General features: G+C 65.8%; 120 protein-coding genes and 1 tRNA gene (2 of these 121 running past the window's edge). 76 read left to right on the forward strand and 45 right to left on the reverse strand.

Translation table 11 applies throughout. The features are described 5' to 3' along the window. The 3 genes in view from N2K98_RS07740 to N2K98_RS07750 are tightly spaced (at most 35 nt apart) and all read left to right on the forward strand, a layout consistent with a single transcriptional unit that may run on beyond the window. Positions 1-910 carry the 3' portion of a DNA alkylation repair protein gene (locus N2K98_RS07740; RefSeq protein WP_255865410.1) on the forward strand. The gene continues 185 nt to the left of window position 1, outside the view, so the window shows 910 of its 1,095 coding nt (coding positions 186-1,095); its start codon lies off the left edge, out of view; its stop codon occupies positions 908-910. Positions 911-945: 35 nt separating this feature from the next. Continuing rightward, positions 946-1,761 (forward strand): CPBP family intramembrane glutamic endopeptidase, encoded by an 816-nt coding sequence (locus N2K98_RS07745; protein WP_255865411.1) that lies wholly within the window; start codon positions 946-948, stop codon positions 1,759-1,761. Positions 1,762-1,780: 19 nt separating this feature from the next. Continuing rightward, a complete protein-coding gene (locus tag N2K98_RS07750; protein ID WP_255865412.1) occupies positions 1,781-3,046 on the forward strand; it encodes an MFS transporter in 1,266 nt (421 codons plus the stop codon). Here N2K98_RS07750 and N2K98_RS07755 read toward each other — a convergent pair. Then, on the reverse strand, positions 3,043-3,588 hold the full coding sequence (locus tag N2K98_RS07755) for a GNAT family N-acetyltransferase (RefSeq protein ID WP_255865413.1): 546 nt from the start codon (positions 3,586-3,588) through the stop codon (positions 3,043-3,045). The genes N2K98_RS07750 and N2K98_RS07755 overlap by 4 nt on opposite strands. After that, a complete protein-coding gene (locus N2K98_RS07760; RefSeq protein ID WP_255792453.1) occupies positions 3,585-3,935 on the reverse strand; it encodes an ArsR/SmtB family transcription factor in 351 nt (116 codons plus the stop codon). Before N2K98_RS07760 ends, N2K98_RS07755 begins: the two co-directional genes overlap by 4 nt. A gap of 94 nt (positions 3,936-4,029) precedes the next feature. Here N2K98_RS07760 and arsB point away from each other — a divergent pair, with 94 nt between their 5' ends. From arsB to N2K98_RS07775, 3 genes are read left to right on the forward strand one after another with little or no spacing between them, the layout of a single operon-like run. Then, positions 4,030-5,175, forward strand: coding sequence for an ACR3 family arsenite efflux transporter (arsB, locus tag N2K98_RS07765; protein WP_257794430.1), 1,146 nt, complete (start codon positions 4,030-4,032; stop codon positions 5,173-5,175). Next, entirely contained in the window at positions 5,172-5,591 is a 420-nt protein-coding gene (locus tag N2K98_RS07770) for an arsenate reductase ArsC (RefSeq protein ID WP_255865415.1), read from the forward strand. The genes arsB and N2K98_RS07770 overlap by 4 nt, the downstream gene beginning before the upstream one ends. Positions 5,592-5,624: 33 nt before the next feature. Continuing rightward, a complete protein-coding gene (locus N2K98_RS07775) occupies positions 5,625-7,094 on the forward strand; it encodes an FAD-dependent oxidoreductase (protein WP_255865416.1) in 1,470 nt (489 codons plus the stop codon). A 23-nt stretch (positions 7,095-7,117) separates the two neighbouring features. Here N2K98_RS07775 and N2K98_RS07780 read toward each other — a convergent pair whose 3' ends face one another. Both N2K98_RS07780 and N2K98_RS07785 read right to left on the reverse strand, forming a co-directional pair. Then, complete coding sequence (locus tag N2K98_RS07780) at positions 7,118-7,879, reverse strand: SDR family NAD(P)-dependent oxidoreductase (protein WP_255865417.1); 762 nt, start codon at positions 7,877-7,879, stop codon at positions 7,118-7,120. After that, complete coding sequence (locus N2K98_RS07785) at positions 7,876-8,301, reverse strand: nitroreductase/quinone reductase family protein (protein WP_255865418.1); 426 nt, start codon at positions 8,299-8,301, stop codon at positions 7,876-7,878. The genes N2K98_RS07780 and N2K98_RS07785 overlap by 4 nt, the downstream gene beginning before the upstream one ends. A 92-nt stretch (positions 8,302-8,393) precedes the next feature. On the opposite strand from N2K98_RS07785, the gene N2K98_RS07790 reads away from it, so the two are divergent. The 3 genes from N2K98_RS07790 to N2K98_RS07800 are packed head-to-tail and all read left to right on the forward strand — an operon-like array spanning position 8,394 to position 9,609. Then, a complete protein-coding gene (locus N2K98_RS07790) occupies positions 8,394-8,936 on the forward strand; it encodes a TetR family transcriptional regulator (RefSeq protein WP_255865419.1) in 543 nt (180 codons plus the stop codon). Beyond that, entirely contained in the window at positions 8,936-9,292 is a 357-nt protein-coding gene (locus N2K98_RS07795; RefSeq protein ID WP_255865420.1) for a DMT family transporter, read from the forward strand. Before N2K98_RS07790 ends, N2K98_RS07795 begins: the two co-directional genes overlap by 1 nt. Continuing rightward, positions 9,292-9,609 (forward strand): DMT family transporter, encoded by a 318-nt coding sequence (locus tag N2K98_RS07800; RefSeq protein ID WP_255865421.1) that lies wholly within the window; start codon positions 9,292-9,294, stop codon positions 9,607-9,609. The genes N2K98_RS07795 and N2K98_RS07800 overlap by 1 nt, the downstream gene beginning before the upstream one ends. A 78-nt stretch (positions 9,610-9,687) precedes the next feature. On the opposite strand, the gene N2K98_RS07805 is transcribed toward N2K98_RS07800, so the two are convergent. Then, positions 9,688-10,650, reverse strand: a complete 963-nt coding sequence (locus tag N2K98_RS07805) for an aldo/keto reductase (RefSeq protein ID WP_255797932.1) — start codon at positions 10,648-10,650, stop codon at positions 9,688-9,690. A 115-nt stretch (positions 10,651-10,765) separates the two neighbouring features. Between N2K98_RS07805 and N2K98_RS07810 the strand changes: the two genes are divergently transcribed. Continuing rightward, positions 10,766-11,377 (forward strand): TetR family transcriptional regulator, encoded by a 612-nt coding sequence (locus N2K98_RS07810; RefSeq protein ID WP_255865422.1) that lies wholly within the window; start codon positions 10,766-10,768, stop codon positions 11,375-11,377. An 80-nt stretch (positions 11,378-11,457) separates the two neighbouring features. Continuing rightward, entirely contained in the window at positions 11,458-12,438 is a 981-nt protein-coding gene (locus tag N2K98_RS07815; protein WP_255865423.1) for an alpha/beta fold hydrolase, read from the forward strand. A gap of 38 nt (positions 12,439-12,476) precedes the next feature. Here N2K98_RS07815 and N2K98_RS07820 read toward each other — a convergent pair whose 3' ends face one another. After that, positions 12,477-12,677 carry a helix-turn-helix transcriptional regulator gene (locus N2K98_RS07820; protein ID WP_229952115.1) on the reverse strand — a complete coding sequence of 67 codons (201 nt, stop codon included), beginning with the start codon at positions 12,675-12,677 and terminating at the stop codon, positions 12,477-12,479. A gap of 1 nt (position 12,678) precedes the next feature. Then, positions 12,679-13,146, reverse strand: coding sequence for a hypothetical protein (locus N2K98_RS07825; RefSeq protein WP_255865424.1), 468 nt, complete (start codon positions 13,144-13,146; stop codon positions 12,679-12,681). 79 nt (positions 13,147-13,225) lie between these two features. Here N2K98_RS07825 and N2K98_RS07830 point away from each other — a divergent pair, with 79 nt between their 5' ends. After that, positions 13,226-13,906, forward strand: a complete 681-nt coding sequence (locus N2K98_RS07830) for a DUF1349 domain-containing protein (RefSeq protein ID WP_255865425.1) — start codon at positions 13,226-13,228, stop codon at positions 13,904-13,906. On the opposite strand, the gene N2K98_RS07835 is transcribed toward N2K98_RS07830, so the two are convergent. The 4 genes from N2K98_RS07835 to N2K98_RS07850 form a co-directional block, all read right to left on the reverse strand. Next, entirely contained in the window at positions 13,890-14,423 is a 534-nt protein-coding gene (locus N2K98_RS07835; RefSeq protein WP_255865426.1) for a GNAT family N-acetyltransferase, read from the reverse strand. The two genes, N2K98_RS07830 and N2K98_RS07835, sit on opposite strands and share 17 nt — an antisense overlap. A gap of 67 nt (positions 14,424-14,490) precedes the next feature. Next, entirely contained in the window at positions 14,491-15,165 is a 675-nt protein-coding gene (locus N2K98_RS07840; RefSeq protein ID WP_255865427.1) for a hypothetical protein, read from the reverse strand. Between the two features lie 3 nt (positions 15,166-15,168). Then, positions 15,169-15,435, reverse strand: a complete 267-nt coding sequence (locus N2K98_RS07845) for a hypothetical protein (protein WP_255865428.1) — start codon at positions 15,433-15,435, stop codon at positions 15,169-15,171. 80 nt (positions 15,436-15,515) lie between these two features. Next, positions 15,516-16,025: a CGNR zinc finger domain-containing protein gene (locus N2K98_RS07850; protein WP_255865429.1), complete on the reverse strand. Its 510-nt coding sequence runs from the start codon at positions 16,023-16,025 to the stop codon at positions 15,516-15,518. Positions 16,026-16,139: 114 nt separating this feature from the next. Here N2K98_RS07850 and N2K98_RS07855 point away from each other — a divergent pair, with 114 nt between their 5' ends. Together N2K98_RS07855 and N2K98_RS07860 are read left to right on the forward strand one after the other, a co-directional pair. After that, entirely contained in the window at positions 16,140-17,000 is an 861-nt protein-coding gene (locus N2K98_RS07855; protein WP_255865430.1) for an alpha/beta fold hydrolase, read from the forward strand. A 161-nt stretch (positions 17,001-17,161) separates the two neighbouring features. Next, a complete protein-coding gene (locus N2K98_RS07860) occupies positions 17,162-17,629 on the forward strand; it encodes a hypothetical protein (protein WP_255865431.1) in 468 nt (155 codons plus the stop codon). Between the two features lie 20 nt (positions 17,630-17,649). On the opposite strand, the gene N2K98_RS07865 is transcribed toward N2K98_RS07860, so the two are convergent. Next, positions 17,650-18,417 carry an SDR family NAD(P)-dependent oxidoreductase gene (locus N2K98_RS07865; RefSeq protein WP_255865432.1) on the reverse strand — a complete coding sequence of 256 codons (768 nt, stop codon included), beginning with the start codon at positions 18,415-18,417 and terminating at the stop codon, positions 17,650-17,652. A 342-nt stretch (positions 18,418-18,759) separates the two neighbouring features. On the opposite strand from N2K98_RS07865, the gene N2K98_RS17220 reads away from it, so the two are divergent. Further along, on the forward strand, positions 18,760-18,981 hold the full coding sequence (locus N2K98_RS17220) for a hypothetical protein (RefSeq protein WP_308219823.1): 222 nt from the start codon (positions 18,760-18,762) through the stop codon (positions 18,979-18,981). Between the two features lie 9 nt (positions 18,982-18,990). On the opposite strand, the gene N2K98_RS07875 is transcribed toward N2K98_RS17220, so the two are convergent. Beyond that, positions 18,991-20,058 carry a P-loop NTPase family protein gene (locus N2K98_RS07875; protein WP_255865433.1) on the reverse strand — a complete coding sequence of 356 codons (1,068 nt, stop codon included), beginning with the start codon at positions 20,056-20,058 and terminating at the stop codon, positions 18,991-18,993. Positions 20,059-20,131: 73 nt separating this feature from the next. On the opposite strand from N2K98_RS07875, the gene N2K98_RS07880 reads away from it, so the two are divergent. After that, positions 20,132-20,701 (forward strand): TetR/AcrR family transcriptional regulator, encoded by a 570-nt coding sequence (locus N2K98_RS07880; RefSeq protein ID WP_255865434.1) that lies wholly within the window; start codon positions 20,132-20,134, stop codon positions 20,699-20,701. An 82-nt stretch (positions 20,702-20,783) separates the two neighbouring features. Here N2K98_RS07880 and N2K98_RS07885 read toward each other — a convergent pair whose 3' ends face one another. Both N2K98_RS07885 and N2K98_RS07890 read right to left on the reverse strand, forming a co-directional pair. Then, on the reverse strand, positions 20,784-22,373 hold the full coding sequence (locus N2K98_RS07885) for an ABC transporter permease (protein ID WP_255865435.1): 1,590 nt from the start codon (positions 22,371-22,373) through the stop codon (positions 20,784-20,786). Beyond that, positions 22,370-23,281, reverse strand: coding sequence for an ABC transporter ATP-binding protein (locus N2K98_RS07890; protein WP_255865436.1), 912 nt, complete (start codon positions 23,279-23,281; stop codon positions 22,370-22,372). Before N2K98_RS07890 ends, N2K98_RS07885 begins: the two co-directional genes overlap by 4 nt. Positions 23,282-23,681: 400 nt before the next feature. On the opposite strand from N2K98_RS07890, the gene N2K98_RS07895 reads away from it, so the two are divergent. Further along, entirely contained in the window at positions 23,682-23,849 is a 168-nt protein-coding gene (locus N2K98_RS07895; protein WP_255865437.1) for a hypothetical protein, read from the forward strand. Between the two features lie 54 nt (positions 23,850-23,903). Here N2K98_RS07895 and N2K98_RS07900 read toward each other — a convergent pair whose 3' ends face one another. Both N2K98_RS07900 and N2K98_RS07905 read right to left on the reverse strand, forming a co-directional pair. After that, a complete protein-coding gene (locus N2K98_RS07900; RefSeq protein WP_255865438.1) occupies positions 23,904-25,289 on the reverse strand; it encodes an MFS transporter in 1,386 nt (461 codons plus the stop codon). A gap of 10 nt (positions 25,290-25,299) precedes the next feature. After that, positions 25,300-26,919, reverse strand: a complete 1,620-nt coding sequence (locus N2K98_RS07905) for a carboxylesterase/lipase family protein (RefSeq protein ID WP_255865439.1) — start codon at positions 26,917-26,919, stop codon at positions 25,300-25,302. A gap of 341 nt (positions 26,920-27,260) precedes the next feature. Between N2K98_RS07905 and N2K98_RS07910 the strand changes: the two genes are divergently transcribed. Next, on the forward strand, positions 27,261-28,343 hold the full coding sequence (locus N2K98_RS07910; RefSeq protein ID WP_255865440.1) for an NAD(P)-dependent alcohol dehydrogenase: 1,083 nt from the start codon (positions 27,261-27,263) through the stop codon (positions 28,341-28,343). 66 nt (positions 28,344-28,409) lie between these two features. On the opposite strand, the gene N2K98_RS07915 is transcribed toward N2K98_RS07910, so the two are convergent. Further along, positions 28,410-28,982: a TetR/AcrR family transcriptional regulator gene (locus N2K98_RS07915; protein ID WP_255865441.1), complete on the reverse strand. Its 573-nt coding sequence runs from the start codon at positions 28,980-28,982 to the stop codon at positions 28,410-28,412. A 145-nt stretch (positions 28,983-29,127) separates the two neighbouring features. Between N2K98_RS07915 and N2K98_RS07920 the strand changes: the two genes are divergently transcribed. The 5 genes from N2K98_RS07920 to N2K98_RS07940 all read left to right on the forward strand — a co-directional run bounded on the left by N2K98_RS07920 (position 29,128) and on the right by N2K98_RS07940 (position 32,920). Further along, complete coding sequence (locus N2K98_RS07920) at positions 29,128-29,883, forward strand: alpha/beta fold hydrolase (protein ID WP_255865442.1); 756 nt, start codon at positions 29,128-29,130, stop codon at positions 29,881-29,883. A 56-nt stretch (positions 29,884-29,939) separates the two neighbouring features. Beyond that, entirely contained in the window at positions 29,940-30,503 is a 564-nt protein-coding gene (locus N2K98_RS07925) for a hypothetical protein (protein WP_255865443.1), read from the forward strand. Then, positions 30,500-31,939 carry a dihydrolipoyl dehydrogenase family protein gene (locus N2K98_RS07930; protein WP_255865444.1) on the forward strand — a complete coding sequence of 480 codons (1,440 nt, stop codon included), beginning with the start codon at positions 30,500-30,502 and terminating at the stop codon, positions 31,937-31,939. Before N2K98_RS07925 ends, N2K98_RS07930 begins: the two co-directional genes overlap by 4 nt. A 60-nt stretch (positions 31,940-31,999) precedes the next feature. Then, positions 32,000-32,305 (forward strand): EthD family reductase, encoded by a 306-nt coding sequence (locus N2K98_RS07935; RefSeq protein ID WP_255865445.1) that lies wholly within the window; start codon positions 32,000-32,002, stop codon positions 32,303-32,305. A gap of 144 nt (positions 32,306-32,449) precedes the next feature. Next, entirely contained in the window at positions 32,450-32,920 is a 471-nt protein-coding gene (locus N2K98_RS07940; protein ID WP_255865446.1) for a hypothetical protein, read from the forward strand. Here N2K98_RS07940 and N2K98_RS07945 read toward each other — a convergent pair. Continuing rightward, positions 32,917-33,222, reverse strand: coding sequence for a hypothetical protein (locus N2K98_RS07945; RefSeq protein ID WP_255865447.1), 306 nt, complete (start codon positions 33,220-33,222; stop codon positions 32,917-32,919). The genes N2K98_RS07940 and N2K98_RS07945 overlap by 4 nt on opposite strands. A gap of 186 nt (positions 33,223-33,408) precedes the next feature. Here N2K98_RS07945 and N2K98_RS07950 point away from each other — a divergent pair, with 186 nt between their 5' ends. The 3 genes from N2K98_RS07950 to N2K98_RS07960 all read left to right on the forward strand — a co-directional run bounded on the left by N2K98_RS07950 (position 33,409) and on the right by N2K98_RS07960 (position 34,868). Further along, the gene (locus N2K98_RS07950; RefSeq protein ID WP_255865448.1) at positions 33,409-34,035 is read left to right on the forward strand and encodes a hypothetical protein; all 627 of its coding nucleotides are present in this window, start codon (positions 33,409-33,411) and stop codon (positions 34,033-34,035) included. After that, on the forward strand, positions 34,035-34,262 hold the full coding sequence (locus N2K98_RS07955; RefSeq protein WP_255865449.1) for a helix-turn-helix domain-containing protein: 228 nt from the start codon (positions 34,035-34,037) through the stop codon (positions 34,260-34,262). The genes N2K98_RS07950 and N2K98_RS07955 overlap by 1 nt, the downstream gene beginning before the upstream one ends. A gap of 99 nt (positions 34,263-34,361) precedes the next feature. Beyond that, the gene (locus N2K98_RS07960) at positions 34,362-34,868 is read left to right on the forward strand and encodes a hypothetical protein (RefSeq protein ID WP_255865450.1); all 507 of its coding nucleotides are present in this window, start codon (positions 34,362-34,364) and stop codon (positions 34,866-34,868) included. 29 nt (positions 34,869-34,897) lie between these two features. Here the strand turns inward: N2K98_RS07960 and N2K98_RS07965 are convergent, their stop codons facing one another. Both N2K98_RS07965 and N2K98_RS07970 read right to left on the reverse strand, forming a co-directional pair. Next, positions 34,898-35,470, reverse strand: a complete 573-nt coding sequence (locus N2K98_RS07965) for a hypothetical protein (RefSeq protein WP_255865451.1) — start codon at positions 35,468-35,470, stop codon at positions 34,898-34,900. Between the two features lie 130 nt (positions 35,471-35,600). Next, positions 35,601-36,026, reverse strand: a complete 426-nt coding sequence (locus N2K98_RS07970; protein WP_255865452.1) for a hypothetical protein — start codon at positions 36,024-36,026, stop codon at positions 35,601-35,603. A gap of 345 nt (positions 36,027-36,371) precedes the next feature. Here N2K98_RS07970 and N2K98_RS07975 point away from each other — a divergent pair, with 345 nt between their 5' ends. Then, positions 36,372-37,013 carry a hemerythrin domain-containing protein gene (locus N2K98_RS07975; protein WP_255865627.1) on the forward strand — a complete coding sequence of 214 codons (642 nt, stop codon included), beginning with the start codon at positions 36,372-36,374 and terminating at the stop codon, positions 37,011-37,013. 39 nt (positions 37,014-37,052) lie between these two features. Here the strand turns inward: N2K98_RS07975 and N2K98_RS07980 are convergent, their stop codons facing one another. Next, the gene (locus N2K98_RS07980) at positions 37,053-38,219 is read right to left on the reverse strand and encodes an RNA polymerase sigma factor (RefSeq protein ID WP_255865453.1); all 1,167 of its coding nucleotides are present in this window, start codon (positions 38,217-38,219) and stop codon (positions 37,053-37,055) included. 6 nt (positions 38,220-38,225) lie between these two features. Next, complete coding sequence (locus N2K98_RS07985) at positions 38,226-38,633, reverse strand: YciI family protein (protein ID WP_255865454.1); 408 nt, start codon at positions 38,631-38,633, stop codon at positions 38,226-38,228. Positions 38,634-38,818: 185 nt separating this feature from the next. Here N2K98_RS07985 and N2K98_RS07990 point away from each other — a divergent pair, with 185 nt between their 5' ends. Further along, positions 38,819-39,358 carry a DUF2231 domain-containing protein gene (locus N2K98_RS07990; protein ID WP_255865455.1) on the forward strand — a complete coding sequence of 180 codons (540 nt, stop codon included), beginning with the start codon at positions 38,819-38,821 and terminating at the stop codon, positions 39,356-39,358. Between the two features lie 18 nt (positions 39,359-39,376). On the opposite strand, the gene N2K98_RS07995 is transcribed toward N2K98_RS07990, so the two are convergent. Next, entirely contained in the window at positions 39,377-40,171 is a 795-nt protein-coding gene (locus N2K98_RS07995; RefSeq protein ID WP_255865456.1) for an alpha/beta fold hydrolase, read from the reverse strand. Positions 40,172-40,664: 493 nt separating this feature from the next. On the opposite strand from N2K98_RS07995, the gene N2K98_RS08000 reads away from it, so the two are divergent. The 7 genes from N2K98_RS08000 to N2K98_RS08030 all read left to right on the forward strand — a co-directional run bounded on the left by N2K98_RS08000 (position 40,665) and on the right by N2K98_RS08030 (position 45,306). Next, complete coding sequence (locus tag N2K98_RS08000; RefSeq protein WP_255865457.1) at positions 40,665-41,309, forward strand: hypothetical protein; 645 nt, start codon at positions 40,665-40,667, stop codon at positions 41,307-41,309. A gap of 1 nt (position 41,310) precedes the next feature. Then, entirely contained in the window at positions 41,311-42,078 is a 768-nt protein-coding gene (locus N2K98_RS08005) for a class I SAM-dependent methyltransferase (RefSeq protein WP_255865628.1), read from the forward strand. A 123-nt stretch (positions 42,079-42,201) separates the two neighbouring features. After that, the gene (locus tag N2K98_RS08010) at positions 42,202-42,465 is read left to right on the forward strand and encodes a phosphoribosyl-ATP diphosphatase (protein ID WP_152218540.1); all 264 of its coding nucleotides are present in this window, start codon (positions 42,202-42,204) and stop codon (positions 42,463-42,465) included. 75 nt (positions 42,466-42,540) lie between these two features. Further along, positions 42,541-43,383 (forward strand): ATP phosphoribosyltransferase, encoded by an 843-nt coding sequence (gene hisG, locus N2K98_RS08015; protein WP_227922084.1) that lies wholly within the window; start codon positions 42,541-42,543, stop codon positions 43,381-43,383. Positions 43,384-43,398: 15 nt separating this feature from the next. Next, on the forward strand, positions 43,399-44,169 hold the full coding sequence (gene hisF, locus N2K98_RS08020) for an imidazole glycerol phosphate synthase subunit HisF (RefSeq protein WP_255865458.1): 771 nt from the start codon (positions 43,399-43,401) through the stop codon (positions 44,167-44,169). Between the two features lie 254 nt (positions 44,170-44,423). Continuing rightward, on the forward strand, positions 44,424-44,909 hold the full coding sequence (locus N2K98_RS08025) for a GNAT family N-acetyltransferase (protein ID WP_255865459.1): 486 nt from the start codon (positions 44,424-44,426) through the stop codon (positions 44,907-44,909). Positions 44,910-44,913: 4 nt separating this feature from the next. Next, positions 44,914-45,306, forward strand: a complete 393-nt coding sequence (locus N2K98_RS08030) for a hypothetical protein (RefSeq protein ID WP_260554159.1) — start codon at positions 44,914-44,916, stop codon at positions 45,304-45,306. A gap of 63 nt (positions 45,307-45,369) precedes the next feature. Here the strand turns inward: N2K98_RS08030 and N2K98_RS08035 are convergent, their stop codons facing one another. Both N2K98_RS08035 and N2K98_RS08040 read right to left on the reverse strand, forming a co-directional pair. Next, positions 45,370-46,251 (reverse strand): cupin domain-containing protein, encoded by an 882-nt coding sequence (locus N2K98_RS08035; RefSeq protein ID WP_308219824.1) that lies wholly within the window; start codon positions 46,249-46,251, stop codon positions 45,370-45,372. 438 nt (positions 46,252-46,689) lie between these two features. Beyond that, a complete protein-coding gene (locus N2K98_RS08040; RefSeq protein ID WP_255865462.1) occupies positions 46,690-47,184 on the reverse strand; it encodes a hypothetical protein in 495 nt (164 codons plus the stop codon). A 150-nt stretch (positions 47,185-47,334) separates the two neighbouring features. On the opposite strand from N2K98_RS08040, the gene N2K98_RS08045 reads away from it, so the two are divergent. The 3 genes from N2K98_RS08045 (at position 47,335) to N2K98_RS08055 (ending at position 50,938) form a co-directional block, all read left to right on the forward strand. Next, complete coding sequence (locus tag N2K98_RS08045) at positions 47,335-48,546, forward strand: MFS transporter (RefSeq protein WP_255865463.1); 1,212 nt, start codon at positions 47,335-47,337, stop codon at positions 48,544-48,546. A gap of 66 nt (positions 48,547-48,612) precedes the next feature. Further along, the gene (locus N2K98_RS08050) at positions 48,613-49,653 is read left to right on the forward strand and encodes an NAD(P)-dependent alcohol dehydrogenase (RefSeq protein ID WP_255865464.1); all 1,041 of its coding nucleotides are present in this window, start codon (positions 48,613-48,615) and stop codon (positions 49,651-49,653) included. Positions 49,654-49,918: 265 nt separating this feature from the next. After that, positions 49,919-50,938 (forward strand): DUF808 domain-containing protein, encoded by a 1,020-nt coding sequence (locus tag N2K98_RS08055; protein WP_255865465.1) that lies wholly within the window; start codon positions 49,919-49,921, stop codon positions 50,936-50,938. A 99-nt stretch (positions 50,939-51,037) separates the two neighbouring features. Here N2K98_RS08055 and N2K98_RS08060 read toward each other — a convergent pair whose 3' ends face one another. Continuing rightward, positions 51,038-51,694: a dihydrofolate reductase family protein gene (locus tag N2K98_RS08060; RefSeq protein WP_255865467.1), complete on the reverse strand. Its 657-nt coding sequence runs from the start codon at positions 51,692-51,694 to the stop codon at positions 51,038-51,040. A gap of 487 nt (positions 51,695-52,181) precedes the next feature. After that, complete coding sequence (locus N2K98_RS08065) at positions 52,182-52,826, reverse strand: TIGR03085 family metal-binding protein (protein ID WP_255798167.1); 645 nt, start codon at positions 52,824-52,826, stop codon at positions 52,182-52,184. A gap of 101 nt (positions 52,827-52,927) precedes the next feature. Here N2K98_RS08065 and hisI point away from each other — a divergent pair, with 101 nt between their 5' ends. The 16 genes from hisI to pyk all read left to right on the forward strand — a co-directional run bounded on the left by hisI (position 52,928) and on the right by pyk (position 71,227). After that, positions 52,928-53,314 carry a phosphoribosyl-AMP cyclohydrolase gene (hisI, locus tag N2K98_RS08070; protein ID WP_255797883.1) on the forward strand — a complete coding sequence of 129 codons (387 nt, stop codon included), beginning with the start codon at positions 52,928-52,930 and terminating at the stop codon, positions 53,312-53,314. 55 nt (positions 53,315-53,369) lie between these two features. After that, positions 53,370-54,956, forward strand: coding sequence for an anthranilate synthase component I (locus tag N2K98_RS08075; protein ID WP_255865468.1), 1,587 nt, complete (start codon positions 53,370-53,372; stop codon positions 54,954-54,956). Then, positions 54,953-55,630 (forward strand): Trp biosynthesis-associated membrane protein, encoded by a 678-nt coding sequence (locus tag N2K98_RS08080; protein WP_255865469.1) that lies wholly within the window; start codon positions 54,953-54,955, stop codon positions 55,628-55,630. Before N2K98_RS08075 ends, N2K98_RS08080 begins: the two co-directional genes overlap by 4 nt. Before the next feature lie 109 nt (positions 55,631-55,739). Further along, a complete protein-coding gene (locus N2K98_RS08085) occupies positions 55,740-56,030 on the forward strand; it encodes an HGxxPAAW family protein (RefSeq protein WP_255797880.1) in 291 nt (96 codons plus the stop codon). Next, positions 56,031-56,867, forward strand: coding sequence for an indole-3-glycerol phosphate synthase TrpC (gene trpC / locus N2K98_RS08090; RefSeq protein ID WP_255865470.1), 837 nt, complete (start codon positions 56,031-56,033; stop codon positions 56,865-56,867). A 67-nt stretch (positions 56,868-56,934) separates the two neighbouring features. Next, positions 56,935-58,293 carry a tryptophan synthase subunit beta gene (trpB, locus tag N2K98_RS08095; RefSeq protein ID WP_255797878.1) on the forward strand — a complete coding sequence of 453 codons (1,359 nt, stop codon included), beginning with the start codon at positions 56,935-56,937 and terminating at the stop codon, positions 58,291-58,293. A gap of 11 nt (positions 58,294-58,304) precedes the next feature. After that, a complete protein-coding gene (gene trpA, locus N2K98_RS08100) occupies positions 58,305-59,099 on the forward strand; it encodes a tryptophan synthase subunit alpha (RefSeq protein ID WP_255865629.1) in 795 nt (264 codons plus the stop codon). After that, positions 59,096-60,130 (forward strand): prolipoprotein diacylglyceryl transferase, encoded by a 1,035-nt coding sequence (gene lgt / locus N2K98_RS08105; protein ID WP_255865471.1) that lies wholly within the window; start codon positions 59,096-59,098, stop codon positions 60,128-60,130. The genes trpA and lgt overlap by 4 nt, the downstream gene beginning before the upstream one ends. A gap of 261 nt (positions 60,131-60,391) precedes the next feature. After that, positions 60,392-64,981, forward strand: a complete 4,590-nt coding sequence (gene gltB / locus N2K98_RS08110; protein WP_255865472.1) for a glutamate synthase large subunit — start codon at positions 60,392-60,394, stop codon at positions 64,979-64,981. Next, on the forward strand, positions 64,974-66,431 hold the full coding sequence (locus N2K98_RS08115) for a glutamate synthase subunit beta (RefSeq protein WP_255865473.1): 1,458 nt from the start codon (positions 64,974-64,976) through the stop codon (positions 66,429-66,431). The genes gltB and N2K98_RS08115 overlap by 8 nt, the downstream gene beginning before the upstream one ends. 129 nt (positions 66,432-66,560) lie before the next feature. After that, positions 66,561-67,037: a hypothetical protein gene (locus tag N2K98_RS08120; protein WP_255865474.1), complete on the forward strand. Its 477-nt coding sequence runs from the start codon at positions 66,561-66,563 to the stop codon at positions 67,035-67,037. Between the two features lie 132 nt (positions 67,038-67,169). Then, positions 67,170-67,523: a PadR family transcriptional regulator gene (locus tag N2K98_RS08125; protein ID WP_255865475.1), complete on the forward strand. Its 354-nt coding sequence runs from the start codon at positions 67,170-67,172 to the stop codon at positions 67,521-67,523. Continuing rightward, positions 67,520-67,882, forward strand: a complete 363-nt coding sequence (locus N2K98_RS08130) for a DUF1048 domain-containing protein (protein WP_227933393.1) — start codon at positions 67,520-67,522, stop codon at positions 67,880-67,882. Before N2K98_RS08125 ends, N2K98_RS08130 begins: the two co-directional genes overlap by 4 nt. Positions 67,883-67,905: 23 nt before the next feature. Further along, positions 67,906-68,733 (forward strand): ABC transporter ATP-binding protein, encoded by an 828-nt coding sequence (locus N2K98_RS08135; protein ID WP_255865476.1) that lies wholly within the window; start codon positions 67,906-67,908, stop codon positions 68,731-68,733. After that, positions 68,730-69,494: an ABC transporter permease gene (locus N2K98_RS08140; RefSeq protein ID WP_255797872.1), complete on the forward strand. Its 765-nt coding sequence runs from the start codon at positions 68,730-68,732 to the stop codon at positions 69,492-69,494. Before N2K98_RS08135 ends, N2K98_RS08140 begins: the two co-directional genes overlap by 4 nt. A 221-nt stretch (positions 69,495-69,715) precedes the next feature. Then, positions 69,716-71,227: a pyruvate kinase gene (gene pyk, locus N2K98_RS08145; RefSeq protein ID WP_255797871.1), complete on the forward strand. Its 1,512-nt coding sequence runs from the start codon at positions 69,716-69,718 to the stop codon at positions 71,225-71,227. Between the two features lie 84 nt (positions 71,228-71,311). Here the strand turns inward: pyk and N2K98_RS08150 are convergent, their stop codons facing one another. After that, positions 71,312-71,956 carry an ANTAR domain-containing response regulator gene (locus N2K98_RS08150; RefSeq protein WP_255797870.1) on the reverse strand — a complete coding sequence of 215 codons (645 nt, stop codon included), beginning with the start codon at positions 71,954-71,956 and terminating at the stop codon, positions 71,312-71,314. Positions 71,957-72,080: 124 nt separating this feature from the next. Here N2K98_RS08150 and N2K98_RS08155 point away from each other — a divergent pair. Beyond that, positions 72,081-72,165 (forward strand) — tRNA-Leu (locus N2K98_RS08155). A 69-nt stretch (positions 72,166-72,234) separates the two neighbouring features. Here the strand turns inward: N2K98_RS08155 and N2K98_RS08160 are convergent. Continuing rightward, positions 72,235-72,837 carry a TetR/AcrR family transcriptional regulator gene (locus tag N2K98_RS08160; protein ID WP_255865477.1) on the reverse strand — a complete coding sequence of 201 codons (603 nt, stop codon included), beginning with the start codon at positions 72,835-72,837 and terminating at the stop codon, positions 72,235-72,237. 251 nt (positions 72,838-73,088) lie between these two features. On the opposite strand from N2K98_RS08160, the gene N2K98_RS08165 reads away from it, so the two are divergent. The 3 genes from N2K98_RS08165 to N2K98_RS08175 all read left to right on the forward strand — a co-directional run bounded on the left by N2K98_RS08165 (position 73,089) and on the right by N2K98_RS08175 (position 76,173). Beyond that, entirely contained in the window at positions 73,089-73,967 is an 879-nt protein-coding gene (locus tag N2K98_RS08165; RefSeq protein WP_255865478.1) for a TIGR03620 family F420-dependent LLM class oxidoreductase, read from the forward strand. Positions 73,968-74,080: 113 nt separating this feature from the next. Beyond that, on the forward strand, positions 74,081-74,830 hold the full coding sequence (locus tag N2K98_RS08170; RefSeq protein WP_255865479.1) for an SDR family NAD(P)-dependent oxidoreductase: 750 nt from the start codon (positions 74,081-74,083) through the stop codon (positions 74,828-74,830). Between the two features lie 134 nt (positions 74,831-74,964). Next, positions 74,965-76,173, forward strand: a complete 1,209-nt coding sequence (locus tag N2K98_RS08175) for an MFS transporter (RefSeq protein WP_255865480.1) — start codon at positions 74,965-74,967, stop codon at positions 76,171-76,173. A 93-nt stretch (positions 76,174-76,266) separates the two neighbouring features. Here N2K98_RS08175 and N2K98_RS08180 read toward each other — a convergent pair whose 3' ends face one another. Next, positions 76,267-77,205, reverse strand: coding sequence for a 5'-3' exonuclease (locus N2K98_RS08180; protein ID WP_255865481.1), 939 nt, complete (start codon positions 77,203-77,205; stop codon positions 76,267-76,269). 123 nt (positions 77,206-77,328) lie between these two features. Here N2K98_RS08180 and N2K98_RS08185 point away from each other — a divergent pair, with 123 nt between their 5' ends. Together N2K98_RS08185 and N2K98_RS08190 are read left to right on the forward strand one after the other, a co-directional pair. Continuing rightward, positions 77,329-77,790 carry an NUDIX hydrolase gene (locus N2K98_RS08185; protein WP_255865482.1) on the forward strand — a complete coding sequence of 154 codons (462 nt, stop codon included), beginning with the start codon at positions 77,329-77,331 and terminating at the stop codon, positions 77,788-77,790. A gap of 20 nt (positions 77,791-77,810) precedes the next feature. Beyond that, complete coding sequence (locus N2K98_RS08190; protein WP_255865483.1) at positions 77,811-78,281, forward strand: NUDIX domain-containing protein; 471 nt, start codon at positions 77,811-77,813, stop codon at positions 78,279-78,281. A gap of 82 nt (positions 78,282-78,363) precedes the next feature. On the opposite strand, the gene N2K98_RS08195 is transcribed toward N2K98_RS08190, so the two are convergent. Together N2K98_RS08195 and N2K98_RS08200 are read right to left on the reverse strand one after the other, a co-directional pair. Further along, entirely contained in the window at positions 78,364-79,113 is a 750-nt protein-coding gene (locus N2K98_RS08195; protein WP_255865484.1) for a MerR family transcriptional regulator, read from the reverse strand. 58 nt (positions 79,114-79,171) lie between these two features. Further along, positions 79,172-79,543 carry a nuclear transport factor 2 family protein gene (locus tag N2K98_RS08200; protein WP_255865485.1) on the reverse strand — a complete coding sequence of 124 codons (372 nt, stop codon included), beginning with the start codon at positions 79,541-79,543 and terminating at the stop codon, positions 79,172-79,174. A 201-nt stretch (positions 79,544-79,744) separates the two neighbouring features. Between N2K98_RS08200 and N2K98_RS08205 the strand changes: the two genes are divergently transcribed. Then, positions 79,745-81,154 carry a YhgE/Pip domain-containing protein gene (locus N2K98_RS08205; RefSeq protein ID WP_255865486.1) on the forward strand — a complete coding sequence of 470 codons (1,410 nt, stop codon included), beginning with the start codon at positions 79,745-79,747 and terminating at the stop codon, positions 81,152-81,154. A gap of 11 nt (positions 81,155-81,165) precedes the next feature. Here N2K98_RS08205 and N2K98_RS08210 read toward each other — a convergent pair whose 3' ends face one another. Then, positions 81,166-81,828: a TetR/AcrR family transcriptional regulator gene (locus tag N2K98_RS08210; RefSeq protein WP_255797863.1), complete on the reverse strand. Its 663-nt coding sequence runs from the start codon at positions 81,826-81,828 to the stop codon at positions 81,166-81,168. 157 nt (positions 81,829-81,985) lie between these two features. Here N2K98_RS08210 and N2K98_RS08215 point away from each other — a divergent pair, with 157 nt between their 5' ends. Then, positions 81,986-84,139 (forward strand): ABC transporter permease, encoded by a 2,154-nt coding sequence (locus tag N2K98_RS08215; RefSeq protein ID WP_255865487.1) that lies wholly within the window; start codon positions 81,986-81,988, stop codon positions 84,137-84,139. A gap of 68 nt (positions 84,140-84,207) precedes the next feature. Here N2K98_RS08215 and N2K98_RS08220 read toward each other — a convergent pair whose 3' ends face one another. After that, positions 84,208-85,443: an MFS transporter gene (locus N2K98_RS08220; protein ID WP_260554163.1), complete on the reverse strand. Its 1,236-nt coding sequence runs from the start codon at positions 85,441-85,443 to the stop codon at positions 84,208-84,210. A gap of 228 nt (positions 85,444-85,671) precedes the next feature. Here N2K98_RS08220 and N2K98_RS08225 point away from each other — a divergent pair, with 228 nt between their 5' ends. The 7 genes from N2K98_RS08225 (at position 85,672) to N2K98_RS08255 (ending at position 91,244) form a co-directional block, all read left to right on the forward strand. Beyond that, a complete protein-coding gene (locus N2K98_RS08225; protein WP_255865489.1) occupies positions 85,672-86,397 on the forward strand; it encodes a M15 family metallopeptidase in 726 nt (241 codons plus the stop codon). Between the two features lie 65 nt (positions 86,398-86,462). Then, the gene (locus N2K98_RS08230) at positions 86,463-86,939 is read left to right on the forward strand and encodes a hypothetical protein (RefSeq protein WP_255865490.1); all 477 of its coding nucleotides are present in this window, start codon (positions 86,463-86,465) and stop codon (positions 86,937-86,939) included. Further along, entirely contained in the window at positions 86,932-87,249 is a 318-nt protein-coding gene (locus N2K98_RS08235; protein ID WP_255797858.1) for a transcriptional regulator, read from the forward strand. The genes N2K98_RS08230 and N2K98_RS08235 overlap by 8 nt, the downstream gene beginning before the upstream one ends. A 94-nt stretch (positions 87,250-87,343) precedes the next feature. Further along, positions 87,344-88,540 (forward strand): NAD(P)/FAD-dependent oxidoreductase, encoded by a 1,197-nt coding sequence (locus tag N2K98_RS08240; RefSeq protein WP_255865491.1) that lies wholly within the window; start codon positions 87,344-87,346, stop codon positions 88,538-88,540. After that, positions 88,438-89,421, forward strand: a complete 984-nt coding sequence (gene sigJ / locus N2K98_RS08245; protein WP_255865492.1) for an RNA polymerase sigma factor SigJ — start codon at positions 88,438-88,440, stop codon at positions 89,419-89,421. Before N2K98_RS08240 ends, sigJ begins: the two co-directional genes overlap by 103 nt. Positions 89,422-89,552: 131 nt before the next feature. After that, a complete protein-coding gene (locus tag N2K98_RS08250; protein WP_255865493.1) occupies positions 89,553-90,380 on the forward strand; it encodes an SDR family NAD(P)-dependent oxidoreductase in 828 nt (275 codons plus the stop codon). 474 nt (positions 90,381-90,854) lie between these two features. Then, on the forward strand, positions 90,855-91,244 hold the full coding sequence (locus N2K98_RS08255; RefSeq protein WP_255865494.1) for a hypothetical protein: 390 nt from the start codon (positions 90,855-90,857) through the stop codon (positions 91,242-91,244). A 140-nt stretch (positions 91,245-91,384) separates the two neighbouring features. Here N2K98_RS08255 and N2K98_RS08260 read toward each other — a convergent pair whose 3' ends face one another. Both N2K98_RS08260 and N2K98_RS08265 read right to left on the reverse strand, forming a co-directional pair. Beyond that, a complete protein-coding gene (locus N2K98_RS08260; RefSeq protein ID WP_255865495.1) occupies positions 91,385-91,927 on the reverse strand; it encodes a DUF4334 domain-containing protein in 543 nt (180 codons plus the stop codon). 49 nt (positions 91,928-91,976) lie between these two features. Next, the gene (locus tag N2K98_RS08265; RefSeq protein WP_255865630.1) at positions 91,977-92,885 is read right to left on the reverse strand and encodes a sugar-binding transcriptional regulator; all 909 of its coding nucleotides are present in this window, start codon (positions 92,883-92,885) and stop codon (positions 91,977-91,979) included. Positions 92,886-93,101: 216 nt separating this feature from the next. Here N2K98_RS08265 and N2K98_RS08270 point away from each other — a divergent pair, with 216 nt between their 5' ends. Next, complete coding sequence (locus N2K98_RS08270; protein WP_407080026.1) at positions 93,102-94,877, forward strand: glycerol-3-phosphate dehydrogenase/oxidase; 1,776 nt, start codon at positions 93,102-93,104, stop codon at positions 94,875-94,877. Between the two features lie 86 nt (positions 94,878-94,963). Here the strand turns inward: N2K98_RS08270 and N2K98_RS08275 are convergent, their stop codons facing one another. From N2K98_RS08275 to N2K98_RS08300, 6 genes are read right to left on the reverse strand one after another with little or no spacing between them, the layout of a single operon-like run. Continuing rightward, on the reverse strand, positions 94,964-96,688 hold the full coding sequence (locus N2K98_RS08275) for a CocE/NonD family hydrolase (protein WP_255865496.1): 1,725 nt from the start codon (positions 96,686-96,688) through the stop codon (positions 94,964-94,966). Positions 96,689-96,707: 19 nt separating this feature from the next. Further along, positions 96,708-97,637: an MBL fold metallo-hydrolase gene (locus N2K98_RS08280; RefSeq protein ID WP_255865497.1), complete on the reverse strand. Its 930-nt coding sequence runs from the start codon at positions 97,635-97,637 to the stop codon at positions 96,708-96,710. A gap of 11 nt (positions 97,638-97,648) precedes the next feature. Next, complete coding sequence (locus tag N2K98_RS08285) at positions 97,649-98,590, reverse strand: alpha/beta hydrolase (protein WP_255865498.1); 942 nt, start codon at positions 98,588-98,590, stop codon at positions 97,649-97,651. Positions 98,591-98,637: 47 nt separating this feature from the next. After that, on the reverse strand, positions 98,638-99,759 hold the full coding sequence (locus tag N2K98_RS08290; RefSeq protein WP_255797849.1) for an FAD-dependent oxidoreductase: 1,122 nt from the start codon (positions 99,757-99,759) through the stop codon (positions 98,638-98,640). A 53-nt stretch (positions 99,760-99,812) separates the two neighbouring features. Continuing rightward, on the reverse strand, positions 99,813-100,766 hold the full coding sequence (locus tag N2K98_RS08295) for a phosphotriesterase family protein (RefSeq protein WP_255865499.1): 954 nt from the start codon (positions 100,764-100,766) through the stop codon (positions 99,813-99,815). A 56-nt stretch (positions 100,767-100,822) separates the two neighbouring features. Next, positions 100,823-101,857: a phosphotriesterase family protein gene (locus N2K98_RS08300; RefSeq protein ID WP_255865500.1), complete on the reverse strand. Its 1,035-nt coding sequence runs from the start codon at positions 101,855-101,857 to the stop codon at positions 100,823-100,825. A gap of 252 nt (positions 101,858-102,109) precedes the next feature. Between N2K98_RS08300 and N2K98_RS08305 the strand changes: the two genes are divergently transcribed. From N2K98_RS08305 to N2K98_RS08325, 5 genes are read left to right on the forward strand one after another with little or no spacing between them, the layout of a single operon-like run. Then, a complete protein-coding gene (locus tag N2K98_RS08305) occupies positions 102,110-103,828 on the forward strand; it encodes an MFS transporter (RefSeq protein ID WP_255865501.1) in 1,719 nt (572 codons plus the stop codon). Positions 103,829-103,875: 47 nt separating this feature from the next. Next, positions 103,876-105,048 carry a cytochrome P450 gene (locus N2K98_RS08310; protein WP_255865502.1) on the forward strand — a complete coding sequence of 391 codons (1,173 nt, stop codon included), beginning with the start codon at positions 103,876-103,878 and terminating at the stop codon, positions 105,046-105,048. Next, positions 105,045-105,236 carry a ferredoxin gene (locus N2K98_RS08315; RefSeq protein WP_255797845.1) on the forward strand — a complete coding sequence of 64 codons (192 nt, stop codon included), beginning with the start codon at positions 105,045-105,047 and terminating at the stop codon, positions 105,234-105,236. Before N2K98_RS08310 ends, N2K98_RS08315 begins: the two co-directional genes overlap by 4 nt. A 2-nt stretch (positions 105,237-105,238) precedes the next feature. Beyond that, entirely contained in the window at positions 105,239-106,417 is a 1,179-nt protein-coding gene (locus N2K98_RS08320; protein WP_255865632.1) for an NAD(P)/FAD-dependent oxidoreductase, read from the forward strand. 20 nt (positions 106,418-106,437) lie between these two features. Continuing rightward, entirely contained in the window at positions 106,438-107,052 is a 615-nt protein-coding gene (locus N2K98_RS08325; RefSeq protein WP_255865503.1) for a TetR/AcrR family transcriptional regulator, read from the forward strand. 50 nt (positions 107,053-107,102) lie between these two features. Here N2K98_RS08325 and N2K98_RS08330 read toward each other — a convergent pair whose 3' ends face one another. Together N2K98_RS08330 and N2K98_RS08335 are read right to left on the reverse strand one after the other, a co-directional pair. Further along, positions 107,103-107,717, reverse strand: coding sequence for a malonic semialdehyde reductase (locus N2K98_RS08330; RefSeq protein ID WP_255865504.1), 615 nt, complete (start codon positions 107,715-107,717; stop codon positions 107,103-107,105). A gap of 181 nt (positions 107,718-107,898) precedes the next feature. Further along, positions 107,899-108,390, reverse strand: a complete 492-nt coding sequence (locus N2K98_RS08335; RefSeq protein ID WP_255797842.1) for a CarD family transcriptional regulator — start codon at positions 108,388-108,390, stop codon at positions 107,899-107,901. A gap of 87 nt (positions 108,391-108,477) precedes the next feature. On the opposite strand from N2K98_RS08335, the gene hrpB reads away from it, so the two are divergent. Then, positions 108,478-110,274: the 5' portion of an ATP-dependent helicase HrpB gene (hrpB, locus tag N2K98_RS08340; RefSeq protein ID WP_255865505.1), read on the forward strand. Its footprint extends 858 nt past the window's final position; 1,797 of the gene's 2,655 nt are visible here — the first part of the coding sequence; it begins with the start codon at positions 108,478-108,480; its stop codon lies off the right edge, out of view.

Below are 110,274 nucleotides of genomic sequence, written 5' to 3' on the forward strand. Positions count from 1 at the left end.
TCCGGCCGCCGCGGTTGCGTTCCGCGCCGCGCTGGACGATCCGACCTTCACCGGTTGGGCTCTGTGGCCGGTCACCGAGGCTGCCGTAACCTTGGCACTGGCCGACGGCGGCACCCCGGCCTTCGACGACGCTGTGGCGCTGCTCGCGGAACTGACCCCGGGGCTGACCAGCGAGTTCGCCATCCGGCGGCTGCTGAAAGCCGATCACGAGCGCGCTTTGGCGATCATCCGCACCTGGACCGACCACCCCGACGAACACGTACGCCGGCTGGCCAGCGAGGGAACCCGGCCCTACCTGCCGTGGGCCGTCCGGGTGCCGTTGCTGCTCGCTACGTCAGGGGCCACGCTGCCGCTGCTGGATGCGATGCACAACGACGAGTCCGAATACGTGCGCCGGTCCGTCGCCAACCACGCCAACGACCTCGCGCGGCACGCACCCGAGCTCGTGCTTGAGGCAGCCGCGCGCTGGCAGCAGACCGGCACGCCCGGCAGCGCCTGGGTGGTTCGGCGGAGCCTTCGCACGCTGGTGAAGAAGGGAAATCCCGGTGCGCTCGAGCTGATGGGTTTCACTCCGGCCGAGGTGAGCGTAACCGAGCTCCGGGCGGAAGCGTCCATCCTGCAGCTGCCGGGCGAGCTGGGCTTCGGCTTTGTCCTGACCAATACCGGAGACGCTCCGGCCCGGCTGTCGGTTGATTACGCGGTCCATTACGTCAAGGCGAACGGGTCCACGGCGGAAAAGGTCTTCAAGCTGACCACGGTGTCCCTGGAGCCGGGGGAGTCCCGGCAGTTGAACGGCCGGCATGGCTTCCGGCAGATGACCACCCGGCGGCACTATGCGGGCACGCATGCCCTGGAGGTGCAGGTCAACGGGGTCCGGCACGGCCGGCTGGAGTTTGATCTGCTCCTGTAGGGTCCCCTCGGTCCAGGGCTTGCTAGCCTGTGCCCATGAAAACAGTCACGGTCCGGCAGCCCGGGCCGTCCGCCGCCGACGTCGGCCTGGCGGGACGGCGGGCAACGTGCCTCCTCCTTGCCCGCCTCGGAATGGTGGCGGCAGCAACGGTGGCGGCGTGGCTCATCATGCGCGCCGTTGACGGTACGGCCACGTTCCCGTCCTCACCGATGCTGGCGTCCCTCAGCCTGATTCCGGTGAACATCGCTTCGCTGCTGCTCGTTTCGCGCCTGCTGCGAAGCGAGGGGTCCAACCTGCGGTCCCTCTTTGCGCCGGGTCGCTCGGTGCTTCGGGACGCCGGGTGGGGCCTGCTGTGGATCGCCGTCCTCTATATACCGTTTGTCCTCGCCGTTATGGCCACGATGTGGGTGCTGCACGGATCCGGCATGTTCGATGCGTTCGCCACCGTGTTCTACGACCCCGACGCCGCCACGATCTCCTCACCGGCCTGGTCACTGATCCTCGGCATCCTTGCTGTGGTGACGTTCGCTCCGCTGAATGCGCCTGCCGAGGAAGCCGTCTACCGCGGCTACGCGCAGTCCCGGCTCTCGGCCTCGTGGTCTCCGTGGCCGGCGATGCTCGTCTGTTCCCTGGCCTTCGGCGCGCAGCATGCTTTCTTCGCTCCGACTACTGACGCGATGGTTGTGTACGTGGTTGCCTTCACCGTGTGGGGACTCGGGTCGGCGCTCATCGTCCGGGCTCAGGGGCGCCTGTTGCCGATCACCATCGCGCATCTGCTCGTGAACCTCATGACGAGTTCCCCGGCAGTCGTGTTCCCCGTCCTGGTGCTCACCGGCGTCGTGCAGTACTGACAGGGAGACCGGACCGGCAATGAAGCAGACCCGCCCAACCATCGTGCTGGATGAGGCGCGCCGCGTCTCGGTTCAGCGGCGTACCCTCGCCGTGGTTGTCCTCAGCCAGATCCTCGGCGGGGCGGGGCTGGCAGCAGGTGTCACGGTGGGGGCACTTCTGGCTCAGGACATGCTTGGGTCGGAGGGCCTCGCCGGCCTGCCCGCCGGATTGATCACCCTGGGTTCCGCGCTGGCTGCTTACCTGGTGGGAAGAGTCACCCAGCGGGCCGGACGGCGCATTGGACTCGGAGCCGGGTTCGTCGCCGGCGGTCTCGGTGCCCTGGGCGTGGTCCTAGCCGCGGTGGTGGACAGCCCTCTTCTGCTGTTTGCGGCCCTGTTCCTTTATGGGGCGGGAACGGCCACCAATTTGCAGGCTCGATATGCCGGAACGGACCTGGCGCTGCCGGACCGCAGGGGACAGGCCATCAGCATTGCGATGGTCGCGACGACGTTCGGGGCGGTTGCCGGACCCAACCTGGTTACGCCCATGGGCCGCTTCGCCGACGGTCTCGGTATCCCTGCCCTGGCCGGCCCGTTCCTTCTTGCCGGAACAGCGTTCCTGGCCGCCGGCGTCGTACTGCTGGTGCTTTTGCGCCCGGATCCGTTCTTTCTGGCACGCGGGTTGGAGAACCGGACGGCGGATACCGTGCCGAGCGACGTCGGTGCGCCGGCAGCCCGTCCGGGGGCCGGAGTCTACGTGGGTGCCGCCGTGATGGTGCTGACCCAGATTGCGATGGTGGCGATCATGACCATGACGCCGGTGCATATGAGGTCCCATCACCATGACCTTGCCGCGGTCGGAATGGTTATCGGGGTGCACATCGGCGCGATGTATCTGCCGTCGCTTGTCACGGGGATATTGGTGGACAAACTCGGACGTACTCCAATGGCTATCGCCTCCGGGGTGACCCTGCTCTTGGCCGGAGTCACCGCAGCCTTCGCTCCGGGGGAATCCCTGGGGCTACTGATCCTGGCCCTCGCCCTGCTCGGCATTGGCTGGAACTTCGGGCTTATTGCCGGCACGGCACTGGTGGTTGATAACACGTCCCCGGAGATCCGCCCACGTGTGCAAGGCAAGATCGATGTGCTCGTTGCCTTGGCCGGGGCCGGAGGGGGAACCCTGTCCGGCGTGGTGATGGCCGGCACCAGCTACGCCACACTCGCCCTCTCGGGCGGCATCCTGGCCTTGCTGCTGATCCCGGTGCTGTTCTGGGCCCGGCGTAGCAAGGCCGTGGAAGGGTACTAGTCGTCGGTTCCGACGGCGTCGCTGCGCCGCTCCAGGAAGAGGGTGTCCCGCCATTGACCAGCGAGCGGTCCGTGGCTCATTTTCGCCACACGTTGGCGCCTGCCAACCACGCGGAAGCCCTCTGCCTGGTGCAGGGCGAGGCTGGCCGTGTTCTCCGGAAAGATACTGCACTGAAGCGTCCAGATTCCCGAGGTTTCAGCGGACGCCACCAGTGCGCTCAGCAGAAGCCGTCCGATGCCGCGTCCTCGGGCTGCGGGGGCGGTGTAAACAGAATGTTCGACGACGCCCCGGTAGGCATCCCGGGTGGAAACGGGGGAGGCCGCCGCCCATCCCAGGAGGCCGTTTCCTGCGTCGGCAACAAGCCTGAGTCCGGGTAGATGGGCGGAATCGAAGGCTTCCCAGTCGGGCACCTTGCTCTCGAAGGTGGCGTGGCCGGTGGCAATCCCCGCCGCGTAGATCCTGCGCACCGAGGGCCAGTCCGAAGCCAGCAGGGAACGGACGAGGATCGCCCCGCCCGGCTCAGCAGCAGGTGGGCTGCTCACCGGGGAGACAGGACCGCAGCCGCGCGTTCCAGTGCACCCGGAACGATGGAGTAGTAGGCCCAGACGCCGCGCTTTTCGCGGTGCAGGATGCCGGCGTCGACCAGGATCTTCAAATGGTGGGACACCGTCGGCTGGCCCAGTCCGATCGGCTCGGTGAGGTCACATACGCAGGCTTCCTTGTTCTCCTGGGCGGCAATCAGGGAGACCAGACGCAGCCGGGTCGGCTCGGCCACGGCCTTCAGCAGCTGGGCGAAGCGTTGGGCGTCTTCGACGCTCAGCGCTTCAGAAGTCAGCGGGGTGCAGCAGGCCTCGACGGCGGGAGCGGGAACTGTCAGTGCAGTGGTCACCTGCCCATTATGCACAGATTGACAGGTATCGATATATCCCGGGATACTCAACATCGAAGGATATCGATGTTCTTCAATGTAGTTTGCCCTGTCGATGTCCCTGCCAAGGAGCTTTGTGAGCACGTCCACCGCACCACCCCAGACCGGCCAGGTCACCGCCCGGCTCTCCACCCTGGACCGCTTCCTGCCGGTCTGGATCCTCGCCGCGATGGCCGCCGGACTGCTGCTGGGCCGCCTGGTTCCGGGCATTGGGCCTGCGCTGGACTCGGTGAAGGTGTCGAATGTGTCGCTGCCCATCGCCGTCGGCCTGCTGGTGATGATGTATCCGGTGCTGGCCAAGGTCCGCTACGACGAAACCTCGAGGGTTGTCGCCGACCGGAAACTGATGGTCACCTCACTGGTGCTCAACTGGGTCGCAGCTCCGGCGTTTATGTTCGCGTTGGCCTGGATCTTCCTGCCGGACCTGCCGGAATACCGCACCGGACTGATCATTGTCGGACTGGCCCGCTGCATCGCGATGGTGATGATCTGGAACGACCTGGCCTGCGGTGACCGCGAAGCCGCCGCCGTGCTGGTCGCCATCAACTCCGTCTTCCAGGTCCTCGCCTTTGGTGCCCTGGGCTGGTTCTACCTGCAGGTCCTGCCCGGCTGGCTGGGACTGGAAACCACCAGCGCCGGCTTCTCCTTCTGGGCCATCACCGCCAGCGTCCTGGTTTTCCTGGGCATCCCGCTGCTGGCCGGCTTCCTCACCCGGACCCTCGGTGAAAAGGCGAAGGGCCGCGACTGGTACGAGGGCACGTTCCTGCCGAAGCTCGGCCCGTGGGCACTGTACGGCCTGCTGTTCACCATCGTGCTGCTCTTCGCGCTGCAGGGGGATGAGATCACCTCGAACCCGCTCGACGTCGCCCGCATCGCCCTGCCGCTGCTGGTCTACTTCCTGGTCGTGTTCGGCGCCGGAATGCTCCTCGGCAGAATCCTGAACCTGGGCTACCCCCGGACCACCACGCTGGCCTTCACCGCCGCCGGAAACAACTTCGAACTCGCCATCGCCGTGGCGATCGGCACCTACGGCGTGACCTCCGGCCAGGCGCTGGCCGGCGTCGTCGGACCGCTGATCGAAGTCCCCGTCCTGGTCGCGCTGGTCTATGTCGCCCTTTGGGCGCATAAGAAATACTGGCCCGCCGCCGCTCCCGTCCCTCCCGCCTCCACAGAGGCCTCCACAGAAAAGACAAACCGATGAGCACCACCGAATCCGCAGCCAAGCCCTCCGTCCTGTTCGTCTGCGTGCACAACGCCGGGCGGTCGCAGATGGCCGCCGCGTACCTGCGGCACCTCGGCGAGGGGCGGATTGAGGTCCGCTCGGCCGGCTCCGCGCCCGCCGACTCGGTCAACCCCGCCGCTGTCGAGGCCATGGCCGAGGAGGGCATCGACATGTCCGCCGAGCTGCCCAAGGTGCTGACCACCGAGGCCGTGAAGGAGTCCGACGTCGTGATCACCATGGGCTGCGGCGACGCCTGCCCGATCTTCCCCGGCAAGCGCTACGAGGACTGGAAGCTCGACGACCCCGCAGGCCAGGGCGTGGAGGCGGTCCGCCCCATCCGCGACGACATCAAGGCGCGGATCACCGCGCTCATCGCCGATCTCCTGCCGGCTTAGCAAACCCTTCGTTCTCCCTGAGGAAAAGCACCAATGAACACTGATCTGTCCCAGCTTCCCGTCGCCGTCATCGGCTCCGGCCCCGTGGGGCTGGCTGCCGCCGCCCACCTGCTCGAACGCGGGCTGACGCCGGTGATCTTTGAAGCCGGCGACGCGCCTGCCGCTGCCGTCCGCGCCTGGGGACATATCCGGCTGTTCTCGCCGTGGCAGTACGACGTCGACGCCGCCGCCCGCCGCCTGCTCACCGGCACCGGCTGGCAGGAACCGGACGCGGAAACCCTGCCCACCGGCGCGGAGCTCCTCGAACAGTACCTGCTGCCGCTGGCCGCCGTCCCCGCCATCCGGAACGGTCTGCACACGAACAGCGAAGTAGTTGCCGTCAGCCGCGAAGGCCTGGACAAGACCCGCACCGGCGGCCGCGACACCACCCCGTTCCTGGTCCGCGTCCGGAATGCTGACGGTACAACTGCCGATCACCGGGTCCGCGCCGTCATCGACGCTTCGGGCACCTGGAACTCCCCGAACCCGCTGGGCTCGGCCGGACTTGCAGCACCGGGGGAGTCCGCAGCCTACGCGGAGGGCTTCATCACCGCGCCGTTGCCGGATGTCACCGGTCGGGACCGCGCCCGTTTCGCCGGCAAGCACGTCCTGGTGGTCGGTGCCGGCCATTCTGCGGCCAACACCTTGCTGGCGCTGGGGGAGCTGGCCGAGCAGGAGCCGGAAACCCGGATCAGCTGGGTGATCCGACGGTCTTCGGCGTCAAGCGTGTACGGCGGTGGCGACCTGGACGGGCTGCCCGCCCGCGGTGCATTGGGCAGCCGGCTGCGGAGCCTGGTCGAGGAAGGCCGCATCGACCTGCGGACCTCGTTCACCATCACCGGCTTCAAGAGCTCGGACTCGCTGACCGTCGTCGGGACCACGCCGTGCGGGGAGACGCAGTTGGACGTCGACCTGCTGGTTCCGGCCACCGGCTTCCGCCCGAAGCTGGACATGCTCCGTGAAGTCCGGCTGGATCTGGACCCGGCCGTGGAAGCTCCGCGGGCGCTGGGGCCGCTCATCGACCCGGAATTCCACAGCTGCGGCACCGTGACACCGCACGGCGCCCGGCTGCTGTCGCACCCGGAGAAGGACTTCTACATTGTCGGCATGAAGTCCTACGGCCGGGCGCCGACATTCCTGATGGCTACGGGGTACGAGCAGGTCCGTTCCATTGCCGCGGCCCTGGCCGGGGACCAGAAGGCGGCCGACGACGTCGAACTCGTCCTGCCCGAAACCGGGGTCTGCTCCACGGATCTGGGCGGCAGCTGCGACACCGTGGCCGGCTGCGGCACCGACGACGCCGCTGATCAGGGGGAAGTTTCCTGCTGCGGAACGCCGGAACCGGCTGCTGCTGCACCCGCTGATTCCTGCTGCTCGGCGCCCGAACCTGCGTTCCTCGGTATTCCTACCGGTCTGGAGCACGGTCGCTCCGTAGCCATCGATCCACCAAATCGGTCACAGTAGGTCTCGGAGGTCTTCCCGCAGTTCTAGAGCAGAGTGCCGCCCGAGACCTCGACGCGTTCGGCCGTCATCCAGCGCAGCTCGCTTGACGCAAGGGCTGCGATGGCATCGGCGATCTCGTCCGCCTGGCCGACGCGGCCCAGCGCGGTCTGATCTGCCAGGCTGCTGCGCAGGTCGGGGTCGTCGCGCATAGCGCCGCCGTTGAAGTCCGTGGCCGTGGGACCGGGGGCAATGCTGTTAATGCGGATGCCGCGGGGCCCGAGCTCCACGGCGAGGGTGCGGGTGATGGCCTCCACTGCCGCCTTCGACGCCGTGTAGAGCGAGGTGCCGAGGCTGACGTGGCGGGTGAGCGAGGTGGACACGTTGATGATGCGACCTCCGTCGCCGATGTGGGGTGCCAGTGCCTGGATGAGGAAGAACGTACCGCGCACGTTCGTTCCCATGAGGGCGTCGAATTCATCGACCGTGGCGTCTTCGAGCCGGCCGAACAGTCCGATCCCGGCATTGTTCACCAGCACGTCAATGTCTGAACGTCCCCACCGCTCGTTAATGTCGCGCCGCAGCGAGACCGTGAAGTCAGCGAAGGAGGCGGTATCCGCCAGGTCGAGTCGCGCGGTGATGGCATCACCGCCTGCGGCGCGAATCTCCTTCACGGCGCGGAATGCATCGTCGGCTTCGCCCCGATAGGTGAGGACCACGGCGAAGCCCCGCCGGGCGAGGGCGTGGGCGGTCGCTAGGCCCAAGCCTCGGTTGGCCCCGGTAATGACGGCGATTCGAGGGGCGTTCATTTGGTGTCTCCTTCCGGGAACTCCACGCTGATGAGAGGACTTCTCTCCATCCATTCCTCAAGGGGTTCGACCGGCTGTCCGATGCCGGCCGGGTTCCGCGGCTGATTGAGATCGGCGATGATCGACGAGAATACGGCCTCCCGCTGAGCGGGATCGTTTACCGGAGTACCCACTGCGTGCAGATCCGCCCGCACCCCGTTCTTGAGGTGGAACACGAAGTCAGGGTTCGCCACAATGTTCGCGTACCAGCTGCGGCTCGCCGGCGTCGTGGAGAGATAGATTTGCCCGTCGACCCGGTAGAACCACACCTCGATGCGCCGCGGCCTGCCGGTGCGCGCGCCGGTGGTAGTGATGTCGATCGTGCGCTCCCGAGCGCTTGAAGCCGGGGTGATAGCCAGCGCCTTTTCGATTCCTGGTTCCATCACGCTCTCCTAAGTAAGTATCTATTTACTTCGGTAGAGTAGACGCGGGATGAAGATTGTGTCAACGGTGGCACTGAGCGAACGGAATGAGCATGGGGCAACGAGACGCAGAGGCGACTCGGGCGCGGATTCTCTCGGCCGCGGTGACGGAGTTCGCGGCGCATGGCTACGCGGGCGGCAGGATCGATCGCATCGCGAAGGCCGCGGAGAGCAATGTGCGCATGATCTATGCCTACTTCGGCAACAAGAGCGGCCTTTTCGACGCGGCGCTATCCGACGCGGTTATGCGGATGGCGGAAGAGGTGCCCCCTAAGCCGTCCGATCTGCCGGCCTGGGTCGGTGAGCTTTTCGATTTCCATCAGCGCCGGCCCGAGGTGCTGCGCATCTCCCTCTGGGCTCAGCTGGAACGGCCGGAGGCTGCCTCCGAGCCGCTCGAGACGTACCTGGCGAAAGTCGAATCGGTGCAGGAGCAAGCGTCGTCAGCCATCGGCGCAGTCGACCTCCTCGTCATCATCTACGCTGTCGCCCAAGCCTGGCAGCTCGCGCCCGTCGGCCTTCTGGCGGCCGACAAGCGTGCCAGCAACGACACGAGGCGGGCCGCCGCCGTCGAATCGATCACCCGCATGCTCGCCTGATGAAAAAGACTGCAAAAGCGTGGCTGCTCCTGAGCGCGGCGATCCTGGCCGAAGTGACTGCATCACTCGCGCTCAAAGGAGCGCTGGAGCATGCCGGGCTCTATGCCGTTGTCGCCGCCGGTTACCTCGGCTCTTTCGTACTGCTCGCCGGCGTGCTGCGTACCGGCATGGCCTTGGGTGTCGCGTACGGCGTCTGGGGAGCAAGCGGCGTCGCCCTGACCGCTATCGGCTCCCTGGTCTTCTTCGGAGAACCGCTCACCCTGCTGATGGGCATTGGTATCGCGGTTGTCATTGCCGGGGTGCTCTGCGTTGAACTCGGGTCACAAGCGGCACATGAGAAAGCCGAAACCTCGTAATGGCCTACCTGTTCCTGATCGCCGCGATCCTCTTCGAAGTGGCCGGCACCGTCTGCCTCCGCCTCGCCGTCGATGACAAGCGCTGGTACGGCGGGGTCGCCGTCGGCTACCTGGTTGCGTTCGCCATGCTTGCCCTCACCCTCGCCCACGGTCTGCCGCTGGGTGTCGCCTACGGGATCTGGGCGGCGGCCGGCGTCGCGCTGACTGCGGTTATAGGAAGGGTCTGGTTCAAGGAGCCCTTCACCTGGCTGATGGGGCTGGGAATAGTGCTTATTGCCGGCGGTGTCCTGCTCATCGAACTCGGCGCCGTTCACTGACCGACAGCAGGATCAGTCGGCGCAAGCGAAGGCGCGGGGCCCATTGCGGGTCCCGCGCCTCGGCGTTCCTTTAGCTGATTACTGCCAGGTCGGGCTCATTTCCTCGGGGTAGCGGGAGCCGAATCCGCCGGTCGGAAGGATCTCTGCGATGCGGGCGAGATCGGCATCGGTGAGACTGAGGTCGACGGCGCCGACGTTCTCCTCGACGCGCTTGGCGCTGCGGGTGCCGGGGATCGGGACAATGTGTTCACCCTGCGCGAGCAGCCAGGCGAGGGCGAGCTGCGCCACGGTGGCGTCCTTGGACGCGGCGAGTTCCGTCAGCTGGCGGGTGGCTTCGACGTTCTTCTCGAAGTTGCCGGGCTGCCAGCGGGCGTCCCAGCTGCGCATGTCGGTCTCGTCATACTCGGCGGCCGGCTTCGCGGTACCGGTTAGAAACCCGCGCCCGAGGGGTGAGTAGGGCACGAATCCGATGCCGAGCTCGTTGAGGACGGGGAACAGCACCTCCACGTCGCGCTCGAAGAGGGAGTACTCGGTCTGAAGGACCGAGACGGGCTGCACGGCATGGGCGCGGCGCAAGGTCTCCGGGCCAGCTTCGCTGAGACCGAAGTACTTCACCTTGCCGGCATCGATAAACTCCTTCACGGTCCCGGCGACGTCCTCGATGGGAACGCTGGGATCCACCCTGTGCTGGTAGAGCACATCGATGTGGTCTACTCCGAGACGACTCAAGCTGTTCTCGACGACGTCGCGGATGTGTTCCGGGCGGCTATCGAAACCGCCGTCGCGCGTGAAGCCGAACTTCGTGGCGATGACGACCTCGTCACGGAAGCTCTTCACGGCCCGGCCAACGATCTCCTCGTTCGCACCCCAGCCGTACAGCTCGGCGGTGTCAAAGAACGTCACGCCCAGCTCATGCGCTTTCTGGATCGCCGCAATGCCTTCCTGCTCATCACTAGGACCGTAGGCAAGCGAGATGCCCATCGAGCCGTAGCCAATGGCCGAAGTGGTCAGGCCTTGCGTGCCCAAAGTGCGTGTCTGCATTATGTCTCCTCATGGGGTGGATCGAGCGGCGCCGGAAGCGCTGGCGCGCCGTCGTGCCAGCAGTCTATGCCTGATGTGGCAGAGACTGTCAACAGAGGCAAGGTATGCTCGGAGCATGAGTGCAAGTAGTGAAGGGGTCGGGCTGCGGCAGCGCACACGCGATGCCGTACGCCAGCAGATCGCGGAGCTTGCTCTCGTAATTTTTGACGAGCAGGGTTTTGATGAGACCACCGTCGACCAAATCGCAGCAGCGGCCTGCATTTCGCCCCGGAGCTTCTTCCGGTACTTCGCCTCCAAGGAAGACGTGGTTTTGGGTGACCCCATGCTGTACGGCGAGCCCGTTCGGCAGCGGCTGGCCCAAAGCCTGGAATCGATGCCCGTATGGCAGGCCCTGCGGTCGGGGTTCGAGGCGGTCGTGGAGACAATCGAAGCGGACCCTGAACGGGCCCTGCGTGCAACGCGAGTGATGATCAGCACGCCTTCTCTGCGCGCCCGGAACACGGAGAAGCACCTTGCTTGGATGACTGTTCTTGTGCCGCTGGTCGCCGATGCCCTGAATGGCCCCGAGGCGGAGCGGCAGTATCACGCACGGGCCATCACACTGTCTGCTCTGACCTGCCTCGACGTTTCCTCAGCCGAGTTGGTGCACCGCAACGGTGCGGTGACATCCCGGGTACTGCTCGATGAAGCGTTCAGGCTCCTGAAACCCACAGCACTGGTCGATTAAGCCTGCTTCCGGAGGACTCACATTCGTTTGGTCCGGATCAGCGGTGGACTCGGCGCCGGGAAGATTGAAAAGGGGAGCTGATGGGGGAGACACCGCGGGAGCAGGGAATGCTCGATGGTGGAGACGGTCAGAGCATTTACTGGGAAGAGTGGGGGCAGCCCGACGGCGTGCCCGCGCTCTATCTGCACGGTGGCCCCGGGGGCACGCTGGGAACAAGCGGGTACCGGCACCGTTTCGACCTCACGCGAACCCGCCTGCTTGGCCTGGAGCAACGCGGCTGCGGACGTTCCCGCCCGCATGCGTCGGATCTCTCCACTTCTCTGGAAGCCCACACAGTTGCCCACCTGATTCACGACATCGAAACCCTGCGCGAAGCCCGCGGCATCGAGAAGTGGATCGTCAACGGAGTGTCCTGGGGCTCCACCCTTGCCCTCGCCTATGCCCAGACGCACCCCGAACGAATCCTCGGCATGGTGCTGGTCGCGGTTACGACGACGAGCCGACGGGAAGTGGACTGGATCACCGAAGGCGTCGGCGCGATTTTCCCGGAAGCCTGGGATCGCTTCGCCGCGCACGCAGAGCGAAGCGGGATGGGGTACGAGCGCGGACACGGACGGCTGGTCGAGGCCTACCTGCGTCTGCTGAACTCGCCGGATCCTACCGTCCGTGACGCCGCCTCCCGCGAGTGGGCGCTGTGGGAGGACACCCATATCTCCATCGGCACAGGCGGCTTCCGCCGCGATCCCCGGTGGAACGACGACGCCTACCGGATCGCCTTCGCCCGACTCACCGCGCATTACTGGACGTCTGCCGGCGTCAGCGACCCGCCGATCCTGGCAGCCATGGACCGCCTGCACGGCATTCCGGGAATACTCATTCACGGCCGACGCGACATCTCCGGCCCCGCGCTCACGGCCTGGGAACTCCACCAACAGTGGCCGGGATCAAAGCTCGTTATCGACGAGGGGGACGGCCACGGCGGCGGGAGCATAGCGAAGCACTGGGAGCAGGCCAACGTGCAGCTCGTCAGCGGGGGAGTCACTCACATGAGAATGAAGTGAGTTCTCCGCTGCCGGAATGCTGCTGGCGCCAGCGCATCTCATTGCTGCTCATCGGGAAAGAAAAGGTCCTCGATTGTGCTGTTGAAGACGGCGGCGATCCGAAAGGCCAACGGCAATGACGGGTCGAAACGTCCGCGTTCGATGGAGATAACGGTCTGGCGGGATACACCCAGCTCGTCAGCGAGCCGCTGTTGGGACCAGGCCAGACGTTGACGCGACTCATGCACCAGGTTCTTCACGTCAGCCTTTCCGCCGCAGCACCAGGTACCGGATGCCGAAGGAGGCGAAGCCCAGAGCGATCATGGCCGGAAGGACGAGCTTCAGGTCGACGGAAAAGTCCATGGGGACGAAGGCCAGAACGGTGGCCGCGACCCCAAGCAGCAGGATCAGATCCGTGAAGGACCCCGCAGCCGCCTTCTCGTACCACCCGGACTCGACGGAGTCATCAGGCCGTTCGGTTGCACCTATCAAAGTGTTTCGATCCACGACCAGGAGATAGACCAGGGCCACAGCGGGCATGGCGATGCAGGCAAAAAAGACCCAGAAGCCGAGGGCAGGATTCGATCCGTTAATCCCGGCGAGGACGGCCAACCAACCTCCTGCTGCTCCCAGAACCAGCCCGCCCGGAACAGCGATGGCTGCGGCCGGTACGCGGCCGGTTCCGAACTTGGCATTTCCCCACTTCGTACGTGTTGGCGCAACGGACATTTCCGGCCTCCCCGAGGTGTACAGCTCGCTTGACACGTCTAGTTAGCTTTACAGGTTTGCCGCTGTCAAGAGTGTTGAGGTGGCACCGGTCGCCCGGCAGGACCGTCGTCCTCATCTTCCTTGCGCCGATTATGCTTCGTCGTATCCTTTCCACGCCTGCACCAAGAAATGGATGAATATGTTCGAGAACATGTCGTGGCTGAACGAGCCGACCAGTTGGAAAGTCAGCGGGGACTCGCTGACTTTGGAAACTGCTGCCTCAACGGATTTCTGGCGAGAAACCCACTACGGATTCATCCGCGACACCGGACATTTCTTCTACACGGAAGTAACGGGTGACTTTGTGGCCACCGCGACGTTTTCGGGCGATTTCACCACGCTCTATGATCAGGCGGGACTGATGCTTCGGACCGATGAGCGAACCTGGTTGAAGACCGGAGTTGAGAACAGCGACGGCGCGCTTCAGCTCAGCACGGTGATTACCAACGGCACTTCGGACTGGTCTCTGCGTCCTCTCAGTACAGCTCAACATGAGATAACCCTGAGGCTGACCCGGCAGGCCACCGCGGTCCATGTTCAGTACCTAGAGCCCGGCGGCTCGGACGGGCAGCAGTGGAACAGTCTGCGGCTGGGCTACCTTCCCCTGAAGAGCCGTTGCCAGATAGGGCTGATGGCATGCTCTCCGGAACGCGGCGGCTTGAACGTCCGTTTCACAGACTTCAGCATTGCGCCCTCAGACGGGATCAATCTGCATCCCTGAACGAAGAGCGGTAGCGAACTTCCGTCAGCGTTGAATCCCCAATCAGCTCTTGTTTAGTCGCCCCGTCCGGGACCATTCCCATTCGTTCGTAGAAATTCCTTCCGCGATGGTTTGAATCCAGCACCCACACGGACAAAGCGGTGTGTCCGGTTTCGCGTAACTGGTCAAGCGCCGCCTCCCACAAGCGGCGCCCGACTCCCGTACCGACAAATTCCTCTGCGAGGTAGAGGGCCGTGACCTCTCCGACCTGCGGATCGGCGTCGTCGTCGCCGCTGGTAGCTGCGTGGGAGAACCCCGCTACCGTCGAGCCGATCACGGCCAGATGCGGTTGCGGCACCAGCCCTTCGTGGATCATTCGCTTCCAGCCCGCAGCCCTTCGCTCAACGTCCAGTCCATCGAGGAGGGAATCGGGCATCAACCCGCGGTAGGCCCATTTCCATGCTTGGACATGGACCCGCGCGAGGTCGTGGGCGTCATTTTCGGTGGCTCGGCGGATTTCAACGGCTGGCATAGGCATTAGTCAACAATGAGAAGGCTATTTGCGCTAGGAGATTCTTAGCTGAACCAGCCCGGACAGGCGGGCTTTACCGGCAGGCGACCGGCTGCTGCTCAAACTCTGTCGGTCCCACGGGCACGTAACCGCTGAGCTCGTTGCCGTCGGCGTCCACCTGCACGATGTATTCGCTTGCTTCGACCAGTCGGTATCCGTTGGCTGTCCAGGCGCCGCCCACGGTGAGCTGCCCGCCGATGGCGCTCCAAACCAGGGTGTAGTCGCCGGCCTCGATGGGCCGGTAGCCGTCGTCGGTGTTCCACTCACCGGCCAGCCTGCCGATTCCGTGGCTGCCGACGGCGTAAACCTTGCCGCTTCCTGACATGAGGAAAGCGGACTCCCGCACTGCGGCGCGGCAGCCCTCCGGTCCCTGGGGATCCAGAATGAGGCTCTCGGTCCCTGCGTCGAGCAGCGATCCGACGGCGATTCCGCCCCCCGCGACGGCGGCCGCCAGCAGTGCCGGAACGGGGGAGTGCAACCGGGGATTCTTGCGGTCGCCGGCTCCGTTCCGAGAGCCGAGCCACCGAATCGCCACGGAGGCCAGCAGCAGCGCGGCGGCCGCCGGCCAGGGGCTGACGATGCGGGAACCGACGACGAGGATCCACCCGGTGGCAGATGGCAGGACAAGCGCGAGCCCAAGCAGCAGGCAGGCACCGGGCACAACAACTCGCAACGCAACTGTCCGGTAGCGAGGTTCGTTGGAGTCCACCGGTTACAGCCTTTCCCGGAGCCAGGTGTTTGCTCGGGTGACCGCTTGCGACTCCGGAATGCTGTCCACCAGCTGCTGCCGCTTCCGCATGGCGGCCGCCGTGCCCGGGTCCCGTCCGATCCGAACGGCGGCGGCGCCGTCCAGCAGCACCACGGTATGTGCCGACCCTATGTCCACAATCGACCGGGGCGCTGCTTGTGTCCCCGGGGGCAGCCCGTCAATGGCGGCATCCACGAGGGCATGCAGTGTGCGGCTCTCGATTGTCCCCATGGTCAGAACCTAACAGGATGGTCAAACGGTCCTGGGACGCTACGCTGATCCGGACCCCGTCCGACTCACAATCAGCCCCGTTACGGCCGCTCTGCTGCCGCCCGCTGGCGGCCGGCATGCGTGCGGGCCTTCATCCGGTTGCCGCACACTGCCATGGAACACCACTTGGCGGTGCCCGGCCTGCTCCTGTCGATGAGGAAGAGGTTGCATTCGTTGTTGGCGCAGGGACGCAGACGGCCGGGAAACTCCTGGATCACACGGGACCAGGCAAGCGCCACGCGGAAGGCTAGCCGCTCGTCCTCCGGAGCCCGGACTTCCCAGCGGAGTCCCTGCGGAGTGACCCGGGGGACGAGGGCGCCGTCGCCCAGCACTGTTGAAAGGCGGGACAGTGCGTCATTGCATCCCCGGACGGCATCCTGCAGGCACTCCCGCATCCGCCGAAGATGTTCAAGCTCGGCTGGAGAGCCCGTGCCTCCGTAGCGTGCAGCGAACTCGACGCCGGATGCGCCCGCGAGCTCGTCCGTGGGACTGCCCGCGACAACGGGTGTGCTGTTCAGCAGCGCGAGCAGCAGGTCTTCATCCTCTAGCATCGGGTTCCTTCCACGCGGATGGTGCACGGAAGCTTTTCATGTTCACGCAGGTGCACGGCACGGTTTCCATGGTACCTTCCCATAACCACTAAAACGATTGATAGGGGTTAGTCCATGGTTGCCGTCCATCACCGCACCGTTTCCGTCAACGGCCTAGACGTGTTTTACCGCGAAGCCGGCCCCGTGGACGCCCCGGTGCTGCTACTCCTGCACGGATATCCCACAAGCTCGCACATGTTCCGCCACCTCATCCCCAGGCTCGCCGAACAATACCGGGTGATCGCCCCGGACCATATAGGCTTCGGCCGCTCGTCGGCGCCGTCAGTCGAGGAGTTCACGTACACATTCGACGGACTGGCCGAGGTGACGCGTGCTTTCCTGGCGGAACTCGGCGTGGACGCCTACACGGTCTACACCCAGGACTACGGCGCCCCCATCGCCTGGCGGCTGGCGCTGGCCAACCCGGCAGCGGTGGAAGGGGTGATTTCGCAGAACGGCAACGCCTACGAAGAGGGGTTTGTGCCCGACTTCTGGGCTCCCATCTGGGCCTACGGTGCGGACCCTTCGCCGGAAAACAAGGCGGCCCTGCGTCCGGCTTTGGGCCGGGAGGCAGTCGAGTGGCAGTACAAGCACGGCGTTCCGGATCCCACTACCGTGGACCCGGACGCCTGGGAGCACGATCTGGCGCTCCTGGCCCGTCCCGGCGTCGGCGAGGCCCAGCTGGCGCTCTTCGGTGACTACCACACCAACCGGGCACTGTATCCGGCGCTCCATGAATGGCTGCGTTCCGCCCAGGTTCCGGTGCTTGCCGTGTGGGGGCGGAATGACGAAATCTTCGGCCCTGCCGGGGCATCAGCATTCCTCCAGGACGTCCCCAAGGCGCGCGTGGAACTTCTCGACGGCGGCCACTTCCTCCTGGAGTCACACCTCGACGAGGTTGCGGACATCATCCTTGACTGGCGGTCCGGGTTTTAGTCGGCAGCGTCGCGGCACGACGACGACGGCGGGACCTTAGGCGCCTCACCCAGGGAGCGCCGGGCCGCCGTCGTCGGCGAGGTGCACCGCCGTCGCTTGGAGGTGCGCGCGGTTAGCCGCTAGGTTGGCACCACCGTCTACGTTTCCCGGGGGAAAGAACCATGAGAAAAGCTACCGCAGTCCCTGTCCTCGCCCTGCTGCTTGTCACCGGCTGCAGTGCGGCCAACGCGGAGGTGGAAGCCAAGCCCTCTTCGCCTCCGGCGTCTGCGGAGCCCTCCGAGGAAACAGTGGCTGAGGATACGGAAGAGCAGTCCTGTCTCAAGCTCCTGGGGGCAGACGGTCAGGGACCGCTGAACCGGATGATTTCCGTTGTGGGGATCGGCGGCGGGTCCAGCGGCGTCGAGATGAGCGCGGCGGATGCACGTCCGCTCCACGAAGAAGTCCTCGCCATAACCGAGAATGCGTCCGCAGACATGGCCCCCTTGCTGAAAGAGCTGTCTTCGGCCACTGAGAACGTCATTATGCAGGCCGAGGATCCTTCCAGGGCGTGGATGTTTAACGCCGCGGTCTGGACCCCGGCCGCCACGGAACTCCAGACCCGGTGCGAGCCCTATGTGGCGGCCAAGTAGTAGTTCCACCTTCAAAAGCATTAGTGGACCGAAAACCCTCCATCAACGGTGATCAACTGCCCGACGACGTAAGCCGACGCAGCGCTGGCCAGGAACACGGCTGCGCCTGCGAAGTCCTCGGGCAGGCCGTTTCGGCCGAGGAGTGTGCGCCGGGCCAGAGCTTGGACGGCTGCTGGATCCGAGCTGAGTCGCTTGTTCAACGGGGTTTCCACGAAGCCCGGCACCAATACGTTTGCGGTGACACCGTATGGTGCCCAGGCCTCGGATTGTGATCGGGCCAAAGCCTCGATGGCTGCTTTCGATACTCCGTAGGCACCGCTTGACGCGAATGCCCGATGTGCCTGCTGAGAGCTGATGTGAATGATCCGGCCGAAACCGCGTTCAGCCATTCCGGGCGCGAGACGCTGACCGAGGATGAACGGCGCCTCAAGGTTGACTCGCATGGTCTCATCCCAGGTGGCTTCGTCGAGCTCGGGCATTAGGGGGCGGAGATTGATACCGGCTGAGTTGACCAGGATGTCGACATCACCGGCAGCATCGGCAAGAAGGTGTGCTCCCTTGCGGGTTGAGAGGTCCACGACGACGCCGTCGGCGGAGCCTCCCGCTTCGCGTATTTCCGTTACTGTCGCGTCGATCGCCGCTGCGGTCCGGGCCGCGATGAGTACGTGTGCACCCGCTGCGCTGAGTGCGAGTGCTATCGCTTTGCCAATACCCGAACTTCCTCCCGTCACGAGTGCCACGCGGCCATGCACGCCGAAGAGATCACGAAGATACGCTGCTGAGTCCATCGCATGAGCGTAACGCCGAGCATCGTGCTCCATGGACGTGAGTGAGCCGCCACTAATCGTTTCGCAAGCGGATCCCTTATCGCGACATCAGCAAATGGCAGGCATGGCCGTCTGATAGCGATCCCATCGCCCGTTTACAAGTAAGTCTCGTGCGCATGGTTCAACGTGCGCATGGGGCGGTCCGGGCCATTGCACGGATCTATTGCACCGCCGCAGGATAAATGTGCACGGCCTTGACCGCGTTCCCAACTTCATCGCCCTGAGACCGTTTTCCCGGGCGTGCCTCTCGAGTTGCCTCGCCCCGGGATCTGTTGCACTGAGAGGCGAGAGAAGGCAGAGCAAATGAGCGCTGATGCAGTGATCGACGCCGTCGGACTGACAAAGTCGTATGACAAGTTAGCACTGAACGGGCTGGACCTCACGGTGAGGCGCGGCGACGTGCACGGCTTCCTCGGCCCGAACGGGGGCCGGCAAGTCCACCACCTGCTGTCGATCACCCTAGTCACTGCATTGTTCCTGTTTGTCGGGTTCGCGGGGTTCCGCCGTCGCGATCTCGCGCGCTGACCATCTTTTTTAGGCCACAGACACTTCTTCACGGGGCTCGTCATCACGCTGGGCGTGAGGCGCGGGTGTCGCTGCGGCTGCCCGTGCATGGGCGGTGAGCGTGAGGACGATGCCGACGGCGGTCCAGCCGATGAGGATCCACCACTGCGGGGCGAGGTTCGCATCGGGGAAATAGCTCAGGGAGCGAATGAGCCAGTTCGACGCTCCCGGAACGAAGAACTGCCCGATCTGACCCCAGGGCTCAGTCAGGAACTGCCATGGTGTCGCCGCCGAGGCGATCGGGTTAGCCACGAACATGGTGATGACCGCGCCGACGCCGATGCCCTTGGCGCCAAGCAACGACTTGCAGCCCACGATGAACGAAGCGGTTGCGAGAACCGACAGTCCCATCGCGGCGGCATTGATCCAGAAATCCCCCTGGAGGTATTCGAACCAGGACTGCAGGACGAGGGTGAGGCCGAGCCCTGCTGCAACGGCGAATCCGGCCAGGGCGGCCAGCCGCCGGGCGGCTCCGGCAACCAGCAGCGAGATCAGGACACCGCCGATCATGCCGCCCATCGTCAATGGGAAGGAGGCAGCCGCCAGCCCGCTGCCGGACGAGTCGGAATCAGAGAGCGGCACGACCGGAGTGACGGTGACCGTGGCTGCTGCGGGGTCACCGCCTGTGGCGAGAGCCTGCTGGGTCCGCTGGGCCTGCAATTGGGCAGCGGCACCGTTCAGCAACTGGGTGGCTGCGGTGCTGGCGGCAGGGGCAGTCAGCACCTCGGGCGCCGTCGTGCCCTCACCCAGGATGATGGCGCCGTAGGATTCGCGGGCTTCGATCTGCAGTACAGCTTCATCGCGGTCTGAGGCATCCACAAAGTCGAATGTCTCGGGCGACTGTGCGCCGATGGCGTCTTGCAGGGCAGTCACGGCCGCGGCCGGGCCGGCGATGCCGACGGGCAGGTGCTGCGCCGTCGTGGCCTTCGAAGGCCAGAGGAATGCCAGGACCACGAGCAGGACAATAAGCGAGCCGGCGACACCGAGGCCGGCAGCCTTGAACCAAGTGATGGGAGGGGAATGGAGCTGGGTGGACATGGGAATCTCCAGAGTCAAAAAGAACAGCCAAATTGTTTGGGTCCTAGCGTAACAGAACGGGTATTCTGTTTGGATGCCTCGTCTTACGGATTCCCGTCGCACCGCCCGCCGCGAGCAGATCGCGGCCGCTGCCATGCGTTGTTTCCTGGACAACGGATTCAGTGAGACCTCGATGGCGGACATCATCAAGGAGTCCGGACTCTCCGCCGGCTCGATCTACTCCCACTACGCCAGCAAGGCCGACCTGATGCGGAGTGTTGCCGCAGAATTGCTGGAGGAGCGAACCACCGGCCTGGCTGCTGCAGCCACCCCCGGCGATGTGGTGCGAACCATCCTTGCCCCCATCGATCGCGAACGCGCAAAGCTGCTGCTCCAGGTGTGGGCCGAGGCTGCACGGGATCCAGAAATGGCCTCAATGGTGCAGGACCAGCTACGGACGCTCCAAGCGACGACTGAAGCGAGGCTCCTGAACTGGGTGCGGACTCACTCCACTCCCACCGAGCAGGATGCAGGGCAGGCCACCACTGCGGCCGCCCATGCTGTCCTGTCAGCGGCCCAGGGGTACGTGGTCCAGATCGCCCTCGATCCCGAACTCAACCCTGATGATCTCATTGCCGGTATCGCCGCCAGGGTCGACCGGTAGGAACTCGCATTCCTGGAGCCCGCAAGCCGACCCCCACCGCGACGTCTAAACGCCGCTCTCCGGCTCCGTCGGCGACGGATGGCTACCCATCGAGGTCGCGACGGCGAAAACCAGTGAAACCGATCAGCAGGAACACAGCGGTGACGGCGGAGATTCCCACCAACCCGCCCCACCCGGCGTCGTCGACGGAAACGTTGGGAACGTGCCAGAACGGACTGATCGCCAGTACCGAGTCCCAGAGCCTGAACGTCGGGCCCAGCAACGTGAGCACGAAGGAAATAAACACACCAGCCCAGGACGCGATTAGCACCTGCGGCCGCGCACCGACGACCGCCACCGAAACGGCGGTGGCCGTCCATACGGCCGGAACCGTCACCACGGCCTGCAGCAGAACCTTGCCGGCGTCGATGCCCAGGTCCCCAGAGGCCAGCGCCGTGATGATGGCTCCAGCGAGAAGCAGGTAGATGGTTGGTGTGGCCAATGCGAGCATGACGTTTGCCGTGAAGTAACGGGAGCGCGGAACGGCGGCGGCCAGAACGGGTTCCAGCCGGCCCTCCAGTTCCTCGATCCGCACCTTCTGCAGAATCTGCACGCCGGGAATGGCGGCGAGAATACCGACCAGGCTCAGGATCGTCACCAGGAAGGCCGGCGCGAGGGCATCCGGCGTGGCTGCACCGGATGCGAGAACCGAGGCGGCTGCGCTGTCACCGCTCAGGATGTCCTTAAAGGAACGGGCAAAAAACCCGAAGACCACCCCGATAATCAGGAATGCAACGGTCCACGTCAGCAGCGGGCCGCGGTTCAGCCGGACCGCCAGGCTCCACGGAGTTCCAACCCTGCCCCGGGCGGGGCCTGGTCCGGGGGCGATTGCCCCCTGTCCGAAGTCGCGCCGCGACTGCAGCAGGAACGCTATACCGAGCAGGACCAGGGTGAGAGCCATTGCGGGGAGCAGCGGCCACCAGTGGCTGCCGCTGGCCGGCCGGGTTTCCGTCATCCAACTCAACGGATTTATCCAGGACGTCCAGTCCGGTGCCTCCACCGAATACAGGAAGCCGCGCAGCAGGAACAGCGCGCCGAAGGTACCCACGGCCAGCGAGTTCGCCGTCCGCGCATCGGATCCTAGCTGCGCGGTCACCGCGGCGACCGCCGCGAACATCCAACCGGTGGCAGTGAACGTTGCTCCCAGCAGCAGGGACGCATTCCAGCCGCCGCCGCACCAGGCAGTGACGACTCCGGCGACGCCTCCCAGAGCCACCGAGCCGATCAGGGCCAGACTCACTCCCGCCAGCAGACGGCTGCTCCGGCCCAGTACACCGGATGCCAGAAGCTCCGCCTGTCCGGAGTCCTCCTGGCCCCGGCTGGACCGGGTGACGGTGAAAATCGATCCGAGTGCGGCGAGGAAACCGCCCAGGGCGAGGCTGCGCCAAGCGTTGAAACCGTCGTCGGTGCTCAGATCGTAGGCCGGCCCGAAGATCAGGCCCAGTGCCGGGTTGGAGCCAATGGCAAGGGCTAGTCCGAGGCGGTCCTGCTGGGTGGGGAAGACCCATGGGTAGACGAGCACGGAGGACGCAGAGAGCGCCGTCGCGATCAGGATCCACGGTACTAAGCTACGTCCGTCGAACCGGACAGTAGCACGCAGCAGGGGCCGGGTACCTGTCAGGGCGTTGCTCATGGGCGCGCCCGTGTGGAGGGGGTGTCATCGTCATACAGCCGCAGGAAGAGGCTCTCCAGCGAGGGCGGTTCAACGGTCAGCGATGTGATGCCGAACGGGGTGAGTGCTGCCATTGCCTCACCCACCCGTGCGGACTCCACCACGGCCGTGAGTCTGCCGCCGTCCAGGTGCACGTCCGTGAATGCGGCCAGCTGGCCGGGCTGTGGGTCACGTTCCAGAGTGGCGTGGACGGCGGCGGTGGTATGCCCGCGAAGCTGGGCCAGTGTGCCTTCCTCCACGATCCGTCCGTCCCGGATAATGCTCACCCGGTCCGTGAGGGTTTCGACTTCGGCGAGGATGTGGCTGCTGAGCAGCACCGTGGTGCCCCGTTGCTTTGCCTCACCGATCACTTCCTGGAAGACGTTCTCCATCAGCGGGTCCAGACCGCTGGTTGGCTCGTCGAGGATCAGGAGCTCGACGTCGGAGGCCAGGGCGGCGACGATGGCTACCTTTTGCCGGTTACCCTTGGAGTACTGGCGGCCCCGCTTCGCGGGATCCAGTTCAAACCGCTGGATCAGTTCCGCCCGCCGCCCCTCGTCCAGCCCGCCGCGGAGCGATCCCAGCAGGTCGATGGCCTCGCCGCCGGTCATGCCCGGCCATAACGCGACATCGCCCGGCACATAGGCAAGCCGCCGGTGCAGCGGCACGGCCTCCCGCCACGGATCCTTTCCCAGGACATGCAGGTCTCCGGCGTCGGCCTTCAACAGCCCCAAGAGCACGCGGATAGTTGTTGACTTCCCTGCACCGTTTGGCCCAAGAAAACCGTGCACCTGCCCACGCTGAACCTGTAGGTCCAGCCCGTTCAGAGCCTGGAATCTCCCGAAAGCCTTCTCCAGCCCCTGAACACTGATGACCAACTCCGCGCTCATAGCCTCCCCGTTCTCTAGGCATCCCTACAGCTAGTGTGCTGGCAAATCCACCATAGTGGGGATCGCCGCAGGTAGTTCCGGAGGGTCCATGCCCGGATCACGGCGAGAAAGACTCCTCATTGGGCATGCACCTAAGAAAACCGTGCCACTTACCGCTGCAACTCCTATATACGAGCCGGAAGACCGGGCCATAATGCCAGGCAATGGATCGTCGAACGCACCAAGGAAGGATTGGACACAGCTCGCATCCGCGGCAGGACCAGCGGGAGGAAGCGGTGATGAGTCGAACACAGATCATCCAGGCACGACATGATCGAGGCCAGCACTCACGGAGAAGCTTCCTGGCGCTGGCCCTGCCCCGGACAATGCCGGAACACGCACCTTGGGACTGCTGGGCCTCATGGCCGGATCCCTTGCCAGCGGAGCACTGGCCGCCATCGATGTGGCCCTCCCAGTTGCTGCAGGCGGCGCCGTGTTCGGTGCCTGCACCGGGCTGGCCCTGCGCCTGGACCGCAGTGACGATGAAATGCCCGCCGAAGCTGCCTCGCTGGTCCCGCGAACCGGGTAGCTCGCACCACGCCCGGGTGAAGGCGGAGTACGACGACGGCGCACCCGCTCCGTCTCACCCGCCAGAGGAGTGCGGGGCCGCCGTCGTGGGATTCCGGATTCCCAGGAACGCGACCGCCCCGGCCGCCAGGAAGAGGCACGCGGTGACCAGCACCGTCTGCCGGAAGCCCGGAAAGTCCAGGGCGCCGCCGGACACGGTGCCGGCCAGCGCGATCGCGATCAGGCCGGCTACCCGCGACACGGCGTTGTTGACCGCTGACCCGATGCCGGCGTCGTCCCCGTTCAGCGCGCCGAGCACCGCGGAGGTCAGCGGCGCCACCATCAGGGCGAGGCCCAGTCCGCACAGCAGCAGCCCGGGCAGCAGCTCGGTGAGGAAATCCAGGGGCGGCTGGACCGTGAGCATTAGGAGGAACCCGGCCCCGCAGATCACCGGCCCGGCGGTCATAAACAGCCGAGGCCCGTAAATCCCGGCCAGCCTGCCCACGCGGGCGGACAACAGCAGCATGGCCACCGGCAGCGGCAGGGCGGTGAAGCCGGCGGCCGTCGCGGAGAATCCCGCGGCCTGCTGGACAAAAACCGTCACGGCGAAGGTTCCCAGCGCGAGCCCCGCGTAGGCGCCCGCGGTGACCACGTTGCCGTAGCGGAAGTTCCGCGCCCGGAACAGGGACAGCGGCATCATCGGTGCCGGCGCCCGTGCCTCGCGCAGCAGGAACAGCACCAGGGCCAGCAGTCCTGCGGCCAGGGGAACGACGACGGCGGGATGCCCCCAGTCGAGCCGCTCCTGTTCGATCAGTGCATAGACGGGACCTGCCAGTCCGGCGACGGCCAGTACGACGCCGGGCAGGTCGAACGCGGCCCGCCGACGTCCGCTGCTCTCCTGCAGGCCGGTCATCAGCAGCAGGCAGGCGGCCACCGGCAGGACGTTCACGGCGAAGATCAGCCGCCAACTTCCCACGTCCACGAGCACTCCGCCCAGGAGCGGGCCGATGATCGCGGCCGTGCCGGTCCAGGCCGTCCACCTGCCGATGGCGGCGGCGCGCGCGGCGTCGTGGTACGCCGTTGTAATGAGCGCCAGCGAGCCGGGCACCAGCAGTGCGGCGGTAATGCCCTGGATTCCTCGGGCCAGAATCAGGATGCCTGGAGCCCAGGCCAGGGCGCAGGCGAGCGAGGAGGCCCCGAAGCCCAGGATGCCGATCCGCAGGATCCGCAGCCGGCCGAAGGAGTCCGAGAGCGAGCCGGCCAGCAGGATGAACGCCCCCAGGGCGAGCAGGTAGGCGTTCACGGTCCACTGCTGGGTGGGCAGTCCGCCGCCGAGTTCCCGGCTGATCGCAGGCAACGCCACGGTGACGATGGACCCGTCGAGGAACGCCACGAAGGTGGCGAGAATAGCGACGGCCAGCAGCCGGGTGGTACCGGAGGGGCTGCTGGCCGCGCTGGTCATGAACGAAATACTAAGGTGCCGGGCTCACCCGGTCCCACAGTTCACACCCGTGCTCGGCATCGACCGTTGCATGACTGACCACTTGGGCGCTGGGGGCAACGAATTGCAGCATCTCTCCCTGCGGGCGGTAGCGCGGCCACTCCGGAGCGAAGTTCGCATCCGGACGTCCTTCGTCGGCGAAGCTGGACCAGTAGCTGATCATCTGGTCCGAGAGCTGTACCTGTTCGGTGCTGAACGGCAGCGCGGTGCCGAGGTAATCCCACAGGTAGCCAAGGTCATTGACGTGGGTGGCGCCGAACGGGTAGTCGGTGCCGAGCCGCCAGATGGAGGTGAACGCCGGCCCGTCCTTCTCCGCAAACTCGTAGGCATATGTCCTGGTGTCGGCGGCCATCCGGTCCCGCAGGGTCTGGTCTCGGCACGCCCGCTGATCGCTCTGCACATCTCCCCACGCCACCGTTGGGGAGGGATAGTTGGCGGCAGGGTAGGCCGCCGCCACCTGCGCAGCATCGTTCGGATACGTGGTGGAGATCAGATCGGCGAGCATCTCTTCGGTGATCGGATTGCCAACGTAGTCGTAGGCACCGAAGACGCTCTGCTGCGACTCATCCGCCGTACCGCCCACGATCACCGGAAGCCTCGTGAGCCGGCCGGCCTTCAACAGCTCGAGCGGGTCGGACGGGAGGACGGCGTTGCCGTGAACCGCGCCGCTCTGCCGCACCGCCGTCTGGGCGGCGAGCACCTCGGCCGGCGACTTCGCCCGGAGGCAGGCGAGCTCCGTTGCCGGATCGGGGCAGCCGATCTCCGCCGCGAACTGGGCGCCGGAGGCACGGGCCGCCTGGGGTGTGCGGGCTGAACACCCGCCGCTTTGCAGGATCGCCTGGTCAAAGAGGCCGTCGGCTCCGGGGGAGGCGAGTTGTGCGCAGGTATTCGAGGCCCCGGCTGACTGGCCGGCGAGAGTGACATTCCGTGCGTCACCGCCGAACCTTCCGATGTTCTCCTGGATCCAGGTGAGGGCGGCCTGCTGGTCAAGCAGGCCGAAGTTGCCTGCCGCACCGTCCGGGTTGTCCGCTTCCAGCCCGGTGGTGTCGAGCCAGCCCATCGCACCCACGCGGTAGTTGATGGTGACGAACACCGCCTCGCTCTTGGTGATGAACTTGTTCGGGTCGGTGTCACGGCCGGCGCCGGCAACATTGCCACCACCGTGGTTCCACACGAACACCGGCAGCTTCTTCGACGACGGCTCGCTCGGCCGGTACACGTTGAGGTACAGACAGTCCTCGTTCAGTGTGGGCTGGTCATAGCCCGGGTCCCATCCGGTGCCCTGGGTGCATGAGCCCCCGAATTGCGTGGCGTCCAGCACGCCTTCCCACGGCTCGACGTCGGCCGGGGCCTTCCAGCGCAGGTCGTCGACCGGGGGAGCGGCATAGGGGATGCCTTTGAAGGAGGTGACCATCGACGTCGCTTCCCCCTGCACCTCTCCCTTGTCCGTCGAGACGACCGGGTAGTGGTCCCGGTAGCCTTCGTTGGCATCGTGCACGGCGGGGGAGCTGGCAAATGCCGCGCCGGTCGCCGTCAGGCCAACCGCTATTCCGGCCGCTGACCATGCGCGCACTCTTTTGGTAATCATCATTGGGTACCTCACTCATCGGCGAATGTCCGGACGAGTATTGAGTGTTGAAGTGCGCGGATCAAGCGTTTCATCTAGATACATATGTACTTCCGGGATAAGGGCCCTTACCTGTTGTGGAATGGGCAAAAGCGTGGAGCTGTAGGCAAAGGGGGCTCTGCCAGTGCCCCCGCCTGCGGGGGCACTGGCTAACACTCTGAGGGCTAAGTAGATTCACGACTCACAAATCCGGAGCCTGCACGCTCCAGGACGGCAATTGCGTCCGTGCCGAACGTAGTCCTGAACCGCCGGCGAGAAGCGTCGGCACGCAACTTAGCAAACTAGTCTGTTTTTAGGAGCCCACCATGGTTTCACCAGTTCAGACCGCGACTCGTCCGACTCGGACCGTGAGTGCCTACGCCGCGGTATCGCCCACCGACCCGCTTGTCGCTACCACGATTGAACGACGCAGCGTTGGCGCGAAAGACGTACTTATCGAGATCGCCTACGTGGGGATCTGCCACTCAGACATCCACACTGTCCGGGGTGACTGGGGGCCGGTGCAGTACCCGTTGACGGTGGGCCACGAGATCGTCGGGGTTGTCAGCGAGATTGGTGCAGACGTCACGCAGCACCAAGTCGGCGACCGCGTCGGCGTGGGGTGCCTCGTCAACTCCTGCCGTGAATGCGCCAATTGCCGCGCGGGTGCAGAGCAGTACTGCCTCAACGGCAACACCGCTACCTATGGCGCCGTGGACCGCGACGGCACCATCACGCAGGGCGGGTACTCCACGCATATCGTCGTGGTGGAGGACTTCGTGCTGAGTGTTCCGCAGAGCATCCCGTACGAAGCGGCCGCGCCCCTCTTGTGCGCCGGCATTACGACCTATTCACCACTGGCGCACTGGAATGCCGGCCCAGGCAAGAAGGTAGCCGTCATTGGGATGGGCGGGCTCGGTCACATGGCCGTAAAGATTTCACATGCCATGGGAGCGGAAACCACGGTTCTCTCGCACTCGCTTAGTAAGCAGGAGGACGGGCTGCGGTTCGGTGCTGACTACTACTACGCCACGAGCGACCCGGCTACATTCGAAACCCTCGCCAACACCTTTGATCTCATCATCAACACGGTGAGTGCGAAGATCGACGTGGATGCCTACCTCATGCTGCTCGGCCTCGACGGAACCATGGTGAACATCGGTGCGCCGACGGAGGTACTGCCGGTACAGGTGTACACGCTGTGCAGCAACCGGCGCTCGTTCGCCGGCACTGGTATCGGCAGTATCCGTGAGACCCAGGACATGCTGGACTTCTGCGCCGAGCACAGCATCGCACCCGAAATTGAGCTCATAGCCGCCGACGCCATCAACGATGCCTACGAACGTGTGCTCGCGTCCGATGTACGGTACCGCTTCGTCATCGACACGGCGACACTTCCGGCGATCTAGGCGGGCAACGAGCTGCCGCACACGTTCGCGGCTGGCCGCCTTCGGCGCTCCGGGATCTACTCGCAGTCAGCCGGCGTTGACGACCGCGCGGCAGCTGCGCAGGAAGGAAGCGGCGAGGGCGTCGCCGTCGTCGTCAAGGTAGCCGGCAACCATCGCTCCGTCGCGAAGAAGCATCAGATCCTCAGCTGCCGCCTTCGGATCGGCGGGAGCCAGGGGACGGGCGATTTCAGCGAACGCGGCCTTGCACCATTCGCGGTGGTCCCTGATGGTTTTACGGACTGCACTGGCGGGGTCCGGGTATTCGGCTGCGGCGTTGATGAAGGGACACCCGCGGAATCCGGGCTCACAGGACATAGTGCCTAATTGGTTCGCGATTAGTTGCAAGGTTTTGTCGGTATCCCCGCCGGCGTGTTCCATTGCAGCGCCGATTCCCTCGCGCTCGATCTTTGCCCGGCGTTCCAGATGGGCCACCACCAGGTCGTCCTTGCTTTTGAAATGCCGGTAGAAGGTCACTTTCGTCGTTCCGGCACGGTCGATCACCTTGTCGACGCTGACCGCTCGAAGCCCCTCGGCATAGAACAGCTCAGTCGCGGCTTCGACGAGACGTTCCCTCATCGATACCTTCACAGCCTCCGCCACGAGATTTCCTTCCGGTTGCCCTTGCGTGTCTCCATGATCCAGATTACAGTCCTTCGAAGTAGAGTGACTAGTCATTCTACCAACGGGCCGGCCGCCGTCCGTACGGACGCCGGACGGCTTCAACTACTACGAAAGGACATGTGAAATGTTGAACAGTTCATCTCGACTGGGGACCACTACTGATTCCGACGCCGGCGAAAACCAGGGATTGCCGACCATCGTGCTTGTGCACGGAGCGTGGGCCGATTCCTCCAGCTGGGAGCCGGTGATCAACGAACTCCTGCACGCAGGATTCCCGGTCCGGGCCGTTGCGAACCCGCTGCGCGGCGTGGAGCATGACACGGCCTACCTGGCCAGCTACCTGGCGGCGATCGAGGGTCCCGTGGTGCTCGTCGGCCATTCGTACGGCGGTGCAGTCATCACGAACATCGATACGAGTGCCCTCGACGTGCAGGCCCTCGTCTACGTCGCGGCATTTATCCCGATCGCGGGGGAGACGGTCGGCCAGCTGGCCGCACAATCATCGACCCCGCTGCCCTTGGTGACAGTCGAAACACCAAGCGGGCCTGAGGTGCACATCAGCCCGGAGGGTTTCCGCGCAGCCTTTGCCGCCGACGTCGACCAGCGCACGGCAGGTGTCCTCGGCATCGTCCAGCGTCCTGCAAACGTCCGTGCGGTAGCGGAACCGATCAGCCGGGAAGCCTTCCGCACCGTGCCGTCCTATGTACTCGTCACCACGGCGGATCGGGCCATCGACCCGGAGGTGCAGCGGATGATGGCCCGCCGGACCGACGCGGCCGTCATAGAGGTCGAGGCCTCCCATGCCGTCATGGTCAGTCGTCCCTCGACCGTCGCGGGTCTCGTTCTCCAGGCCGCGACGTCGGCGGTAACCGTCCGATGACCCCTCACCAGCCACCCCCTTCCCGCGTTCAAACACTTCAAACAGAACGGAACGTCATGACCACATCAACCACCCAGACCCCACCGGCGATCTCGCCGGTCCTTCGGAAGCTGTACTTCGTCCGCTTCGGATTCGCCATCGTCTGGGCAGTCCTCATTGCCCTGACCGCTTCCACCCTCGGACCCTTCAGCATCGCCCTGCTCATCCTCTACCCGCTGTTCGACGTCGCGGCCGCCGTCGTCGACCACCGCGCCTCACGCGCCACCCGTCCCGGCCCGCTGCTCCTGGTGAATATGGCGCTCAGCCTGCTGACCGCCGTCGCCCTCGGTGTGGCCGTCACCTCGGGGGTTCCCGCCGTGCTGGTTGTCTGGGGTGTCTGGGCTATTACCGCGGGCGCCGTACAGCTCGCCGTTGCCATTTCCCGCCTGCGGCTGGGCGGGCAGTGGCCGATGATCCTCAGCGGCGGCATCTCCACCCTCGCCGGCACCGGATTCATTCTGATGTCCGACACCTCATCGGCGGCCCTCACCGGTGTCGCGGGATACGCCACCCTCGGCGGCGTGTTCTTCCTTCTCTCCGCGATCCGGCTGCAGCGTCTTGCGAAGGCCGGCACACGATGACCGGGACCGTTACGGACGTTATTGTTATCGGCGCCGGTCCGGTGGGGGAGAACGTTGCGGACCGGATAGTTGCCGGCGGCCTCAGCGCGGTGATTGTCGAATCCGAGCTGGTGGGCGGCGAGTGCTCCTACTGGGCATGCATGCCGACCAAAGCGCTGCTGCGGGACGCCGCCGCACTCCGCGCCGTCCGGCAGCTGCCCGGTGCCGCCGCGGCAGTAACCGGCAGGCTCGACGTCGACGCGGTGCTGGCCCGCCGGGACCGGTTCGCCTCGAACTGGAACGACGAGGGCCAGGTCGCGTGGCTCCAACAGGCCGGCATCACACTGGTCCGCGGGCACGGGCGGATCATTGCCCCGCGGACCGTGGAGATCACCGGCCGGGACGGCACGGTCAGCACGATCACGGCACGGCACGCCGTCGTCGTCGCCACCGGAACCAGCGCGGCGCTTCCGCCGATCCCGGGACTGGCGGACGCCGCCCCGTGGACCAGCCGTGAAGCGGTGTCCGTGAAGAAAATCCCGGAGCGGCTCGCGATCATCGGCGGCGGCGTCGTCGGCACGGAAATGGCGACCGCCTTCAGCGCGCTGGGCGCCGCGGTGACGCTCATCGCGCGCGACGGCGTCCTGCCGCGGGTCGAGCCGTACGCCGCCGAGCACGTCGTCGCCTCCTTGGAAAGCGCTGGAGTGCGGGTGCTGATCGGCGCAAGCCCGAGCGAGGTGACCCGCGACGCGCGCGGCACCGTGCACGTAACCCTGGCCGGCGGCGGGAGTATCGACGCCGACGAGGTCCTGGTTGCCACGGGACGCAGGCCCAACACCGGCGACCTTGGGCTTGAATACCTCGGGCTCGCGGCCGGTGGCTGGCTGAGCGTGGATGAGACGCTGCGGGTGATCGGCCCCGACGGCACCGTGCCCGACGGCGGCTGGCTGTACGCCGCGGGCGACGTCAATGGTCGTGCGCTGCTCACCCACCAGGGGAAGTACCAGGCCCGGGCTGCGGGAGACGCGATTGTGGCACGGGCAACCGGCGCCCCGGTCGAGGACTTCCCCTGGGGGCGCCATGTGGCGACCGCCGACCTCCGGGCAGTTCCGCAGGTCATCTTCACCGACCCCGAGATTGCCTCCGCCGGCCTCACCCTGGCTGGCGCCGTCGACGCCGGGCTCCGGGTCCGTTCCGTGGAATACGACCTTGGATCCGTTGCCGGCGCCTCACTGCATGCCGACGGCTATACCGGCCGCGCAGGCATCGTCATCAATGAGGACACCAACACGATTGTCGGGTTCACCGCCGTCGGACCTGACGTGACCGAGCTGGTGCACGCGGCAACCATCGCGATCGCCGGGGAAGTACCGCTCGACCGGCTTTGGCATGCGGTTCCGGCGTATCCCACGATCAGTGAAGTCTGGCTCCGGCTCCTGGAGACCGCGGCACGGTAGACAACGGTCCCACGTGCCCGGAAACTTCAACCACCCCCACCCCCGAAAGGAAAGAACACCATGCCCACCAAGATCACGTTCGTCATCGACAACCCCGCCGACCCCGAAGCGTTTGAGACCGCCTACAAAGGCATCGCGGACAGCGCCAAGCAGCTCCCGGAGCTGCGCCGTTACGAGGCCGGCAAGGTCTGGCCGAAGGAAAACGGCTCACCCACCCCCGCCCACCGGACGCTTGACCTGTACTTCGACAGCTACGAGGACGCCTCGGCTGCCGTAACAACACCTGCGGCCGCGGACCTCTTCGGTCAGCTGAAGGCCACCGGGACCACCTTCATCGCCCTGTTCTCGGAGGTGGAAGAGAGCTAGGCGGGGCACGGTTTGCCCGCCTTGACCCCCTATTCGCTTGGTACCGATGCCCGTGTTCCCTCACCGGAACACGGGCATCGGCGCTCAACTGTTCGGCGCGCCGCCTCAGCAGGGGCAGTGCTCGCCCATAGTAGGCTTCGGGCCATGGGAACACGGCGAAGCATCAGCAAATCTGATTACCGGCTTTACTCCCGGCCGATGCCTGGGGAAAGCACGGACTGGGTGGAAGTGGTGTCCGACGGCGGTGAACCTCCGCAGGCGTCCAGTCTTACCGCCCGTACCGGAGCGGAGTTCAGCGACGCGGACCGTGGCGGCGCCACTGCTGAAGGGCCCGTCGATACGGCTGCTGCCCCCAGGAGCCGGTCTAACCCCTATCTCTGGGCCGCGTGGGCAGTTGTGGCGATGATGCTTGTCCTTGGACTGATCTGGCTCTCCGGCAACCTCCAAATAACGTCGGCCATTTACAGCGGCGGCAGTGCAGTCACGAGTGCCCAGGACGTTGCGGTGATGAACTTCCAGATGATGGGCGTGTATCTGCTGCCCTTCGGCCTGGCCGGTGCCCTTGCGCTGCTGATGCTTCAGGCTGCCGGCTACCGTCACGAACGCCGGGACTAACCGGCGAGCTCATAGTGCGACACGGTGCGGTCACGCTCCAGGAGGAAGCGGTCGTCCTCGGGATAGAAGACGGCCCGGCCGACGTCGTCGCCCGCGAAAGCGCGAATCACCTCGAGGGAAACCCACAGCGAAACCGTGACAATCTCGCTGCGCCCCTCGTCCAGGCTGCGGGTGAGAATCCAAGCGCCGAGGTTGCCCGCCGTGGCGCGGTATTCCACGATTCCTGTCTGTTGCACGTATTCGACGTACGCCTCAAGGTCTTGGCCGCGGACAACGCCGCGCCACATCCGAACAACGCGCATGCCGATCCTTCCGAAGATGGCGGGCTGCCGTATCCGCCCGGGCCCAGGGTGCAGGAGCCTAGCGTCGGCCGGGCGGGGCGGCCAGAGTGAGACGGTTGCCGGGGGCATTGACGCCGGCACCGCAGCGCGCGTACGTTATCGACAATCGTTATTAACGACAGTCGATATGGGGGAACCGTGAAGCTGATGAAAAGAACCGGCGCGCCGGCAGTGGAAAAGAGAATCGTTTCGCGGACCGACGCGACCGTATTCATGATTGTGGCGGCATTGGCCGCGGTTGTAAGCACTGCCTTTTCAATCTCCGAAATCGTCGGGTACTTCACCGGCCCGGTGACGCTGGAGCTTCCGGTCAGCGCACAGGAACAGAGTGTGGACGGGCTGACGGCCGGAGTGACAGCGCACTACACAACACTGACGGCTACGGTTCCCGCTCTTCCCTCCGGTCCCGCAGTGCTCCTCGCTTGCTCTTCAGCGCTGCACCAGGCAGGTGTGCTCGCCGTCCAGGCGCTGGTCTTCCTGCTGGCCTACCGGCTCCGCAGCGCGGTCCTGTTCACCGCCGTGTCCGTGAGGATCATCGGGGCCTGCGGTATCGTCCTGCTGCTGGTAGGGACGTTTAGCCAGGGCCTCTACGGAATCGCGCTGCCCCGCGTGGCGGACCTGGTTGTGATGGAGCGCCAGACGGGCGACGAACTGGTCCTGTTTGAAGGCACGCTGAGCCCCTGGCCGCTGGTGCTTAGCCTCGTCCTGATACTGGTTGCGGGAGTCTTCCAATACGGACGCCGGATTGAGCAGGATACGGATGGCCTGGTCTGATGCCGGCGGATGATTCCTCGAACATCCACTGCCGTCTTGATGAACTCCTGGAAGCCCGCGGCATGACGCTGACGGAACTGAGCCGGCAGGTCGGTGTCAGCCTCGTGAATCTGTCGGTCCTCAAGAATGACCGGGCCAAAGCCATCAGGTTCTCCACGCTGACCGCGATCTGCAATGCGCTGGATTGTGAGGTCGGGGATCTCTTGGTGATTCCCCCTCACGCTTGAACCGGTTTTGGTTTAATCCTTGATCCGTGAAGCCGCCGTATCGTTACACTGCTACTGCTGAAGTTATTGTTCCGTGCGCCTTTTACCGTTAGGTCTCAAGTGTCAAAAGCCAAAGAAATCCCCGGCGTAGAGGCGGGCGAAACCCTCGTTCCCAAGGTGCCCGCCCCATGGCTGGCAATCGTGCTGGCGATCGCATCGATCGGTGGAATGATCGTCGCCAGCGAATTGATGGGTGACCCTAAGGCTGAGGGTTATAAAGACCTGCTGATGCTGGGGATCATCATTCTTCTGGCCGTTTACATTGCTTCTTTTGCCGTGATCATCAAGGCCGGAGTTGCAGCCAAGAGGAAACTATCAGCGGCTAAAGGCAGGATCGCGGAAATGCTGCGGCAGGAACACGGCTACACAGTGGATCATCCCAAGACGCTCATCCTGACCGTCCAGAGCAAAACCACGCTGAACCCCTACGACATACCGGCCACCGACACCTACGGGCGGCCGGTGAATATCCGGATTAGCCCGGATGAAACGGGCACCAAAGTTGTCGCCTCCATCTGCGAGGAACACCCGGACCCCTCTGCAAATACTCGATACCCCCGGCACTAGGCGAAGGACCAGTTTCCAGCAGGTCGAAACTAGCCTTCGACGTCGTAGACCTGAGCCGGGTCGCGCTCGAGGATGCGGTCCCGCATTTCGCGCTTGAGGACTTCCAGGTGGGCCAGTTCGGAGGCGGTCTTCTCCGGCTTCGCTGTGAGCTCGATGAACTCGTCCGCGACGATGCCCTCATTCCGGATCACGCAGGTGACGGTTGCATCCCCGGCGGTCAGCTCGAAGACGTAACGGGCCAGGGTGTTACCGCGTTCGGGCCGGGCGAGTTCCGGCAGTACGGCGTAGCGGTCTCCGGTGACCGCGCGGGTCACGAGTTCGAAGGCATCCCGGGCGCCGGGACCGCCGAAGGGGGTGCGGATCCGGATCTCGCGGCGCTCGACGCGGCCGCCGGGGGTGCGGGCTGCCAGTTCCGGCAGCGCCCGGCCGAGTGCTGCGAAGGCGTGCGCGACGCCGCCGGGAAAGCCGGGCCCGTGGTACTTCATGCAGTCGGCGAAGGTGAAGTCCAGCTGCACCCCGTCCTCCCACACGGTGAGGGTGCGCTCGGGGTTCGGGATCGGCGTCGGTTCGGGGCTTTCGGGGGTTGCTGCGTGCTTGCTCATGTGGGGTCTTACTCTCGGTGCGGGGAAAATCTGGCCATCAAAACTTTACCGACCCGCCGGTTTATGCGCCTAGCCGGAGGCGTGCCGGAGCCGGGCCCGTGCCGCGGCGTCGAGCCCGGCCGCCTGTCCTTCAGCCCGCCTTCGGTAGCCGATTCATGTCTTTCCGGCCGAGCACGGCCATCAGCGTTGCGAGGGCCGTTGCGGCCGCCGTCATTGGCAGTAGTGATTTGTCCGGGGACTTCCCACGCCAGGCCTGACGGATAGATTTCTCTGCGGGGTAGCCGCCGCTCATTATCGCGCCCAGAATGGCGAGGGCCTTAGCGGCGGTGCGGCGCCACCTGTCGCTCAGCAGCCCTGCCGTGGCCAGCCCTTGAAGGATCAGCATCAGGCCCGGGGCCGAAAGATTGGTTCCCATGACCCACTGGTCGCGTGCTGCGTGTCTGGGGTCGCCCTTGAGTTTCCAGACGTCGTAGCTGGTCCGATCCCGCAGCGCCTTCCGGAGACCGGCCAGGCCGAGCGCAAGCTGTGCTGCCGAAACGGTAAACAAAGCCTTCATTAGTGCATCCTTCAGTCGTCCGGGCCCCCAGACAGCATGGCGCTATTTTAAAGCCGTCCCCCCTTCGGCTCAACGTACGCAGGCCGGGACAAGCAAACCTGCTAAGGGCGGGCCCGCGCATGAGGGGAACCAAAGGAACCGGCCTACGCTGAAGCTCGCCGCAACCCCGCTGGATTAAACCATTGTTCCGTTTGACGAACGACCTTAAAATGTTCGCGGGGGAGCCCTTGGTCTTACATAATCCCGTAAGGGGCAATCCAAATGACTGACTTCTTTACAGCTCAACCGGGCGAGACCGCGGCTCCCTTGCCGCCGGGGCCCATCCTCTGTACCGGGACGGTCGGAATGCGGCGCGTTCACCGTTTTTTCCTTTGGGCCTACGATGAGGCACCCGGTCTGGTGCGGTCCACCCCTATCGGCGATACGGATCGCGCCGCATACGTTGGGGAAGTGCTCGGAAACTTCGACAGCGTGCTGCACATCCACCACGAGGGCGAGGACCTGCTCATGTATCCCCAGCTGGAGGGCCGGGCACCGGGGTGCGCCCTGCACGTAGCGCAGATGCGGGAACAGCATCGGCAGGTGGGGCAGCGGCTTGAACACATCGAACCTGTCCGGAGACGCTGGATGGAGACGGCAGACGAGGCGGCCCGCGAGGAACTCGCTGAACGCTATGAGGACCTCTCAACTCTGCTTAAAGTGCATCTGCGCCGCGAAGTCACTGAGGTGATGCCCGTCGTGGACAGGGTGCTGAGTGCAAAGGAAATGGACGCGGTCGGTCAGCACGGGATTGAACAGTTCGACAAGAAGTTTTTGGTGGGCTACCTCGGGATGATGATGGCTACGAACCCTCCGGACGACCGAAAGGCTTTCTTCAAGGAAATCCCGCCGCCGGTCCGACTTGCCTACCGCCTCGTGGGGCGCCGAATGTATCGGCGTCAATATTCGACACTCTTTCCCGGCCGCAAAATCCCGGAGACGCTTTAGGCCCGTAACGTACGTCCTGCTGTCCTCCGCCAGGCCCGCCTATTCGTGCGCTTGGCCGGAGCTGTGCCGCGCAGCCGCATTCAGCCGCGCGGCCTGCAGGGTCAGGTGCTCGCGTTCGGCCAGGTTCGGCGCCAGCAGCGCCGCCTCCGCATAGAGCCGTGCGGCCTGTTCGACGTCGCCGCTCTTCTCGTGCAGGTACGCCCGCGCCGCCGTATGCCGGGGGAGCGATGGATCCAGTTCCGCCAGGGCAGCCAGGCCGGCACGCGGCCCGTCCGCCTCCCCGACAGCGACGGCCCGGTTCAGCCTCGCGACCGGGCTGCCCGTGAACCGGACCAGTTCGTCGTACCACTGGATAATCTGCGGCCAGTCGGTCTCCTCCGCCGTCTGCGCATCCGCGTGCAGGGCGGCAACGGCCGCCTGCGCCTGGTATTCACCCAGCCGGTCGCGCGCCAGTGCCCGCTGCAGGATGGACACCCCTTCCGTAATCAGCCGGGTATCCCAGCGGCTGCGGTCCTGCTGCGCCAGCGGCACCAGCCGGCGGTCGTCGTCGGTCCGTGCCGGCCGGCGGGCGTGGTGCAGCTGCATGAGCGCCAGCAGTCCCTGCACCTCCGGGTGGTCGACGGCGGCGGCCAGCTGCCGGGTGAGGCGGATGGCTTCGGCGGCGAGGTCGACGTCGCCCGAGTAGCCCTCGTTGAAGACCAGGTACAGCACCCGCAGCACGGTGGCGACATCTCCGGGCGTATCGAAGCGGACGCCGGCCACGGTCCGTTTGGCCCGGCTGATCCGCTGCGCCATGGTCGCCTCGCCGACCAGATACGCGGCGGCGATCTGCCGGGTGGTCAGCCCGCCCACGGCGCGCAGGGTCAACGCCACCGCCGATGACGGAGACAGTGACGGGTGGGCGCAGAGGAAATACAGCTGCAGCGTGTCGTCGGTGGAGCCGACGACGCCGGGCACGGGTTCGCCGTCGACCTTTAGTTCACGACGACGGCGGGACGACTCCGCGCGGGCGGCATCCAGGAATTTCCGCCACGCAACGGTGACCAGCCAGCCCTTCGGGTCCCGGGGCGGATGCTCCGGCCAGGTGCCCAGGGCTTCGAGCAGGGCGTCCTGCACCGCGTCCTCGGCCGCCGCGAAGTCGGCTCCGCGGCGGACGAGGACGGCAATGACCTGCGGGGTGAGAACCCGCAGCCGGCTTTCCTCCACCGGTGGTTATTCCGTGATCGTGACGGGCTGGGCCAGGAACGGACGGACCTCGATCCACTCGTGCAGCGGCTTGCCGCCGGCGGCCGGTGCCGCGGACAGTTCTCCGGCCAGTTCGAGTGCGCGGTCATAGCCCTCCACGTCGATGGCGAACCAGCCGGCGATCAGGTCCTTGGTTTCCGCGAACGGTCCGTCGGTCACCGGGGGCCGGCCCTCGCCGTCGTACCGTACGAAGGTTCCTTCGGGGGAGAGGGCCTGGCCCTCGACGTATTCGCCGTTGGCCTGCAGCCGTTCGGCATAGTCCGCCATGAACTGCATGTGGGCCGCGACTTCGTCCGGTGTCCACTGGTCCATCGGTACGTTGTTGAGCGCTTCGGGTGCGCCGCGGTAATGCTTGAGCAACAGATACTTGGCCATGACGGTCTCCCTTGTTCTCCTACAACTGTTCCCCCAACGACACGGCCATTGTGGCTGTGCTTAATGCTGGGACGGAACGGGCCGGGGGATTTCGACATGGAATTGCTGGGCCGTTTCCGCGGCCGTCTGCGCGGGTTTCGGCGGAGCCTTTGCAGCTGTGCCCGGCGGGCGTAGCGTCTGTAGGCGTGAGTGAAGTTTCGCTGCCGTTGCGTTTGGCCCGTGCCGTGGGCGCCAGCCCGGTCTCGGAACACGTCGCCGCCGCGCAGGAGTTCCTCTACAAGCCGGTTCTCGAGTGGGCAAGGAAAAGCCCCTTCCATACCGGCGTCCTGGGCCACTCGATCCATCCGCCGCTTACGGATCTGACGCTTGGCTGCTGGGGCAGCGCGTCCATCCTCGATCTGGCCGGTGGAGTCCAGTCGCGGCACGGTGCGACCGTCCTGGTGGGAGCGGGGCTGGCCGCGGCGGTGCCCACCGCTATCGCCGGTGCCAGCGACTGGGCGGGAATGACGGGCGACGCGCGTCGAATCGGCGCCGTGCATGCCCTGGGTACCGATGTGGCGGTGTTTGCCAACCTCGGGTCCCTGATCGCCCGGACACGCGGCCGGCACGGGCTGGGTGTGGCGCTGGCCCTTGCGGGCAATGCGGTTCTGGTGGGTTCCGGGTTCCTGGGCGGGCATTTGGCGCTGAACCGCGGAACGGCCCGCCGGGTACCTGCCGACGCCTGAGGGGTTTGCGGTCGGGACTCAAGCGAGAGAAGCCAGGAACGCCGTCGTATCGGCTGCGACCTCTTCCGGGCATTCCCACAAAACCAGGTGGGCGGCGTCGGGATAGATCTTCAGTTCTGCGCCCCCAATGCGGGCTGCCAGGGTGTTCTGGTCCGCGCGCGGCAGTAGGCCGTCCTGTCCGCCCCAAAGGATCAGCGTGGGAACCTGGATGGTTCCCGTTTCGGTGGGCGGCGCTGCCTTGTATAAGCCGCGTAGGCTCAGCTTCCACGCGTGCGCGGGCATCTTGACGCCGTCACTCACCCGGTCCTCGATGAACCACGGGGGAACCTCTTGGATGAGGGGAAACGAGGCGAGGAAACCGCGCACCCAGTCCTCAGCGATCGGATCCGTCAGGCCGGCGACGTCGTCGGCGAACCCGGGCCTGCCCTTCAGGGTTAAGGGGGCGCCCACCAGCACAAGCGCGGCCACCCGGTCGGGGTGATCCACGGCCAGCTGCTGGGCGACATAGCCGCCGCTTGAGGAGCCAAGGACCGACGCCGTCGGCACGTCGAGGGCATCCAGAACCGCCGCGGCATCCGCCACCTGTTCCGCCAGCGAGTATCCGTCCGGCGGTTTGTCGGCATCGCCTTGGCCGCGGAGGTCCGGGGCATAGATCCGGAAGCCGGCCAGCCCGGGGAGTAGCCGGTCGAAGCTCCGGCGGGATTCGGCCCATGCGTGCAGCAGCAGTACCGGTGGCGCTTCGGCGTCGCCCTGAACGAGACACGGCGCCGTGATGCCGGTGTGCAGCGGAAGATTCCGGACCTCGGATTCCATAGCTCAGGATACGTCGTGCCTAACAGGGGGCAATGGCCCCGGAGCCCTCGGTGCAGCTGAAAGCTCACCTGCAATTCCGGCGGTCAACAAGCTTGTCTGGGCGGAGATCGATGTGATACAGGCTTCGAAGGAACGGGATCATTTCTTGAAAGCATCCACCATCCGCGCTGTATTTCATGAGACTGGAAATGCAAACGGTGCTCCTCCTGAATCAGTCCGAAGCTCACCACGATGCGCCACTAACGTTGGCGATCAGCTAGATTCTCCCGGTAAGACCGTAGTAATTAATCCGCGTTTCTAAACCAGTGCCATTAGTCGCCTCGTCCGCTGCACTGGACGGGAGGGACTGTCCCGACGCTTGAGCCCGGCAAATCAGTCTTACCTCGGATGAGGCGCGAGCGATCAGGTGCTGCTACGTGCAAGTGTCCAGTATGCTATACCTTGATTTCTAGCGGCGCCCTTAGACAAGGGTAACAAATGGGGGGAACCTGAAGTGCTTAAAGCGATTTGGCCCAATGTAGTTTCGGCAGTTTCGTTCATTGGCATCATCGTTGGGGCGATGACGACCGGGGCATCGTACTATCTTGGGTTGACGGGGGTAGTTGGAGTAGCAGTAGCCATAACTGGTGCAGTCTTGAATGGTCGCGATTTTAGCCGGTCAGTAAAAGTATTTGGAAATCAAAAGCCAGAGCTTCGAAAACACAAAATAGCTGAATATATGCACAATCTAATCGCAGGCTCCGGATCGATCGCGATCTTCACGAGGGACATGTCTTGGGCTACTCCGGCCATTAAGGGAGAACTTCGTGAAAAGGCAGCCTCGAAACACCTCACTATAATTATGCAGCGTCCAACTGATTTGAGTCGAGATCTGGAAGCCGCGGGTGCCGACGTGTTTTACTACGGGGCACTCTTGCATGACGAAGCCATGGTTTCACGTTTTACGCTGATTGATGCAGGAAGCCACAGCGCAGAACTGGCGATTGGACAAACGAAGGAGGGTGTTCACACAATCCACCGTTACTCCAAGGCCTCGGATCATGCCCTAGGTTTAGCCAAGGATATGCTCACCTTGCTGAAACCTGCTTTAGCATCCAACGCAAGCGTACCGTCCTCGAGTCCCAAAAGCCGTGAATGAAATGCTCTACAAGCCAGCCTCATGGAAAACTAACGAAGATATAGTCCGTGAATGGGATGCCATTGCCGTTCAGCGCTTAGATCAAATCGACAGTGGAAGGGACAGTAGTTTCACGAATATCCTGGCACCGATGATGCTCCGTGCTGTTAGTGAGGGGGTGCAATCATCGGTTCTCGACCTAGGGTGCGGAAGTGGCACACTGACCGAGATGATGGCCGAAAGGGCTACTCGGGTAACTGGAGTTGACCCGAGTAGTAAGAATATAGAGTTGGCTACACAGCACCATTCCCCACCAAATGTGAACTATGTATGCGCAACTGCTGAAGCGTTCAATAATGAAATGAGTGTTGGCTTTGATGTCGTAGTGGCAAATATGGTTCTCATGGATGTAGTCGATCTGGCTGGGTTCTTAGGGGCGGCGTTTCGAAACTTGAATCCGGGTGGAAGATTCTTCGCAACCATTGCGAACCCAGATTTGTGGCCTGAATATTGGGGATATGAGAGCGCGCCCTGGTTCGACCGCCGGTCTGAGACTCCTATTGAAGGGCCATTTGTTATAAGCGAGGAAAGATCGAAACTCGTTACCACGCACATACATCGGCCTGTTCGTAGTTATAGGGAAGCTTTTGCCGCCATTGGCTTCGAGGAGACGAACATCGTCGAACTTCTAGCGCCAAGTTTGTCATCTTTGGATAATGATGTACCCGAAATGCTGCCCCGCTTTCTGTTCATCTCGGCTGTGAGATCGGGCTTCGAACCTGGGGTTTAGAATTGCTTGATGTCTGAGGGCGCCGGCTCGCGGGTGCCTGCCGTGGACAGTATGGCAGGCACCGCCGTCACACCCCGCCCCACGATTCCGCCCCAACCAGCCCCACAGCGTACCCTTGGCAGTGTGAAAACCTTCGAAGACCTCTTTGCCGAGCTGAGCCAGAAAGTTCAGGACCGCCCCGCCGGGTCACGCACCGTGGCCGAATTCGAGTCGGGAGTGCATGGCATCGGTAAGAAGGTTGTTGAGGAGGCCGCCGAAGTGTGGATGGCCGCCGAATACGAATCCGATGCCGAATGCGCCGAAGAAATCTCCCAGCTGCTCTACCACCTCCAGGTCCTGATGCTGGCCAAGGGCCTGACCCTGCAGGACGTCTACAAGCATCTCTAGCCGCGCGCTGACTTTCAGCGTGTGGCCCGCCGGTCGAACCTTTTCCCAAACGAACTTCCAGCGAAAGATGCTCCCATGCTCCGTGTAGCCGTACCCAACAAGGGTGCCCTGTCCGAATCCGCCTCCGCCATGCTCAACGAGGCGGGCTACCGCCAGCGCCGCGACACCCGCGAACTGGTCATGGTGGACCCCGATAACGACGTCGAATTCTTCTTCCTCCGCCCCCGCGACATCGCCGTCTACGTCGGCGCCGGAACGCTCGACGTCGGCATCACCGGCCGCGACCTGTTCCTGGACGCGCAGGTGGACGCCGAAGAGCTGATGAACCTCGGCTTCGGCGCCTCCACCTTCCGCTTCGCCGGCCCGGTGGGGGACTTCTCCTCCATCGACCAGCTCGAAGGCAAGCGCCTGGCCACCAGCTACGACGGCCTGCTGCGCTCCTACCTGTCCGAACGCGGCATCAACGCCTCCGTGGTCCGGCTCGACGGTGCCGTGGAATCCTCCGTGCGCCTCGGCGTCGCGGACGCAATTGCCGACGTCGTCGAAACCGGCACCACTCTCCGTGCCGCCGGGATGGAAATCTTCGGCGAACCGATCCTGAAGTCCGAGGCCGTGCTGATCGGCCGCAAGGGTGCCAGCCCCGCCGGCGTCGACGTGCTGATCCGCCGCCTGCGCGGCGTCCTAGTGGCACGCCAGTACGTGATGATGGACTACGACGTCCGCAAGGACCTCGTGGACGAGGCCGCCGCGCTGACCCCGGGGCTGGAATCGCCCACCGTCTCCCCGCTGCAGAACAGCGACTGGGTGGCTGTGCGCTCCATGATCAAGAAGTCCGACACCAACCGGATCATGGACGAGCTCTACGACATCGGCGCCCGCGCCATCCTGGTCAGCAGCATCCACGCCTGCCGGATCTAGGGAAGGGGACACGTTATGAGTGTTGCCATCCGCGTCATCCCCTGCCTGGACGTCGACGCCGGCCGGGTGGTCAAGGGGATCAAATTCGAGGGCCTGCGCGACGCCGGCGATCCGGTGGAGCTCGCGCACCGGTATGACCGTGCCGGCGCCGACGAACTGACCTTCCTCGACGTCACCGCCTCCTCCGGCAACCGCGACACCACGTTCGACGTCGTCGCCCGCACCGCCGAAGAGGTCTTCATTCCGTTGACCGTCGGCGGGGGAGTGCGCTCCATCGCGGACGTGGACCGGCTGCTGCGCTACGGCGCGGACAAGGCCTCCATCAACACCGCCGCCGTCGCCCGCCCCGACGTGATCGACGAAATCACTCGGCACTTCGGCTCCCAGGTGCTGACGCTCTCCGTGGATGCCCGGCGCACGCACGACGGCGCCACGCCGTCCGGCTTCGAGGTCACCACCCACGGCGGGCGCACCGGCACCGGGATCGACGCCGTCGCCTGGGCGAAGGAAGCGGCTGACCGCGGCGTGGGGGAGATCCTGCTGAACTCCATCGACGCCGACGGCACCCGTGAGGGCTTCGACATCGAGATGATCCGGGCCGTCCGTGCCGCCGTCGACGTGCCGCTCATCGCTTCCGGCGGGGCCGGCAAGCCGGAGCATTTCCCGGCCGCCGTGATTGCCGGGGCCGACGCCGTCCTGGCCGCCTCGGTGTTCCACTTCGGCCCGGACGATGCGATCCATCAGGTCAAGCAGGCCATCCGCGACGCCGGGTTCGACGTCCGCTAGCTGGGCAACCGGGGAGCACTCCGTGGTATCCGGCGGCGCGCTGTGGTGGACTGTACCACCCGCGCTCCGTCGAACAGGTCACGTTTCCCTCCGCTTTGTGACTATCCCTGCGCCGCGCGGCGCAGGGATAGTCACAAAACGGAGGTTTTCGGACAAAGCGGAGGGATTCGGGAGCCGCAGTCCGCAGACCGCCGGGCGGGGAGACCCGCTTGGCTTCCGGTGAGACCGGGGATGCATGTGGCATGCTCACGTCCATGACTACGCCAACACGCCTTCGGCCCGCCGAAGTAAGCGATCTGCCTTTCATCCTCCGCCAAGAGCGCGAGTACATGGAGACCATCGAGCCGCATGCGCTCCAGGGGTGGCTGACGGTTCTCGACCAGAATCTGGAAGTCTGGATCGATTGCCTTCCCTCCACGATCTTCTGCATTGATGCAGATGGGCACCCGCTTGGGTATGTGATGTGGAGCCTTGATGGTGACACCGCAACCCTTATCTCGATCAGTGTCCTCGACGGCCGTCGTCGCCAAGGACTCGGGCGGCTTCTCCTGGATGCGTTCGAGCAGAAGGCCAGCGCAAGCGGAGCCCGCGTTGTGGAACTCGGTGTTTACCGAAGCAACCAGGCCGAGCTGCTCTACCGGGCCGCGGGCTATGAAACCACGGGCCAAGACGGTGGATATGTGCTGTTCAGCAAGAGGCTCAGCCCTGCCGAAGGGGATAACCGGGTATTGCTGGGGTGAGCGCATGGGGACGTATGAACGCCCGGGACGTGTGAAGCATGTGAACCGTCAGGGCGCTGGAACGGCAGGGTTCATTCTTGCAGGCGTGCTTATCTGTGCCCTGCCGGCGCTGTTGTTCGGGACGAATCTGGGCTTTTACCCGACCCGCATGGTGTGCACCCCGGAAACCGGTTACGGTTCGGGCTGCGACGAAGGCGGAATGGAACTCTCGCTGATAATTTTCGCCTTCGTCGCCCTGCCTTGGGCCGGCTTCTCGCTGTATCTGACCATCCGGGTCCGGCAGGGGAGGACATGGCTTCAAAGGTGGTGGCCCTTTGCCGCGTTCTCCCTGCTCACTGCCCTGTTCGTCGTCGCCGGCATGGTCTCTGCCCTGAGCGAGCCTGATGCCTACTTCTAAATCCAGCAGGACCAAGCGCGGGCCTTGACAAGGTTGGCGAAGGGCAGCCGACCGTAAGACCGGCTAGAGCCTTGAGGCCACGAAGATCTGGGACGGCCCCGTGACCGTGGCTGTCACAGTCTCCCCGGCGTACAGGATCTTCGCTTCGGGCTCGATGTCCGCTGTGACCTCGTCCACCGTGATGGCGGCCGGCTCCAACGCAGCCAGCACCACGCTGAACGGACCCACGCGGACGGGCATCGGATCATCGCCTACAACCACTCGCCGCAGCTCCATGTCGTCGCTCCAGAGCGGAATGCGCTGTTCGCCTGGGCCGACGTCGAGCACGGGAAGGGGAGAAGGCTGCGGTTGTTCGTTGCCCGTCAACAGCTGCAGCTCGCAGAGGTCCACGTACCCGTTGGCCAGACCGGCCTGAAGCGCATTGTCGGAGGTGCCCATAACCAGCACTGCCCGACCGGATAGGTACGTATGCAGGCATCCGGGAGGGATCACGGCCGCCCGGCCGGGTTCCAGCTCGATCAGCTTCATGCAGATAGCCAGCAGGATGCCTCGGTCGTGGGGGAAAAGATGCTGAAGCCGGCGTACTACGGCGACCGCTTGGGCGGCCGGTCCTTCGACGTGCCGGACCCGTTCCACGGCGTCGGCTGTTTCCCGCAGTGCCGCTGCGTTTTCGTGCGGCGTCATGCGCAGCACGGAGTGGATGACAGTCTCATGGTGGAAGGAAAGGTAGGAACGCAACCAGGGCAGTTCCAGCCCCGAAGCGATGGCCTGAAGTTCTTCCGTGCTCCGCTCCCCGGCAAGCACGCGCAGGTGCGTGAGAGCCACGGCGACCTCGCACTTCGGGTTGCGGTCCTTGTAGTTACGGTTTCCCGCACCCAGCGGCACGCCCCGAGCCTGTTCCCGCACGAAACCCGCCAGCGCCTGCTCCCAGTGCGGGTGCAGCATGATCGGCGGTGGAACATCGGCGTCCAGGACCCAGAGGCGGAAAGGAAACGGGGAGCCGGTTCCGGCTTCCGGACGGGGGACTGCGACCGGCTCGTCCGCGGCAAAGCGCTCCAGCGTTTGGCGGTAGGTTGCGGGATCCCAGTCAATGAGTAGGCCGCGGGAAGATAGTGGTAAAAGACGGCGAGAGGGTGCTACAGACCGTGAGTGGGAGGAATTAGTACGCACGAGGGTCACTTAGATCACCAGAATGGGACAAAGACGAACCTATTGGGCCCGGCGATGGCCTTGGGCCGGCGATTGGCCGGCGCCCGACAGGCACACAACCAGTCATTTAATTGTAGCCATTCCCGTCGCGGAGTGTGGGCCGGCCCCGGCCCGGAGGCTCTCCGTGATTGGTAGGAGGCGGCTCGTACTATTTCCAGTCAGGAATAACAGCTCCTAAGCGCGGGCCTGGACGAGGTTGGCGAAGGGCAGTTTGCCGTATAAACGGACAAACTCCGCCTGGTACTTTGCGAGGGCCGGGTTGAGCGCGTCGGGCGGCAGTTCCTTCCACGCCACCAGAAGATCTTCTGCATCGAGCAGCTGCCAGATCAGCCGGCCGTCCCAGTGCCCCGGCGGCTTTCCCCTGCCGAAGTCCACGAATTCGGAGATCTGCCGTCGCAGACCGCGGTTGCCCTGGCTGCCGGCGCCGGCCTTGCCGAGAAACAGCACGTCGGCATCCGCCACCCACTCGGCGGCGAGCTCATCCCGGGACAGGGTTGGCTTCTTCTTTTTGAACACCCCGGCCGTGCTTTCCTTGAGGAACCGCGGTTCGAACCCCTCGGGCCGCAGCACGGCGAAAATGCCCTGACGCTGCGGGATCCGGTTGACGTCCAGACCGTCGATGGGCCGGAAGCCGGTGAAGCCGTCGTCCTTGAGTGATTTCCTGTTCAACGGGTTCCTAGCGGGTGAAGTGGCGAATTGCGGTCGGCAGGGGGAGATGCTGCGCCCACCAATGATATCCGGACACCCCGGCGGACTCAGTCGGTAACCTTCGTGTCCACAGGCCACAATGGGTCCTGTTGATCCACGAAAGGAATACGCGTGCGCTCCACCGCCGGACCCGGCCTGCTGTTTGTGCTGGTCTGCGCCATGGGCGCCGGCCCGATGATGAACTACGGGCTCTCCGCGACGAGCACGCTGATCATGGCGGACCTGGGAATCAGCGAAGCGCAGTTCGGCGTGCTGGCGGCCACCTGTTTCGCGGGAGCTGCTGTGTCGTCCATGTGGCTGGGCCGGCTGAGCGACCGGATCAGCGCCCGCTCCCAACTGCTGATTATCTTCGGCGGCACCGCCCTCGCCCTGGGCTTCGCCGCCTTGTCCGGCAACTACTTCTGGCTGCTGGCCGCCGTCCTGCTTTCCGGCCCCGCGCAGGCCATCTCCAACCCCACCACGAACCGGATCATCATCCACGCCGTCGAACCGGGCAAACGGCCCGGCTGGATGGGAATCAAGCAGTCCGGTGTGCAGGCCAGCCAGCTGTTCTCCAGTCTCTTCTTCCCGGCCGCCGCCCTGATCGCCGGATGGCGCGGGGCCGCCGTGGGCGCCGTCGTCGTGCTGTTCCTGTTGCTCGCGTACGCGTGGTTCCGGCTGCCGCCCGAACCACGGCCCCACGCTTCGGCAGCGCCCCGGCCACCCGTGGACCGCAAGTTCCCTGCCTCAGTCTGGCTGCTGGCAGCGTTTGCCCTGTTTTCCGGTGCCGGCATGCAGGCCACCAACGTCTATCTGCCCCTGTTCGCGCAGCGGGAGATCGGCTTCTCGCTGCTGATGGGCGGCGTCACGGCGGCGGTGGCCGGCGTCGTCGGCGTGACCTCCCGGGTGCTCTGGGGACGAAGGATGGCCGACGGCGTCCGGGCCTCCACCCTGCTGCTGATCCTCGCCGCCGGGGCTGTCTGCGGTGCTGCCCTGCTCCTTGCGGCCGGGCAGACCGGAGCGCCCGCACTGCTGTGGTGCGGCGTCGTCTTCCACGGCGCCTCCGTGCTGGGCGTGAACGTGGTGGTGATGGCCGGCGTGCTGCGCGAGGTTCCCCGGGAACGGGTGGGCGCGGCGTCCGGGGCCGTCTCGCTGGGCATGTACTCCGGTTTCGCGCTGGGGCCGCTGGCCATGGGCCTGCTGCTCCAGTACTCCGGCGGGTTCCTCGCCGGGTGGCTGTTCATAGGCGCGGCCTACGTGGTCTGCGGCGGCATCGGCCTGGCGTACCGGCGGCTGGGCTCGAAACGGGCCGGATCCGCCGTCGTCGGTACCCCGAGGAAATAAACGACGCCGGATCGGGCTTGTGCTTTAAGTGCCCTATGGCACGGTTACCCCACAGCTTGGAGATTTATGAGTACCGCACGCGCTTACGCAGCCACTTCCGCCACCGATCCGTTGGTCCCCACCACGATCGAACGCCGCGAGGTCGGCCCGCATGACGTCCTCATCGACATCGCTTATGCCGGTGTCTGCCACTCGGACATCCACACCGTCCGCGGCGAATGGGGACCCATCGCGTACCCGCAGGTCGTCGGGCACGAAATCGTGGGCACCGTGGCCGAGGTCGGAGCCGACGTCACCGCGCACAAGGTCGGCGACCGGGTGGGCGTTGGCTGCATGGTTAACTCCTGCGGCGAATGCGAAAACTGCCAGGCCGGCATGGAGAACTACTGCCTGAACGGCAACGTCGGCACCTACGCCAGCGAGGACCGCGACGGCACCATCACCCAGGGCGGCTACGCCACCTCCGTCGTCGTGAATGACGGCTTCGTGCTCCGCGTCCCGGAGAGCATCCCGTACGAAGCCGCGGCCCCGCTGCTCTGTGCCGGCATCACCACCTACTCACCCCTCGCACACTGGAACGCAGGGCCGGGCAAGCGGGTCGCCGTCGTCGGCATGGGTGGACTCGGCCACATGGCCGTGAAGATCGCCGTCGCCATGGGCGCCGAGGTCACCGTGCTGTCCCAGACGCTGAGCAAGCAGGAAGACGGCCTTCGTTTCGGTGCCGAGCACTACTACGCCACCAGCGATGACACCACGTTCGAGAAGCTCGCGAACACGTTCGACCTGATCATTAACACGGTCAGCGCGCCGATCGATCTGCAGCAGTACCTGTCGCTGCTGCGACTGGACGGCACCATGGTCAGCGTGGGTGCTCCGCCCGAGGCACTGCCCATCTCCGTCTTCACCCTGATGAGCAAGCGCCGCTCCTACGCCGCCTCGAACATCGGCGGCATCAGCGAAACCCAGGAAATGCTGGACTTCTGCGCCGAACACAATATTGCCCCCGAGATCGAGCTGATCAAGGCCGAGGACATCAACACCGCCTACGAGCGTGTGCTGAAGTCCGACGTCCGCTACCGGTTCGTCATTGACGCGGCGACTATCTAATCCGTTAGTTGACAGCAGAGGCTAGTTGATAGCAGCGGCGCCCCGCCGGTTGGCGGGGCGTTTCTGCGTTAAGGTGTAGCCAGGTTTGGTGCGGGCAACGGGGGACATAAGGGCAAGGTGGGTACCGGAGGAAACACCATCCGTGTAAAGCCGGCGTAAACCGCCGTAGTCACTGCCCGCCTATAATTGAGCACATGCCAATTCTGCGCCTGGAGGGCGCCCTCCGTGAGCACCTGCCCGTCCCGCACCAGCATGGAGCCGCACTGTGAGCGGCGGGCTTGTCGCCCTGCTGGACGACGTCGCTGCACTGGCGCGCATAGCCGCGGCTTCCGTGGATGACATTGCTGCCGGAGCCGCGAAAGCGGGAGCCAAGGCCGCCGGCGTCGTCATCGATGATGCCGCCGTAACCCCGCAATACGTCTCCGGTGCCGACCCGTCCCGTGAACTGCCGATGATCAAAAAGATCTTCTGGGGGTCGCTCCGGAACAAGCTGCTGATCATCCTGCCGGCACTGCTGCTGATCAGCGCCTTCATTCCGGGAGTGATCCCGTTCATTCTTATGCTGGGCGGCACGTACCTCTGCTACGAGGGCGCGGAGAAGGTCTGGCACAAGTTCTTCGGCCACCACGAGGACAAAGAGGCGCCGGCGGTGGAGCGGGGGCCCGACGCCGAGTCCAAGGTGATCAAGGGAGCCATCACCACCGACTTCATCCTGTCCTGCGAGATCATGGTCATCTCCATGAACGAGGTGGGCGATGCGTCCATCTGGGTCCGGGCAATCATCCTCGTGGTGGTCGCCATTGCAATCACCATCCTCGTGTACGGGGCCGTGGGGCTGATCGTCAAAATGGACGACATCGGCCTGCACCTGGCCAAGAAGGACTCAGCAGGCTCCCAGCGCCTCGGCGGACTGCTGGTGAAGGGAATGCCTGCCGTGTTGGCAGCCATCACCTTCGTTGGAACCATCGCCATGCTCTGGGTGGGCGGGCACATCATGCTGGTAGGCGTCTCGGACCTCGGCTGGCACGCACCGTACGACCTGGTTCACACCCTTGAACATCCGGTAGCCGGTATTGCGGTTGTGGGCGGTTTCCTCTCCTGGCTCGTCAACACGCTCTGCTCGGCAGTGGTGGGACTGGCGTGGGGGCTGGTTGTTATGGCCGTTCTGCACCCGCTAAAGAAGGTCCTGCCGTTCGGCAAGAAAGACGGACATGAAGACGGTGAGGCCAGGGCGGCAGCAGCCGGGCACAGTTCGGGGAAACCCGACGTCGACCCCGCCGGCTAACCTGGACTCCTGTCTCAGGGGCGGCCTCCTTTGCTAAGGGGGCCGCCCCTTTTTGCGTGCGTGCGGGTTTTCGACAATCCGGGAGCAGACCGGGCAGCGTCAGGATCGCTCCCCGCGCCGGAACGTGACATGCGTGGTGCCGCTCGGTGCTGATTCCGAGGTGACCTGACAGTCCGCCTCCAGTCCGCGCAGGTCATCCCACAGCCGCACGCCGCGCCCCAGGATGATGGGGGCGATCGCGACGTGGAGATCATCAACGAGACCGGCCCGAAGAAAGTCGCGCACGGTCGACGCGCCCCCGCCGACCCGCACATCTCCGCCGCCGGCGGCCGCGGCGGCAGTATCCAGCGCCTTTTCGGGTGTTGCCGTGAGGAACTCGAAGGTGGTGCCTCCTGCCATTTCGAGCGGCTCCCGCGGATTGTGCGTCAGCACATAGACGGGAACGTGGAAGGGCGGGTCCTCGCCCCACCATCCGCGCCAGTCCGGGTCATCAGGGTTCGCATGCAACCCGAACATGCCTGCGCCCATAATCTCCGCGCCAATGTCTTCGAAGTAGAGCTCGGCATAGCGGTCGTCGACGCCGGTGGTTCCTTCGCCGCTTTCGTCGTGCAGCACCCGCTGACGGAAGGTGCGCGTGGCAGCGTAGGCGGCGGTGAGGCGCCCCCAGTCGTCGCCGAAGGGGTTCCCCGGAGTTTGGTCCGTTGTGGTGGCGAAGCCGTCGAGGGAGATGTTCAGGTCAACGCGGACACGGCTCATGGCTATCTCCTAGTCTGGCGGGCGAGAGAACCAGCGCGGTGGCCGAGAGAATGCGAGGCGTCTCAGCGGCGCAGGCGCAGCACCGTCCGGCACTAAGTTTGGAATGGCACACGCCCAAGATCCAGAGAGGGCAGGCGGACTGTCAATACCGCTGCCCGAAATATCATGGCCCGGCCGCGCGTTCGCCGCGCGTTCGCCGCGACAAGCCGCCAGGCAACTATGCCTTCCCAGATGTGTCTTCGTCATTCGTTGTAACGGGCTTATCCGGGCGTCTTCACCGTTGGTTGTCACGGGCTTACCCGGGGTGTCTTCACCGTTGGTTGTACAGATAACGGGCTTACCGGCGGGGAATGGGCCCATTATCTGTACAACGAGCGCTTAGCGCCCGACCTGCGGCCAGCGGATTCGGGCACCGCACCGCCAAATGGTCAGTCCGGCGGCGTGGAGATCCCGCGGAGAACGCCGCGAACAAACGGGAAAGGGAGAGCTAAAGCCCGATTTCCGCGCTCTCCAGCAGCGCGACGGCGTCCGGCTGGCCCTCGTACATCACCAGCGCATGCCCGGTCCGGCCGTGCGCGTGCAGCAGCAGCTCGCAGGGCTCGCCGACAATCGCCACCGACACCGGAGCGCGCTTGGCCACATGCCGGGGACCGTCCGGGCGGACCAGTACAATGCCCAGGTCCACGCCGCGGTACAGGATGGCCGCGCGCTTGATCAGCTCGGCCCACAGGGCGTCCGAATAGTCAGAGTCCAGCGCACGCGGCGCCCAGCGGTCCGAGGCACGCCGAATGTCTTCGGTGTGCACAAAGTACTCGCTCAGGTTGGCGCTGTTGTCCACGGCTTTGAGGTGCATGGGGGAGAGCCGCGGCGGGCCGGCACGGAAGGCGCGGACCAGCTTGGCGTAGCTCTCGGTGGTGGACGCCTTCTGCGCAGTTTCCTCCAGCGCCTTGTCCGCGCGTGCGGCAAGGGGCTTGATGAACGCGCCCAGGGCAGCACTCATCCGGTGCTCGCGCAGATAGAGGTGAGCTGCGAGCTCCTTGGTCTGCCACCCCTCGCAAAGCGTGGGTGCATTGGGCCCGGCTGCAAGCAGCGTCTCGGCCAGGACTTCACGGGACGGATCAACGAAATGCATCACTGCTGAAACTAGCATGGAACCCCGTCTTTTGCCGGGGCTGCGGCACCAAAAGAACGTGTAAGGCGGCGTTTTTCCGTCGGGCAGTAGAATCGGTAGCGATGCTTCCCACACCTTCCCCCCAGAATCCGCCGGCTTCCCTCGATCCCGAGCTCGCCGCGTCCTTGAAGCGCGACGACGCCGGGCTGGTGGCCGCCGTCATCCAGCAGTACGACACCAACCAGGTCCTGATGCTCGGCTGGATGGATGACGAAGCCCTGCACCGCACCCTGACCTCGGGCCGGGTGACCTTCTGGTCCCGCTCCCGGAAGGAATACTGGCGCAAGGGGGACACCTCCGGACACGTGCAGTGGGTGAAGTCCGTGGCCCTCGACTGCGACGGCGACGCCCTGCTGGTCCGTGTGGACCAGGTGGGGGCGGCCTGCCACACCGGCACCCGCACCTGCTTCGACGGCCGTGAGCTGCCCGCCGTCGTCGGCGCCGCCTAACCCGCCGCCTAAACCCGCTCCACCCACCTCGTAGGGAAGAAGTAGGAACCACACCATGCAGGATCTAGGAGCCATCCGCCCCACCCTGGACGAATTCCGGGCCCTGGCACGCGACCGCCGGGTGATTCCCGTGCGCCTGACAGTCCTGGCGGACGCGCACACCCCCATCGGCATCTACCGCAAACTCACCAACGGCGAGGCCGGCACCTTCCTGATGGAATCGGCCGCGTCCGGCGGCGTCTGGTCCCGCTACTCCTTCATCGGCGCCCGGTCCCGCGCCACCCTGACCACCCTGGACGGGCAGGTCCGCTGGCTGGGCGAGCCGCCCGCCGGTGTTCCGCTGGACGGCAGCCCGGTCGAGGCCCTGGCCCGCACCGTGGACCTGCTGGCCACCGACCGATTCGACGAGCTGCCTCCGTTCACCTCCGGCATGGTCGGCTTTGTCGGCTGGGAAACCGTGCGGCACTGGGAAAAGCTGCCCAACCCGCCGGCCGATGACCTGGACCTGCCGGAGATGGCGATGAACCTGGTCTCGGACATGGCCATCCACGACAACAGCGACGGCACCGTCACGCTGGTGGCCAATGCGATCAACTTCGACGGCTCCGATGAGCGCGTGGATGAGGCGTGGCACGACGCCGTGGCCCGCGTCCGGTCGATGCTCGGCCGGCTCGCGGGATCCGCACCGCAGGCCGTTTCCGTGCTGGCTCCGGGAACCGCCGTCGACGTCGCCGCCAACGTGAAGGAAAGCTGGCCCAAGCCCGACTACACCCGGGCGGTGAAGCGCGGCAAGCAGGCCATTGTCGACGGCGAGGTTTTCCAAGTGGTCATCTCGCGCCGCTTCGAGGCCGAATGCCGCGCCGAGGCGCTCGACGTCTACCGGGTGCTGCGCAACACCAATCCCAGCCCGTACATGTACCTGTTCAACTTCGAGGACGCGCACGGCAACCCGTTCAACGTGGTGGGCTCATCCCCGGAAGCGCTCGTCACCGTGACCGGCCGCGACGTGATCACCCATCCGATCGCCGGCTCCCGGCCCCGCGGCAAGACCCAGGAACAGGACCGGGCCCTGGCCGAGGAACTGCTGGAGGACGAGAAGGAGCGGGCCGAACACCTGATGCTGGTGGACCTGGCCCGCAACGACCTCTCCAAGGTCTGCCGGCCCGGCAGCATCGACGTCACCCAGTTCATGGAGGTGGAGCGGTTCAGCCACATCATGCACCTGGTCTCCACCGTCGTCGGCCGGCTCGCGGACGCGTCCACCGCCTATGACGTGCTGGCCGCGACCTTCCCGGCCGGTACGCTGTCCGGCGCGCCGAAGCCCCGCGCCCTGCGGCTGCTGGACGAAGTGGAACCGCACCGCCGCGGCATTTACGGCGGGGTAGTGGGCTACCTCGACTTCGCCGGAGACATGGACATGGCCATCGCCATCCGCTCCGCGCTGCTGCGCGACGGCAAGGCGTACGTCCAGGCCGGCGGCGGCATCGTCAACGACTCCGACCTCGAAGCCGAAGCGCAGGAAACCGTCAACAAGGCGGCCGCTCCGCTGCGGGCCGCCCTCCTCGCCGGATCGCTGGAGACCGTCGCGGCAACTCCCGCCGGAACCCCCGCCGGCACCATCGCACAGGAAGCAGACAAGTGAGCACCACCACCCCCCGCTGGCAGCGCAAGGGCATCGTCATCATGGTGACCGTCCTGCTGGCGGCACTGGCCTTCGGCACCACCACCCGCACCTGGCTGAACGTCACCCTGCCCGCCGCGAACGTCGTCACGCCCGACGTCGCCGTCTCGGGCAGCGATGCCGCCACCGCCGTCACCGCGTTTGCCGTGGTGGGAGTGGCCGCCGCCCTGGCCGCCGGAATCGCCGGACGGATTGCCCGCTGGATCATCAGCGTCATCATCGTGGTTTCCGGCGTCGGAGTGGCCGTGGCCAGCTCCCGGATTATCAGCGACCCCCTCCAGGGCGCTGCCGGCGCCATCGGCAAGGCCATCGGCGTCAGCTCCGCCGAGGGTACTCAGGTGGAACTGACGCCCATGCCCTACGCCGCACTGGCCATCGGCATCCTCATTGCCCTCGCGGGTATCTGGTTAGCCCTCGCGGGCCGGCACTGGACGACGTCGCGCCGTTACGCCCCCACGGCCGAGCCCGGCGACGCGGCTCCGGACACCGGTGCCGCTGCTGAAGGCACCGGTGCCGCGCCCGGCACCAGCCCGGATGCACGCAACCCCAAGGACGCCGCGGCAGGCCCGCCCGTCGATGAAATCGACAGCTGGGACCGGCTCACCCGCGGCGAGGACCCGACGGACCCCAAGTAGGTTCCCCCCACAGCCACCAGATTGGGCCGAACACCGGCGCAATGTGTGAAAGGGTTTCCGCCCAGTAATGGCAGAATGGAAACCAGATTCGTTAACGAGGAGATTCAGCATGAGCACAAACACCGAACAGCACCTGGAAGCCGGTCAGGAAAACGAGGGCGAAAGCCACGCCAGCATCCACGATGAAACCATCGGGCACGGCAACACCCCCGCAGCCTGGACCTGCGTGCTGATCATGATCGTCGGCGCCGCTGTGTCTTCCGTTGCCTACATCATGGCCAGCTACGTCGGCTTCTTCGCCGGCATCGCCGTGATGCTGGTCGGCCTGCTGGTCGGCTTCATCATGCGCAAGGCAGGCTACGGCGTCAACGGATCGAAGCTGAAGAACAGCAGCCACTGAGTGAGCGTTCTCGACGACATCATTGCCGGCGTTCGGGAAGACCTTTCCGAACGCCGGCAGAATGTCTCGCTCGAGGAGGTCCGCGGGCAGGCGCTGCAGGCCCCGGCACCGCTGGACGCCTACGCAGCACTGGGCGGAAACGCGGAACCCCGCACCGAACTGCGGGTCATCGCGGAGGTCAAGCGCAGCAGCCCCTCCAAGGGTGAACTCGCGGACATCGCCGACCCCGCTTCCCTCGCCGCAGCGTATGAGCGCGGGGGAGCAGCCGTCATCAGCGTCCTCACCGAACAGCGCCGCTTCCGCGGATCCCTGGCGGACCTGGACACGGTGCGGGCCGCCGTCGGCATCCCCGTGCTGCGCAAGGACTTCACCGTCGACGAGTACCAGATATGGGAAGCCCGTGCCCACGGCGCAGACCTGATCCTGCTCATTGTCGCGGCACTGGAGGACGAGCAGCTGCGCAGCTTCCTGGACCTCACACACGAGCTGGGCATGAACGCCCTCGTCGAGACCCACACCGCCGAAGAAGTGGACCGGGCCCTGGCCCTGGGTGCACGGATCATCGGCATCAACGTGCGCAACCTGAAGACCCTCGACGTCGACCGTTCGGTTTTCGCCTCCCTGGCCGGCGGCATTCCCTCCGGTCCGGTGGTGATCGCCGAATCCGGCGTCCGTGACGTTGCCGACGTCGAGCACTACGCTTCCAACGGAGCCAACGCCGTGCTGGTGGGCGAAGCCCTCGTGAAGCACGCATCCCCGGCCGAAACCATCGGCGAATTCACCGCCGTCGGCGCCAAGGCTCTTACCGCCCGCGCCCGGCACCACGGTGAAAGCTGACCCATAGCACCAACTCCCTGTCCGGGCAGGAACGGCCCGGGCTCAAGCAGGACAGGACACAAAGCCCATGATCGGGAAGTCGGAACAGGCACAGGCAGCCGGTGCTGCCGCGGAAACCGGAACCGGAAGCGTTACGGAGGCCTTCCTGAACGGGGAAGTTCCCTCCCTGCGGCACGCGTCCGGTCCGTACTTCGGCGAGTACGGCGGCCGATGGATGCCCGAATCCCTGATCGCGGCGCTGGATGAACTGGAAGACACCTTCGAGAAGGCCAAGGCCGATCCGGAGTTCACCGCCCAGGTTGCCGACCTGAACAAAAACTACTCCGGCCGCCCGTCCCTGCTCACCGAGGCCAAGCGCTTCTCCGAGCACGCCGGCGGGGTGCGGATCTTCCTCAAGCGCGAAGACCTCAACCACACCGGATCCCACAAGATCAACAACGTCCTGGGCCAGGCCCTGCTTGCCAAGCGGATGGGCAAGACCCGCGTGATCGCGGAAACCGGTGCCGGCCAGCACGGCGTCGCCAGCGCCACCGCAGCAGCACTGCTCGGCCTGGAATGCGTGGTCTACATGGGGGCCGAGGACTGCCGCCGCCAGGCACTGAATGTGGCCCGGATGGAACTGCTCGGCGCGAAGGTCATCCCGGTGACCAACGGTTCCCAGACCCTGAAGGACGCCATTAACGAGGCCCTGCGGGACTGGGTCGCGAACGTGGACAACACCCACTACCTGCTCGGCACCGCCGCTGGCGCGCACCCCTTCCCTGCCATGGTCCGCTACTTCCACGAAGTGATCGGCGAAGAGGCCCGCGCCCAGATGCTGGAGCAGGCCGGCCGGCTGCCGGACGCAGTGTGCGCCTGCATCGGCGGCGGTTCCAACGCCATAGGCATTTTCCACGGCTTCCTGGATGATCCCGAAGTGAAGATCTACGGCTTCGAGGCCGGCGGCGACGGCGTCGAAACCGGCCGCCACGCCGCCACCATCACCCTGGGCCGACCCGGCGTGCTGCACGGCGCCCGCTCCTACCTCATGCAGGACGACGACGGCCAGACGATCGAATCGCATTCCATCTCCGCCGGCCTGGACTACCCGGGCGTCGGACCCGAACACGCCCACCTGGCCGACATCGGGCGGGTCAGCTACGAGCCGATCACCGATGCCGAAGCCATGGACGCCTTCCAGTTGCTCTGCCGCACCGAGGGCATCATCCCCGCGATCGAGTCCGCACACGCCCTGGCCGGTGCCATCAAGGTGGGCCGGCGGCTCGCCGAAGAGGCCGGCTCCGATGGAAATGTTTCCGAGAAGATTGTCCTGGTGAACCTTTCCGGCCGCGGGGACAAGGACGTGGCCACCGCCGCCGAATGGTTCAACCTGCTGGACGAGCGCTCAGCCGAAGCCGAGATCGGCAAAGAAGGGGAACAGCTTTGAGCACCGAGGTAATGCAGAGCAAGTCCGCGGCCGCGATTGACCGGGCCGCCGCCGAGGGGCGTGCAGCGCTCATCGGCTACCTGCCCGCCGGATTCCCCACCGTGGAAGCCACCATTGCCGCAGGCATTGCCCTGGCGGAAAACGGTGCCGACCTGATCGAAATCGGCATCCCGTATTCCGACCCGGTGATGGACGGCCACGTCATCCAGGCCGCCACCACCCAGGCGCTGGCGGACGGCTTCCGTGTGGCGCAGGTGTTCGACGTCGTTGCCGGCATCACGGCAGCCACCGACGCTGCCGTGCTCGTGATGACCTACTGGAACCCGGTAGTCCGGATGGGTGTGGACGAGTTCTCCCGCCGCCTGGCCGAAGCCGGGGGAGCGGGCCTGATCACGCCGGACCTGGTCCCGGATGAAGCCTCCGAATGGCTGGAAGCCTCCGACAAGTACGGCCTGGACCGCGTATTCCTGGTCGCCCCGTCCTCCACGCCGGCCCGGATGAAGACCACCGTGGCCGCCAGCCGCGGCTTCGTCTACGCCGTGTCGATCATGGGCGTCACCGGCGCCCGCGACAGCGTCAGCGACGCCGCCCAGAGCGTGGTCAGCGCCGCCCGCGAGGCCGGCGCCGAACGCGTCTGCGTCGGACTGGGTGTCTCCCGGGCCGAACACGTGAAGGAAATCGGCGCCTATGCCGACGGCGTCATCGTGGGCACCGCCCTGGTGGCCGCCCTGCGCGACGGCGGCACGGACGCCGTCGCAACCCTTACCCATGACCTCAGTACCGGAACTCCGAAGGCCAGCAAATGAACCCGATGTCCGTGTACGCCAGCATCCCCAGCCCGCCTGCCGATTTCAGCAGCTTCTCGCTGGGGCCGCTGACCATCCACGCGTACGCGCTGTGCATCCTGGCCGGCATCCTCCTCGCCCTGTGGATGACCTCGCGGCGCTGGAACGCCCGCGGACTGCCCGCAGACGCGGTCTGGGACATCTCCATCTGGGCCATCCCGTTCGGCATCATCGGCGGCCGGCTCTACCACGTGTTCTCCTCCCCGGACGCCTACTTCGGCCCGGACGGGGACCTGTCCCTTATTCCGCAGATCTGGCTCGGCGGGCTGGGCATCTGGGGTGCGGTGGCCCTGGGCGCCGTCGGTGCCTGGATCGGCTGCCGCCGTGCCGGCATCAAGCTGTCCACGTTCGCCGACGTCGGCGCTCCCGGTCTGCTGCTGGCCCAGGCCGTGGGCCGCTGGGGCAACTGGTTCAACCAGGAACTGTTCGGCTCCGAAACGGATGCGCCCTGGGGCCTGGAAATCGACGCGGACAACGCCAACTTCCCCGACGGCGCCGCACCCGGCACCACCTTCCACCCCACGTTCCTCTACGAGTCCCTCTGGAACCTGGCCGGCGTTGCCCTGCTCCTGCTGCTTGACCGCCGCTTCCGGCTCCGCGGCGGCCGCCTGTTCTGGATCTACGCCGCGTTCTACACCGCCGGACGGCTCTGGATTGAGCTCCTGCGCATTGACGATGCCGAAATGATTACGCTGCTCGGCGTCACACAACGCCTCAATGTCTGGACCAGCCTGCTGATCCTGATCGCCTCCATCGCGATGTTCATTTACCTGACTTTCAAGGCCCGCAAGGGCGGGGAAGGCTCGCTTTACCTGCCGGGCCACGAACCCGCACCTCAGGACGGTATTACGGCTTCGGATAACAAGAACGAAACAGAAGCCGGGAATGCGGAATCGGCATCAGCTGAACGCCCCGTGCGTGCTAATCTCGCAGAGACAAAAACCGAGGAGTCCCCTCCTCACCGGTCCAAGAACAACGGACCTTCTGCCTGACCCTCCGGGTTACCCTCGAAGGCGCTGCAGGCGGAGCCACATTGACGTGGCGCCAGACGGCTGCAGCACCGGGACACCCCTCCGGAAAAGCGGCGGTTAACGGCACCAAAGATTCCCAGTAAAACCGGATCAGTTTCCGGGTTTACCGGGGTGAAGTGAGCCGTAAAATCAATCAACGCCGCGGAGCGTCCCTCGTGGATTCCCGCAGGGGCCAGCGCTGTCCCCTCCCAACGCTCTACAAGGGGGAAGGACTCACTTCTTATGACTGATTCCCTGTCTGCTTTTCCGGACACCGTGGTGTCACCGTTCACCCGCTTCGCCGCGCTCCCGGAGGATTCCGGCCTGTACCGCGCCGAGAATGAAAAGGACGCCTGCGGCCTGGCCGTTATTGCCACCTTGCGGGGCGAGCCCACCCACGGGATTGTCGACGCCGCCCTGGCAGCCCTGCGCAACCTCGAACACCGCGGTGCCGTGGGCGCCGATGAAGGCACCGGCGACGGCGCCGGCCTCCTGACCCAGGTCCCGGACGAATTCTTCCGCGCAGTAGTGGACTTTGAACTTCCCGCGGCCGGAGGCTACGCCGTCGGCACCGCCTTCCTGCCCACCGAGGACCGGGAGCAGCTGACCGCACGCGCCGGCGTCGAGCTCATTGCCGCCAGCGAGGGCCTGCGGGTGCTGGGCTGGCGCGAGGTGCCCATCGTTGCCGAACTCGTGGGAGCGATGTCCCGCGCCTGCATGCCGCACTTTGTCCAGGTGTTCCTGGCCCCCGAAGAGGGGATCGGAACCGAGGACCTGGACGCCCGGGCCTTCCGCGTCCGGAAGCGTTCGCAGAACAAGTTCGGGGTGTATTTCCCCTCGCTGTCCTCTCGGACCATGGTCTACAAGGGCATGGTGACCACCGCGCAGCTGGAACCGTTCTTCCCGGACCTGTCCGACCCGCGGTTCAAGACCCGGCTGGGCATTGTCCACTCCCGCTTTTCCACCAACACGTTCCCGTCCTGGCCGCTGGCGCAGCCGTTCCGCGCCATCGCGCACAACGGTGAGATCAACACGGTCAAGGGCAACCGGAACTGGATGCGCGCCCGGCAGTCGCAGATGAAGAACCCGCTGCTGGGACAGACCCCGGAAGAGCTCTTCCCCATCTGCACCCCCGGCGCTTCGGACTCCGCGTCCTTCGACGAGGTGGCCGAACTGCTGATGCTCTCCGGCCGGCCCATCACCCACGCGATCATGATGATGATCCCGGAGGCCTGGGAAAACCACGCAACCATGGACCCGGCCCGCCGGGCGTTCTACCAGTACCACTCCATGCTGATGGAACCGTGGGACGGTCCGGCCGCCGTGTCCTTCACCGACGGAGTGCAGGTAGGCGCGGTGCTGGACCGCAACGGGCTGCGCCCCGCCCGCTACTGGGTGACCGACGACGGCCTGGTGGTCCTGGCCTCCGAAGTGGGCGTGGTGGACATTGACCCCGCCAAGGTGGTCCGCAAGGGCCGCGTCTCCCCGGGCAAGATGTTCCTGGTGGACACCGCCGAGGGCCGGCTGATCGAAGACGAAGAGATCAAGGCCGAGGTCGCCGCCGCCAACCCGTGGGCGGAATGGGTGAAGGAAAACCAGGTCCGCCTGGAGGAACTGCCCGAACGTGAGCACGTGCTGCACACCAAGGCGTCGATCAACCGCCGGCAGCGGACCTTCGGCTACACGGTGGAGGAACTGCGGATCCTGCTGGGCCCGATGGCCCGCACCGGCGCCGAACCGCTGGGCGCGATGGGCTCCGACACCCCCATCGCCGTGCTCTCCAAGCGGCCGCGGCTGCTCTTCGACTACTTTGTGCAGTCCTTCGCCCAGGTCACCAACCCGCCGCTGGATTCCATCCGCGAGGAACTGGTCACCTCCCTGCAGGCCTCGATTGGCCCCAATGGAAACCTGCTGTCCCTGAAGCAGGTGAAAACCAGCCAGGTTGCGTTGAAGTTCCCGGTGATCAACAACGACGAGCTCGCCAAGATCGCCAACCTCACGGACGACGACGGCGACCGGATAGCGCTCAAGGTCCGCGGCCTCTACCGCCCCGAAGGCGGCGAAGCCGAACTGCGGGCAAGGATCAGCGAGATCTGCGAAAAGGTTTCGGGAGCAGTCAACCGCGGCGTGCAGTACATCGTGCTCTCGGACCGGGACTCCAACGCGCAGTGGGCACCCATCCCGTCCCTGCTGCTGCTCTCCGCAGTGCACAACCACCTGCTCAAGAGCGCCAACCGCACCAAGATCTCCCTGCTGGTGGAAGCCGGCGATGTCCGCGAGGTCCACCACGTGGCCCTGCTGATCGGCTACGGCGCCTCCGCCGTGAACCCGTACCTGGCCATGGAAAGCTGCGAGGAACTGGTCCGCAACGGCGACATCACCGGTGTCACCGGCGAAGAAGCCGTTGCCAACCTGATCAAGGGCCTGGGCAAGGGCGTCCTGAAGATCATGTCCAAGATGGGCATTTCCACTGTCGCGTCCTACTGCGGCGCGCAGACCTTCGAGGCGCTCGGCCTGGGCCAGGAACTGGTGGACGAGTTCTTCCACGGCACCCAAACCCAGCTCGGCGGCGTCGGGCTGGACGTGGTCGCCGCCGAAGCCGCTGCCCGGCATGCCGATGCGTACCCGAGCGACGGCGTGGAGGAACCGCACCGCGCCCTGGACAACGGCGGCGAATACCAGTGGCGCCGCGAAGGACCGCCGCACCTGTTCAACCCCGAGACGGTCTTCCGGCTGCAGCACGCCACCCGCGAACGCCGGTATGACGTGTTCAAGGCCTACACCAACGGCGTGAACGACCAGTCCCGGAACCTCATGACGCTGCGCGGGCTGCTGGACTTCCGCACCGGGGACCGCACACCCGTGCCGCTGGACGAGGTGGAGCCCGTCTCCAGCATCGTCAAGCGCTTCTCCACCGGAGCCATGAGCTACGGCTCCATCTCCCAGGAAGCACACGAAACGCTGGCCATCGCGATGAACCGCCTGGGCGCCAAGTCCAACACCGGTGAGGGCGGCGAAGACCCGGAACGGCTGCTGGACCCCGAGCGTAACTCGGCGATCAAGCAGGTGGCCTCCGGCCGGTTCGGTGTGACCAGCCTGTACCTGACCAACGCGCGGGACATCCAGATCAAGATGGCCCAGGGCGCCAAGCCCGGCGAGGGCGGCCAGCTGATGGCGCAGAAGGTTTACCCGTGGGTGGCCCGCACCCGCCACTCCACTCCCGGCGTCGGGCTGATCTCCCCGCCGCCGCACCACGACATCTACTCCATCGAGGACCTCGCCCAGCTGATTTATGACCTGAAGCGCTCCAACCCGAGCGCCCGGGTCCACGTGAAGCTGGTGTCCGAAGCCGGAATCGGCACCGTGGCGGCCGGCGTGACCAAGGCGAAGGCCGACGTCGTGCTGGTCTCCGGGCACGACGGCGGCACGGGCGCCTCGCCGCTGAACTCGCTCAAGCACGCCGGGGCTCCCTGGGAGCTCGGCCTGGCCGAAACCCAGCAGACCCTGATGCTCAACGGCCTGCGGGACCGGGTGGTGGTCCAGGTGGACGGCCAGCTCAAGACCGGCCGCGACGTCGTGATGGCGGCGCTGCTGGGCGGCGAGGAATTCGGTTTCGCCACCGCACCGCTGGTGGTCTCCGGCTGCGTGATGATGCGCGTCTGCCATCTGGACACCTGCCCGGTGGGCGTGGCGACGCAGAACCCCGAACTGCGGGCGCGCTTCACCGGCAAGCCGGAGTTCGTGGTGAACTTCTTCGAGTTCATTGCCGAAGAGATCCGCGAAATCCTGGCCGAGCTGGGCTTCCGGACCCTCGAAGAGGCCATTGGCCGCACCGAGCTGCTGGACACGCAGGCCGCCATCGACCACTGGAAGGCGGACGGCCTGGACCTGGAACCGATCCTGCGGGGACCCGAGGTGGACCCCGGCGCGCCGCTGCGGAACCTGGTGCAGCAGAACCACGAACTGGATCAGCACTTCGACAACAAGCTCATTGAGATGAGCGCCGACGCGCTGCAGAACCGGGCGCCGGTGCGGATTGCGCTGGATGTAGTCAACACCGACCGGTCCGTGGGCACCATGCTGGGGCACACCGTCACCAAGACCTTCGGCGTGGACACGCTGGCTCCGGACACCATCGACGTCACCCTCACCGGGCAGGCCGGGCAGTCGCTCGGCGCGTTCCTGCCTGCCGGGATCACCCTGCGGCTGTTCGGCGACTCGAACGACTACGTGGGCAAGGGCCTGTCCGGCGGCCGGATCATTGTCCGTCCGGACCGCGGCAACGTCTTCGCGGCGGAACGCAACGTCATTGCCGGCAACGTGATCGGCTACGGCGCCACCAGCGGCGAGATGTTCCTCAGCGGCCAGGTGGGCGAACGCTTCCTGGTCCGCAACTCCGGGGCCACCGCCGTCGTCGAAGGCATCGGCGACCACGGCTGTGAGTACATGACCGGCGGTCAGGCCCTGATCCTGGGACCCACGGGCCGGAACTTCGGCGCGGGTATGTCCGGCGGCACCGCGTTTGTGGTGGACCTGGAATCCGCCCGCGTCAACAAGGAGTCCCTGGAGCGCGGCGAGCTGCTACTCGTTGCCCCGGACGCCGAGGACGTCGACATCATCCGCGGGCTGCTGGTCCGGCACCTGGAGGAGACCGGCTCGGACCTGGCCCAGAAAATGCTGGAGAACTTCGAGGACACGGTTACCCGCATTACCAAGGTGCTGCCGCGGGATTACGCGGCAGTGCTCGGCGCCCGCGCCTCCGCCGCCGAAGCGGGACTCGATCCCGACGGCGCCGAGGCATGGAACAAGATTTTGGAGGTTACCGGTGGCTGATCCACGCGGATTCTTGAAGGTACGGGAGCGGGAAACCCAGCCGCGGCGTCCGGTGCCGGTGCGCATCATGGACTACAAGGAGGTCTACGAAGCGCAGGAAAAAGGTGTGCTGCAGGCCCAGGCCGGACGCTGCATGGACTGCGGCATCCCGTTCTGCCACCAGGGCTGCCCGCTGGGCAACCTCATTCCGGAGTGGAATGACCTGATGTGGCGGGACAAGGGTGCCGAGGCCATTGAACGGCTGCACGCCACGAACAACTTCCCGGAGTTCACCGGCCGGCTCTGCCCGGCGCCCTGTGAGGCCTCCTGCGTGCTGGGCATCAACCAGCCGCCGGTCACCATCAAGCAGGTGGAGGTCTCCATCATCGACGAAGCCTGGGGCGAGGGCTGGGTTACCCCGCATCCGCCGGAGCGGCTGACCGACCGGACCATCGCCGTCGTCGGCTCCGGCCCCGCCGGGCTGGCTGCCGCGCAGCAGCTCACCCGTGCCGGGCACACCGTGGCCGTGTACGAGCGGGATGACCGGATCGGCGGGCTGCTGCGGTACGGCATCCCGGATTTCAAGATGGAAAAAATCCAGGTGGACCGCCGGCTGGAGCAGATGCGCGCCGAAGGCACCCGCTTCCGCACCGGCGTCGAAGTGGGCAAGGACATCAGCTGGGAGCAGCTGCGCCGCCGCTACGACGCCGTGGTGATCGCCACCGGCGCCACCGTTCCGCGGAACCTGCCGATCCCGGGCCGGGAGCTGTCCGGCGTGCATTTCGCCATGGATTACCTGGTGCAGTCCAACCGTGCCGTGGCCGGGGACAGCGTGAAGAACCAGATCAGCGCCGAGGGTAAGCACGTAGTCATTCTCGGCGGCGGCGACACCGGGGCGGACTGCCTCGGGACGGCGCACCGCCAGCAGGCTGCCTCGGTGACCACCCTGGCGATCGGCCAGCAGCCGCCCGCCGAGCGGGCCGCGCACCAGCCGTGGCCGATGTACCCGACGCTGTTCGAGATGGCCAGCGCCCACGAGGAAGGCGGGGAACGCACGTTCCTGGCGTCCACCGTTGAGTTCGTGGGGGAGGACGGGAAGCTCACCGGGGTGAAGGTGGCTGAGACCGAATTCGTGGATGGAAAGCGGCTGCCGAAGGCCGGTACGGAGCGGATTATTCCGGCGGACCTGGTGTTCCTGTCCCTGGGCTTCACCGGCCCGGAGCCGGCCGGCTTGGCCGAGCAGGTCTCCGCGGAGTTCGACGACCGCGGCAACGTGGCCCGCGACGGCTACTACATGACCGGAACCCCGGGGGTCTTCGCCGCCGGTGACGCCGGGCGTGGACAGTCCCTGATTGTCTGGGCCATCGCCGAAGGCCGGGCCGCTGCGGCTGCCGTAGACCAGTGGCTGATGGGATCGACCCGCCTGCCCGCACCGGTGGCGCCGACGGACCGGGCCATCACGGTGCTGTAGAAAACCGCATAAACAAAGCAGGCGTCGGAGACTTTCCGGCGCCTGCTTTATTGCGCCGGCCTGCTTCCGAAGTCCGGTAGGGTGTCGGTGCACACATACACAAGCACGCTTATGTTGGGGGACAGAAATATGTGGATTGCTTTCACGACGATGGTCGTGTGCGCGGTGTTCGGCTTCGGGGGCGCCGTGCTGGTGATGTATCTGGTGAAGGCCCGGCAACTCAAGCGGCACCCGCTGCGCCCGCAGATGGAGGTCCGGTTTAGTCCGAGGGGGCTCATCGGTCTGGCCCTGCTCGTTGGGGTCATGTTGCTGACCGTGTGCCTGGGTTTGTTCCTCGTGGTCTATCGGGGCGTGCCCACCTATGCCGTCTCCGTCGCAGCCATATTGGTGGCCACGGTGGTCCGTCCCCTGTACCTTTCCAAGGCCGGACTGCCTTTCGTGTTGGCCGAGATCGGTGCAGAGCTCAATCCCAAGCCCGTTCCCGCGCCGGCTCCCGGGGGAGTGGCGGCCCCGCCCCAGTACCCGGGATTCGCCAACGCGGCGCCGCAGTACAACGCCCCGGCGGGTTACACCGCTCCGCCTGCGCCGGGACCCGGCAAGCAGTAGGCCGCGCCGTCTGAGCCCGGAGATCACCCACGTGATCTCCGGGCTTTTTCTTTGCCGAAAACCTTTTGCGGCGTCGGTACTTAGTGTTACTGTCTACTGGTAGATAGCACTACTAGGTAGATAGACGGCTCCATGGGTAAGCAGATGACGGAGATGCTTAAGGGGACCCTCGAAGGCATCATCCTGGGGATCCTCGCCGTTTCGCCCGCCTACGGTTACGACATCACCGCGCGGCTGCGTGAGCAGGGCTTCACCGAGATTGCCGAGGGAACCGTGTATGCGCTCCTGGTCCGGATCGAGAAACGCGGACTTGTCGACGTCGAGAAGGTTCCCTCGGAAAAGGGACCGCCGCGGAAGGTCTACACCTTGAACACCCAGGGCGCCGAGTACCTCGATGAGTTCTGGGGAACCTGGGGCTTCCTGGCTTCCCGGATCGAACAACTCCAACAGCTTGTTAAGCACCCGCACGAAGGAGACCCATCATGACCGCCAAATGGATAGAGCTGGTCACGGGACCATTGGAGGAAAAAAGGCGCTGGCGCAGGTTCAAGCAGCGCAAGGAACAACTGCCCGCCGGATACCGAAGGGCCATGGACGGCCTCGAACGCTACTTCATGTATGCGGCGCCGATTGCGAAGGGCGATGTTTACGTCCAGATGCTCGAAGACCTTGTTGATCTGGTTGAGCGTGCCGCTGTTGACGGCACTCCGGTCCGCAGCATTGTCGGAGAGGATCCGGTGGAGTTCGCGGAGGCCTTCATTGCGAATTACGCGGACGGCCAGTGGATCGACAAGGAGCGCAGGCGCCTTGTCGAGACCATCGACCGGTCCGCCGAAGAGGTATAAAAACACCGGATTGGAGACCGGATATGTATACCGACCAAACCCTCGAACCTGCCATCCGGGTACAGGGCATCAAGAAATCCTTTCGGGATCTGCAGGTGCTGCGCGGCGTCGACTTTGACGTGACTGCCGGCAGCATCTTCGCGCTGCTGGGCTCCAACGGAGCGGGCAAGACAACGCTGGTGCGGATCCTGTCAACGCTGTTGAAGGCCGACGACGGTACGGCCGCAGTGGACGGGTTCGACGTCGCCGCCCGTCCGGGGGACGTGCGGCGGTCGATCAGCCTGACCGGGCAATTCGCCGCAATCGACGAAGTGCTGACAGGCCGGGAGAACCTGGTCCTTATCGCGAAGCTCCGCCACCGGAAGGACCCGGGCTCGGTCGCGGATGACATGCTGGCCCGTTTCGCTCTCACCGACGCGGGGAACCGGAAGGCTGGGGCGTACTCCGGCGGTATGCGCCGCCGGCTGGATATCGCCATGAGCCTGGTGGGGAACCCGAAAATCATCTTCCTTGACGAGCCGACGGCGGGCCTGGATCCGCAGGCGCGCAACGAGGTGTGGAAAACCATCCGGGAGCTTGCCGACGGCGGCACGACGGTGCTGCTCACCACGCAGTACCTCGACGAGGCGGAGCAGCTTGCGGACCGGATCGGGATCCTGCACCGGGGCGTCATCATCCAGAACGGGACCCTGGTTGAACTGCAGCAACTCCTGCCGCCGGCGAAGGCCGAGTACGTCACAAAACAGCCGTCCCTCGAGGACGTCTTCCTCGCCCTCACCGGCGACACCGGTGAGGACACAGCGCCCCGGGAGGGACTTCCCCCGGCGCAGCAGAAAGAGGGAAACCGATGACCACCCAGATGTTTCATGACACCGCCGCCCTCACCGGCCGCTCCCTGCGCCACGTCCTCCGCAGTCCGGACACGATTATTACGACGGCGGTTACGCCGGTCGCGCTGATGCTGATGTTTGTGTACGTTTTCGGCGGCGCCATCAGCACCGGATCGGGGGAGTCCTACATCAACTACACACTGCCCGGCATCCTGCTGATCACCGTTGCCTCCGGCGTGGCCTACACCGCCTACCGTTTGTTCCTTGATCGGCAGGGAGGAATGTTCGAACGCTTCCAATCGATGCCCATTTCGCGCTCCGGTGTGCTCTGGGCACACGTCCTCACCTCCGTGAGTGCGAACCTGGCCTCGCTCGCGCTCGTCATCGGCGTGGCCCTGATCGCGGGGTTCCGCACCGGTGCGTCGCCGGCGGCGTGGCTCGCCGTCGTCGGCATCCTGGTCCTGTTCACCCTCGCCCTGACGTGGCTGGCCGTGATTGCCGGGCTGGGCGCGAAGACAGTGGAGGGCGCGAGTGCGTTCAGTTACCCGCTGATTTTCCTGCCGTTCATCAGCTCGGCGTTTGTGCCCACCAGCACCATGCCCGGGCCGGTGGCGTGGTTTGCCGAGAACCAGCCCGTGACTTCCATTGTGGACACCCTCCGGGCAATGCTTGCCCAGGAACCCGTCGGCAGCGATTTCTGGGTCGCACTTCTCTGGCTGGTCGGCATTCTGGGCCTCGCCTACGCCGGTGCCACGGCCATTTACCGGCGTCGGGTGAACTAAACGGGGCTGGGGGCGTGCACAGATTCCCACCCCGGCTGGCCGGCATACCGCCTACCGACGCCCGGAATCCTTGGCCTTTCCCGCTTTCTGGGAATCTGTGCACGCCACCCCACTACCCGTAGGGGGCAACAGGTGCATGGCAGTGCCTCCCGGCTCTGGTTCCGGCCGCGCAGACGGCCCCGTCCCATGCGCAAACTGCCGAGGGAGACTAGGCTAGAAGTATGAGACGCGCAAAGATTGTTGCCACATTTGGACCAGCGATCGCCAGCTATGAAAATACCGTAGCGGTTCTTCGCGCGGGCGTGAATGTCGCCCGTATGAATATGAGCCACGGCGACCACTCCGTACACAACGCCACGTACGAAAACGTGCGCAAGGCCTCCGCCGAGCTGGGGATGCCCGTGGGCATCTTCGCCGACCTCCAGGGCCCCAAGATCCGGCTCGGCCGGTTCACCGAGGAACCCCACTTCCTGAACGTGGGCGATACCTTCACCATCACCACTGATGACATTCCCGGCACCAAGGAAATCTGCTCCACCACGTACAAGGGCCTGCCCGGCGACGTGAAGGCGGGCGACTTCCTGCTGATTGACGACGGCAAGGTCAAGCTGCGTGCCGTTGAGGTGACCGCCAACAACGTTGTCACCGAGGTAGTAGTGCCGGGCAAGGTGTCGAACAACAAGGGCATCAACCTCCCCGGCGTAGCCGTCAACGTTCCGGCACTGAGCGAAAAGGATGAGGACGACCTCCGCTGGGCCATGCGCCGCGGCGTCGACATGGTTGCCCTTTCCTTCGTCCGCAACGCCGGCGATATTTCCCGCGTGCACGAGATCATGGACGAGGAAGGCCGCCGCGTGCCGGTCATCGCCAAGATCGAGAAGCCGCAGGCCGTGGAGAACCTCGAAGAGATCATCGACGCGTTCGACTCCATCATGGTTGCCCGCGGTGACCTCGGCGTCGAACTGCCGCTCGAAGAGGTTCCGATCGTGCAGAAGAAGGCCATTGAACTGGCCCGCCGCTGGGCCAAGCCCGTCATTGTGGCCACCCAGGTGCTCGAATCCATGATCGACAACCCCCGCCCGACCCGTGCCGAGGCCTCCGACTGCGCCAACGCCGTACTCGACGGCGCGGACGCCGTCATGCTCTCGGGTGAAACCTCGGTGGGTTCCTACGCGATCGAAACCGTCGAAACCATGGCCCGGATCATTGAGTCCACCGAACAGCACGGCCTGAACCGCGTTCCGCCGCTGGGCTCCAAGCCGCGGACCCGCGGCGGCGCCATCACCCGTGCAGCAGTGGAGATCTCCGACCAGCTGGATGCGAAGTACATCTGTACCTTCACCCAGTCCGGCGACTCCGCCCGCCGCCTCTCCCGCCTGCGTCCGTCCAAGCCGGTATTTGCGTTCACCCCCGTGGAGGACACTTACCGCTACATGACGCTGTTCTGGGGCGTGGCCCCCATGCTCGTGGAGTTCGCCGAGCACACCGACCAGATGACCGCCCAGGTGGACCGCACCCTGCTCGAAGAGGGCCTGGTGGAAGACGATGACCTGGTGGTTATCGCTGCCGGTTCGCCTCCCGGACAGGCGGGCTCCACCAACAGCATCAAGGTGCACCGCGTGGGCGACATCGCCGACGCAGGCCAGCGCGCTGACGGCCAGGAGCGGGTCAAGGAAAAGGTCGGCCCGTGGCCGGTCAAGGAAAGCAAGAAGGGCCAGGCCAAGGCCATCTAGGTTTCCGGCTTCCCTGCACTAAAAGGAAAGGTCCCGTCCGATTGGACGGGACCCTTCTTTTTGGTTCCTGCGGGGGAGTAGGTGCTAGTTGACCTGGTTGATGATGGTCTCGGCAACTTCGCGCATGCTCAGCCGGCGGTCCATGGAGGTCTTCTGGATCCAGCGGAAGGCCTCGGGTTCGGTGAGGCCCATCTTGGTGGTCAGCAGCGACTTGGCGCGCTCGACCAGCTTGCGGGTGGCGAACTGTTCCTTCAGGTCGGTGACCTCGGCTTCGAGGGCCTTGATCTCCTCGTGGCGGGACAGGGCGATCTCGATGGCGGGAATCAGGTCCGCGGGGGTGAAGGGCTTGACCACGTAGGCCATGGCGCCGGCCTCGCGTGCACGCTCCACCAGTTCCTTCTGGCTGAACGCTGTCAGCAGCACCACGGGGGCAATGCGTGCCTTGACGATCTGTTCGGCGGCCGTGATGCCATCCATCAGCGGCATCTTGACGTCCATCAGGACCAGGTCCGGCTTCAACTCGTTGGCCAGCTGGACGGCCTTCTCACCGTTGTCCGCCTCGCCCACGACGTCGTAACCCTCGCCGGTGAGGATCTCGACAATGTCCAGACGGATCAGGGTCTCGTCTTCGGCGACGAGTACACGGCGGGCCGGGCTGTTGGACGGCGCGGTGTTGGCAGACGCAGCGTTGGTCGACGCGGCGGGCGCGGACTCGGTGGACTCAGACACAGATGGCTCCTCAGATACGGTCTCTCCCGCCGGCAGACCGGCGGTTCACACAATCAGCGTATCCGCATGTAGAGTAGTTTTGCGCTCAACACGGTAAGTACTAGTGCTTCGTGACGCAGGGCACGCCCGAATGGCGGAATTGGCAGACGCGCTGCACTCAAAATGCAGTATCGAAAGGTGTGTGGGTTCGAGTCCCACTTCGGGCACCAGCTTGTTGCAGACGGAAACACCCCGGTCTTCGGACCGGGGTGTTTTCTTTTGTCTTTAGCGGCGGCGTTTCAGGCGGCGGGGGTCTGGGGGAAGGCGCGAAGGCTTCGTTCCGCGACGGCCTGAAGTTCTGAACGGGTGGCGCCGCCAGCCGCCTGGACGGCGATGCCGGCCGCCACCGCTGCGAGATAGCGGGCGAGATCAGCCGGGTCCTCGGCTGCGGAGAGGTTTCCGTCCTCGATGGCCTGCCGGAAACGCTCGCTGAAGCGGGCCTCTCCTGCCCTGCGGCTGGCTGCGAGGAAGTCGATGATGCGCTGGTCCTCCGGATTGCCGGCGAGCCCGCCCTGGATCGAGAGGCAGCCGGCGGGGCGTTCGGGCCGGGTGACGGCCTCCACGTTCGAGCGCAGGTAATGCGCAGCAACCTCGTACGCTGTGGGCTGGCCGAGGGCTTCGTCGACGTAGGCCATATCGACCCGGGCATATCTCGCGATGGCCTGGCGGAACGTCTCTTCCTTGTTTCCGAATGCGGCATACAGGCTGGGGCGGCTGATCCCCATGGCACGGGTTAGGTCGCTCAAGGTCGTTCCTTCGTAACCCTGACGCCAAAACACGTCCACGGCGCGTTCAAGTGCTTTGTCGACGTCGAACTCCCGCGGCCTGCCCCGAACTGCCATTTTGCCCTGCCTCTTTCCGCTCCGCTCGACACTGCCCCCGGTCCAGCTTAACGGCTAGCCAGTAGGGTTTATGCCCCGATTCCGCGGTCATGCTACCGGTTGGAACAAAATTAGGCGGCGGGAATAACCACGAGGGAAACCCGTTATCTGTACCGTACGGAATACAAAACAACCTTCACCCCACCGCTACGGACACCGAACGGGCAGACCGGCCACCACTACCGGCAGCCCCTGGCCAACGGAGAAACACTATGAACAGCACGCCCGTCGATCTTGGCAGCGTAGGAATCTGGAGCATCGAACTCGGCGGGGCGGAACCGGCCACGGCAGCCGAGGCCGCAGCCGAGCTCCACTCACAGGGCTGGGGCGCCATCTGGCTCGTGGGTGCAGGGGGTCACGGTCTGTGGGATTCGGCGGAACGGATCCTCCAGGCCGGTACGCAGGCGTCCGTCGCCTTTGGTGTTCTGAGTATCTGGGGCCGGGACGCCGAGATCGCCTCCGGTGAGCATGGCCGCCTGACCCGTACGTTCGGACCCCGCGTTTTGAGCGGGTTCGGCGTCAGCAATCCCCATGCGGCCGCCGCCGTCGGCAAGGACTTCACCACTCCCGTCAGGGAAATGAACAGGTTCCTCGACATGCTGGACCGCTCGACGCCGACTATTCCGCAGTCGCAGCGGCTGCTCGGTGCCCTCGGGCCGCGGATGGTCGAACTCGCCGGCCGCCGTGCCGCGGGAATCCATCCGTTCCTCGTCACGGCCGAGTCCAATGCACTGAACCGGGAATCCATCGGCGCGGACGCGTTGATCGCACCCCACCTGGGCGTGGTCCTGGAGGAAGACCCGGCACGAGCACGGCAGATCGCCCGGGCCGGCGTGGGCATGTTCATCGGCTTCCCCGCCTACCAGGCCAACCTGCGCCGTCTCGGCTTCACCGACGCTGACCTCGTCCCGGGCGGAAGCGACCGCCTCATCGATGCGACGGTCGCATGGGGAAGCGTCGACCAGATCGCCGATCGCATCGCTGAGCACCATGCGGCAGGAGCTGACCACGTGGCCCTTCACGTCATGAGCGGCCAGCGGGGGCTGCCGACGGCTCAGTGGCGCGAACTTGCACCCCTGGCCCGCCGCTGACGCGGTGAGCCCCTGGGGTGTGCATCCGTACCCACCCCCGGGGGAATAATGTCGGACGCAGATTTCTTATCTGTACCGTAAGGAACATAATTACTGCCTAAGGAATCCACTCCATGTCTGTCAATACTTCCCTCGCCGGCAAGACCGCCCTCGTCACCGGTGGTGCCCGCGGTATCGGAGCCGGCATCGTCCGCGCACTGGCCGCCGAAGGGGCCACCGTGGCCCTCACCTATTCCTCCTCGGAGGACGCAGCCGAGACCCTCGTAACCGAGATCGCCGCCGCCGGGGGCAAAGCCCTGGCCATCCGCGCCGACAACTCCGATGCCGACACCGCCCGCCAGGGCGTCCGTGATGCCGTGGACGCCCTGGGCTCCCTGGATATCCTCGTCAACAACGCCGGTGCCGGCTGGTTCGAACCGTTCACCGACACCACGGACGAGCACATCGAGACCACCATCGACCTCAATATCCGCGGCACCGTCTACACCACCCAGGAAGCCCTCAAGCACCTTCCCGATAACGGCCGGATCATCACCATCGGTTCCAGCTCCGGGAAGGTCACCCTCTTCGCCGGCGGCACCATCTACGGCATGAGCAAGGCCGCCCTGGTCGGCTTCACCAAGGGTTTGGCCCGGGACCTGGGCGCCCGCGGCATCACAGCGAACGTGATCCAGCCCGGCCCGATCGACACCGACGGAAACCCCGCCGACGGGCCCTTCGGCGGCTACCTCGCCGGGCTGACCGCCCTGAACCGCTTCGGCACCCCCGCCGACGTCGGAGGCCTCGCGGCCTGGATCGCCAGCGACGCCGCGAACTTCATGACCGGTGAAAGCATCTCCATCGACGCAGGCTGGACCGCATAAACACACCACACGGAAACCCGGGCCGGGCCGGGACTTACAGGTCCCGGCCCGGCCGTTCCCGGCGGACACATCGAGCAGCCCCGGCGCGGCCGCCATCCCCTGAACGAACTGTCACAACCCGAGATGAGCCTTTCATGAACTCCAGCTCAGCCGCCCCGCAGGACGCCGCCCCGCCGCACCTGCATCCGCCCCGCACCCGGTCGCCCTGGTGGGGAGTGGCCTCCCTGTCCGTTGTCCTCTTTGCGATCGTGACCAGCGAATTCCTTCCAGCGAGCCTGCTCTCCCGCATGTCCTCGGACCTTGGCATCTCCGAAGGCCTCGCTGGCCAGGCCGTGACCGCCACTGCCGTCGCCGCGGCGGTGACCGGTCCGGCCATCGCGCTGGTGCTGCCGCGGCTTGACCGGCGGATCGCGCTGATCGGGCTTGTGGTCCTGGCGGCGGTGTCCAACCTCCTGGTCGCCCTAGCCCCGTCCTTCGCGGTGCTGTTGAGCGCGCGGCTCCTGCTCGGGGTGGCGGTCGGCGGGTTCTGGGCGCTGGCCATCGTCGTCGTCGCCACCCTCGTCAGCCGCGAAAGGATCGGCCGCGGCATGATGGTCGTCAACGTCGGCGTCTCCCTGGCCACCATCGTCGCCGTTCCCCTGGGGCTGGTGCTGGGGGAGCTGTGGGGCTGGCGCGCGCTGTTCCTGCTGGCGGCCGCCGCGAGCGTTGTGGGCCTCGTCCTCGCCGCGGCCTGGCTTCCGCCGGTCGCACCCGAGCCCTCGCCGGGCCGGGCCTTCCTGTTAACCCTCCGGTCGCCGTTGGTGATCGTCGGCATGGTCGGCATGTTCCTGATCGCCGGCGGACACTTCGCCGGTTACACCTACATCCGCCTCGCCGGTGACCTCGTCGCCGGGCTCAATGCGGAGGGATTCGCCCTGGCGCTGGCCGCCTTCGGCTTCGCCTCGTTCGTCGGAAACCTTGCCAGCGGCCCGGCCGCCGACGGCGCGCTCCACCGCTCCGTCGTCGTCATGGGGGCGGCGGTGGGTATCGCGACCATCATGTGGGCGACCCTTGGCAGCAGCCTGCCGGTTGCTGTTGCGGCCATCGTGCTTTGGGGGCTCGGGTTCGGCGCCATCCCCACCCTCATCCAGTCCTGGATGGCGCGGGCCCACCCCGAGAGCCTGGAATCGGTCTCCGGGGTCACCGTCGCTGCGTTCCAGCTGGCCATCGGCCTCGGCTCGGCGGTGGGCGGGGTGCTCGTTAACAGTTTTGACGTCCGGGCGGCGCTGGTCGCCGGTGGCGCAGCCGCCCTCCTGGGCGGTGTGCTGCTCGGAGTGGTCCGCACCCGCAGGCCCGGGGCCTAAGCCGCCGGCCCGCGCCCGACGGCTACACCTGAACCAGACTCTGAGTGGAATACCCCGGTCTTCGGACCGGGGTGTTTTCTTTTGCCGCGCTGCCTACGCGTAGCGGTCGAAGGCGTCCAGCAGCCGCTTCACGGACCCGCCCAGGTTCCAGTCCTCGGCCAGGCGCTCAAGTTCGGAACGCTCTTCCCCGGCGATCGCATGCAGCTCCGCACCGGCCTTTTCCGGCGAGGGAAGGTCCAGGTCCCTGACGACTCTCACTACCTTCGGTGCAACCGCCAGATAGTCCGCCGCCTTGGCGAGCTTGGACCGGACCGGGCCCGCAAGGCCGCTGTCCGGGTCCTGCGCCGCGGCCAGCAGGGAATCCAGGGTGCCGTACTCGGCCAGCAGCGACGCCGCGGTTTTCTCACCGATCCCGGACACGCCGGGCAGTCCGTCGGAGGCATCGCCGCGCAGGGTTGCGTAGTCCGCGTACTGCTCGGGCAGCACCTGGTACTTTGCCACCATTGACGCATCGGTCATCACGTCCAGGTTCTTCATGCCGCGGGCGGTGTAGATCACGCGCACGTCCCTGCGGTCGTCGATCACCTGGAACAGGTCCCGGTCCCCGGTCACCACGTCCACCGGCATGGACGCGGTGGACGCGTAGGTGCCGATCACGTCGTCGGCCTCGTGTTCCGCGGCGCCGACGACGGCGATGCCCGCCAGTTCCAGCGTGCGGCGGATCATCGGGATCTGGGCCTCGAGGGGATCGGGAACCGTTTCGACGTCGGGGTTCCCGCTCACCTCTTCGGCCACCCGGTGCGCCTTGTAGGTAGGGAGCAGGTCCACCCGCCACTGCGGCCGCCAGTCGTCGTCCCAGCAGGCGATCAGGTGCGTGGCCTCGTAGTCGGTGGTGAGCCTGGCGATCATGTCCAGCAGGCCGCGAACGGCGTTCACCGGCGTACCGTCGGACCGGCGGATGCTGTCGGGGACGCCGTAGAAGGCGCGGAAGTACAGTGACGCGGTGTCGAGGAGCATCAGGCGCTGGGTCATAGGCCGATCCTCGCACGGATCATGCGGTGAGGGGCGCCTTCGTGGAGACCTGATCCGCCGGGATGCCCGTGCACGCCTGTAGGCTGAGGCACCAGCTTTCCGACCGAGGGGACCTCCGCGTTGTTGAACCGATTCCAGGTTGTGCCGGCCAGCTATCTCATCTTCCAGTGCGGGGACCGGGTGCTGCTGCAGCTTCGGCAGGGCACCGGGTACATGGACGGCTACTGGGCCACGGCAGCTGCCGGACATGTGGAGGCGGGGGAATCGGCCGTGCAGGCCGCCGTGCGGGAGGCGCGGGAGGAACTCGGGATAGCGGTGGCGCCCGACGACATCGTCCCGCTGACGTCCATGCACCGCACGCAGGAGGACACCGGGACTGCCGTGGACGAGCGGGTGGACTTCTTCTTCCTCTGCTCCGGTTGGTCGGGGGAGCCGCGCATCATGGAGCCCGGCAAGGCGGCCCGGCTGGAATGGTTTTCCCTCGACGACCTGCCCGGCGCCGTCGTCCCGCATGAAAGGTTTGTTTTCGAGCGGTTGCGCAGCGGACTGCCGCCCATTGTCACTTTCGGGTTTGCGGACCTCTGAGCCTTCGAGGGGAGAGCCACATGATTTCCAGTGCAGGGATCCTGCTGTATCGGCGCGGTACCGAGGGCCTGGAAGTGTGGATCGGCCATATGGGCGGCCCGTTCTGGGCGCGGAAGGACGAGCACGCCTGGTCTCTTCCCAAGGGGGAGTACCAGCCGGAGGAAGAACCGCTGGCGGCCGCGCTGCGGGAGTTCGCCGAGGAGATGGGCGCGCAGGCCCCGGAGGCCGAGTACCTGCTGCTGGGCAGTTTCCGGCAGTCGGCGCAAAAGACCGTGACGGTTTTCACTGCGGAGGCGGAGTTCGCTCCGGAGCGGATCGAGAGCAACACGTTCGAGTTGGAATGGCCGCGGGGATCGGGCACCGTTCGCGAGTATCCGGAGATCGACCGGGCCGGCTGGTTTCCGGAGGCTGTGGCACGCACGAAGCTGGTCAAGGGGCAGGCCCAGGTGCTGGACGCACTGCTTCGGGTGCTGGCGGAGGAGGGGAGCTAGCGGGGCTGCCTGGCGCCCGGTGTACAGGTAACGGGGTTATCCGGTGCTCTTAGCCCCGTTACCTGTACATCAGCTGTCCGGACTAGCCCTGCAGACCCCGGGTGTAGGTGACCAACGCGTCGCGGACATACTTCGCACCCGATTCGAATGCACGGGTGTAGTTGGCCCCGAACCGGTTATCAGCCACATACATTTCCGCGAGGCCGATCAGCATCTCCGGATCGGGCTCCTTCCGGGTACCGGCTGCGATCCATTCAGCATGCCGCCGTGCGAGTTCCTGCGCTTCGGCGCTCGCAGGCGCCAGCCCCCGCCGCTGGGCCTCGTCCCACGCGTCCTGCAGTGCTGCATGTTCCGCGGAGAAGCCGAGCTTCCCGGCGTCGTCCAGGGAACGCCACCACTGGTCGGACTCGGCGTACGCCTCCGAGCCCCAGCGTTCTTCCACCTCCTCGCGGTACTGCGTGTGGTCAAAACCTTCGAACATTTTTTCCGCCATGATTTCCTCATCTCCTTTCAGGGCCTTCAACGTCGAGCGCACTGCACGTATCTGTGTGTGCAGCCGGGCCTGTTCGTCCTGGAGATACACCAAATGCGCCGCCAAAGCAGCGGCATCATCCTGCTGGCCTTCCAACACCTGCCCGATCTGCGGCAGGCCCATCCCGAGTTGGCGCAGCAGCAGGATCCGCTGCAACCGGACCAGTGCTGCCCGGTCGTAATACCGGTAGCCGTTGGCGCCGACCCGTGAGGGGGCCAGCAGCCCGATGCTGTCGTAGTGGCGCAGGGTCCGGGAGGTTGTCCCGGCCAGTTTCGCCACGTCCGCAATGGACCAGTCCATGGTGCTCCTTCTCGACCCCACCAACCCTAGAAGTTGACGCTGCGGCAAGGTCAAGGAACTAGTGGGTAACCGTCGTCTGCTGATACAGGGCCAGCCGGATCCGCCCGTCGACGAGACAGTAAACGCTGGACATCAACGCCTCGAACGGCTCCTGCCCGGCGCGGTGCGCAGCCGCACGGTAAACCAGCGCTGCTGCGCCGGTGCTTGCCGCCACCACGTGTTCATCCGTGATGCGGTAGGAAGTCCACGGCGGCGCCGCGTTGAGGGTAGCGGCGATAGTGGAACGGTCCAGCACCATGCCGTTGACCAGGACCATCACGGCATCCGGAGTCATAAGCCCACCGTAGAAGTCTCCGCCCTGTCCGCGGCACAGCGACTGCCAGCCGAGGTGTTCGCGCTCGAGCAGGTTGGCGAGGGTGAGGTCATTCATCTGCCGAGGCTAGCTTCAGGGGCGATGCCCGGCAACGGGCACGGTGGTCAGGCGCGACACGTGGCGGTCAGGCAGGCGACGGGCACAGGTATCGGCGATCCGGACGCAGCCGGGCGCACTGCTATATCCGCAGCCCCGCACGGCGGCTACCCTCAAACGGTAGGGCGAATCCCGACTCAGGCTCAGCTGGGAGGTGTGTCCATGTCGGCACATGCGATGGAATCCGATTCCCGGCCCCAGAGGCGCGGAGACGGCCGGCACTCGTATTGGTCCCCGCGGTTCTGGCTCCTGCCGCTGCTGGTGCTTCTGCTGCTGGGCGGTGCCGGCACGGCCCTGTACATCGGCGGTCTCGGCAGTCCGGGGGACCACCTTAAGCACTTTCCGTTGGCCGTGGTCAACCAGGACAGGGGTGCGACGCCGGCCGACGGGGGCAGCCCGGAGAACCTCGGGCAGAACATCACGGACCAGATGCAGCAGGGCTTCGCGCAAAACGACGAAATCGATCTGCGTGTCCTGTCCTGGGACGACGCCCAGGAGCAGCTGCGCAAGGGGCAGATCCACGGCGCCGTCGTTATCCCCGAGTCCTTTTCGGCTGACGCCCTGGGGCTGGTGAGCGGTGCATTGACGGACACGGAAGTTACGCGGCCGTCCATCACCGTCTACTCGAACCCGTTGGCCGGGCCACTGGCGAGCAGCTTGGCGACGTCCGCCGTCGACCCGGCGCTCGAACAGGCCAACACCGGCCTGGGGGAGCAGTTGACCTCCGCCGCAGAGGAAGCGCAGACGGAAGCCCGGGCGGAACAACAGCGCGAGCTCGGGGAGCTGGGCCTGCCGGCAGAGGTGCAGCAGCAGGTGGCACCAACCGTGGACGGCACATCAACGGACCTGCTCCGGGCTCCGATCTCTCTCATCACCACCGCCTATGAAACCCCGCCGGAAGGTTCCGCCCTTGGCATGGGTGCGTTCTTCTACTCCGTGCTGCTGATGGTGGTGGGCGTCAGTGGTTCCGTAGCCATCCACTTCCTGGTGGATTCGCGGCTCGGAGTGGCGCCGGTCGAAATGGGGCCGCGGTTCTCCCTGGGGCCGAGGGTGCAGCCTGCCCGCTGGAAAACCTATCTGATCAAGTGGGGCATCGTTGTCCTGGGCGCCCTCCCGACGGCGGGCTTCATGATGTGGGTGGCCTCCGCCGTCGGGATGCCGATCCCGCACGGCGGCTGGTTCTTCCTCACCACCTGGCTGTCCATTGTCACGGTATCGGCCGTCACCACGGCGCTGATCACCCTGTTCGGCAGCATCGGCATGGTGCTCTCGCTGATCTACGTGGTGTTTATGGGCCTGCCTGCCGCGACCGGAGTGGTGCCGCTGGAGGCCCTGCCGGGGTTCTTCACGTTCATTGCCCGCGGCGAGCCGCTCTACCACATGACCATGGCCAACCGGGCGGTCCTGTACTTTGACGCCGAAGGTGACGCGGGCCTGCAGAGCGGGATCATCGGCATGCTCATCCTCATACTCATAGCCGTTGCGGTCGCCATGATCTTCGCGGTGCTTTATGACCGGAAGTTCGGCCGCCGCCAGGCAGAGCTGGCGGGTAGTCCCGGCGGGCAGCCCTAGAGCCGGCAGCCCTAAAGCAGGTAGACCGGGGACGGCTGCGGAAGGAAGTCGCCGGGGTGGGTTACCGGAGCGGACAGCATTCCGGCGCACGAATCGATGAGGAAGTAGCCCACCCCGGTCCAGTTCGGGGTCTCGGCTCCGTCTTGGATGCGTGCCTCGTACTCCGCGCAGACCCCGATGGTCATGGTGCCCAGGATCCACGAACGGCCGTGCAGGACAGCGGGGGCGAGGTCCCCGACCGCGGCCTGGGTCCTGCGGATCAGGTCCTCGCTGACGGGGTTGGCCACGGCCGACCGCTGAAGTACGGATTGCATGGACGGCACCGCACGCATCTGGTGCAGGAAACGCGCCCGCCAGCTCGGCACCGGCAGGGATGCCAGGTGGTCCACCCAGGGCAGGACCAGGCAGGCCAGGAGGTCGCGGAGCCCGGCGCCGTCGTCCAGCTGTTCCGTGAGCACCGCACGGCGGCGGTGGGTGTCCTCGAGATGGCGGGTGATCAAGGCTTCCAGCAGTTCATCCCGGCCGCCGAAGTGATAGGCGACGGCGGAATGGTTGGCAGTTCCGGCATGCTCGGCGATGCGGCGGTTGGACACGGCGTCGATGCCGTAGCGGGCAAACAGCTCTTCGGCGGCATCGAGCAGGGTTTCGCGTGCCTTCGCACCGTGCTGTCCCATGTGCGTTCCCTTGTGTCGGCGTTGATGCGGCTTCGATTATCTAATTTACGCCACATGGCGTAATTTTGACGAGTTGGTCCCACAGACCCCGCCTTGACGATCGCGTCGACGCGCACTTCGCACCATCACCCATGAATTCAGCTACAGGAGCACGTCCTTGACCAGTACTTCCCCGACATCCCCAGGTTCTCCGCCGGATACGGATCCAGCAGGAGAAACCCCGGCGCCGTCGTCGGACGCCGAGGGCCTTGCCGCGGCCAAACGCGCAAAGGCCGAGAAGATCGGCCGTTATGTCGCCATGTTCCTGATGCCGTTGCTGATGGTTTCCATGCTGGTGGGCGGCTACCTCGCCGCCATGCACGCACCTGTTCCGAACAACATGCCCATTGCCGTCACGGGTTCCGGCCAGCAGGCGGACCGCTTCGCCGACGCACTGGAATCCGCCGATCCCGACGCCGTCGACGTCCGCGTGGTGGAATCCGACGCCGAAGCGCGCCAGCTGATCCTGGACCGCGAAGTCTCGGGTGCAGTGTCGCTGAATGAGGGCACTGCCTCGGTTTATACCGCAAGTGCTGCCGGCGCCTCGCAGTCCAGCACCGTCACGGCGCTGCTGGCCCCGCAGGTCCTGGGACAGGGCCTGGTCCTGCAGTCCGAGGACCTCGCCCCGCTGCCGGACCATGACATGGCCGGACTGGGCGCAATGTTCCTGACCACGGCCCTGATGCTGGCCGGCTACATGCCGCTGAGCCTGGTCCTTTCCAACTCACCCGAACTGCTTCGCTTCCGCCGCTTCGTTCCCCTGCTTGCCGGCTGGGCAGCACTGATCGCCGCTCTCGTCTGGGCCGTCACGGGACCGATGCTCGGCGTCGTCGAGGGACACTCCGCCGCCGTGCTGGGGATCTCGTGGCTGACGGTTTTCGCCGTCGGCAGCGTCCAGCTGTTCCTCACCCGGATCCTTGGCCCAATGGCCGTCCTTGCCGGCATGCTGTTCCTGATGGTGCTGGGCGTTCCCGCCTCCAACATGAGCATGTCGGTCCACACCATGCCGGGTCTCTACCCGTACCTCCACAGCTTCCTGCCTGCGGCCGCCACCGGTGAATCGCTGCGTTCGTTCCTGTACTTCGACGGCAACGGCGCCGGTCCCCACCTGCTGGTGCTCGTGATCGGTGCGGTGGCGGCCCTGCTGCTCACCCTCATCCTTGATGCAGTCAAGCGCCGCCGCAAGCCCAATGCTGCTCCGCCGGCAATCAACGTCGCCTCGCTGCACGGCGGGCCGCGCCCGAAGACCCGCCGCTGGCGCTACGGCACCCTGGCCTTCTTCCCGCTGGCCATGGTCACGATGATGCTCTCGTTTATGCTGGGCGCGATGTACGAGCCGACGCCGCGGGACATGCCCGTCGCCGTCGTCGGCTCCACCGCGCAACAGGCGGAGCAGGCGGTGTCCGGCCTGGACGAAAACATGTCCGGGCTCTTTGACCTGCGTGCGATGGATAACGCTGACGACGCCCGCGAGCAGGTACGGGACCGGACCGTTGTCGGCGCCTATGTCCTGCCTTCGGCCGAAAACCCCACTGCCACGCTCATCACCAACGAGGCCGGCGGCATGAGCCAGCAGCAGGTCCTCACCTCGGTGTTCGGCCAGGTCTCCGCGGGACAGCAAATGGAGATGGCACATGACAATGTTGCTCCGCTGAAGGATTCGGACTCCATGGGCATGGCCACCATGTACCTGGCGATGGGCTGGATCATGGCCGGGTTCATGATCATTGTGGTCGGCTCGACGGCGGCTCCGGCCAGCCGTCCGCTACGCATGCTGCTCCCCATCGTCGCGGCCTGGGCCGTCGGTATGTCGGCCTTCCTCTGGGTCATCGCCGACGTCTTCGTCGGGGCGATTGACGGGCACTTCCTTCCGCTTTGGGGAGCCGGCGCCGTCGCTATTTTCTGCGTCGCCATGTTCACCACGGTCTTCGAACGGTTCATGGGGATGCTCGCGATCCTTCCGGTGATCGGCATCCTGATGTTCCTCGGCGTACCCGCCTCCGGTGCGGCAATGTCCATCTACATGGAACCGGAGATCTTCCGCTTCCTGCACGAGGTGCTGCCGATGCCGGCCGCTGTGGAGTCGATCCGCTCGATCCTGTACTTCGGCTCGGATACCGTCTGGTCCCACCTGCTGACCCTCGGTATCTGGGGTGCAGCCTCATTGGCAGCGGTGGCCGTTATCGACCACTTCAAGCCGCCGCGCACCGAGGGGCACCCGGTCGACGGTGATGCCCCGGTTGAGCAGGAACGGGTTCCCGCAGGCGTCTAGCCCGCGTCAAGGAGAAACCGGCCGTGGACCGCTGCACTTGCAGCGGTCCACGGCTGTTTAAGCGCACCTCACGGAGCCGTGGACTGCGGGACCTCCACCGGTTCGAAGACCCTGCTCGTCCGGGAAAAGCGAATGTAGGCGATGCAGGCGATTTCAAGTGCTCCGCCGATGATGAGCACTGCCTTGGCGGCACTGAGTTGGTCCATTCCGCCCACCGTTGCCAGTGCATCCACCAGCACGCCGCCCAGCAGGACTGCCACCGGGAAGAGGCCCTGGCCGAGGAGCCGCCGGCAGCCGAAGACGATGCCCTGGATCTGAACCGGTGTCCGTTCCTGCCACAGCGCCGTCAGCGGGGCATTGGTGGCCTGCACCATCGCATTCCGCAGAAACATCCCCGGGATGACGAGCCAGAGGGTCGGCGCCACCACCACCAGCGCGCGGCCGAACAGCGACCCCAGGAACGTTGAGCCGCAGACGAGGTTGGTCCGGGAAACGGAGGTGCCGAATCTGGCGACCAGGGCAGCGCCGGCCATCAGGCCCAGGGCACTGGCGATATTGCTTGCGGAAAGATTCCATTCCGGTGTTCCGGTGCCCGGAAAGGAGAGGATAAAGACAATTACCACCGGTACGCAGAGGCCGCCGGCAAAATTGTAGACCGCAAAGGCGAGTTGGAGCCGCAGTAAATCACGGCGCTCATTGATGAACCGGAAACCGGCTTTCACCTTGCCGCCGAAATACTGTACTTTCCGTGCCCGCGGTTCCTCCGCCGGCCAGGGGAGCAGAAGTACCAGCGCGGCCCCCGCAACGCTCAGTACGGCGTCGGCCAGGAAGACTGCGACGGGTATCCCGAGCGAATACAGGACGGCACCCAACAGCGGACCGAGCAGCACGGGAGCTGAATCAATGAGTCCGAGCATTCCGTTGACCTTGGTCAGATCCTTTTCGGTTCGCAGCACCCGGACCGATGCCTGCAGGGTAAGGGCCAAGGCGGTGGAACAGATGGCAGTGACAAAAACGAAAACGAGCATCAGGGCCGTGCTGTGGATGGCGGTCGCCCAGGCCATGGCAGCCATGGCGGCGGCGTTGGCGGTGTTGACCGTGCAGATGGCGGTACGGCGGGAAAAGAGGTCGGTCAGCCCGCCGATCAACGGGGCCAGGTAGATGGCGGCTGCCGCTCCCAGGAACGTGGAAACGGCAAGGACCGCGGCGCTGGCGGAATTTTCAAAAAGGACCAGGGAAACGGCGAGTGAAGAAGCAGAACCGACTATTGCGAGAAGAGCTTGGATTGTCCAAAGCGCGGACAATGTGGAGCTGTTTTTCTGGGTGTCGCTGATGATGGTCCCTTCGGCGCTGCGGTACGGAAAAGGAAGCGGCCGCCTAAATTTACCGTTAGGTTTCAGCGGAAACAAGGTCGGTCTATGCAGAGTTTTTAGGCATTTATCTGTGCGTGACCGGGGTGAAGCGTCGAACCTACGCGTCGATCCTCCCGGACCGGCCGCAGCTATGGGAAAGTGGGAGGGGAGGGAAGACCAATGCCGCGCCAGCACATCACCACGCACGTCGCTATCCTCGGTTGCGTGTGCCTCGGGCTGCTGGCCTACCTCTTTTCCGTGGACCAGCCGGTGTCCGCCTTCACGGCACCGCCGGGGCAGGATTTCGATTCTCCCGGCAGCGTTTCCGTGGTCGTGAACAAGGAGCGGCCGCTCGGTGACCCCGGCTACGCGCCGCAGGACGTGGTTGACGCCGGTGGCGTTCCGCTGCGCCGCGAAGCAGCGGACGCGTTTGCCCAGCTGAAGAACGAGGCCGCAGCCGCCGGCGTCGTCATTGACGCCGTGAGCGGTTTCCGGACCGCCGAAGCCCAGTCCCGGCTGCACGATGCCTACACCGGACGCTACGGATCCGCCCTGGCGGAATCGATTTCGGCGATGCCTGGCCATAGCGAGCACCAGACCGGGCTGGCCGTGGACATCGGTGCCGCCGACGGCGCGTGCTCGCTGCAGGCCTGCTTCAAGGGGACCGGTGCCGGGGCCTGGGCAGCCGCGAACGCCCATCGGTACGGCTTCATCATCCGCTACCCCGCAGGTGCCGAAGCCATTACCGGCTACGCCTACGAGCCGTGGCACCTGCGTTATCTGGGCCCCGACGCGGCCGGGAAGATCCACGAGGCCGGCATCACGCTGGAGGAGTACGCCGGGCTGTACCATCCTCCGGCCCCGCCCAAGCCGGCCACGAAGCCGGCGCATGAGCCCTTGCCGTAAGCCGTGTCCCGGGCGTTGACTGCTGTCCGTTGACTCCGGGGTTGCCGGACAATACTCTTTCCAACATGGAAAACAACTTGGGTGCGGCTGAGGATGCTGCCGCCCGGCTCAGGAACCTTGCCGCGGACCGCAACGCCCTGGCAGCAGGTGCCGCTCCTCCGCGTACGCTGCTGGCCGGACTCGGCGGCGTGGCTGCCTGCTGGGTGGCTGGAGCAGCAGACACCCATCCCGGAGCGGCCTACGAATCGCCGTCTTGGACGTGGCTGCTCGTGGGGCTGCTGTTCGTCATCCTGCATTTGATCCAGCGCGACACCGGGCTGAAGTTCCGCCGGTTGGGTGCACGGGCCACCGGAGCCGTCAGCGGGGCTGTTCTGCTCTGCCTCTTTCTTTTCTCAGTGAGCCTGGGGCTGGTGTCGCTGGGGATCACGTGGGCGGTGACGCTCACCGGCCTTGCGGCTTTCGTGCTTGTCTCATGGCTCGCCGAAGTTGCGTACCGTGCCGCTGTGGACCACCTCCGTACGGTTAGCCTGCCGCGTGCCTGAATCCCGGTTTGACGATGTTGTGCATCCGCCGACGCGGTTGCGGATCTGCGGGCTGCTGCGCCCCCTGGAGGAGATGGACTTCGCCGTTCTCCGGGACACCCTGGGGATTTCCGATGCCACGCTCTCGAAGCAACTGAAGATCCTCGCGGAGGCCGGCTATGTGCGCCTGGCCAAGACGACGTCGCCGGCCCGCCGGGACGCCCGCCGGATCACTTGGGTGGCGCTTACCCCCGCCGGCAGGAAGAGCTTCGACGCGCATGTGTTGGCCCTGCAGGAAATTGCGGGCACGGTGTCCGTCCGGCCCGAGTAATTTCTCCGTAACCGGTCACGAAACCACCCCGGGCGGTGTCTCATGTTCAGCCGGCGCGGAAGCCGGATGAGACGCGAAAGCAGGGAGTGCACTCATGGGCACCACAGCAGTCATTCTGGGCGGGGGATACGCAGGGGTAATGGCAGCGAACCGGCTGGCGGCCAGCGGGAGGCCGGGACTCGACGTCGTCCTGGTGACGCCTGAGCCCCGGTTCGTGGAGCGGATCCGGTTGCATGAATACGCTGCCGGAGCCCGTGCCGATGCCACTGCCGATTTTGGCTCTCTCCTGCATCCGGGCGTGCGTCGGATCCCTGACCGGGTGGTGCAGATTCGGGCAAACGAACGGACCGTGCAGCTGGCCGACGGCACGGAGCTGGGCTACGACTATCTGGTGTACGCCGTGGGCTCGGCAGCGGGCACCGCGCCGGACGGTGCCGTGCGGATCGAACACCTGGAAGGGGCAGCGGCGGCGCGCAGTGACTTGGCTGTCCTGCCCGCCGGTGCCCGCGTTGCCGTGGTGGGCGGCGGGTTGACCGCGGTTGAGACGGCCGCGGAGACGGCCAGGTCCTTCGGCTCCCTGCGGGTGAGCCTGCACAGCGCCGGTCCCGTGGTGCCGGGGCTCGGCACGCAGACCCGCCGGTCCGTGGAGAAGAGCCTCCGACGGGCAGGAGTGGAACTGTGCAGCGGGACGCCTGTGCCTGCCGGCGGAGACGTTCGCGCCGGCCTGGGTGCCGACGTCGTGCTCTGGTGTGCCGGCTTCGGAGTGCCCGATCTGGCCGCGGCGAGCGGACTTCCGGTGAACGACGACGGCCGGCTGAGCCTGGATCCGACCCTGCGGGTACGCGGCCAGGACCGCATTTACGGAGCCGGCGACGCGGCCGTGATTGATGACCCGTTCTACGCCTACCTGCGGATGTGCTGCGCGGCGGCCATGCCGATGGGGGCCGAAGCGGCGGGAAACATCCTCCGGGCCCTGGACGGAAAGGCGGAAGTTCGGCACGACAGCGGATTCCGCGGCCTGTGCATTAGTCTGGGCCGCAGTGACGGAGCGGTTCAGTTCCTGTCTGCCGACGATTCTCCGACCCGCTTCCACCTGCACGGCAGGACGGCAGCCGTCCAAAAGGAAATAATCTGCCGGATGACACTGCGGTGGATCCGCGGTGAAGCGACACGAAGCGGAGCGCACACATGGCCAACAGGTCCGCAGGCGGGCAAGGCGACGACGGCGGCTCCCGCGCCGACGACACCTCCCGCGCCGACGGCGGCTCCCGCACCGACGACACGGAGCTGACCGGAGTCCGGACCCGCCGTGACTCCGAGTTCCTGAAGCACCGCGGGATGCTCTTCACCATTGCCTACGACGTCCTCGGCACCGTATCCGATGCCGAGGACGTTGTGCAGGAAACCTATCTGCGATGGCGGGAGGTAGCGGAGCGGGTGGAGAACCCGCGGGCCTACCTGGCACGGATTGCCTCGCGACAGGCGCTGAATTCCCTCCGCTCAGCGTCCCGGCGGCGGGAGGATTATCCGGGTGAGTGGCTGCCCGAACCGCTGCCTACCGGTGCTGCACGGCTGCCGGCGGATCCGGAGGCGGCGGTACTCACCGCCAGCGAGGTGTCAACGGCCATGCTGGTACTGCTGCAAACCCTGAGCGGTCCGGAGCGGGCCGCGTTCATCCTGCACGAGGTTTTCGGCTTCGGGTATCCCGAAATTGCGGCGACCCTCGAGATGGGCGTGCCCGCGGTGCGGCAGACCGTTCACCGGGCACGGACCCGCCTGAGATCCGGCACGTCCCGGACTGTGCCGGACACCGCCGAGCACCGTGCCGCCGTCGAACGTTTTCTGGCCGCCACTATGACCGGGCAGGTGCAGTCCCTGCTGGACGTGCTGGCTCCGGACGTGGTCCTGGTGTCCGACGGCGGCGGCAAGGTCAGCGCCGCGCTTCGGCCGGTCTACGGTCCGGAGAAGGTGGCACGGTTGATGATCGGTCTGGCGGACAAGTACGGCGCCGGGGCCGTCCCCGAATTCGTCGAGCTCAACGGGCTGCCCGCGGTGGCGTTCCGGGAAGACGGAGCTGTGACTACCGTGTTTCAGCTGGAACTGGTGGATGGTCGGGTGCAGGCGGTGTACGCGATGCGCAATCCGGACAAGCTGGTGCGGCTGCAGGGTTAGGGGGTTATCGGGAGCCCGATCGTGTCCTCGGAATGCGCAGCCGCGGGCACGCCTACCGTGTCCGCGGCACGCGCCGCTAAGGTGGACAGGGTGCTGCCGCCACGGCCGCGCTCTGAAGAAAGCAGGCCTTCGTGTCTCCCAAAACCATCGTGATCACCGGCGCCAGTGACGGAATCGGTGCCGCCGCGGCAAGGCAGCTCGCTGAAAACGGGCATCACGTAGTGGTGGTGGGACGGTCGCCCGAGAAGACCGCCGCCGTCGCAAAGGACACGGGTGGCGAGTATTTCCTGGCCGACTTCGCGGACCTGGGCAGCGTGCGTACCCTGGCTTCGGAACTGCTCCAGCGTTACCCGCGCATCGACGTCCTGGCCAACAACGCGGGAGCGGTTTTCGGCAATGAGCGGCAGGTCACCTCGGACGGACACGAGATGACGTTCCAGGTGAACTATCTGGCGCCGTTCCTGCTCACCCAGCTGCTGACCGACCGGCTTCTTGAGTCCAAGGGCACGGTCATCAACACTTCCAGCCTGGCCAACCGGTTGTTTGGCAACGTGGACCTGGACGATCTCGAGAACGAAAACGGGTACAACCCCAGCAAGGCGTATGGGAATGCCAAGCTGGAGCAGATCCTGTTCACGGAGGAGTTCGACCGGCGCTACCGTTCGCATGGTGCAACTTCCACAGCCTTCCACCCGGGCGTTATCGGGTCGAGCTTCTCCAGTGCCGAAGGTTCGGCAATGCGTGCGGTCTATCAGTCGCCGCTCCTGCGCAGGTTCCTTCCGACGCCGGAAAAGGGTGCCCGGACGCTGGTGTTCCTGGCGGAGGGGACACCGGGAAAGGACTATCCCACCGGCAAGTACTTTGTCCGGAGCAAGGTGGCCAAGCCCAACAAGCAGGCCGGGGACGCCGCTCTGGCTTTGGGCCTCTGGAACCGCTCGGTGGCGATGCTCGCGAAGTGACGCGGGGCTGGTCGGAATTAGCTGGCGACTCCGGCCGTGGCGCTGCGGGGTGGTCTGGCCGGAGAACGGATCGACCGCGGCGCTAGTACACATAACGGCCCTCTGAGCAGCGGATAAGCCCGTTATGTGTACGACGGGTGGGTGGTCTGACCCAATACGCCCGTTATCTGTACAACGGGTGTAGGAGCGGCTGGATAGTGGGCCCACCGCATCGCTAGTACAGATAACGGCCCTCTGAGCACCGGATAAGCCCGTTATCTGTACAACCGGTGCGGAGCATGGCCGAATAAGCCCGTTATGTGTACAACCGATGCGGAGCATGGCCGGATAAGCCCGTTATGTGTACGACCGATGCGGGGTCTGGCCGGATACGCCCGTTATCTGTACAACCGGTGCGGAGCATGGCCGAATAAGCCAGGACAACCGACGAGGCCTGTTAGGCTTCCCCCGGATCATCGGGGGAGAGGCTGGGGTATGAAGAAGATGGCGGTTGCGGGCCTGCTGGTACTGGGCGCCGTGCTATCCGGCTGCGGCAGCAACGGGCCCAGCAGCGCGGAAGACGCAAACGAAGAGCCCGCTTGCGTGGGCGGCTTCGAGGGTTGGTGGAATTCGACGCCGGTGTCCGGGAATACGACCGATCTGCCGGAGGAAACCGTTACCGTTGACACCAACACCGGGAAGACCATCGACGCCTTCAACCGCAGCCGGAACGACGCCGGCAAGCCCACCGCCGTGTCCGATGTCGGCTACCAGCCCGTCCCCGACGAAACCTGGCCCAAAGATTCAGCCGTAGTGATCGACACCTCCACCGGCAAGGTCATTGAAACCATCCCGGTCGATCCGGGCACGCAGCTCTGCCAATAGCTGCTCTGCCAATAGCTGCTCTGCCGGTCCAGCAAGCACAGCATCCCACTAAGTGGTGCTGCTGATGCTGATGAAATAGCTGGAGGTTACTTCTACCCCAAAGGCCGGGACGCTCTGCGGCAGAGAAACATACCGAACAGCTAGTCCCGCTGCAGGGCGAAAAGGAACGGCGCCCCGGGACCACGGAGGTCCATCGCACCCAGCACTGTTCCGGCGTCGACCCGGCGGAAAACATCCAGGACCGGCAGGGCGTCATAGATCATGGCCGCGCTCAATACCCCGCGGTACTCGGTCATCCGCAGCCGGGCGCCGACGCGCCGCGTCCGCGCCAACCGCAGAGCCGGACGGACCTGCGAAAGCAGCCCCGGTTTCCGAAGCGAGGGGCCGAAACGCAGCACGGCCGAAAGCGGGACCAACCCCGGATTCACGTTGAAGACGCCCCCGCCCGCTCCGGAAAAGACCAGCGGAAACACGTCCTCGGCGCCGTCGAACCGTTTCCCGTACCAGCCCAGCGGTTCGAGGAGCCCGTCGAGCCGGTGACCCGAAGGTATTTCGGTGCCCCGCCAAGAGCCGTACAGCTCCGGCACCTGCACCGGCGGCAGGGAATCAAAGTACGCCAAGGCAGTCCCGGCGTCGGTACCGGCCTGCAGCGACGGCAGCGGGAGGGTGGGTTCGTCATCCATGCGGAGGCCTCCTGATCGGGCTTTACCTAGCCCTTGCAGGATACAAGGGCTAGGACGAGGCCAGCCGCCGGGCCGAATTTTCGTCCAGAATCAGGTCCGTGACCAGGCCGGCACGCAGGGCGCCGAGCAGGCTGGTGGTCTTGGTTTCGCCGGCCACCACGCAGATCCGGCGCGGGACCTGCCGCAGCGTGGACAGGTCGGGGCCGGTGCTGCGGTAGTTCAGCTTGATCCCGTCCCAGGTGCCGTCCGCCCGGTAGAACATGGTGGCGACGTCGCCCACCACCCCCTCGGCCATGAGCTCATGCAGGTCGTCCTCGTCGAGGTAGGCGCCGTTGTAGACATGGCTGGGTACCCCCGCCTCCATGGAACCGACGCCGAAAATCGCCGTGTTCATCCGCGCCTGCAGATCGAGCACCCGGCGGACCGGACGTTCCCGCCACATCGCTTCCTTGGTTTCGGCGTGGTCGAAGAACGCCGGAACCGGGAACTGGACCACCCGCGCACCGTAGGCGTGGCCGAAACGCTGCAGGATTTCGCTGGCGTAGGTGATGCCCGACGTGCGGAAGTTGCCTGCCCCGTTCATCTGCACGATTGTGCTGTCATGGGTGTTCTTGATCGGCAGGTGCTGGCTCACGGCCGTCAGGGTTGAACCCCACGCGACGCCGATAATCGCATCCGAATCGATGAGCGGACCGATCAGGTGTGCCGCCTGCACGGCGACCCGCTGCAGTGCCTGGGCGGGGGAGACGGTTTCGGCGACCGGAACCACGTGGGCCTGGATCCGGAAGCGGGAGGCAATCTCCTGTTCCAGTGCCGGAGCACGGTCCGACGGGTTGCGGATTTCGATCCGGACCAGCCCGGTGCTGCGCGCGTAGGAGAGCAGACGGGAAACGGTGGAACGCGAAATCCGGAGCTCCCGGGCGATGGCCTCCATGGTCAGGCTCTGCAGGTAGTACATCTGCGCGGCCCGGAGGGCATCCCGGTCTCGGCTTTCCTTTTCGTTCGCCGCAGGTCCGGCCCCGGAGGCGTCCGGGAAGCGGCCACTGACACCAATGTTCATTTGCCGTCCATCGACACGGTTGCGTACTCCATGAATCCATTATCGCAGGGTGCACGTATGTGCATTGGTTGGGTCCCGGGAGCCGCGGGCTTCGACCATTGAGTAGATATGGCAATGCAGCCACAGAAGCGTTTGGAGATATACGTGGACAATTCCGTGAACCCCAGCAAGGCAAAGACCGCCGCCCGGACCCGTCCGGTGGTACAGCAGCTGAAGGACCGGCCCAAGGCCTCGGTGCTGATCATCGGCGGCGGCATCAACGGCGTCGGCACCTTCCGTGACCTGTCGCTGCAGGGCGTGGACGTAGCCCTCGTGGAGCGCGGTGATTACTGCCAGGGCGCTTCGGGTGCGTCTTCCCACATGATCCACGGCGGCATCCGCTACCTGGAGAACGGCGAGTTCCGCCTCGTGCACGAGTCCGTCGTCGAGCGCAACGCCCTGCTCCGGCTGGCCCCGCACTACGTCAAGCCGCTGCAGACCACCATCCCCATCACCACCACCTTCTCGGGCATCACTGCTGCACCGCTGCGTTTCCTGACGCACAAGCAGGGCAAGCACACCGAGCGCGGCGCCGTGCTGATCAAGGCCGGCCTGCTGATGTATGACTTCTTCTCCCGCGGCGGCCGCGTGGCCCCCAAGCACAACTTCGTCGGCAAGAAGAAGTCCCTGCAGGAACTGCCGAAGCTGCGCCCGGACGTAAAGTACACGGCTACGTACTTTGACGCCTCGGTACACAACCCCGAGCGCCTCACCCTCGACGTGCTGCGCGACGGCCTCGAGGCGAACCCGCAGTCCCGCGCCAGCAACTACGTCAGCGCCGTCGGCACCACCGACGCCGGCACCGTGCTGCGCGACGAGGTCACCGGCGAAGAGTTCGTCTTCGACGCCGACGTCGTCATCAACGCCACCGGCGCCTGGGTTGACGAGACCAACGATTCGTTCGGCAAGCGCACCAGCTTCATGGGCGGCACCAAGGGCTCGCACATCGTCCTGGACCACCCGGAACTGCTGGAAGCCTGCGCCGGCCGTGAAATGTTCTTCGAGCACACCGACGGCCGCATCGTCCTGATCTACCCGATGGGCGACCGCGTTCTGGTGGGCACCACGGACATCGACGCGGACATCAACGAGGCATCGGTCTGCACCGACGAAGAGATCGAGTACTTCTTCGAACTGATCGCCCACGTCTTCCCCACGGTTGACGTGCGCCGCGACCACATTGTCTACACCTTCTCCGGTGTGCGCCCGTTGCCGAAGCACGACGACACGCAGCCCGGCTTCGTGTCCCGCGACTACCGCGTGGAAAAGCGCACGGACAACCGCGCCGGCAAGAACGTCACGAGCCTGTCCCTGGTCGGCGGCAAGTGGACGACCTTCCGCGCCCTGTCCGAGACGCTGGCCACCGAGGCGATGACCGCTCTGGGCATGCCGCGGAAGACGACGACGGCGGAACTGCAGATCGGCGGCGGCAAGGACTTCCCGCGCACCGAGGCCGAGGAACGCCTGTGGGTCAACCGCATGGCCTCCGACGTGGCCGACCGTGACCGCGTCCGCGTCCTGCTGACCCGCTACGGCACGCGCGCCGTCGACGTCCTGGAGTTCCTGTCCCAGGGCGGCGACCAGCTGCTGGCCTCCACCAACGAGCTCAGCACCCGCGAGCTGACCTACATGGTGGAAAACGAGCAGATCACGCAGCTCGCCGACATCCTGATCCGCCGCACCTCGCTGGCCTTCCGCGGCCTGGTGTCCGAAGCCATGCTGACCGAGCTGGCGGACCTGCTGGCCCCGCAGCTGGGCTGGGACGACGCCGAAAAGCGCCGCCAGGCTGAGTTCGCCCGCGAGCTGCTGGTCACCATGCACGGCATGAAGATCCCGGCGCTGGCTTCCTAACCCGGAGTAAAGCAAAGAGACAAAGCAACAACAGCAGAGGGTGGACACCGATACGGTGTCCGCCCTCTGCTGTTTTTCGTATCCGTTTACCCTGCCGACCGCCGGGTGAACGGCAGCACCAGCCGCGAGGGGTGCGCTGCGTCGCGGTAGATCTTGTGCGTGACCGGACGGCCGACCGGCAGGTGGAACGAATCCGGCGGTAGCAGCGCATTGTGCTCATCCGCCAGCGGTTCGTCGTTGGACAGTTCCACGGTCAGCCGGTGGCCCGGGAGGAACGTCGTGGCAAACGGGTAGAGCCGCACCACGTACTCCTCAATCCTGCCCGGCTCCACGGGAACGGCCCGCGTGTGCGGGTGGTGCGGGTTGCCCTCGGTGGTCCGGTCATCGAGTTCGCGGTGGGAGGCCTTCAGGTACCCGGTGGTGACGAGCTGGCGTTTCCCGTTGGGGGCGTTGTCCCAGAGCCGGAGGATGAAGTTGGTGTCCTCCTGGTCGATCTCGGCGAAAATGTGCGCGGCGCCGGTGCCGATCAGCTCGGTGGGTTCGGTGAAGGCATCCGTGCTCCAGTCCAGGATCTCCACCTTGTCCGTCACGGTCAGCGGCGCCTGGTAGAAGCCGTCAGGTGCAGCGTACTCAGCACCCATCGGTTCCGCGTCGGGAGACAGCTTGCGCCGGGGGCGCAGGTACAGCGGCCGGTACTCAACGTCCTTCGGCGGCCAGGCGCTGCCGGTAACGTGCTCGCGGGAACCTTCCACGAAAACGCTGACTTCGGGCTCGTCCATGATGCCGTTGTCGATGCCCTTGATCCAGTAGTCGTACCACCGGAACATCTTGTCGTGTTCCTCGATGAAGGGGCGGGACTGCATCGGCGGGTAGGGACCGATGTCCAGCTTTTTCGGGCCCTTCAGGGCGTCGAACAGCTCGATGGTCCCGTCCATGGTCCAGCCGCGGCCCTGGTCGATCTGCAGGTAGACCGGGATGTCGATGTTCGGGGCCAGTGTGATGGGATTGCGTTCCTCGTACCAGTCGCCGTCGAGCTCGTTCATCACAATGTCGAACCAGGCCTCGTGGTGCTTGGGGTAGTTCAGCACGTGCACGAGGTTGGGCCATGCTGCGACGTCCGGGTCCGCCAGGCGTGCTGCCACCAGCTTCTGCAGCTTGTCCGGGGGATAGGTCTCCAGCATGCGGGACTTGGTCTGGTCGGTGAACGCCCAGCCGGAATCCCCGCCGCGGCCCTCGCGGGCGGCACGCGGCATGAACCACATGACTCCGCCGTGGTAGGTGGTCTCGTAGAAGTCGTAGTGCCCGCCGGAAACGAAGATCGCCTTCAAATGCGGGGGCCGTTCGGCGGCGGCCAGGACCTGCATGGAACCGAAGTAGGAGATGCCGACCATGCCCACGTTGCCGTCGCACCAGGGCTGTTCGGCAACCCATTCGATGAAGTCGTAGGCGTCCTGGCCCAGGGAAACCCCGCCGGCGTTGTAGTTGCCGATGTGTTCGCCGCCGGAGGCGCCGGAACCACGCAGGTCGCCGATGACGTGTGCGTAGTCCTCCTTCACGATCCGGGCAATATCGCCCGCTTCGATGCAGCCGTCCCACATCGGGCTGGGCCGGCGCTGCGGGGGCATGGTCAGGGCCAGGGCCTGCAGCTCCTTGCCGTAGGGGCTCAGCGCGACCAGTGCGGGCCGGGGCCGGTCTTCGGTGCCGGAATAGACGTCCGCGGCGAGCTCGACGCCGTCGCGCATCGGCACGCGGAGGTCCTTGGCGACCCGAATCGCCTGTCCGCCCGCGTCGATATGGTGGGTAGTAGCCATTAGTGCGTAGCTCCTTGCGTTAGGCATTGCCGAAGCGGGTGCGGTACCCGTGCAGCGTGGTGAAGAAGGGGGACGGGTCCAGCGTGGGATCGCCCTGGTAGGCGAGCTCTTCGGCCACCCGTTCGAACGGGGAGTACACCGAATCGGTTTCCCGGAGGCCGTCCCGCAGATAGCCGGCGACGGCGGCACGGACCCGGCCTTCGATGTCCAGGCTCTCCTGGAGCGCCTCGCGTGCCTGCCGGTGATCGAGTTCGACGCCGTACTCCCGGCCGTCGGTCCGACGGTACGGGTGGCCAAGGTAGAGCCGCTCCGGACGGAGGACATCCCGCAGATACTCCAGGCTGGAGCGGTAGGCATCCGGATCCTCGTAGCCGGGGAACCGGTTGGCCGCCCCGTGGATCTGCACGGCGTCGCCCACGAAGGCGGCCCCGTCCAGTTCGTAGGCAACGGACCCGGCCGTGTGGCCCGGAACGTGGTGTACGGAGACCGTGACGTCCCCGCCCAGCGACAGTTTTTCGCCTCCCCGCACCAGCACGGACGGTTCCATTTCGCCTGAAATAACCGCCTGCGTGGTCCGGGTCTGCGCTGCTGCGCCGTCCGGCGCGTTCAGGTACCTGCTGCGCCCGTTCACGTACTCTTCGACGTGCGCTTCACGGGACCGCAGCAGGTGGGCGTCGGCTTCGTGGATTACCACCTTCGCTTTGCCGCCGGTCAGTTCCGCCAGGGCCTTCGCTCCGCCCAGGTGATCGATGTGGCCGTGGGTCAGCAGGATCCAGCGGACCTCGTCGATGCTCCGGCCCAGCTTCTCCAGTGCGGGGATCATGCCCTCCGCCGGCGAGGAGCCTATGCCGGTGTCCACGATCGCCGGCTCCGGTGCATCGATGAAGTAGCTGTAGAGGCCAAACCGTCCCCAGGGGGACACCAGCGGGTGAACCGTACCTTTGCTCATGGGTGCCTCTCTCAGGCGGGACGGTCGGAGGGGGTGCCGTTCAGGAAATCCCCGGCTTCCCGGAAGGCCCGGTAGAACTCCGGAAGCCAGGAGAAATTGGCAACAAAGCCGTGGTTCGCCCCTGCGTAGCGGTGGACGGTTGCGTCAACGCCGGCTTCTTTGAGCCGCTGCCCGTACAGTTCGCCCTCATCACGCAGGGGATCGTGTTCCGCTGTGAGGATGAGTGCCTGCGGCAGGCCGCTGAGGTCAACACGCTTGATGGGGGAGACGAGCGGGTCCGCCGGGTCAGCACCGTTCTCGAGGTAAAACGCGTTGAAGGGCTTCAGCCCTGCGGTCTCCAAGCCGTAACCCTCGGCGTTCTCCCGCATTGAGGCATAACGGTCGACGTCGAAGTCCAGGTCCAGCGACGGGTAGAACAGGATCTGGTGCGTGATTCCGCTGAAGCCGTCCTCGCGGGCCATGGCGGTCACAGCCGCGGCGAAGTTCCCGCCCGAACTGTCACCGGCGACGGCAAGGGTTCTGCCGTTCCACTTCAGGGCCTGGCCCTGCTCGGCGGCCCAGCGGACCACACCGTAGCTGTCCGCCAGGCCCGCGGGGAACGCGGCTTCCGGTGCCAGCCGGTAGCCGACGGAGATGACCTTGTGGCCCGTTTCCTTCGCCAGCGAGCGTGCCACGTGGTCGTGGGTGTCCAGGCTGCCCAGGAAGAAGGCACCGCCGTGGAGGTACACGATCAGCCCGTAGGAGTCGGCGTCGACGGGTGTGTAAATGCGTACCGGGACCTCCCCGGCGTCGGTGGAGGCGATGGTGTCCTCAACCGCGTGCAGCGGAATCCGGTCCTCGAGCGGCGGAACCTGCGCGGCCTCGCCGGCCCGCATCGCCACTGGATCCAGCGGTGAACCGTCAGGGGCCGGGATGCTGCGCAGTACCTTGGCGATTTCGGGATGAATGGTCATTGCTTGTCCTTGCTGTATTGCGGGGTGGGGGAAGCGGAGGTTCCTGGCTACTTCGCCGGGGTCTGCTCGGGGAAGGCGGTTTCCACCGATCCGGGGTTCCAGCCAAGGCGTGACAGGCGCTGCAGTTCGTCCGTGACCGGTTTCCGGATGGCCTGGTACTGGGTGAGGGCTTCCTTCACGGAATCCGCCTGCAGCAGGGCGTCCGCGAGCCCGGCGGCGTCCTGGATGGCTGAGTTCGCACCCTGGCCCTGGTGGTGCAGCATGGCGTGTGCCGAGTCGCCGAGCAGGGCGACGCTGTCGGTGTGCCAGTTATCCACCGGATCGATGTCGAACACGGAGCGGCTGGTGACCTGGCTGATGTCCAGGTTCCGGGCAATGTCCACGATGCGTTCGTCAAAGCCGTCGAGCAGGGAGACGAGGTAGTCATTGGTGATGACCGGCGCCCAGGAGCCGTCCTCGGAGCGGGTGGTGATGTCGTAGGAAAGCTGGTTGCGGTGGCGCAGCGGAAGGTTGTAGGCGATGGTGCCGTTGTCACCCATGTAGAAGCGGGGGTTGTCGTCCTCGACTCCCAGTCCGAAGGCATTGTCTGCGGAGATGACCGCCCGGTAGGCGTGTTCCCCCGCGAAGATCGGTTCATTGTCGGAGAACAGTTCCTTGCGGATCAGGGAACGGATGCCGTCTGCGCCGATCACCAGATCGGCCGTGACAGTGTTTCCGTTTTCGAAGGTGAGGGTCGCCGCATCGCCGTCGTCCTTGATGCCGGTGAGCTTGTGGCCCATGTGCACCATCTCGGCCGGCAGGACGCCCAGGAGCGCGTCAATGAAATCGCCCCGGTGGATGATGCGGGTGTGGTTCGGCTGGTCGAAGTCGTTGAGCTGGGGCCAGACTTCCTGCGCATAGACCTGCTGTCCGTCGGCGCTAAGGATTTCCAGGTAGTCGCTCGGCGAGCTCACGGCAGCGATTTCCTCGAAGATGCCCCACCGGCGGAAGAGTTCAACCGTGATCGGGCGCAGGCCGATGCCGGCGCCCACTTGGCCCAGTGCGGGAGCCTGCTCGTATACGTGGACGTTGCCGGCACCGATGTTCCGCAGGGCAATGGCTGCTGCCGCGCCGCCGTAGCCGCCGCCGACAATGGCGATCTTCAGGTCTTTGAGTTCGGAAGTCTTCATGGTTGCTTCGCTTTCTCGTGTCCGGCGCGCCCATGCGCCGGGATATGGCTGGGTCAGGAGGAGATGGAAAGGAATCCGGCGGGGTTGTCGATGAAGAGGGTTTTGATGGCTGCTTCATCGAGACCGGCACCGCGCAGGTCGGGGATCAGGTCCTCGAAGATGTAGTTCACGGTGTGGCCCTTCACTCCGGGCCAGCCAAGCGGGCTGCAGTTGGCGTCAGCGGAAACCAGGAGCTGGTTCAGGTGCCCCTTCTCCACCAGGGACATAAAGTGGTCCAGCCGCTCCTTGCGGGGGCGGGCCCAGAAGGGCGGGTCCGGGAGTTCGGTCTCGTAGCCGAAGGTGTCGAAGCCGATGCGCCCGCCCTGCCCCATGATCCATTCGCTGGGGGTGTTCTCGGCGTTGAGGCCGTCGTCGGCGTGCCCGAAGAGGACACGGTCCAGCGGCAGGGACTCTTCGGCGAAGATGTCGATGGCCGGCTGCGGGTCGATGGCCAGGTGGGTGAGGATCGGTACACCGGTGGCCACTGAGGCGCGGGCGGCGGCGCGGTAGATGCGCTTGTCCAGTTCGGTCATCCGCCCGCCGCGGCTGACGCCCACTTTGATCACACCGGCCTTGCTGCCGGTGGTGCCGATGCCGACGGTGATTTCAGAGATGAACACCTCAGCCAGGTATTCCACGCTGGCCCGGGCGAAGTGCGGCAGCGCGGTGTCCCCGCCGACGAAGCCGGTGCAGGCCACGATGTGAACACCCGTCTTGGCGGAGAGGGACTTGTAATAGTCGACGTCGCGGCCGTTGCAGATGCCGGTCGCATCCACGAATGTGCCGCCGCCGTATTCATGGAACTGCCGCAGCTTCGGCACGGTTTCCGCGTACCGCTGCTCCGGCGTCTTCCACCAGGTGGAGTCCAGTTCGCTGCCGGGCATGCCGTAGCCGATGTGCTCGTGGACTGCCACTATGCCCAGCTCTTCGGCCGGGATGGTGCCTAGGACCGTGTTTACCTTTGCCAATGCCTACACCTCAAAGAAAATAGAAAGCTTTTATGGTCATCGCTGCCGCACGGCTTTTAGCGCACCGTTAGCAGGGCCTGCGGATTATCAGTGAGAATGCGCCGGGCATCTTCATCGCTGAGGCCCCTGGACGAGAGGAGCGGCATAAACGTGGACAGGACATAGCTGTACGGCACGTCGTAGTCCGGCTGGCCCTTGGCGACGCCGACGGCGTTGGCGGAGAGAATGATCCGGTCCGCATGGCCCGCCTGCACCAGTTCGAGGACCAGGGCGGCCCGTGCCTCGTCGTCGATGACGTCCCCGCCGGTGGAACCCACATGGTCGATGCCGACGAAGGCGCCGCGGCGCGCCACCTCGAGGGCGGCACCGGCGGCGTCCTTGCGGTCCAGACCGCCGACCAGCACGCGGTCCGCCGGAAGGTTCTCCACCAGGACCAGGTCCAGTTCGCGAACCGCGTCGGTGCCGAAGCGGATCGACACCGGAACACCGGTGGCCAGAGAAGTATTGGCGGCGCCGCGGAACAGGCTTTCCTCGGTGGGGGTGATGCCGGAACGGGCCGCGGCCGTGGCTACGAGACCGGCGGCGCCCCGGCGCTCAACCCGGGGGACCACCATGCCCTCGGTGACCTCCTTGGAGAAGAGATCCGCGAACTTGTCCGCCGGCCACGGCGTGGGCGGGTTGGTCTGCGGGGTCAGGAAGTAGCCGCCGAGCATTTCCTCCGGCCCCATGCCGGTGGAAGCGATGATATGCACGCCGGTTGCCCGGGACAGGGCCTCATGCAGCGGAAGATCCCGGCCGTGGAACATGCCGGTGCTGTCGACGACGGCGCCTCCGCCGTGTTTCCGGAAGTCCGTCAGCTTCCCGGCAAGGGTTTCGAAGATTTCGGCCCGGTCCATGCTGATATCCGGCGCGTGCTCCGCTCCCGGGACCACCGAGAGGAGTGCTTCGTGAACGGCGACAACGCCCAGGTCTGCGGCGGGTACGGGACCCAGGACGGTGTTGGCCAGAGCCCCGGGAATATTGTCTGGGCCGTTGACGCCCACGGTACCGGTGGATGTGGACGCGGCGTCGGCGCCTGCGAAGTGGCTCACTTGCCTCTCCTTTGAAGCTAGGGGGATCTGCGTGACTGACGTCACTGCGGATGATGCGGAGTGGCCAGCTTTCCACTTTTCTTTACACACTGTCAAGTAATTTGTCTCGGTGATCGAATGTGCCGCGGAGTCCAAGTGTGATCCTTGACACATTGTAAAGCTTCCAGTCACACTGTCTTGGAAACGCCGGTTGGACGGCGACCCCACGCCGCCGTCGCCCACGCGTCGACTGGAAACAAAGGAGTTTCACGGATGAGTTCACCCGGCATCACAGTGAGCACAGGTTCTACCCGAGCGACCTTCCTGGCCGCCTACAGCGCGGTCACCCTGGCACAGATGACCAACGCGCTGCCCGGCGCCCTCAACGGGACCTTCGCAGCCGAGTTCCATACCTCCGGTGCCGGTCTCACCTGGATCGCGGGCATCTTCATGACCGGCGTCGTTGTGTTCGAGCTCAGCTGGGGGCTGCTGGGTGATCTGTTCGGGCGGCGCAGGCTGCTGTACGCGGGTGCCGGACTGACCGCCGTCGGTTCCGTCCTCGCTGCCCTGGCACCCACCACCGGTGCAATGATTGCCGCCCAGGCAGTGGGCGGCATCGGAGCAGGCATCCTCTTCCCGATCTCGTTGTCGATGATTGCGGCGCTCACGCCGGACCCTCGGGCACGGGCACGGGTAATCGCGACATGGGCCGGCTTCCTCTCGCTGGGCGCGGTGATTTCCCCCGTCCTTTCCGGCCTCACCTCCTCCGTCTTCACCGTGCCGGGCAGCGAACCCGGGGATCCGAATGTTTTCAGCGGCTGGCGCGTGGCGTACTACATCGCCGCCGGTGTGGGCGTCCTTGTGCTCATTGCGGCCACCCGGGCCAAGGACTCTGCAGCGCCCGTTGAGCGCCGGCTTGATCTTCCCGGCCAGGCCACCCTGGCGCTGGGACTGATCGCCGTCCTCTACGCGACGGTCCAAGCCGTCGACGCCGGCTTCGGCGCCGCCGAAGTCATTGCCGCGTACATTGCCGGCGGCATCCTGCTCGTGTTGTTCGTGATCATCGAACAGCGGAGCGCCCAGCCCCTGATCCACCTCTCGCTGTTTCGGAACCGTGCCTACTCCATTACCGGCATTGTGGCCGTCACCGGGATGTTTGCCTTCCTGGCCATCTGCTACAGCACCAGCGTGGCGGTCGGAGGGCTGGCGTTGGCTGAAACCTGGAAGGTGGGCGTCCTCTTCGTCTTCATCCAAGGACCGGCTTTCCTCTTCATTCCGGTAGTGGGCTGGCTGATCCACCACGTGGCTCCCCGCTGGGTACTGACCGGCGGCTTCGCACTGATGGCGGTCTCCGGCTATTGGCTCTCCACGTTCTCCCTCGGCACTCCCGAGGAATTCGGAGGCACATCGTGGACGGCGTTTATTCCGCCTCTGCTGCTCCTCGGGATCGGATTCGCGTTGACGGTCGGCTCGGTAACGGCCGTGGCCATCAACACGGTGGAAGCCCACAACATCGGCATGGCCTCGGCAACCACTAATCTCCTGCGGGACCTCGGGTTCGCCCTCGGACCGGTACTCGGTTCTGTCATTGCCTTCGGCATCGGAGCCACGGCCTTTGCCGTACCGCTGGCCGGGATCCTCGGCGGGGCCGGGCTGCCGGAAGACGCCGTAGCCGGATTGTCGCAGGTCCCGCCGCTCGGGTTCCTCTCGGGCTGGCCGGACGTTATCAGCCAGTTCTCCGGTTCGGCCCTGGCCGGGGGAGCCCCGCAGCCGGCCGTCGACGGCATGGTCCAGTCGCTCACCACCCTCCAGCCGCAGATTCAAGGTGCAGCGGGGACGTCGCTGGGGCAGGGGTTCCAGGCCGTTTACCTGACGGCCGGCATCGCCGCGACAGTCTCTGCCTTCCTGACCCTGTTCATCTCCGGCCGTTCCTCATCCGAACCGTCCGCCGCCTCCGAGTCCAAAAGCACGGAAGCAGACGCCGCCGTCTGAATCCGGACACACACCAGCCACCAGCTACCTACCGACAGGAGAGTGTTATGACGACACCCGCCGAATCAGACATCGACCTCTGGGACGATGCCGTCCTTGCCGATCCCTATCCCACCTACTCCGCACTGCGCGAACAGGCAGGGGTGGTTTATCTGCCCAGGAACGACGTCTACGCCCTGACCAGGTATGACCTGATCCGTGACGCGCTCGGAGATCCGGAGGCCTTTTCCTCCACCTCGATCGGCTTCAACCCCATGGTCAACGAGGCGCTGCAGGGCACGTCCCTGGCGTCCGACCCTCCGCTGCACACGCAGCTCAGGGCAACCCTCTCGGAGAACCTCACGCCCCGCGCGCTGCGCGGCCTCAAAGTGGTTATTGATGAAAAGGCGGACAAGCTGGTGGCCGACCTGGCCGCCGCCGGAAGCTTTGAGGCCGTGGATTCCCTGGCCCGGGCGTTCCCGCTGGAGATCGTTGCGGACCTGATCGGTTTCAACGGACAGGTAAAGGACAACATGCTTCGCTGGGGACAAGCCGCGATGCAGGTGCTGGGACCGTTGAACCAGCGTACGCAGGAGAGCTTTCCCATTGCCGGTGAGCTTTACGGCTGGTGCTCTTCGGTGACAGCGGAAGACCTGACGCCCGGTTCGATAGGCCGCGGTATCTTCGATGCGGAAACCCGCGGGGATATTCCCGAGGGGTACGCCGGAAACATCATCCACCAGTACCTTGGCGCCGGCGTGGATACGACCATCGCATCCATCGGCAACATCGTGGCCCTGTTCGGACGGCATCCGGAACAGTTCGCCCTCGTGCGTGAGAACCCGGAACTGGTACCGTCTGCCTTTGCCGAAGTGCTTCGGTACTGGGTTCCCATCCACGTCTGGGGGCGCCGGGCAACGCGGGACGTGCAAGTTGACGGCGTCACTATTCCCGAAGGTGCCCAGGTCGGCATTTTGTTCGGCGCCGGCAACCGCGATCCGCGGCATTATGAAAACCCGGACTCCTTTGATGTGACCCGTAATCCGGTGGACCACCTGTCCTTCGGGTACGGCCCCCACGGCTGCGCTGGACAAGGCCTGGCCCGCCTCGAAGGACACGCCATTGTTGCGGCCCTGGCCCGCAGGGCGGAGGTCCTGACCGTGAACGGCGAGGCCCGGATACCAAGCAACATGACGCGCAGCCTGGAAAAGCTGCAGGTGACGATTGTGGAGGCAGCATGAAGATCGAACTGGACCGGCCACGCTGTGAAGGCCATGGACTGTGCGAAGAGGTTGCCCCCGACCTGATGCATCTCGACGACGACGGCGAGCTCATTATCGATGTCCCCGAGGTGGACGAGGGGGACATGGGAGCCGCGCAGGCGGCCGTTCGGATCTGCCCGGTTGCCGCCCTGAAGCTGGCTTCGTGAGCATGCGCCGCGTCGTCGTCGTGGGCAACGGGATAGCCGGGCTGACTGCCTGTGATTCCCTGCGTTCGGCGGGATTCGACGGCGAGTTGACGGTGGTGGGCTCCGAGGTGCACCGTCCCTACAGCCGCCCCGCGCTGTCTAAGGCCCTGCTGCACGGTGAGGGTGGAAGCACTGCCCACGAGCTGCCGCACCCTACGCATGGGGCCACCGAACTGAGAGGGGTCAGCGCGGCGGGACTGGATCCGGAGGCGCAGGTCGTCCGGCTGGCCGGGGGAGAAACACTGCCTTACGACGGGCTGGTGATTGCGTCCGGCTCCCGGGCAAGGCGGCTTTCTCCGGAGGCCGAGGCGGGTATGCCCGCGCAGGAGCTGACCCTGCGCACCTTGGAAGACGCCGTTGCCTTGAAACAGCGCGTGGCAGCGCGTCCGTCGGTCATCGTCATCGGCGGCGGTGCGCTCGGGATGGAAGTGGCCTCGGGCTGCGTTCAGGCCGGCTGTGAGGTCACCCTGGTTTCGGACGGCCCGCCCCTTATCCGGCAACTCGGCGGGTATCTGTCCGAGCTCTTTGTATCCGCCGCCGTTGGCCGCGGACTGCGGATAGTGGCGGGCGGCAGGGCATCTTTGCTGTCGGCCGGCGAGGGGACGCGGGTAGTCCTGGCCGACGGCACGGTCCTGGAAGCCGAACTGGTGGTTACGGCCATCGGAGATGAGCCGAACACCGGCTGGCTCACCGGATCCGGACTCCTGGCGAACGGCGTGCTGCACACGGATTCACGGGGACGGGTGGGGCCGTCCGTTGTGGCTGCCGGGGACGTGGCCGCCTTCCCGACCCGTCGGGGCACAGAGAGGGTTCCTCTCTGGACCAGCGCTATCGACCAGGCGAAAACCGCGGCGTTGGGATTGCTCCGCGGAGACGAGGCTCCCGAACATGACTTCCAGCCCTACTTCTGGACGGAAGGGTTCGGCCTGGCACTGAAATCAGTCGGCTTTACACCCCTGACCGGCCCGCCCGAATTCCGTGAAGCAGGCGGAGCGGAAAACTCAATGCTCCTGCGGTGGGCTCACCCGGGCGGCTCGGGGACGTCCGTTGCGGTCAATTACCGCATCCCGATTCCGAAGCTTCGGCGCCTGGCCAATATCGGCCCGGGTGCGCTTCGGTCCCCGGTGCCGGCGGGGCGATAACCGCTGTTAGGGTGGGATTCATGTCGTCGCTCCGTGAAGCCCAGAAACAATTGACGCGGGACCGGATTGTCGACTGCGCCCTGGAGCTTTTCACAGCCAAGGGGTACGCGGCGACGACGATTGACGAGATTGCCTCAGCTGCCGGGACCACGCGTGTGACTTTCTACGCGTATTACCCTTCGCGCACTGACCTCATGAAGGATTTCATGAGCCGCGTGAACTCCGTCCTGGAGCGTGCCGCGGGGCCGGGCAGCACCTCCACCGCCGTGGACCTGGTCGCCGTCGTCCGGGTCGGGGAGCTGCCCGGCATCCTCGCCTGGCTCGAATCGCGGGCAGCCCTGTGGCCGGTGTTCCGGCCATACCTCGATGTGCTGGATGAGGCGGCAGCCTCAGATCCGGAAATCCGGAAAATCATGGACGCGTGGCATGAGGAAGTCATCTCCGACATAGTCACCGGACTGCAGCTGGCCGGACGCTACACAGAAGAGACCCGTCACATCCGCGGAACCCTTGCCTTTACGCAGCTGGACTATGTGGCAACGCTCTGGACGCGCCGGAAGTTCGAACCGAACCGTGAGCACGCCCTGGAGGTGCTTGCCGACAGCTGGCACCACCTGCTCTGCGGCGAGGCTTAACCAGCGACCGCCGCCACTGGTGGCCAGGGCGGCGGTCTACTGTCTGCGGCCTAGAGTTCGGTGGTCGCCGTCGCGTAATCCAGTCGAGGCAGCCGCGGGTGGCGTGGCTCGCCGGCAGGCACACCGATGTTGACGACGAGGAAGGACTGCAGGTTCAGGCCTGCGTGCAGGTCGGCATCCAGCCCGGCGGCGTCGAAACCGCCCATCGGCCCCGCGGCCAGGCCCAGTGCGCGGACTGCCAGGAGGAAGTAGCCGGCCTGCAGATGCGCATTGTCATTGCCCATCACGGCACTCAGTTCCGGGTTGGCGGCAAAGACTGCGCCCTGCTGCGGAGCCGGCGGGAAAACGGTGGGGAAGTGCTCAGGCCAAGTGCGGTCAAAGCTCAGCACGGCAACCATGGGAGCCGCGGCTGTCTTGGCCTTGTTGCCTTCCGCCATGTGCTGCACCAGCCGCTGCCGAGCCGCGGCGGAACGCACCCAGGTGATCCGCAGCGGCTGGATGTTCATCGCCGTCGGACCCATCTTGGTCAAGTCGTAGATGGCTTGAAGCTGCTCGTCTGTGACAGCGGCCGTAGTGAATTCCGAGACCGTGCGCGCGTCACGGAAGAGGAGGCCGAGGGCTGCGGCATCGATGGCGGGGATGGACTCCAGAGTGCCGTCGTTCATACGCAGCACACCTCCTTGGGGTAACGGTTCGTGTCTCCAGACACTTGACGCTTCAAGTAAACCCCGGAGGAGTGCAGAACGAGGGCTGCGCCATGGTGATGTCCATCACACCCATGGTTGTGCGGAGGCAGCAGAAACGGCACGCCCGCAGGGCATGCCGTTCGGTAACGGACCTGTACGCCTAGGCGACGGCGGTGGACGGACGCCACACAGCGTCCAGTTTCTCCCCGGCTTCTCCTTCAGAGAGCCCGAGCGAGAGGGAAATCTCCGTCAGCAGCGGCCGCCGGGCATGCCGGAGCATTTCCCGTTCGGCCTGCGAGAGGCCGCGGTCCGCCTCGCGCAGCATGAGGTTGCGGACCACGGCGGCAATCACCATCGGATCACCGGTGGCAATCTTCTCCGTGTTGTCCTTGTACCGGCGCGACCACTGGGGGTCTTCGTTATCGGCGGGGGCGCGAAGGACGCCAAACAGTGCGTCGAGTCCAGCCCGGTCCAGGACCGGACGGAGGCCGACGTGGTCCACTTGGTCAACGGGCACCCAGACCATCAGGTGGGAGGACTGGACCTCCAGGACAATGCAGTCCTTCTGCATGCGCGGATGCGTTTGGAAGGAGCTGACAACGGCGGGGCCGTGATGGGGATGGACCAGGATCTGGCCTTTGGAAAATGGCAACTGCTACCTCCAAGGAAGAGGAAGGGCAGGGGCGAGTGATGAGACTCTTTACATTTTACCGCTTCCCGAACGAGGCAGAATGTAGGAGTGACTTCTCCGGCCTCCCCGCGTCCAACCGACCCGCCCTTCAACATTGCGGCCATCGGCGGGGGATTGGTTTTTGCCGAGTCGGTCCCGCAGCTCGCGGCGGTGCTCGGCGGCGGTTCCGGTGAAATCCACGGAGCCGGCACCGCCGTCGTCCAGGCACCCCCGGGAACCGGCAAGACAACCCTGGTGCCGCCGCTCGTCGCGAACGTTCTGGCTCGCGGCGGGACCCAGCCCCGGGTTGTGGTCACCCAGCCCCGCCGCGTGGCCGTCCGCTCGGCAGCCCGTCGGCTGGCAGCGCTGGACGGCACCGCCCTCGGCGGTCGGGTTGGCTACACGGTCCGGGGCGAGAGCCGCACGGGCCCGTCCACGCTGGTGGAATTCGTGACGCCGGGCATCCTGCTGCGCCGCCTGCTGGCCGACCCCGGCATGGAAGGAACAGCCGCGGTCATCCTGGATGAGGTCCACGAACGCGGGCTGGAAACGGACCTGCTGCTCGGCATGCTCACCGAGGTCCGCCAGCTGCGCGAGGACCTGACCCTCGTGGCTATGTCCGCAACCCTGGACGCGCCGCGGTTCGCTGCGCTGATCGGTTCGCCCGACGGCGCCGGGCCGGCACCCGTGGTCGGCTGCCCGGCAGCGCTGCACCCGCTCCGGACGGTCTGGGCTCCCGCGCCGGTTCCCCGCTTCGATGAACGCGGCGTGACACGCGGATTCCTGGACCATGTGGCCGACACCGCACTGCAGGCCCACTCCCGTGCCGTGGCCCTGGACCCGGACATCGATGCCTTGGTGTTTGTGCCCGGCGCACGCGAGGTGTCCACGGTGGCCAGCCGGCTGCGGTCGCGGGTCCCGGCGGGAACAGAGGTCTTGGAACTGCATGGGCAGATCAGTCCGGCGGAGCAGGACCGGGCCGTTTCCGGCCGCGCCCCGGGCGAGCCGGCCCGGATCATTGTGTCCACGTCGCTGGCTGAATCCTCGCTGACCGTTCCCGGCGTCCGGCTGGTGGTTGACTCGGGGCTCGCCCGCGAACCGCGCCGGGATGCGATGCGCGGGATGTCCGGCCTCGTCACCGTCTCCTGTTCCCGTGCCTCCGCGGAGCAGCGGGCCGGCCGCGCCGCCCGGCTGGGGCCGGGTACAGTGGTGCGCTGCTATGACGACAAGGCTTACGGAGCCGCGCCCGCACACCAGACCCCGGAAATCGCCGTCGCGGACCTCACGTCCGCGGCCCTGGTGCTGGCGTGCTGGGGTGCTCCCGGAGGCGAGGCCCTGTCCCTTCCCGACGCACCGCCGCCGGCCGCCATGCGCGACGCCGTCCAGGTGCTCCGCGGGATCGGTGCCGTGGACGCCGAGGGGCTGGCCACGGCCCGGGGCAAAACACTCGCGCGCGTGCCCGCCGATCCCCGGCTCGCACGGGCGCTGCTCGACGGCGCCGGTGCGGTGGGTGCCCGGACCGCGGCCGAGGTTGTTGCCCTGCTTTCGGGGGACAACCGTGCACCCGGAGCGGACCTTCCCCGCTTGCTGGCCGGCATGCGGGCCGGACGCGAGCCCGGTGACCGCCGGTGGTCCGAAGACGTAAGGCGGCTGGACCAGCTGGCCCGCCGGGAAAAGTCTGCCGGCCCTGCCGAAAGGGGAGCCCCGGGCGCACGGGAGATCGCGGGCGTCGAAGCGCCGGGCTACGTGATTGCCCTGGCCTTCCCGGACCGGATTGCGCGGCGCGTTCCCGGCGCGGGCTCGGAGCGTTACCTGCTCGCCTCCGGAACCCGTGCCGGGTTGCCTGCGGGCAGCTCCCTCACGGGA

Source organism: Arthrobacter jinronghuae, from assembly GCF_025244825.1.
In the GTDB taxonomy this organism is placed as follows: domain Bacteria; phylum Actinomycetota; class Actinomycetes; order Actinomycetales; family Micrococcaceae; genus Arthrobacter_B; species Arthrobacter_B jinronghuae.

Coding starts and splice junctions, on each gene's coding strand:
- N2K98_RS08320 (WP_255865632.1), top strand. CDS start 105,239: ATGCGCCGCGTCGTCGTCGTGGGCAACGGGATAGCCGGGCTGACTGCC.
- N2K98_RS08050 (WP_255865464.1), top strand. CDS start 48,613: ATGAGTACCGCACGCGCTTACGCAGCCACTTCCGCCACCGATCCGTTG.
- N2K98_RS08025 (WP_255865459.1), top strand. CDS start 44,424: ATGACTACGCCAACACGCCTTCGGCCCGCCGAAGTAAGCGATCTGCCT.
- N2K98_RS08305 (WP_255865501.1), top strand. CDS start 102,110: ATGAGTTCACCCGGCATCACAGTGAGCACAGGTTCTACCCGAGCGACC.
- N2K98_RS08310 (WP_255865502.1), top strand. CDS start 103,876: ATGACGACACCCGCCGAATCAGACATCGACCTCTGGGACGATGCCGTC.
- lgt (WP_255865471.1), top strand. CDS start 59,096: ATGAACCCGATGTCCGTGTACGCCAGCATCCCCAGCCCGCCTGCCGAT.
- N2K98_RS07910 (WP_255865440.1), top strand. CDS start 27,261: ATGGTTTCACCAGTTCAGACCGCGACTCGTCCGACTCGGACCGTGAGT.
- N2K98_RS07925 (WP_255865443.1), top strand. CDS start 29,940: ATGACCACATCAACCACCCAGACCCCACCGGCGATCTCGCCGGTCCTT.
- N2K98_RS07810 (WP_255865422.1), top strand. CDS start 10,766: ATGAGTGCAAGTAGTGAAGGGGTCGGGCTGCGGCAGCGCACACGCGAT.
- N2K98_RS08275 (WP_255865496.1), bottom strand. CDS start 96,688: ATGGCTACTACCCACCATATCGACGCGGGCGGACAGGCGATTCGGGTC.
- N2K98_RS08225 (WP_255865489.1), top strand. CDS start 85,672: ATGCCGCGCCAGCACATCACCACGCACGTCGCTATCCTCGGTTGCGTG.
- N2K98_RS08290 (WP_255797849.1), bottom strand. CDS start 99,759: ATGAAGACTTCCGAACTCAAAGACCTGAAGATCGCCATTGTCGGCGGC.
- N2K98_RS07800 (WP_255865421.1), top strand. CDS start 9,292: ATGGCCTACCTGTTCCTGATCGCCGCGATCCTCTTCGAAGTGGCCGGC.
- N2K98_RS07795 (WP_255865420.1), top strand. CDS start 8,936: ATGAAAAAGACTGCAAAAGCGTGGCTGCTCCTGAGCGCGGCGATCCTG.
- N2K98_RS08120 (WP_255865474.1), top strand. CDS start 66,561: ATGTGGATTGCTTTCACGACGATGGTCGTGTGCGCGGTGTTCGGCTTC.
- N2K98_RS08195 (WP_255865484.1), bottom strand. CDS start 79,113: ATGGACTGGTCCATTGCGGACGTGGCGAAACTGGCCGGGACAACCTCC.
- N2K98_RS08315 (WP_255797845.1), top strand. CDS start 105,045: ATGAAGATCGAACTGGACCGGCCACGCTGTGAAGGCCATGGACTGTGC.
- N2K98_RS07785 (WP_255865418.1), bottom strand. CDS start 8,301: ATGGAACCAGGAATCGAAAAGGCGCTGGCTATCACCCCGGCTTCAAGC.
- N2K98_RS07825 (WP_255865424.1), bottom strand. CDS start 13,146: ATGTCCGTTGCGCCAACACGTACGAAGTGGGGAAATGCCAAGTTCGGA.
- N2K98_RS08270 (WP_407080026.1), top strand. CDS start 93,102: ATGCAGCCACAGAAGCGTTTGGAGATATACGTGGACAATTCCGTGAAC.
- N2K98_RS08060 (WP_255865467.1), bottom strand. CDS start 51,694: ATGAGCCGTGTCCGCGTTGACCTGAACATCTCCCTCGACGGCTTCGCC.
- N2K98_RS07985 (WP_255865454.1), bottom strand. CDS start 38,633: ATGGCCAAGTATCTGTTGCTCAAGCATTACCGCGGCGCACCCGAAGCG.
- N2K98_RS07845 (WP_255865428.1), bottom strand. CDS start 15,435: ATGGGGACAATCGAGAGCCGCACACTGCATGCCCTCGTGGATGCCGCC.
- N2K98_RS07950 (WP_255865448.1), top strand. CDS start 33,409: ATGAAAAGAACCGGCGCGCCGGCAGTGGAAAAGAGAATCGTTTCGCGG.
- N2K98_RS08175 (WP_255865480.1), top strand. CDS start 74,965: ATGAACTCCAGCTCAGCCGCCCCGCAGGACGCCGCCCCGCCGCACCTG.
- N2K98_RS07835 (WP_255865426.1), bottom strand. CDS start 14,423: ATGCCTATGCCAGCCGTTGAAATCCGCCGAGCCACCGAAAATGACGCC.
- N2K98_RS08035 (WP_308219824.1), bottom strand. CDS start 46,251: ATGCTGCACCCGCACTGGGAGCAGGCGCTGGCGGGTTTCGTGCGGGAA.
- N2K98_RS07975 (WP_255865627.1), top strand. CDS start 36,372: ATGCGGCGCGTTCACCGTTTTTTCCTTTGGGCCTACGATGAGGCACCC.
- N2K98_RS08085 (WP_255797880.1), top strand. CDS start 55,740: ATGAGCACAAACACCGAACAGCACCTGGAAGCCGGTCAGGAAAACGAG.
- N2K98_RS08265 (WP_255865630.1), bottom strand. CDS start 92,885: ATGTACTACCTGCAGAGCCTGACCATGGAGGCCATCGCCCGGGAGCTC.
- N2K98_RS08005 (WP_255865628.1), top strand. CDS start 41,311: ATGCTCTACAAGCCAGCCTCATGGAAAACTAACGAAGATATAGTCCGT.
- trpB (WP_255797878.1), top strand. CDS start 56,935: ATGATCGGGAAGTCGGAACAGGCACAGGCAGCCGGTGCTGCCGCGGAA.
- N2K98_RS07805 (WP_255797932.1), bottom strand. CDS start 10,650: ATGCAGACACGCACTTTGGGCACGCAAGGCCTGACCACTTCGGCCATT.
- N2K98_RS07945 (WP_255865447.1), bottom strand. CDS start 33,222: ATGCGCGTTGTTCGGATGTGGCGCGGCGTTGTCCGCGGCCAAGACCTT.
- trpA (WP_255865629.1), top strand. CDS start 58,305: ATGCAGAGCAAGTCCGCGGCCGCGATTGACCGGGCCGCCGCCGAGGGG.
- N2K98_RS07900 (WP_255865438.1), bottom strand. CDS start 25,289: ATGACCAGCGCGGCCAGCAGCCCCTCCGGTACCACCCGGCTGCTGGCC.
- N2K98_RS08260 (WP_255865495.1), bottom strand. CDS start 91,927: ATGGATGACGAACCCACCCTCCCGCTGCCGTCGCTGCAGGCCGGTACC.
- N2K98_RS07775 (WP_255865416.1), top strand. CDS start 5,625: ATGAACACTGATCTGTCCCAGCTTCCCGTCGCCGTCATCGGCTCCGGC.
- N2K98_RS08160 (WP_255865477.1), bottom strand. CDS start 72,837: ATGGCAGTTCGGGGCAGGCCGCGGGAGTTCGACGTCGACAAAGCACTT.
- N2K98_RS08165 (WP_255865478.1), top strand. CDS start 73,089: ATGAACAGCACGCCCGTCGATCTTGGCAGCGTAGGAATCTGGAGCATC.
- N2K98_RS07865 (WP_255865432.1), bottom strand. CDS start 18,417: ATGGACTCAGCAGCGTATCTTCGTGATCTCTTCGGCGTGCATGGCCGC.
- N2K98_RS08030 (WP_260554159.1), top strand. CDS start 44,914: ATGGGGACGTATGAACGCCCGGGACGTGTGAAGCATGTGAACCGTCAG.
- N2K98_RS07745 (WP_255865411.1), top strand. CDS start 946: ATGAAAACAGTCACGGTCCGGCAGCCCGGGCCGTCCGCCGCCGACGTC.
- gltB (WP_255865472.1), top strand. CDS start 60,392: ATGACTGATTCCCTGTCTGCTTTTCCGGACACCGTGGTGTCACCGTTC.
- N2K98_RS07885 (WP_255865435.1), bottom strand. CDS start 22,373: ATGAGCAACGCCCTGACAGGTACCCGGCCCCTGCTGCGTGCTACTGTC.
- N2K98_RS07895 (WP_255865437.1), top strand. CDS start 23,682: ATGGCCGGATCCCTTGCCAGCGGAGCACTGGCCGCCATCGATGTGGCC.
- N2K98_RS08210 (WP_255797863.1), bottom strand. CDS start 81,828: ATGGGACAGCACGGTGCGAAGGCACGCGAAACCCTGCTCGATGCCGCC.
- N2K98_RS17220 (WP_308219823.1), top strand. CDS start 18,760: ATGAGCGCTGATGCAGTGATCGACGCCGTCGGACTGACAAAGTCGTAT.
- N2K98_RS08170 (WP_255865479.1), top strand. CDS start 74,081: ATGTCTGTCAATACTTCCCTCGCCGGCAAGACCGCCCTCGTCACCGGT.
- N2K98_RS07750 (WP_255865412.1), top strand. CDS start 1,781: ATGAAGCAGACCCGCCCAACCATCGTGCTGGATGAGGCGCGCCGCGTC.
- N2K98_RS07935 (WP_255865445.1), top strand. CDS start 32,000: ATGCCCACCAAGATCACGTTCGTCATCGACAACCCCGCCGACCCCGAA.
- pyk (WP_255797871.1), top strand. CDS start 69,716: ATGAGACGCGCAAAGATTGTTGCCACATTTGGACCAGCGATCGCCAGC.
- N2K98_RS08075 (WP_255865468.1), top strand. CDS start 53,370: ATGCAGGATCTAGGAGCCATCCGCCCCACCCTGGACGAATTCCGGGCC.
- N2K98_RS07875 (WP_255865433.1), bottom strand. CDS start 20,058: ATGTCCACCCAGCTCCATTCCCCTCCCATCACTTGGTTCAAGGCTGCC.
- N2K98_RS07780 (WP_255865417.1), bottom strand. CDS start 7,879: ATGAACGCCCCTCGAATCGCCGTCATTACCGGGGCCAACCGAGGCTTG.
- N2K98_RS08255 (WP_255865494.1), top strand. CDS start 90,855: ATGAAGAAGATGGCGGTTGCGGGCCTGCTGGTACTGGGCGCCGTGCTA.
- arsB (WP_257794430.1), top strand. CDS start 4,030: ATGTCCCTGCCAAGGAGCTTTGTGAGCACGTCCACCGCACCACCCCAG.
- N2K98_RS07930 (WP_255865444.1), top strand. CDS start 30,500: ATGACCGGGACCGTTACGGACGTTATTGTTATCGGCGCCGGTCCGGTG.
- N2K98_RS08230 (WP_255865490.1), top strand. CDS start 86,463: ATGGAAAACAACTTGGGTGCGGCTGAGGATGCTGCCGCCCGGCTCAGG.
- N2K98_RS08330 (WP_255865504.1), bottom strand. CDS start 107,717: ATGAACGACGGCACTCTGGAGTCCATCCCCGCCATCGATGCCGCAGCC.
- N2K98_RS07940 (WP_255865446.1), top strand. CDS start 32,450: ATGGGAACACGGCGAAGCATCAGCAAATCTGATTACCGGCTTTACTCC.
- N2K98_RS07860 (WP_255865431.1), top strand. CDS start 17,162: ATGAGAAAAGCTACCGCAGTCCCTGTCCTCGCCCTGCTGCTTGTCACC.
- N2K98_RS08280 (WP_255865497.1), bottom strand. CDS start 97,637: ATGAGCAAAGGTACGGTTCACCCGCTGGTGTCCCCCTGGGGACGGTTT.
- sigJ (WP_255865492.1), top strand. CDS start 88,438: ATGGCCAACAGGTCCGCAGGCGGGCAAGGCGACGACGGCGGCTCCCGC.
- N2K98_RS07850 (WP_255865429.1), bottom strand. CDS start 16,025: ATGCTAGAGGATGAAGACCTGCTGCTCGCGCTGCTGAACAGCACACCC.
- N2K98_RS08180 (WP_255865481.1), bottom strand. CDS start 77,205: ATGACCCAGCGCCTGATGCTCCTCGACACCGCGTCACTGTACTTCCGC.
- N2K98_RS08130 (WP_227933393.1), top strand. CDS start 67,520: ATGACCGCCAAATGGATAGAGCTGGTCACGGGACCATTGGAGGAAAAA.
- N2K98_RS07965 (WP_255865451.1), bottom strand. CDS start 35,470: ATGAGCAAGCACGCAGCAACCCCCGAAAGCCCCGAACCGACGCCGATC.
- N2K98_RS07890 (WP_255865436.1), bottom strand. CDS start 23,281: ATGAGCGCGGAGTTGGTCATCAGTGTTCAGGGGCTGGAGAAGGCTTTC.
- N2K98_RS08205 (WP_255865486.1), top strand. CDS start 79,745: ATGTCGGCACATGCGATGGAATCCGATTCCCGGCCCCAGAGGCGCGGA.
- N2K98_RS08200 (WP_255865485.1), bottom strand. CDS start 79,543: ATGAATGACCTCACCCTCGCCAACCTGCTCGAGCGCGAACACCTCGGC.
- N2K98_RS07770 (WP_255865415.1), top strand. CDS start 5,172: ATGAGCACCACCGAATCCGCAGCCAAGCCCTCCGTCCTGTTCGTCTGC.
- N2K98_RS08125 (WP_255865475.1), top strand. CDS start 67,170: ATGGGTAAGCAGATGACGGAGATGCTTAAGGGGACCCTCGAAGGCATC.
- N2K98_RS08325 (WP_255865503.1), top strand. CDS start 106,438: ATGTCGTCGCTCCGTGAAGCCCAGAAACAATTGACGCGGGACCGGATT.
- N2K98_RS07855 (WP_255865430.1), top strand. CDS start 16,140: ATGGTTGCCGTCCATCACCGCACCGTTTCCGTCAACGGCCTAGACGTG.
- N2K98_RS07995 (WP_255865456.1), bottom strand. CDS start 40,171: ATGGAATCCGAGGTCCGGAATCTTCCGCTGCACACCGGCATCACGGCG.
- hisG (WP_227922084.1), top strand. CDS start 42,541: ATGCTCCGTGTAGCCGTACCCAACAAGGGTGCCCTGTCCGAATCCGCC.
- N2K98_RS08140 (WP_255797872.1), top strand. CDS start 68,730: ATGACCACCCAGATGTTTCATGACACCGCCGCCCTCACCGGCCGCTCC.
- N2K98_RS08190 (WP_255865483.1), top strand. CDS start 77,811: ATGATTTCCAGTGCAGGGATCCTGCTGTATCGGCGCGGTACCGAGGGC.
- N2K98_RS07920 (WP_255865442.1), top strand. CDS start 29,128: ATGTTGAACAGTTCATCTCGACTGGGGACCACTACTGATTCCGACGCC.
- N2K98_RS07790 (WP_255865419.1), top strand. CDS start 8,394: ATGGGGCAACGAGACGCAGAGGCGACTCGGGCGCGGATTCTCTCGGCC.
- N2K98_RS08135 (WP_255865476.1), top strand. CDS start 67,906: ATGTATACCGACCAAACCCTCGAACCTGCCATCCGGGTACAGGGCATC.
- N2K98_RS07970 (WP_255865452.1), bottom strand. CDS start 36,026: ATGAAGGCTTTGTTTACCGTTTCGGCAGCACAGCTTGCGCTCGGCCTG.
- N2K98_RS07880 (WP_255865434.1), top strand. CDS start 20,132: ATGCCTCGTCTTACGGATTCCCGTCGCACCGCCCGCCGCGAGCAGATC.
- hisI (WP_255797883.1), top strand. CDS start 52,928: ATGCTTCCCACACCTTCCCCCCAGAATCCGCCGGCTTCCCTCGATCCC.
- N2K98_RS07905 (WP_255865439.1), bottom strand. CDS start 26,919: ATGATGATTACCAAAAGAGTGCGCGCATGGTCAGCGGCCGGAATAGCG.
- N2K98_RS08285 (WP_255865498.1), bottom strand. CDS start 98,590: ATGACCATTCATCCCGAAATCGCCAAGGTACTGCGCAGCATCCCGGCC.
- N2K98_RS08065 (WP_255798167.1), bottom strand. CDS start 52,826: ATGCATTTCGTTGATCCGTCCCGTGAAGTCCTGGCCGAGACGCTGCTT.
- N2K98_RS07815 (WP_255865423.1), top strand. CDS start 11,458: ATGGGGGAGACACCGCGGGAGCAGGGAATGCTCGATGGTGGAGACGGT.
- hisF (WP_255865458.1), top strand. CDS start 43,399: ATGAGTGTTGCCATCCGCGTCATCCCCTGCCTGGACGTCGACGCCGGC.
- N2K98_RS08240 (WP_255865491.1), top strand. CDS start 87,344: ATGGGCACCACAGCAGTCATTCTGGGCGGGGGATACGCAGGGGTAATG.
- N2K98_RS07955 (WP_255865449.1), top strand. CDS start 34,035: ATGCCGGCGGATGATTCCTCGAACATCCACTGCCGTCTTGATGAACTC.